The organism is Paraferrimonas sp. SM1919, assembly GCF_010993985.1.
Taxonomy (GTDB): domain Bacteria; phylum Pseudomonadota; class Gammaproteobacteria; order Enterobacterales; family Shewanellaceae; genus SM1919.
Window position 1 is genome coordinate 115343 of the sequence record NZ_WINH01000004.1, and the last position, 83776, is coordinate 199118.

Consider the following 83776-nt stretch of genomic DNA (forward strand, 5'->3'; position numbering starts at 1 on the left):
TGACTTTAAAGCCAACTTAGATGTAAGTGGTGATGACAAATCATATCAAGTCACGATTGATGTGCCAGGCATGGATAAAAAAGATATTGATATCGAACTGGACGGCAATACGCTAACAGTGAAAGGCTGCAAGCAAGAGAAGCAACAACATAAAGATAAGCATTTTTATCGGGTTGAACGCAGTTATGGAACCTTTCAACGTACTTTGTCATTACCTGAAGATGCTGATCAGCAGAATATTAAAGCATCCTTAGAAAGTGGCATATTAACCATCAGCATTGGCCGTAAGGCATTGCCTAATACCGACAGCAAGAAAATCACCATTAACTAATCATTAGCTTTGGCGCCCTTAATTTTTAAGGGCGTTTTACTTTATTTTGATCATCTTGTTGTTACTTTAATCGTTGTGCTTACTAAGTAATCACTTGAACGGTTAAGTGTAAATTAGTGCTTGGCAAAAAATGAAAACGCCAGTACTATAGCCCTCGTTGTCTACACAGACACACAGTACGACCGTAGCTCAGTTGGTTAGAGCACCACCTTGACATGGTGGGGGTCGGTGGTTCGAATCCACTCGGTCGTACCAACTTCTTATGATTGAAGTAAAAAATCACACAATTCGGACGCGGGGTGGAGCAGCTTGGTAGCTCGTCGGGCTCATAACCCGAAGGTCGTCGGTTCAAATCCGGCCCCCGCAACCAAATTCTCCTTGTGAGACAAGAACCAGCATTAAGCTGGTTTTTTTGTGTTTAAAATTCGGACGCGGGTGGAACAGATTGGTAGCTCGTCGGGCTCAGCACTTCATAAAAGCCAGCGAAGGTGACTGTTCAAATCCGGCCCCGCAACCACTTCCTCTTTATGAGGTTAAAAGCCAGCGTTAAGCTGGTTTTTAACCTGAAATAAAGTAAATTTCTGAAATTAAGGCTAATAAGTTAGGGTGGAGCAGCTTGGCAGCTCGTCGTGCTCAGCACTTTATAAAAGCCAGCGAAGGTGACTGTTCAAATCCGGCTCCCGCAACCACTTCGTTTTTATGAGGTTAAAAGCCAGCATTAAGCTGGATTTAATATTAAAGGCATCCTGCCTTTAACCCTTCGGGTCTGCGAAAGCAGTTGCGAAATGCTCCAGACATTTCTGATGTATCAAAAATAAAGTAAATTTCTGAAATTAAGGCTAATAAGTTAGGGTGGAACAGCTTGGTAGTTCGTCGTGCTCAGCCTTTTACCATTGGTCGCTAACACTCCTGGCGAAGGTTATTGCTCAGCTTTTTAAAAACTAATCCGGCCTCCACAATCAAATTATCATTGCGAGACTAGAACCAGCATTAAGCTGGATTTAATATTAAAGTCATCCTGCCTTTAACCCTCTAGCGGTATATCAAATTCAATTAATTAAAATTTACCTTTCACAATATTATTTTGAATGTTTTTTGTACCTTACTTGTGTAATTTTAAACTCTTTTAGTTTAGGTACAATACACATGTTGCTTAGGCAAGAAGGATCTACAAGGGATGAAGCACATCATGGTTGATAGGTTGAGTAACGGGTTTGCACTGCATGTATTTGCAGCTAGAAAATAATACTAGAAACAGAGTCATTATTAACTCCTCTGCACTGTGACTCTCGCAAGCCATCAGTGATGATTTGCTGACACTTAGCTTGAATAAAGCGGTGTCAGCATCCCTTCTTTAGTCTTTTTTTACCAAGACTTCCTGTTGTTGTTTTTTACGTACTGCAGTAGGTACTTCGTAGTCTGTTTTCTGGCTTTGCTGACTGGTAGGCGCTTGGGGTGATTGATTCGTCCTCGCTATAAAGTCTTTCAAATCAACAGGAACAATCCCTTTCCAGCGTTCATCTAAAAATTTAGGGATGTCATCTTCAGCCAGTTTTGTTTCAGAAACTGAATGGCAAGATGGGTTATAAAGTTGCTCAGTAGCAGTAGCCGTTTGGTTTTGCATGCCGGTGGCAATTATCATTAACTCAAGTTCGCAATCTAAATTTTCGACTTCTGTGAGACCAATGATGACGACCGCTTTAGGGCTTAATTGCCCTGAAACACTGGTGCAAATTTGTTGATACTGATCTAACTCGATATCATCGCTGACCAGCACGCTAATAATCGCCCCCTGTGCCTGAGATAAATCCACCTCTGCCAATAATGGGTTGTTTAGCGCCTTTTTAATCGTGTGCTCAATATCGTGTGATTCGTATTGTCTGGCGACGCCCATTGCAGCTCGACCTTTATGGCTGATCACAGTGATAAAGTCATTCAAATCAACGTTTACCATACCAGATTGGCAAATCGTAGTGACTAATCCTTGCAGTACATCCTGTAAAATACGGTTGCTTTCAATAAAGGCATTTTTCATGGTGATTTTTTTATCTAGCGTTTCTACCAACTTGTCGTTGGGCAAAACTATCACGGCATTATTGAGATCTAATAATTTATCAACACCATTTTCGGCTTGCTGACAGCGTTGATCACCTTCAAAACTAAAAGGCGTCGTCACCACCACTATTACGGGTTTGTTTAATTCAGATGCTAGGGAGTTAATATAAGGAATTGCTCCGGTACCCGTACCACCACCCATGCCACCGGTCAAAAAGACAACGTCGGCAAATTCAATGCTTTCACGAATAATGTCTTCAGATTCTGCAGCGGCAGCTAAACCCACTTCAGGGTTTGCTCCCGCACCCAATCCACGAGTCGTTTCAGGTCCAAGCTGTAGGCGAGTTTCGCATTTAGCAGCGACCAAGGATTGTGAATCAGTATTCACTGCTACCAGCTTAACATTGTCATTTTGTATCGTATTCTGTAGCTGGTTAATGGTATTACAACCACAGCCACCTACACCTAATACGGTAATGTTAAGTTGCTTATTCTGCTGAGAAATAATATCAAATGTTGGCATTGGCTCACCTCCTAAATGTGTTATTTCCAGCCTACACTCCAACTGCGACAATCTATGTCGCAATGGTTTGATATTGCAGTTATTTTTAGAGGAAGCAGACACAAGAGTGATTAGTTTAATTAGTAATGTAGGTACAGCTTCTTTTAATGAATGTTATTTTATGGAGTTGGTGATATCAGCTTGCTTTGATTAAAAAGAAGTGATTGTTTTTTGTAAAGTAATCAAAATCAGTTACTGGAAATACGAGTAGGGAGTATGAATTTTGTTCGAATGGTAAGGGAGGTACAAATTGGAATAATAATATTAATCAATACCTTATAATAACAATAACCATGAGAGGTAATACAGGGGGCATTGAAGTGCTAAATTGTTAAGTATATATTCAGGCTTATTATAAAAATAACCATAAATTAAGTTAGTAAATGGATTTATTTAAGCCGTATTTTATTATTGGGCTGATTGCGGTACTACTTAGCCTTACCTCCTGTTCATCCGTTCAAGTACCAGCTTGGATGAATGAATCATCATCTGATTTTGTTATTCTGGGCAAAGGCATCAGTGTAACTGGAGATCGAGAAAGTGCATATGAACAAGCACTTGAAGATATCGCCAAGCAAATAAAAGTTACGGTAAACTCTAAAAGCTTCTCAGCAAATAATATTCAGACTGAAAGTGACAAAATTAGTCGTAACAGTTCTTACAATGACCAAATAAAAACCACTTCAAAAGCTGTTTTAGAAAATGTAGTTGTTAAACAGGAATTAAGTGCCGGCGGTCAGTATTTTATCTTACTGGCCTATGATCGTAGAACGGTAGCTCAGAAAGTAGCCAGTTATGCGCAATGTTTAAAGTCGTCGCGTTTACCACTTCAGCTGATAAATTTACCACTTCAGGAAGGCACTGCCTATGAGAAGTGCCTTTCGGTCAACTTATTCCAAAATAAGCAGCAATTATCGTTAACGGTCGGGTCAAAACACTACCAATTGAGTAAGAGAGATGTTGAGCGTTTATTTAATGTGAACCATCACAGCTCTGACGAATTTAAGCTGGGTTTTAATGTTATTACTCAGCCCAAGCATAGTAAGCGATTGACTACTCAAGACTTTTACAAGCTAGATGTTAGGACTAACTACACTGGTGGTTATATTTACCTATTTAATGTCTATTCAGATAACCGCGTATTTAATTTGATAGAGCATCAACCAGCACAGCAGCTTATTAGTTTCCCTAAAGGTGATTTAGCTCTTCAAAGCACTGTCTTAAATGGTCAACCCACTGACATTGAAACCTTTGTCGCTTTATATTCGCCTTACAAACTTGATACGCACCGTTACCCAAATTGGAAAGATCAAAGCAGCCCGCGTGCTTATCAGTTAGATACCCTTTTAGCCTTAATGGCACAACAAGACGTTCAGTACAGTATTCAAACATTAGAAATTACCCATGAATAAATTAATAAGGAAATTAGGGCTAGTTGTTAGCCTTGGGCTTACTTCCCATGTCGCATTAGCTAAGTTACCCATTGATGCGCAGTCAGCTTTATCAAAACACGATTGGTTTAGTGCCAAAACACTGCTTATGAATGATGCCCAACTTAATGATTCATTAGATCATCAATTACATATCGCTTATAGTGCGCTTTACGATCAAGATATAGCGACCTTCACAGCATATCTAGAGCAGCTAGATGGTGAAGATTTTTCTAGTGAGCAAGTTGCACTTTTTGAACATTTACAAACAGCCTATTTGCTGCAACAGGCTGGCATTATTACTGACTGGTCGGCGCCTTACATTTTGTTTAAAGGCGTAGAAAGGGACACTAAGCGATACTACAGTGAAAAATTGGCTTTAAAAGCGGTAAAGCTGCAATTAGACCAATATATTCAAGGGGAAACCTTTCAAAGTTTTATTGAACCAATTCAACCAACCCTGGTGCGTGGAGAGTTTGAAAAGACTTCTGATTTCAAACAAAGGGTACTGATTGAGGCTGGCAGCTATGCAAAAGCACAGCAATTCTATGAGCGGCAGTTAATTGATGGTAAAAAAAATAACCTTGAAACTAAAAAGCAAAGGTTTGCTTTTGCTAATTTTAAACAAAACTACCTTATTGAGTCAGAGCTCAACAACAAGTTAAAAGCTGGGAGTATTCGTGTAGGTAGCTACGATGCAGACCTAGAGCAATATAAGCTTACATTAACCCACAACCTTAATGGCAAAATAGAACTCGAACACGCGATGGTACCTATCGATATACAAGAGGCAAAAAACAATTCAAAAGCTATTAAGCAGCAACTCAGCCAAGCAAAACCCATTTTTATTAAAAAAATTAAAAATGGTAGCCTAAGCTTCCAATCGATTGCGCTTCTAGATGAAAGAACAAAACAAGTATGGCCTGTAGAATTAACAACAGCATCATCTTCAAAAGCCTTAGATTCGGTCACCCTACCAAATCTAGCATCGATTAGTGAAGAACATAAAGCCTTAACAGAAGCGCAATCACAAGCTTTGAAAATTACTTTGATTCAAACTGCATTAGCTGATGAGGTAAATAAGCTTAGGAAAGAGCTGAAAGGAAAGGCTACTAATGACCGACAGCTGCAACAGGAAATTAGAGAGCTTCAGGCTACCCCAGTTGAGCAGTTTTCTGATGATTTGCCATCACTATTAGCGAAAGCACCTAAAGCACAAACCAAGGAAAATCATTTTGCGGTGATTGTTGGTATTGATGAATACCAAAAGGTACAAGAGGTAATGTATGCCGAAAATTCTGCCAAAATGTTTAACCTTACCATTCAGAAAGTGTTAGGAGTACCTAAAGAAAATATTCATCTGCTAACCGGTAAGCAGGCGACGGCATATTCAATTCAAGCCCGTATTCAATCGATTTTAGAAGATGCCCCTGATAATAGCCGTATCTATTTTTACTTTGCAGGCCATGGGATCCCTAACCAAAAAGATGGGGGAAGCTCGTTTATTCTCCCTTACGAGGGAGAGCCGGGTAATATCCATCACCTTTCGCAAATGAAAGTGGATAATATTTTAACCTCGCTGTCGCAAAACCCATCCATTGAAGTAGTCTCTTTTTTAGACAGTTGCTTTAGTGGTCGTGCCGATAATCAATTTATTTTTAACAAAGGCATCGCAGCGGCACTGGTAAGACGTATGCCATTACAGACCCCAGTAGGTAAATCCATCGTGTTTCAAGCAGGCACAGATACCGAGTTTGCTAACTACTACCCAGAAAAAGGTCATAGACTCTTTAGTTACTTTTTAATTAAGGGGCTACTTTCAGGTAAAACGTCAACAAGTTCATTAATTGACTTTGTAAAACCAAGAGTTAGGCAGAAATCCAAAACCTTGGGGGATATTTATAAGCAGACCCCAAGTGTAGTAGGTAACACTGAAGAATTAGGTGAACTGTAATGAAGCAAGTAGTTGTACCAATGATGCTTGCTTTTAGCGGAGCTTCGCAAGCATCTGAATTTAATTTTAGGCTGGCTGATAACGACAGTCTCATGCGTTCAGACACGTATTTAAAAATTGTCGATACCAAGACTGGGCAGGTTCAATATATTAAACCAGGTTTATACAAACTCAACCCAGGCAGTTATACCACATCACTGTATGTTGCAGAGCTTGATTACAATCAGCCAAGTGATAGCTATCAAATTGTGCGAGATAACTTCACAATATCTAAGGGCCAAAAGATAGTCCGTAATTACCAAGCTCCTTTGTTCAGGCAACCACAGCAAGGTCAATGGACATTGGCATTATTGGGTGGTGGCGCTTTGTTAGGAGATAGTGTTCAGGTACCTAATGTTAAGTACTTGCTGGATATGGAAAACATTGGTCAGTCCAAGCATCCAGAAATGGTAAATTTGGCTGACAGTCCATTTGAATCTGGTTTCTATGCTGGTGGTACTTTATTCAGCAGTTATCGTTTTCAAGGTAGCAGCTGGCATATAGAAGCGGCCGCTTCTTTTAATAATGCTGGTGGGGCACTATCCCACCTTAATGTTGACGCTGGTATGGGGTATAACTGGTTATCAGATAATTGGAGTTACTGGTTAAGTGCCGGTGTACAACAAACGCAAACCAGTATTAGTGGTTTTACTGTTATAACGCCAGAACAGAATTACAGTTTAACAGGCAGTGCATCAGAAATTGGGGGCTATATCAGCTTAGGTTTTACCCCTAAAGATGGGGGAATTATGTCAAGAGTGGTGATTAACCCCGTAAACCAAACCATTGGTGTGCAAATTGGCTGGAACTTTGGCGGCAACACCCAAGGTTATAAATTATCTCAAACAACAAATTATAATTAGAAACAACAAATATTATGAAACAGTATAATTTAGTGTTTTTAACCGCCCTTATCCTCACAGGTTGTGGTGGAAATAGTGAAATATCTATCGATCAGGTGAATACTCCACCTACAGCACAAAGTATGTCGTTGTCAGTTAAAGAAGACCAAAAATTAACGGCTCAGCTACTGGGGGATGACGAAGATAAGTTCGACACCCTTACGTATGCACTAGCTACTCTCCCTGCAAACGGAGATATAGAGTTAAACCAGAATACGGGTGAGTTTAGTTATGTCCCAGCGCCTGATTATAATGGTTCAGATAGTTTTACATATACTGTTAGCGATGGTTTTGCGCGTGATGTAGCGGATGTAAAAATTGATGTGGAGGCTGTAAATGACTCACCAGTTATCGAAGATCAATATTTCAGCTTTTCTAATTATTCGACGTTTAGTGCTCAGCTAATTGCCACCGATATTGATAGTGAAATATTAACTTTTAGCATTAGTGAACAACCACAAGTTGGTGGCGTCGTTATTACTGACGAAGGCCGCTTCACTTATACGCCTGATAGTACAGAAAGTCATACCGCACTTTTTACTGTTGAGGTGAGTGATGGGGAAGATTCCGCCACTGCACAAATTAGTGTTGAATTTATTAAGCCAAGCTCAGAATTAGTCCTTGATGATGTTGAAATTTCGTTATTTGAGCAAGCGTTTCAATTGCAATTTACCGGAGGTAATGGCGGGGAATTACAATTTGAGAGTGATAATAATGCGGTAGCTACAGTAAACGAAAGCGGATGGGTAAGTTTGTCTGAAGTTGGCGTATCAACCATCCGTATTACTGAACTAGCATCACAACATTATGATAGCCAAACTGTTGAGGCAACTCTGACTGTCACACCTATACAGGGGAGTGGTGAGTCAAAACCGTTAGTATTAGTACTTAGCCTTAAAAAATATGGCTCCGAACCATATTCAATCAATTACACCGGCGGTAACGGTGGCAATAAAACGGTTGAAGTATTGGATTCCAATATTGCTGAATTTAATGTTGATTTAAACAAACTAATCATTAAAAACGCGGGTAGTACGGCTATTACCCTTACTGAAGCAGCCTCTAATGGTTTTGATAGCCAAAGCTCAACAGGTTTATTAATTGTGAATCAAGCTGAACTTGGCGATGAGGTTTTTACACCCTTGGTATCTTCGAATATCAACAAATCTTACGGGGAATCTGACTTCAGTATAGCCTATACCGGTGGAAACGGTGGCTTAGTAAGCGTTGTAAGTAATAATGAAGAGGTGATTTCAGTTAATCAAAATACAGGATTAGCAACTATTGCAAATGTTGGTACAGCAAGTGTCACACTAATGGAAGCCGCAACAACTAACTATGCTGCCCATTCTATTACTATCAATATCATTGTTGGGCAGTCCTCAAAAGGTGAAGGTGCCTACCAAGATATTATTCTTAATGATCAAGAGGTGATGTACGGGCAAAACTCATTTGTCTATAACCATACTGGCGGCAACGGCGGTACTTTAAGTTTTGAAAGTAGTGACCCAAGTATTGCATCAATAGACAGTTCTACAGGCATTGTTAATCTGCATAGTGTGGGTGTAACCACAATAACGGTTGAAGAGGCTGCCACTGAACAATTTGAAGGGCAAGATGCACAAGCAGTATTAACCGTGCTAAAAGCAGGTCCACAATCACCAGCCTTTACCGCACTAAGTGCAACTGGGCTCAGTGTTAAATACGGTGCAATGGCACAAAGTTTGACGGTTACTGGTGGTAATGGCGGCGCCATAAGCTATGCCAGTGATAATACTGATGTGGCGACGGTGGATGCCAATGGTTTAGTGACATTTGGTAATGCCGGTGTGGTTACCATAACGGTTACCGAAGCGACGACGGATAACTTCTTAGCACAAGAAGCTGAAGCTACGATTACGGTTGCTCAATTAACGGTGACTGATGATGGCTATACTTCTCTTTCTTTTGCCGATGCCAGTTATGAATACGGTGAAGTATTCACCCCTACAGTAACTGGCGGTAATGGCGGTACCTTAAGTTACAGTAGCTCTAATTCTTCTATAGTGAGCATTAGTGCTGCTGGAGAGCTTGAAGCTGTTGGGGTGGGCGCGGCCAATATTACAGTTACCGAAAAAGGTTCTAATAACTATGCCAGTCAGTCTGTTACAGCAGAGTTGATTATTTCTAAAACAACCATATCAAATGGAAATGTAACTTTAATTTCTGCAGCTGATATAAACGCTAGTTATGGCTCTGAACCTGTGCAAATAGAAGTGCAAGACGGTAATGGTGGGAATCTTAGCTATCAAAGTGCAAATACAAATATTGCTACGGTTGATAATAACGGACTTGTAACTATCCATAATGCTGGCAATACCCAAATTACCATTACTGAAGCAGAAACCGATTTTGTTGCAGAAAACTATACTATGGCTCAAATAAATGTTAACAAAGCCCAAAGCGGGGATACAATTTATAACGACCTATCATCGGTTAATGCCCTTAAACGCTTAAATCAAGATGCATTTTATGCATATTTTGAGGGTGGAAATGGCGGTGATTTACGCTACTCAAGCAGTGATGAAGATATTGCTTATATTTCAAACGAAGGGCTTATCTCTATACTAGCGCTAGGTGAAACAGAAATTACCATTACAGAATTGGAATCCACAAATTTTGCTGGGCAAGCAACTACTTTTACATTAACGATTGTTAATCCCATTGCTGTGTTTGATTCACTTGAGGTACACGGCTATGAAACTAATTTTGATGACGCCAAGTTTATTGAAGAAGAGTCTTCCGGTGAATTTGGTATAGCAGTATTTGAATAATAAGAAACCACTATGAAAAAAATGAAACTTTTAGCAGTAGGGCTTGTATTTACTTCATCGGTGAGTGCATTGACCGAACAACAAGAATTGAAAGTATTTCAGCCTGGGGATGCAATTAAGTCTAGTGATATGAATGGCAATTTTAATTATTTCAATGATAAATTGAGTAACATAGAAAGTAAGGCTTTATCAATTATTAAACTTGATTATATTGAGCCAGAACCAAATGAATCAGAAGTTCGTGAGGGTAATAGTACCTGTTATGTATTAGATGATAAATCGCCAACAGGAATGACAGCTATCGATTTTGATTTTCAATATCAATATGCCTACCCTGAGAACCAAGGAGCATTCACACTGTATCGTACACCTGAAAGTGCGACAATTGTTAGTACAACAAATTATGGATTTGAGCTCATAAATACCCCTACCGGGTCGTTAAAAGGTTTTTTAGTAAACAACCTTGAATCTGCTAAAACTCAAGAAGCGACTGATAATTATAGAGTGTACTTCCAAGTGTCTAGTGAATATCCTAGCTGCCATTTAAAATTTATACATTATCATGGCTGGGATGGTCACTTACTTAAATCAGTAAAATACTTGATACAAAGAACTAAGATTCTAAATTTAACATCTTATCCTTATGAATAGTTATTTAAGAGAGTGTCTAAATTTGAAGTATTATCCATTATTTTTGCTTATTTTTTCATGTGAAAACGTCTTGGCAAATGAGATAAAAGTATTTGAGTCAGGACAAGCAATTAAAGCCGCTGATATGAATGCCAATTTTATGGCACTAAAGTCAGAAATAGAAATGCTTAAGCAGCAACTAAATGAAAGCACTAAAGATGTGTTTAATTATCAGATCTGGACGACTGAAACTATTTTAGAGTCAGGTTATTATTACTATATAACAGATATCATTCCAGGTAGATCCGGCAGTGTAAGCACTACCCCTAATTTAGAAATAAGTGGTATGTCAACAATTTTATTTCCTGAATCAGGAGTCGCGACTTATTCTGCGTCGCAGTATGTTTCATATGGTAGCGTTCATTTTAACACGCCACTAAAGTTAAGTTCAGAAAATACGTTAAGAATGACAACAAATGGGCATTCAGCGAATATCATTGGATATCGAATTAAAAGTGAACCATTGTAATTCCAACTATTCACAAAATATAAATATTATTAAAAGGCATTAAAAATGAAAAAAATCATCGCCGCTTCGGCAGTATCAATGGCACTACTTTCAGGTTGTTCATCAACACCTAAAGACATTGCTTGCAATTATTATGGTGACGCGAATCTCGCAGCACCAGAGTGGATTTGTAACCCAAATCAGAATATGGAAACCTATGTTCGTCAGGCTGTGGGGTTTAGTGCTAACGATGAAGCAGGCGTAGCACATCAAAAAAACTTAGCTATGCTTCAAGCGCAAAAAGATTTAGGCGATCAGGTTAAAGCGGAAATTATCAGTCAAATCAAAAGCAAAACTGGCACTATGGGAGTCGACGGTAAACTAGGTGGAACAGCTGCAACACAAGCGGAGCTAAATACCGTTTCTAATGTTACCCTAGAAGGTGTACGCGTTCTGCGCTCAGCAAAAGGCCCTGATGGCTATTTTTATGTGCATGTAGGCTTGCCAAGACAAGCTATCGCTCAAAATGTTGAGAAAGTCGTTAAAGCTGCTAATTCACAATCCAGCATTGATGCTAACCAAAAACTAGCAGAACAAATTGCAGCAGCAATGGCTAATTAAGAGGTTAAAATGGTTAAGCAGCATAGATTAATTCGAACATTGGTGTGTTTAGGTTGCTTAACCTTATCTTCATCTGGAATAGCCGAAAATTCAATGTTGGCTGAATTTGAGAAAAGTAAAGCGGCGATCTTTAAAGACTTTAATGAATATAAACGGCAATACGCAGAACAATATCAACAAGCGATTAATGGCTTATCTGATACATGGTTAGAACCAGTATTAACCAGTCAAAAAAGCTGGGTACAATACTCTGCAGATAAACGTATGCGCACCATAGTTGATTTTGAACATCAAACTCTAGTGATAGAGGCTATCCAGCAAAAAGGTTTTGATCCCAAGTCCGTTAAAAAACAAGTTTATCAGGAGCTTAACAAGCTGACACTGCAAACAACAATACAATCGTTATTGAAAGATCCTGTTCTGGGTATTCAGGCTAAGGGCTCTAAGGACAAGTACTTATTTAAAAAGATGTTAGCTGACTTCCCTGTTTCAAAGGTAGCTAAGTCTTTATTAATCCAAGTCAATAATTATCCTGATAACCAACACTTGATTACTTTTACCGGTGTCATACCTAAAGCTTACTTTGAAAAACAAGCCTCTATATATCAGTCTGAAATTAAGACTTATTCAGATAAATGGAGTGTTAACCCAAGATTAGTCCATGCCATTATTCAAACCGAAAGCTCTTTTAACCCTCTTGCACAATCACATATTCCTGCTTATGGCTTAATGCAGATTGTTCCAAGCTCTGCTGGGCGTGATGTCACTAAGTTTCTATACGGCAAAGAAAAAGTACTAAGCTCAACAGAACTTTTCAATGCAGAAAAAAATATCAATTATGGTTGTGCTTACTTGCACCTTTTAATGAATCGATATTTGAAAGATGTTAATAACCCTGATGTTAAGGAGTTGCTTGCGATTGCTGCCTATAACGGTGGGGTAGGTTCTGTTGCTAAGCATTTCTCAGGTACTAAATCTTTATCTGCACTGGCAAGCTCAGTTAATGCCTTAACCGCAGAGCAAGTTTACACATCACTAAGTCAATCGTTCCCTTATGCTGAAACCAGAAACTATGTAAAAAAGGTTGTTTCTAGAAAGGCTTAAATCTCGCCATAGACAATCTATGTCGCAATGGTTTGATATTGCTGGGAAACTTTTTGGCTTAGTTTGAAGAAGTAGTCTCTAAGTTTTGTGGGGGCTAACACTTCAACAGTAGGGGCGTTTTCCCACAGAAAAGCTCTGAACTTAGTAGAGTCTTGCACGGTTGCAGTTACTTTGTAGCGACCACAAGTTTGTAATTCTGCGGTTTGATCTTCACTTAGTTTGGCATTCCTTAGTAAAAAATTAGCCGAAGGATGAACATTTAATTCCACTTTAATGATGGGGGAGCGGGGTTCGCTGCCAGCTTTGGCAATATCGAAATCATCACGCTCGATAATCGCCGTATCAAGCAAACGTATATCTCTTAATTGATCCATTGATTGTAAATAGCGTTTAGAGTTGGAGTTGCCCACAGTAAACGCCAAAAATGCCACACCATTAGAAATCTTAATACCCTCAGGGTTAATGGGGTTATACTCCAACCAATAGGGTTTACCCTTGATGATTCTTTGAATTTTGCAGGCAAGCTGGCGCTTCTCCAAAATAGCATCCTGCACGGTTTCAAAGTGATCATTATCTGGTTTGTCATAAATTAATGGGAACGGTTCAGGCAACTGTGCCACCCGGCAAGCCCAATATAGCCATGGATTATCAGGATCATTCGCTAATACTTGATCTGCCCGTTCAAAATAGGGCGTAAGCTGCTTAATGCTCGCTGGAGGCAATAATTGTTTAGCACTGTGCTTGAGAGTATGAAAAGCCAACGCCATATGTTGATCCATTAAGGTAAGGTTTAACCCCCGCCAACAAGCTGCAATCGACCAACCAAACGGCTTGCATCTGTCATCAATCACTAAGCCAAACAGGCCAAGTTCATAAATCCCTTTTAATTCACGCTGAACGGTTCGCAACCCCACTTTAAAACCACGCTCTTTAAGCTTGTCATGTAAAAAGTTGGCTGTGACTTTTTTGGGGTGGCGAGGGATATGTTCCAGCATGGCCACCTGGCGCTGAATATTTGCTTGCATTAGTGATCTCCATTTCAATGTTTTTAGAGTATCACTAAGCTGCGACAAAATCTGTCGCACTATTGCCTTTTGGATAATTCAATTTCGATGACTTATCTCTAAATGAAAAGAGCTACTGCAATATTGATTACTATAAGTGCTGTCAAACCATGGAGCAGTTTAACATTAAGCGCTTGATTTTCTGACTGTTGCTTTTTTAAAAGCTGAAGCTCTTTGGCTAGCTCTTCATTTTCTTTATCAGCTTTTTTTAATTGCCTTATAATAGTGCTTAGAGGAGGGATAACATCATTGTTAAGTGTGTGCTTGACGCCCCTAATTTTCTTATCAAGTAAGTCCGAGTTGGAGTTGAGAGACTGCTCTAAATCAAGGTTTTTGTTTACAAGTAAATGAAGTGGCTCTTGAATTGTGATGTATTGATCAAGAGCTTTAGCCATATTATCTGCCGAAATATTTAATTTACTTTTGGTATTTTGTACAGAATTGATAACCTCTTTAAGTTCTATTATGGCTTCTTCTGAGTGGTTATATAAGCTCATTTAATTCCTCGACTTTATCTTTTATACCAGTATTTAATTTTTTTATGAGTTTGGTGGTTAGTTTGTCATTATCAAGTCCCTTAGCATAGGCATCGAGAACATATGAAGACTCAATATTAGAGAGGATTTTTGCCTCTACTTTTTGCCAAGTTTCATCGGGAGTAAGGTTGGCTAATTGATGTATAAACTTCGAAAAATTAACAGTTTTAGCCCTTACTTTGTAATAAAAATCGAGCTTTTGGAGCAAACTATCTGCTGATGTATCTTTATTAATCTGCAGAGTAAGTAACTCAAAGATTATCTCAAGCCCAATCGTTTCAGGGTATGATTCAATGTACCTTCTCAAAGGGAATAGCTTTGATTTTAATTCAGGTTCAGATAGCTCGAGAATGTTAGAGTTACCACTAGATAAATACTTTATAATTGAATTGGAACTGCTCTTTGATTCGACAACTTCAGATAAGGATTCGCTTGTTACATCTAAAGTAAAATATGACTCAAGATTTTTTCTAAATAGGTTTGGTGAACTCTTATCATAATTATCACAGGCCAACATGAGAGTTTTCAATGACTCAATACGGCTACGAACCCTAGTATCTAAGTGATAGTTGATGACTATCTCAGATAACTTCAAAAGTAATGTTAACCATTTAGGGTTGTCAGGTGTAATATCTAATTGCTCAGTATCTAAGCCAATACCATTTTGATTTTTATCTGAATGTGTCAGTTTTCGTACAATACTTTCATAATATCCTACTTTCTTAATAGCAAAATCAACTAAGTAAATACCTTTTCGGAAGTCTTCAATAGTCCAGTCAATAATTATTCCAATTTGTTTCAACCTATATAGTGCAAGCTGTGTTACAGCAGGTGTCGCGTTGCATTCATAAGCACTGATTTCGCAGGAACCTTCTTTGCTTAGAAGTTTATTGAGAATTTTTCTTATAGTATCTGGGGTTGAGTAATTATCATTAATACTATTCTTAAGAAAGAATTGATGGCTCCCTAAATCTCCTTCATTTGTTAGCTTCAATTCAGAAAAGTCTTTAAAATTCTTAAAGTTAAAGAATCTATCTGCAGCTTCTTTGCTTGGACCTTTATATAGGACATAACAATTAGCAGGTTTGTTGTCTCTGCCAGCTCTTCCTGCTTCTTGGTATAAAGACTCTATTGACTGGGGGAGTCCACAATGAATAGTTGTGTAAACATTTCTTTTGTTTACTCCCATACCGAAGGCTTTTGTTGCCACTAATAGTGAAAACTTATTCAACTTAAAGTGAGTTTGGACTTTAGCCTTCTCAATTTCAAAGTCATCACTTGTGTGATTCTTAGGCTTGGAGCCTGTAAAGAAAGCAACACTAGGGTGATTATTTTTAATGTTTTGGTAAAGAGGATATGCACCGGAACGACCATTCACAGTGGAAGTGAAAATAATTCCGGCTTTATCAGTATTTATTTTTCCAGACCGCGACAAGTTTCGAACTAAAGACTGAGTCTCTTCATGCGGATTACATTCTACTACTTCAAAATTTAAGTTTTCTCTTTCATACTTAACTAGTGTTTTAACATTATCATTATTAATTTCAAATTCATTCTGAATATCATCTAAGACTTTTTTTGATGCGGTCGCAGTTAAGCACAGCTTTCTAACACCTGTACAAATTTTACCTAATACAGAAGGTAGTGTTAAGTAAGAAGTTCTGAAATCATGCCCCCACTCAGACATGCAGTGAACCTCATCGATAACAATTAAAGATACAAGCTTTTTAATGTTTAAGGAGTGTATGGTTTCTCTAAATTCAGATATTTGAAGCCTTTCTGGACTTATGAATAAGAATCTTGTTTTACCAGAACCAACTCTAGAAAGGATTTCTAGCTTTTCAGCTACAGAAGTATCAGAGTCAATATTTGCACATCGGTGGAAGCCAATTTGATGGAGTTCGTTTACTTGGTCACGCATAAGTGACTTTATTGGGCATACAACTAAAATTAAACCTGAAGTTAAAAGCCCTGGGAGCTGATAGCAAAGAGACTTCCCACCACCAGTAGGTAGTAGGCCAATTGTATCATTCTCTTGAAGGGTATTTTCAATAATATCTATTTGGCCACTATTGAAGTCTTCATAACCAAAAATTTCATACAGTAAGCGCTTTAAGTTTAAGTTTAAATACTTTAATGAAGGTCCTTCGCTATGGTTAGCTACTTGAAAGTAATCCTTTCCGGTAGTGTTAGCTAGTTTAGCATCTGGGAAGTAGTCAAAATGATCGGTACGACAATAGATTTCATTAACTTCACAAGTTTTTTCGTCCCACCTCTCTGATACAGATATATCAATTTTATAATCGGGCTTATCGCTATTTAACTCTATGGTAGGAAGTTTTTCACTCTTATTAATTAGTAAAATCCAATTGAACAAATCGTCTATAGCAAGTTTTATGTAATCAAGGCTGATCTCACTTTTGAAGTACAATCTCCAGCAGTTATCACTTAGATTTAGCATTCTACGGCCGATCATCTCAATGATAATTGATTGAGCTCTGTAAATTGTTGAATATATGAGATTTTCTTTATTGGAATTGGATTTTAATAATAGCTGATAATTGGATACTATGTCGACTTTAGATATGTATTCTCTGATTGATGCCCCAAAGGCATCAATTTTACTGCTATCAATTAAGTCAAATGTTGTGATTCGAAAGCTTGTTACACCATGTGATTTAAGGAATTCATTACGACTCAGATCTTTTTTCTGAGCTACAGCTGATTGATGTTGTGAACCATCAATTTCGATCACTAAGTTTGCCAATGGCAGAAAAAAGTCAACTCTTTCTTCTGCAAACTTTTCAGATGTAGGAAGCTCTACAATATCTGTAATTAGTGTCTCTGGACGAAAAAGGGAGTGAAGATAACGGTAACAGCCTAATAGCTCTGGGAGTTGTTCTTCGAAGAAGTATAGTGCTGGATTGACGCCGTTACCACTGCCTAAAATTGTGTGCGTCCAGACAGGAGAGGTAGCATAGTTAATATGTGTACTAGCTTTGTTTGACCAATTGACGCTGAGCTTCTCAAGGTTAGACTTCAGATAACGAGATGGGGAAGATGGGCTCCCTCTAAAGTGAATGTTATAGAGTGTTGATGCTATAACTGAGAATTGAGGTTTATCAGGTGATAAACCTCTAATTAGGAAGTTATAATGGCTTCTAACATAGTTTCCAGTATGAAAAACATCCATATCATTCAATCTCATATTGGTTGCGTGAGCTACCGAACCCTTTTTGAACCTAACTTATTAGATACAAAGAATATAGGATCTAGATCTAAATGAAAGGTGTAATAATGCCGAGTGGCGCTAATCTCTGATTTTTAGATAACTACTAAACTAATGGCGGTAAGAAATGATTAGCGATAAAGTCAAAAGCCATGGTTCTAATTTTTTGATATATATTAATTATTACTCCGACTGTGATTGGGCACAAGGATAAAGGTGTGCAGCAACACATTTGAGTATGGGGTAACTGTAACGTTCGTTTAGCGCTTCAAAAACAGGCTTTAAGCGTAACTCGGTTGAAAAGTTAGCGGCTACTAGATGCTGATTAATTTCAGTAATCTCATCATTGTTTATATCATAAACTGATTGTAGATTGAGCAACCGGTGCCAAATTAAAAGAGCACAGTGCTCTTGTATGGTGGATAAACTCAACTTTCTTTCTTTGGCTATATTTTCGACTGCAAGCCCCTTTTTTAATAGTTCGAGAGTCTCTAAATTCGTTTGTTTTAACGTGTTTTTTTCTTTGGTTTGGTCTTCACGAAATTTCAATACAACATTGATTAGCTCTTGCCCATATTTCTCAATACGAGATTGACCAAGGCCTCTAATGTTGTATAGCTTCTCTAAGCTTGTGGGTTTGACTTCGGCAATTTCAGTCAGAGTACTATTGTGGCAAATAATATATGCTGGAACTTCTCCGTCTTTAGCAATTTGGGCACGGCACTTTTTTAGTTCCTCAAATAGTTTTTCAGCATCCGGTGTTTTAGTTGATGAAGCTTCGTTGATAGGAGTTTTTACCGGTGTTTTTCCAACTTTATTTAATTGTAATTGGCGTTTACCTTGTAGAACTTCCCGGCATGCTGGAGTTAATCTTAATGTTTTGTACTCCCCTTGTAACTCAAGTAACCCTTTTGCAATCAACTGCCTAAATATACTTCGCCATTGTTTTTTTGTTATTTCTTTGCCAACCCCGTGTGTAGGTAACATGTGATGATCATTTTGCTTAATTCTCTCATTCATATTCCCCACAAGAATATCAATTAAGTAAGCCGTGCCAAAACGTTGCTGGGTTCTATATGCTACTGAAATAGCCATTTGCGCAGGGATAGTACCATCGAATTGCTCAGGAGGATTGAGGCAATTATCGCAATTGCCACATGGTTGATCCAACTTTTCATCGAAGTAGCTCAATAAGCTTATTCTCCTGCAATCACTTGATTCACATAAATCAATCAAAGCATTAAGTTTTTGATTTCCTATCTGTTTAAAGTCAGAAGAGCCTTCAGAATCTTCAAGCATATGTTTATGCTGTACTAAGTCTTGGAGTTTATATGACATCCATGCATTAGCAGGTTGGCCATCGCGTCCCGCACGTCCCGTTTCTTGATAGTATGCCTCTATGCTTTTAGGTAAGTTCATATGGGCTACAAATCGAACATCAGGTTTGTCAATTCCCATACCAAAAGCAATAGTTGCTACAATAATGATCCCATCTTCCCTCAAAAATCGTTGTTGATTTTTTGCGCGTATATCTTTATTTAAACCACCATGGTAAGCCAAAGCTGTTCGCCCTTTTTGTTCCAACCAAAGAGCTGTTTCCTCAACCGACTTCTTTGATAAACAGTAAACCACACCGGCATCTGTCGGATGATTTGATTGAATAAAACCCCATAAGGCCTCTTTGGTGGCAGATTCAACGATATGGTAACGGATATTGGATCTATCAAAACTATGTAAAAACTCAATAGCATTTGGAATTTTTAATTTTTGTTTAATTTCAAACTTAGTTTGCTGATCAGCAGTAGCAGTAAGTGCCAATAAAGGAACATTGTTGAAATGATCCTTAAGTATTGATAATTGTTGGTAAACGGGCCTAAAATCATGACCCCATTGACTGATACAGTGTGCTTCATCAATTGCGAAAAGAGCTACCTCTATGCTTTTCAAAAGTATGATGGTTTGAGGCATAAGCAACCGTTCAGGAGCGATATATAATAGCTTAATATGTCCAGATTTTAAGTTATGTTCAATCTCCTGCTGTTCTCTATAGCTTTGTGTAGAGTTTAAAAAGACAGCATTTATACCCAGTTGATGTAACGTGTCCACTTGATCTTGCATAAGAGCAATTAACGGTGATACGACTACACCTAAACCGTTTCGGATTAAAGCTGGTAGTTGGTAGCAAAGTGATTTGCCACCACCTGTCGGCATTATAGTTACAGTGTCTTCACCTGCGATTACAGCCTCAATTATTGCTTGTTGTTGTCCCCTAAATTGGTCATAACCGTAAACTTTTTTCAATACTTCAAGTACATGAGACATTCAATCAACTTCCTGAATTCAATTTCTTAAAAGGCCTGTAAAGCATTAAGCTCAAATCATTATTCATTTTTATTTATAGGCTTAGTGTTGTGACAGTTGGTTAATGTTACAAATTTATCAAATTGTAATGATAGTTGCTCATCTTTCTCAACATAATGGCGTTGCTTGAAATGTGAATCTGTCTTTTCTGTAATTTGAGTAGCTAATAGCTTTACCTCAGAAATATGCTTCATACCTTCAGTGATAAAAGCCTCAAAATTTAGGTGAATCTTACTCCATTGAAAGCTAAAGACAGCTTGTCTTTCCTGCTTCAGGTTAATAGGTGCAACGCAGTTGTTCTCAAACATAATTAAACAAGTTAAGTTTGGTGTTGCCAGATAGTTGCAAAGCACCTGAATAATCTGTTTCATCTTGTTATCGACTAACTTACTTTGAGCTTGCTTTAATAGAGGGTGAGGACAAATGAACTGTGCGGTGTCTATTAGCTCTTTGAAGCAAATGGTTTTGCCTTCTGTAGCTGCTTCACTAAGCACCTGGAAGCAGGGGATAGCATATATGATTTCCGCCTGTGTAATTGAGTCTAGCTTCATATTCATTCCTTGAATCAGCTGTTCTAAAAACGCTTATAACATTACTTCGTAAGCTTGTGAAAATATAAAATAGCTTGGCAGTAATTTATAGTGCTTTCACTTGAAAATAATTAAATTTAATTAATTTAAAGAACCGAAAAAAAGTAGAATATTTAGATCCACTACGGAATTTAATATGAGTATGCCATTTAATGGTGAACCCAAAAATATCAATGAAAGTAAATGATTATGCCTCGTAAAAAATTAACCACCGGCCAAAAGCTTCTGAGTAAATGGGCAACTAAGAAACGCCGTAAATAATCACCATAAAAGTGAAAGTGTTAATTCCGGCCAATAAAATTTTTGTTAATAAGTTGTTGTTTTTATTGACTGGGTAATTTTGAGGACTATTGTTCCTTGCTGTTGCTTGTTAGGAACAATAGTTTATTGTCAGCGATTAGTATTAAGGATGTACCATGAGAAAAGTTAACCAGCAGATTGTTTATTCGCCGTCTGATCTATCTTCATTTCACCTTTCAACCTTTTCATCATTTATGGATCGAGTTTGGCTTGAAAACAAAGAACTTGCTCAGCAATGGGGAGCAGAAAAATCTGAAGATCCTTATTTAAGTATGCTGGGTGAACAGGGTAATGAGCACGAAGAAGCCATCCTTAAACAATTGATTGCGACTCACGGTGCTGAGCAGGTTGCTCAAATTAGCATGAAGGATGAAAAATCCCTTGAGAAAACTCTAGCAGCGATGCAATCAGGCGTGAAAGTAGTTTTTCAGGCGAATCTAATGCGTGATGATTTCGCGGGTTACTCTGACTTTCTATTACGTGTTGAGAAACCCTCAAAACTTGGTGATTACAGTTATGAAGTGTGGGATGCAAAACTCAGTCAGGTTGCACGTACAGAGCATGTACTGCAAGTCTGTGCTTATAGCTGGATGCTAGAGCCAATTCTAGGTCATGTGCCTGAGTATGTTGGTTTCTACCTAGGCCGTGGCAAAACCAAACAACTAAGAACAGCTGAATATTACGCATACTTCCAATCCATCAAGGCAGATTTCTCGGACTACCAAGCTCAGTTGCAGGTTAATGAGGAGCATCGCCCAGCCGTTCATTCTCAAAAAGGCTTTGGTAACTGGCAAGATTTTGCTGACCTATTAATTGAAGCGCAAGATTCTTTACGTCAGATAGCAGGCATACGTGTAACTCAAGTTAATAAGCTGATGGCCCAGGGGATCACTACCTTAACGGACTTGGCCAATACAAAGGTAACTAGTATCAAAGGTATTGGTACAGAAACCTTCACTAAGCTTAAAAAGCAAGCTTTTGCGCAGTATCAAAGTAAACAAAACGGCGGTGGATTCCCTTACTTTGAGTATTTACCAGAAGCACAAGGGAAGGGCTTTCAAATATTGCCTAGCCATCACGATGCGGATGTTTTCTTTGATATTGAAGGTAACCCTTTAGTCGAAGGGGGGCTTGAATATCTATGGGGCGCAACCCTACACAATAACCAAATGAATGCAGATGAACCACAAGGTAAGCAATATCCGTTTGTTGATTGGTGGGCGCATGATGCAGCTCAAGAGAAAGTGCTTATTGAAGCATTTGTCGATTGGGTTTATGACCGCTGGCAAGCTAACCCTGGTATGCATGTGTACCATTACGCGAGCTATGAAATCACCGCTTTAAAGAAATTGACGGGCCGTTATAACACGCGCATTGATAAGTTAGATGACTTATTGCGTGCAAACGTATTTATTGACTTATACCGAGTGGTCACTCAAGCACTGATTGTTGGGACTAAAAATTACTCTATCAAAAGTGTAGAGGCGCTTTATGGTTTCAAACATGAGGGCGAGGTAGCCAATGGTGCTCAGTCAGTCATTGATTACGAAAAGTGGCGACGTGATGTGATCTTTACTCAGGGTGCTGACACCATGCCAGAGGGCTGGCAAGGCTCAAAAATACTCAATGAGATCCGTGATTACAACATTGATGACTGTGAATCTACTTTGATGCTGGTGGAGTGGTTACGCGTAGAGCAAGAAAAATCGGGGATCAGCTTTAAACAGCCAGTAAAAGACGACAAAGAGCTGTCTGAACAAGCACTTAAAAAGAAAGAGAAAGAAGATGCGCGCAAAGATCGCCAACAAGCGGTCAAAGCCAAGTATGAAGCGAACGAAAGCTATAAAAACGATGTGGTCGCGACGAACTTAGTGAATTTACTTGAATTTCATCTTCGTGAAGATAAACCGATGTGGTGGGAATACTTTGATCTGAAAGCTTCTAGCCAGCAGGAACTAGAAGAGTCAGATAAAGCGATTGCCAGTGCGCAAGTGATGGATAAACACTTTGACGGGGAGTCGTTAACCCTGCAACTTAGCTTTGATCCTGAACAAGCATATCGTAAAGATAAACTATCGAGCATTGAGTTGTTACCGCTAGAGCTTCAAAGCACCAAGGTCAACGTGTTAGAAGAGCCAGGTCAACTTGAATGCAGTTTCAAAGTTGAGGGTGCAGTTGATGTGCCTGAAATTGTCGATTTGATTGCGGTTCCAAAGAAATTGCCGCACGAGACCATTCAAGAACGCATTTTAGAAATTGCCGAAGGCTACTTCGATGACGGCACCATTTCTAAAATTGCTGAGCAAATGTTGCTTGCTGACAAGCCTGTATTCAATGAAGAAAACTGTCTGCCTGTCATACGAGCAGAGAATGACGACGGTTCAAAATTTATTGAGAGCGTGGTTAAGGCAGTGAGCAATCTTAACGGTAGCGTGCTGTCTATTCAGGGGCCACCAGGCACAGGTAAAACTTACACTGCTAATAAGGTGATCACCCAGTTAATTGCTAGTGGTAAACGAGTGGGGATCATGTCTAACTCTCATGCTGCAATTATGAACCTACAAAAGAAGGTTGTGGAGTCCAATCCAGAGTTAACCCATGCAAAATTGGGGGGATTTGGTAGCAACATGGCTCAGTACAATGAGAAGTATCCAGAACTGGCTCAATTAGGGAACTTAGTATACCGACCGAGTAGCGGCTTTACTAAATCACAACCTTATGAGTCGTTTGCCACGGTAGGGGCGACGGTCTATGCCTTTGCGAAAACTGCACTCCAAGAAGCACCGTTGGATTACTTGTTTGTCGACGAGGCGAGTCAAGTCGCTTTGGCAAATCTATTGGCAGTATCTGAAGCGGCTGAGAACATAGTATTAATGGGCGACCAAATGCAGCTTGAACAGCCTATACAAGGCAGCCACCCAGGTGTTGCCGGTTGCTCAGCGTTAGAACATTTGTTAAACGGCCATAAGGTAATCGATCCGCTTCAAGGTGTATTTTTGAGTAAAACTTATCGTATGCACCAAGATATTTGTCAGCCAATTTCAGACCTTGTTTATGAAGGAAAGTTAGGTTCAGCTGAATCGACCAAAACCCAACAAGTGTTGTTAGCTTCAGGTTCTAGCTTGACTAAAGCTAGCGGTATTGAATATGTGCCTGTGAAGCATGAAAACAATGTGCACAGTAGTGAAGAAGAAGTTAAGGCCATCCAAGTATTGATTGCTGATTTATTACAATCGGAAATGGTGGATGAGCATGGCCAAAAACGACCAATGACCATTGATGACATTCTGATAGTTGCGCCGTACAATTTGCAGGTGCAATTGCTGAAGCAGCAATTAGGCGAAAGTTATCGCATTGGCACCATAGATAAATTCCAAGGGCAGGAAGCCCAAGTGGTGATTGTTTCAATGGCATCAAGTGCCGCTGAAGAGTCAGCCCGCGGCATTGATTTCTTATTCAATATCAATCGCCTGAATGTAGCGGTGAGTCGCGCCAAGGCGTTAGCGCTCATTGTTGCTAGCCCACAATTATTAAAAACCAAAGCCAGCAATGTAGAGCAGACACAAAAAGTCGCTGGGTATTTGGGTTTGGTTAAACATTAAAGAGAAGTAGATATGGAAATTCAACAAGCTGCAGAGCATTTATATCGCCACTTGGCGAAACCAAGTGAGAATTTTAAAGGGTCGGAAATTTCGAGTTTTTTTACTCTTTTACTAGAGAAGCTAGTTGATCGAGAACAAAATCAGCTTACAAAAGTGGTTCCTAAAAGAGGGGAGAAGGCAGATGGTGGTAATGGATCGCGATTATTGAATTTCGGTAAACTTTCTTTTAATGCATCTGGTGCCGGCCATTTCACTAAAGGAGTATGCCATTATGAAAAGGATGCTGTGAGAGGCACAATAAAAATAAAGAAAGGGCAAAGAAATTTGTTCCATTTTGTTATAGGCAACGGAAATTTCCTTGGGCAAGGGGAAAAGTCAAAGTGTTGCTTCGACCAGCCTGCTCCGAGTGAATTTAAGAGTATAGAAAGTCCGGTGGTTATTGATGAAAATAAATTCGCAGTAATAGTTGATGAATTCATGCTTCCATTTCCTAGAAGTAGAACATTTACTCGATTGGATGCAAATGGAAATCAGCTTACCGAAAGACTATATGCATTAAGAAGTGTAGAAATTACTTCAGATGAAACGATTGAAGAAACGGTAAATGACATAGTTGAAGCACTGTTAACAGCTAACCCAGAGCCGAATTATAAAAAGGAATTTCAAGGAGCCCCAAATATGAATACACAAATACCAGAACTAAACACAATCCTTATGGGGCCTCCTGGCACAGGTAAAACCTACAATACAGTTAATACTGCGATTGCTGCTATCGAGCACAGAACGGTTGAAGAGGCTGAGGATCGTGCTGAGTTAAAAAGTAATTTTGAGTGGTACCAAGAAAACGGCCAAATTGAATTTGTAACCTTTCACCAAAACTACAGCTATGAAGACTTTGTTGAGGGCATTAAGCCAAAATTAGATGCGGCAGAGCTTTCATATAAAAGAGAGGACGGCGTATTTAAGCGTATCTGTAAAGAAGCATCAAAAGAAGGGAATAAAGATAAAAACTATGTACTCATCATCGATGAAATCAACCGTGGCAACATTGTTAAAATCTTTGGTGAGTTAATTACGTTAATTGAAGAAAGCAAGCGTAAAGGTAAAGACGAAGAGTTAACCGTCACGTTGCCATACTCTAAAACACCGTTCACTGTGCCAGCTAACCTTTACATTTTGGGAACGATGAACACATCAGATAAATCGATTGAAGGGATTGATCTTGCGTTACGTCGTCGTTTCCAATTTGAAGAAATGATGCCAAGGCCTGATCTATTAAGTAACGACTTCCATGGTGTCGACCTAGAAAAGTTACTTATAACCATCAACCAACGTATCGAGTACTTTATTGGTCGTGAGTACCAAATTGGCCACGCTTACTTTATTGAGGTCAATAGCGAAGAGGCCTTAAAGAAGGTGATGGTGAATAAAGTCGTGCCATTGCTACAAGAATACTTCCATGATGATTGGGCCAAGATAAACCTAGTTTTGGGTGGACAAATCGTTACTGCAGGCACAGTTTTAAGTTCAAGTATTTTTAATACCACACCTGAAAACCCGAACTTGATCAGTCAAAACACACAGTCTTGGACAGTAGCATCGATTGATGAGTTCGATCTAGACAACATTATTGCTATTTACGAGGCCTAATATGGCCTCTAAAACCTTAACCGTTTTTGAGCATCAAACAATCAGAGTGAGTGAAGACCGAACCGCCTTCACTCAGGCTGATTATGATGCCTTGATTAACATAGACACTCAGGTGCCCAACGGCATGTTGATGCGTGAAGGTACCAGTGATATTCGCTTTAAGCAGTTCGTAGGAAATATTTTCTTAGAAAATGGCACCACTATTGAAATCTTACCTAAGGTCAATCGAAATGCGAGTCAAGATAGTCAATGCTGTCGAGCATCGCTAATTTACATGCTCGAGCACGCCCTAAGTTTGGATATTACTTCTATTGGCAATGGCCCAGACCAATTACACCGCTCTAGCTTGCAAGAGTGTTTGATTAATCACTTTACCCAGCTTTTGCAGGCCCAGTTAGATAAAACAGTAATACGCAGTTACCAGGGTAAGCAAGAAAACCTAAACACCATTCGTGGCCGAATTAACTTCACTCAAAATCTAAACCAAAACATTGCTAACCGCGCAAAGTTTGTCTGTGATTTTGATGAGTTAACCGTAGATAATCCCCACAATCAGCAAATCAAAGCCCTATTAGGTGTGCTGGTTAACCGTGTGACGAATCAACAGTTACAGCAGCAAATGATTCAGTTACGGGGGCTATTTGCTGGGGTGAAAAAGGTGGTGGCCAGTTCTCAAGTCATAACCAAGCTGCCTTATAACCGCCGCAATGGTAGCTTTGCTCCCATAATGAAATTAGGCGCTATGTTGTTAGATGGCTATGCGCCAGGTTTGTCTGATGGCAAGCACACTGCACCGGCAATGTTATTTGATATGAATAAACTGTTTGAGCAGTTTATCGCTGCACAAATTCGCCTAGTGGTTGCCAAAGAACCTAGCCTAAGACAGTTACAGGTAAATACCCAAGATCAGTCTAAAAGTTTGGCAGTAAATGCCTTTGGTTTACAGCCAGATATAGTCATTAAATCAAATGAAAGCACCATAGTGCTGGATACCAAGTGGAAAGACTTAAGCAGTCATGATGTATCCCAAGCGGATGCATACCAAATGTATGCTTACGCCAGTCGCTATGGTGCCAAATACAATGGTCTTATTTACCCTGAAACCATGCAAGTGAATCAGCGCAGCTTCCAACTGTATATGGATCATAGCAACCAAAGTGATACCACGCTGGATGTAATTCAGCTGCCAGTACAACTCAACACTCAAGAAGAACGCAATAGGCTGCAGGAGCAAATCCTACAGCTGCTGCATAGGGCAACTGAAGCAGTTTAGTTAGCACATTAAACTTACTTACAAACTAAAAGGAATTAAGGATGAAATACCCATTAGAAATATTCGAGCGTCATCTTTTTATTACCATTAATGAAAACAAATGGCTTATTGATACTGGTTCCCCTCAAACATTCAGCGATGAGGCATCAATCGAAATTGCAGGTAAAACCTTTCCAACGGTATCTTCCTTAGCCGGTTTTGATGCTCAGCAACTGCGTGACTTTTTAAAGATCGACTGCTTGGGCTTAATTGGCGGGGATGTGCTAAATAGCTTTAATCTGATCCTTCATGTTAAAGGGGGCTATGCAGAGTTTACTGAGGCACCGGTTACCCTTGACGGTCAAGAGCTTAAGATGACCAGTATGATGGGAGTGCCAATGATTAACGCTATGATTAATGACACTAGCGTAAAAGCGGTATTTGATACTGGTGCACAGTATGGTTATTGCTGCTCTGCAGAATTGGTAGAGCAAGGTGAGTTTGTACAAGCGTTCACTGACTTCAACCCAATCATTGGTGAGTTCGATGCCATGTTATATAAATCGGCTATCTGCTTGGGTGAGATAGAGTATCCCGAAACCATGGGTACATTGCCTGAAATGGCTTCGGGTGCGCTAAGCGCCTTTGGCATTGAAGCGATTATCGGTATTGAAGTGCTGTACCAACACAAAATGGCCTACCTACCAAAATTAGGTAAAATCATTATCCAGCCAAATAAATAAGCATAAGTAAGCGGCCCCCGCCGCTTATACTCTCGCTACTCGCTACTCGCTACTCGCTACTCGCTACTCGCTACTCGCTACTCGCTACTCGCTACGCGCCACTCACCCTGTAACTCGCATTTGCCTTTCGACATCCTACATTCGACTTTCTTCTAACTTTCACAAGCTTACGAAAATTTAATATTCAAAACAAAGTCAGTACTATTTTAGCTGTCGGCAAATTGACTGAGACAAGAATTGTCGCAGTCATGCTGTAGCTTGAGTTATTCATTTTGAAGAGGGAAATACTTATGTTTGAACGTGAATTATTTTGCCAGCTGATGAGCCATCCAAATGGCGATTTTGATGAGGCAGGCCATAGCTTATTTGGTGATTCTGAGTCGGTTGAGCCAATCACATTCACCTGGGATGAATACTCAATCAGCGCCTACGTAAACCGTGATGGAAACAAATTAACATACGGTTGCGACTATGAAATCTCGCTAGGGGAAGATGAATACGGCTACCTAGAGTTATCCCGTGATGACGAAGGTAACGAATCAATTTCAACGCAAGGTCTAGCTGAAAACGAGCGTATATTAGCTACCTTTATTGAAGGTCATCTATACGGCTTTGTGTTATTCACTGCTAAGTATGCCTATCAATTTGTTAAACAAGAAGGGCTGATCTTCCCAGTATTAAAAGAGAAAAAACCACTTGATGAGGTTAAAACCGTCGCACCATTAACCCAAGTTATGGTTAATCAGCAGTTTAGTAATTTGCTGACACACCCAAGCAGTAAGCTTGCTATGTCAGATAATAGCCAAGTAAAACAGCTAGTAATCCCTAGTGATGATTATGTACTAAACGCTGAGTTAGTTTTCACAAAGGCCGATAACGCCTTACGCAACGATTTTGATTACCAGCTGTATGGTCAAAAGCTAGGGATCCATGTTGGTAGTGCCTATACCAAATCAAACCACGAAATCGCGCTTTGTTGTGCAACCACAGTTAAGGTAAGCAACATGAGCCATGGCGAGTTAAATGTGATTATTAATCACCATGGGCCTGACATGATGTCGTTTGAATACGACCGCGATGCCTTTGAATTTGACTCCGGTGAGTACCCTGTCCCCGTGTTAACCGACAAGGTGTACAAGAAAACCATCTATGACGACATCAAATACGATGAAAACGGCGAACCTTATATTGAACCAGAAGCCAAGTAACGATAGATAACCACAGGGACAGGTTCTGTCCCTATGGCTTAGTAAGCTGACATTGTCAGGTAAAGTTCAACAAAAAATGAGAATACTATGCCTTCAGACAGTACTTTAATCAGCCACGCCTTTGCCGAAGCAATCCGCGCCGGCGTTCATGGGTTATCCGGTGCAACCCCTATGGTCATTCGCGACACCTACCAAGCCACCATAGTGTTTAAGCTAATGCATCATCAGCAAGTTGTGGTTAGCTACAATGGCCCAACAGGCAAGTACACAGTACTTAGCTAATCCAACATCCAGCCATGAGTGACTAATATAAGGGCCCTTGGGCCCTTATCACTGTTACCTACATGAGTTTATAAGCTTATGAAAATACACAACTAACGTGGAGCATTTTATTCTACTACAGCTGTTATAACTGAGACATAAAATGTCTTAGTGGACGTTTAATATAACCATACTTTCAAACAGGCAGGAGGCTTCAATGCTTTTACAACAAAAACAATCGAGCAGTAATTTCACTTTTTTAGATGACGTTAACCCAATGTTGTTTCAGTTGGCCCAAGAAGCAGAAGCCTATTTACACATAGACAACCAAGCCTGTTTAGCCAAAATGCGCTTGTTTGTGGAAGTCAGCTGCCATTTGTTAGCGCAAAAAGCAGGAATTAACCTTAATCAGCAAACCAACGAGTTAGCCAATAACTTAAATATATTAAGAGATAAAACCAACGTCAGTAATTATACCATTGCAGCATGCCAGCGTCTTCGCTACGCGGCAAATAGTAGCTTGCATGTGAGTTTTGTTGCAGGGCAGATGCAATCGCAGCCAAGATATAACGCAGAAGCTATGAACAAACTTGCCCATGACTTGTTTGAAGTTGCCTCAGGTGTGGCGGAGTATGTTTACGGCGCTAAAGTGTCAACCACAGCCAACTTTTATCAACAACAGCAGTGCGAACATGCCACATTAATGGTGTCAGCAATGAAAGGCAGTAGCGATGCCAGCATGGAATTGGCGGGGCACTTTTATGATCAATTAGAGCAATCACAAGCCCGCACAGGTGAGCGTTATACCGAGTTAAAACAAGACTTCGGTTACTGGCTGAATAAGGCCATAAAACAACAAGCAACAGGTCATCAATTATTGCAAGCCAAGGCCGCTCAGCAGGGCTGGTACCATCATAACTACTTAAGCGTAGAGCAGTTGTTCAAAGAAGCTTGTGATAACGATACTTCAGGTGAAGCCTGTTTTGCCTATGGCGAATACATTGCTAATAAAACCAGCAAAGGGGATATCCCAGAGGCATGGAATAAGGCCGCTGAGCTGGGCAATCATAAGGCTTTATTAGCCAAACAAATGGAAACCTTTAACCAAGACCAAGCTGCCTTTGATAGTTATATCGAAAAAGGTAAGGCCAATAAGCAGCCCTTTGCTCACAGCTTTGAAGCCTGGCACCTGCTATTGGAATACATAAAAGACAGTAATGATCTTTCTAAAAGACGATTAAAAACCGCACTGTTAGACGCTTACAGCAAGCAAGATAAAGGCTATCAGTTTGTTTGTGCCATGGCGGCATTTTATGGTGTGCCAGTCGGCATGGAATACCACAAATATGATCATGAAGAATTGGCCGAAATCATGGCGAACCATTACACAGTTATGCCAGAAAATACCCTGTATCACGGCATGCTGTTGCTGGCTACCGCGAAGTACCCAAAACATATAACACTGGCAAGCAACATGGCCCGTAAAAGTTTACATACCTTTCCTGATGATCAGGATAAAGGTGAGCTTTGTTATAACTTGGCCAAGTCTGCGCAGCAAGCCCTTAATGAGAAAGGTCAGGCTCGCATTGCCATCAGCGTAGCTCAGTTATACAAGCAAGCAGCTGATTTAGGTAATAGCCAGGCTCGTGAATTTTTAGCATCTAAGCAAGGAAAGGCAGAGCTTAATAAAATCAGTTGCCCGAAATATAACAAACGCAGCAAAACAACCAAAAACAAGCGCAAAGCCAGCCGCAAGCAGGCCCGCGCCAATAAGAAAAAATAACAATAATTATTGATAAGGAGAAAACTATGTCGTTATCAACCCAAGCCAAAGCACTGCTTAAGGTGCTGGTGGATAAATTACCTAGCGTACAAGCGGGTAACCCAGCAACCTATACCAGCTACCGAGAATGCCACCGCGATTTGGCGTTACCCATGCAAGGTCGTGATTGGGGTCACTCGTTACAGTTACAAGGCTTAAATGATCTTGCCACATGGCAGCTGAACACCGGTGTACCAGCCATTACCGGCTTAATCATCAACCAATTAAACCTAATGCCAGGTGAAGGCTTTTTCCGTTTGTATGGGGTGCAAGACAACCCGTTTGAATGGTGGAAAACTCAAATAGAGCTCTGCCAAGGTTATAACTGGCAACAGCACCTAGATGCGGCATAACAGCGCACAGAGATAAATCGAAAAAGCCACTCGCACTTGCTTCAGTGCTATGGCTTTTCATTCTTTGCCTCACCACAATAACGCCATCCAAAAAAACACAAGGACGCTACTATGATGACACCCTATACCTTTGGCCATCGTCTCATTAAAGACTGGTTTATGGACGATGCCGACTTTTTAATACACATTCTTGACCAACAAAACCCAAAAGAAGCCATTGCAGACTGCATTGAACTAGCTGATGGAATGGAGTTGCCAGAGTTCACAGTACAAAGCGAACCTTACCAAGAAGGCTTTGTACAAATAATACATCTGCCCCAGGCTCAAGACATTACAGAGCCAAAATACATAGTGATTATTGATTGGCTGGTAGAGCAGCAATTGTTTTTCTGCGAGTGCAGCGTAGAGGGGAGTTATATATTGGGCCAATGGACAGACACCGCTCACCATAACCATGGTGAAACCGACGGCAGCAGCCCACAAGCCTTCTTAAAAAGCATTGAGAAAAAAGGGTTACTAAATAAACCTGAAATGTTTAAGGCCAACTATGAGTAGTAAAAAAAGGCAAAGTGAAAAACCACTTTGCCCTTTTTAATTAGAATCTCGATTAGTTTAAACCATTCGACCTTTATCTATTAATTCAAATCAAAACCTGGCCCACATTTATATATGGCCTGGCCCGTTCACAGTGGCTGGGGTGATCATCAAAAAACAAACTGCTGTTTAGCCCTCTTAAAATGGGGGTTTTATCTTGGCCAGATAAAAAGTACACCCCGGCAGGATTAAGCTGCCAGTGGCTGAGGGTATTGACGGCCCGGGGCAACGCATTGGGGCCACGGGCGGTCACTAATGACCAGCTCACCTGCGGGCATTGTTTAGCAACAGTATCCACCTTGCTGATAAAGTTAAACAGCACGGCCTGGTTCATAGGCTTATCAGCATTATTGGTTTCAAACTGTTCAAAGGCCTCAATAGAGTCGACGCTGTCGTCCAACTGAATGCCATGGTTAAACAAAACGCCATCCCCATCAAAAGTAAAGTGCAGCTGCCTATCCGCTCCATTGGTATTTTCTTTTAACTTAGTTTCGACGTTAGACCTTCGACGTTTGTCGTCACTCATTTGACTTTCGACTTTAGACGTTCGACTTTCTACGTTCTTCAAAACCACACAAGCCAAATTCAACCCCTGTAGTAGAGAAAACAACTCCACTTGTGAAGATAAAATTAAATCGAAGTTTGACTGACTGGCGACATCGGCAAGTTGTTGCCAACTGGCTGAAAATACCTTGGTAAAACTCAGTGTGGTATTAGCAATAACATCAGTAATTGGCACATAGTCACTATGGTGCAGCAAGGTGTATTCAAGCCCAATAGAAGGTAGACAAACTTGTTGAAAGTCAGCCAGTAATTCGATGATGTTAGGCTGGCATTTAATAAGTTCGCTGGTAAGGGCAATGCTGATTTGGCAGCGGTTTTGGTTGTTTTTCATAAGCCTTAAATGTTGAAGGTTTAAGGTCAGTATGCCAAGCCTGTAAGACAAAAAACGTCTTATAAAAATGACAATAAGACGCCACCAAGACGTTATTGAGACAAGTTGTGTCGCAGTGGTGTCTTAGTATGAATGGGTAACTAATTATCAAGTTGAGGGAAGCACGATGGCAAGATTGAATCAAATTGAAACATTCAAGCGTAAGCTGGCACTGCGCATTTTACTGGATGGCAACGCGTTAAAGGTAGCCTACAACCGCCCTTGGGATGACATTGAAAAAGCCTATAAGCTGGTTAACATTGATACCATTGAGGGAGCTGGTGACGTGCAAACTAATATTGAAGCCGTTAACCTGTTTTTAAGGCGGTCTACAACCAAGCCTTTGCTAAATCAAAAGAGCTTCGTATTCCTAACAGCAAGTTTGGTAATTGGGCAAAGCCGCGCTTTGAATTGGATGATTTAAGCTACAAAATATTGTACACCTTAACCCATATCCACAGTTGTGATGCTCTGTATGATATGACAGAAAAATTTGAAAACCTATCCGATCTTGAAATGTTTAAACTGCTGGCAAGTTTTATTAATGCTGATGTAGAAGCGGTGAGTAAGTGCTTTTTGCCAGATGCCCCTTTGATTAAAAACCACCTACTAAAAAGTGGCCGACGTAGTCGTGATTTCAATGAAAAGCTCTACCCAATTAGTTTGGTGCGTGACCACATGTTTAACCCTTATTTCACCCATAAGGGCATGCTGCATGGTTATCTAAACCAGGCGCCAGCAACCAGCTTAAACTCCAAGGATTTTGCTTTTATTAAGCAAGATTTTGACTGGATGGTAAACATACTTAAGCAATATAAAAAACAACCCCACCAAGGCTGCAACATTCTCATTTATGGTGAACCAGGTACAGGTAAAACCGAGCTAAGCCGGGCTATTTGCAAAGCCAGTAAACTCAAAGTACTAGAAGTCGCGTTTGATAACGGCAGCGGCAAAATCATTGAAGGCAGCGACCGTTTGAACAAGTTGGCAACTAGCCGTAGTTTTGTTGAAACGGGAAGCACCGCCATCGTGTTTGATGAGCTCGAAGATGCCTTCCCATGCATGGGTGCCTTTGGTGAAAAATCTAAAAAGCGTTGGTTTAATAACTTATTAGAAACTAATCAGGTGCCGGTAATATGGGTAAGTAATGAAGTGGATCAGCTTGATCCCGCCTTTTTACGCCGCTTTGACTACTGTGTAAAAGTACCACTGCCAAACAGTGGCCAAAAAAGTAAATACTACATGAACGCTAAAGGTAGCAAGCACCTATTACCTTGGGAATATAAAGTAGCCATGAACACTAATGTTACTATTGCCGACATTAAACGTGCCACCAGTGTATTTAAGCGCACCGGCATCGCTTGTGAACAGGCTCAAAGCCATTACTTTGAAAATTTACTAAAGGCCCAACACAAAAAGCCTGAGCAAAATAAAGCCAAAAATGGCAGCAAATACAAAATGGAAACCCAGTTTGTCGAAGCGCTATCTAACACCAGTTTACCGTTACCACAGGTGACCAAGATGGTAGAGCGTGTTAGCGAAGGTCGCTTTTTATTACACGGTGTGCCTGGCACGGGGAAAACCGGCTATGTGCATGCATTGGCTGAAAAATTGGGTAAGCCATTAGTATGTAAATCAGGCTCAGACTTGTTAGGTAAGTTTGTGGGTGAAAGTGAAAAAGCCATCAAGGCGATGTTTGAACAGGCGACCCAACAAAAGGCGATATTGTTGCTGGACGAAGCAGAAGCCTTTTTCACTGACCGGGCATCCATACAAAGTGATTGGCGTGGCTCAGTAATTAATGAAATGCTGGTGCAGTTAGAGCGTTTTCAAGGGGTGTTTTTTGCCAGCACCAACTTGCCAGAACAGTTAGATAAAGCCATAAAACGCCGTTTTGATTTCAGCATAAACTTTGATTACTTAAAATCAGAACAGGTGCTGCAAATGGCCGAACAATGTATTGAAGCAGGCCAGCAGTTAACTGATATACAGCGCCACAAACTCAAGCAATTAACCCATGTAACTCCGGCAGATTTTGCCGTGGCCAAACGTCAAAAAAGATTCATGGCAGAAGATTTTACTAATGATAATTTGGTAGAGTTAATAACCGACCTGTCGCAGGAACGACAACCTAAAAAGATGGCAATCGGCTTCCGCTAGGAAGCCAATAGTTAGGAGTAATTAGGGAGTAAACAATGGATAAAGCAGAATTAGAATCCAAGCTATTAGCAATGATCCCCGTGGGCAATAAGGGCAGAACCTTTAGCCCACAGGACTTAACGGCACGCCTTACATTAGACAAAGGCTCGAATGACTATAAAGCCCTAATGAAAAAAATTAATCGCACCCTAACAGGCTGGCAAAACATAGGTATTGGCCTAGTGGTTGAGCAAAAAGGGCGCAATAATTACTGCTATTGGCAAAGTCAAAAACAAAGAGATAACTATTTCAACAAGTTCAAAGACGATGCTATGGACGAAGGCCAGGCATTAGGCATGTACTTGCTGGAGACCCATCTAGCCGAAGTGATCCCGCCAAGGTTAAAACGCCTGCTCGAGCTTAAATTTAATGCCGCAACCGAGCAGCTGCTGGGTAACGATAATGTGCTTAACATAGTGGACGAATGGAAAGGGCAAATCCAAGTAAACCCCTATGGCATCGCACTGCAAAATACCGCAGAGGTTGACCAACAATACGAGGCCGTGTTTGCGGCAATAGAAAAACAACAGGTACTGCAAGTCGAGTATAACTCGATGCATACTCAGTTAAATGAACGTGGCCAACTATTATCCAGTGAAAGTTTTACACAAAAGCTCATATCGCCCCAGCAAATGCTATGGCAAAACAACCAAATGTCGGTGCTGGTGATTGTGCACGAACAGGGCAAGCCAGATGTATTTAAAAGCTTTGCCCTAGCCAGGTTAAAAAACATTAAACCCCATGAAGGCGATCAGCACTATGTTAAGCGCCAACAAAACTACACCACAGAAAAAGTAGTGCTGCATCTACAAACCGGCCTTAAAAACTACTTTGAGCAGGTAAAGTTGGCAGCCGGACAACGCATTAGCCACTTGCAGGGCGAATGGTGGCAGCTAGAGGCAGACATAAGCTTTGCAGATAGCTTTCACCTAAACCCTGAGACGAATCAATCTAAAGGGCCGGATTACTTTTACCTGGTCAACTTGCTATCAAGCTATGGCCCATCGGTAGAGGTAATTGCCCCCAAACCAATGCGCGAGCAAATGGCCCAAAGGGCAAAGGAAATGGCGGCTAAGTATTCCCAAGCAGTACAAGAAGAAGAATGAAAGTAGGCGGATAAATGCCCAAGCTAGAACATTAAAATCCACTATCACTTGGATAATTTGCCTATTAACAGTAAATGGTTGGAGGCAATATGGACGGGATAGAAATTTTTAAGTGGTTTATGATTATGTGTTTTTTAATCGCTTACCCCCATGCTGCCGTTGCGGCAGGCATAATGACAGTGGTGCTAGCTTGGATAAATCCAATAGAGCCCTATAACTTAACCTACTCAGGAATCTGGCTAACCTTTATGTGCATTGGCTATTTTATTTGCCACCCAAGGTTATGGGTAATTTTTGGCATTGGCTACTACATGGGTAGCAGAGGCGGGAAGAAGTAACTGCATTAATTAAAAGCGGTGCGGAATAAATTGTAGGCATCTATGTGAAGTGTTACCCCAATCACTTCCTTATGTCTAGCATGTGTAATGACAGTTAACATTTTTAGGTTTATATTTATTCCCAATAATTACTCATTAAACAAGACTGATTAATATCAAGAATATTGGAATCATTACAACCAATTAATGTGCAATGTCCACGCTGTAATGAATTACTTTAATCGTTAAAAAATAAAATGGACACCGACAGCCTATGAAGCAACAAGCCTTAGCCTATCTGCGCCAAATGACACAAAACCCTTTAGCGACATTCCATGAGGGTCAATGGGAGTCAATACAAGGACTGGTTGAACAGCAAAATCAAATGCTGGTGGTACAAAGAACAGGTTGGGGTAAAAGTGCGGTGTATTTTATAGCGACTAAAATACGCCGTGCTCAAGGTTATGGCCCAGCCATTATTATTTCTCCGCTGTTATCGCTCATACGTAACCAGATTGAGTCTGCGGCTAAGCTTGGACTAAAAGTGGTGCCATTTAATTCTTCTATGTCTGATGCTGAGCTTACAGTGGTCGCAGTACAAATTCTTGAAGGGACAGTTGATGCGATAATCATTGCTCCAGAGCAACTTTCATCTAAAGGCTTCGGAAAAGAAATTCTGCCTTATATCAGCAGTAAAATAGGTTTGTTTGTGGTTGATGAGGCCCACTGTATATCTGACTGGGGGCATGACTTTAGACCTGACTACGGGCGTATTACTCGTGTGCTCAAGACTATGCCAAGTAATCTACCTGTATTAGCGACAACGGCAACTGCCAGTCAGCGTGTTGTTAATGATATTGAAATTCAGCTTGGGGAACGATTGAACACCATCCGCGGGCCTCTTGTGCGTAAAAGCTTACACCTGCATACCCTTTCCCTTAGTAAGCGCTCTGAGCGTATGGCATGGTTAGTAAAAAACTTAAAAGATCTAAAAGGGACTGGCATTGTTTACGCTAAAACTCAAAAAGACACTGAGATTGTTGCCGAATTTTTGTGTAAAAATGGCATTCTGGCGCTCCCTTATCATGGCGGTATCGATGATAATTCCACCCGTGAAAGATTAGAGCAGGCCCTTCTACATAACAAGGTCAAATGTTTAGTTGCAACCTCAGCGTTAGGTATGGGTTTTGATAAGCCTGACATAAGTTTTGTGATCCATTACCAGTCACCCAGTAATATTGTTGAATATTACCAGCAGGTTGGTCGCGCTGGGCGCGGAATTGATAAAGCTGCAGGGGTGCTAATGTTAGGAGAAGAAGATGCTAAAATTCAAAGCTATTTTATTAAAAACGCTTTCCCTAACGAACATCAAATAAATCTATTGTTGAACGCCCTAAAAGAAAGAGACGCTTGTAGAGAAAGTGATATACAAGCAGCTGTTAACATTAGTTTAAAAACCATTAGGTTTATATTAAAGTTTTTAAGCAATGAAGATCCGTTACCAATTATTAAGGAATATAAAAAAATTAAGGGGGAATATGTTGCTTTTTACTCCCGCACTAAGAATGACTATTCTTTCCCGCATGAAAGAATTAGCCGTTTAAATAGGATTAAGCAAGGTGAGTGGCAAGACTTGATAGAGTATCATCAATCAGAACGTTGTTTAATGCATTTTTTAGCTGAAAAGTTGGGGGATAATAACCCACAAAACTGTGGCAAGTGTGCCAATTGTGTTCCGCATACAAAGCTAGACTATACCATTGACCCACAACTTGTCCTAGCGGCACAGGATTACCTTAAAAACCGTTATATTAAAATTAAGCCAAAGGCGACGTTTGCAGCGTCAGGTGCAAATGCAAAGCTCGCTTTTCCAACTTATGGATTCCCCTATAACGCTAAAAAAGCCAATATGTACCTGGAAGAGGGCTTAGCGCTATCATCATGGAAAGATGGCGGTTGGGGAGACATGGTGGCAGATGGTAAACACGCGAATCATTTTAGTGATGAGCTGGTGGCACCAGTGGTCAAAATGATCAACTCATTAGACTACGAACAAAGGCCAACTTGGATTGCCTATGTACCATCCCCAAGGCATCCAACCTTAGTGCCAGACTTTGCAAGACGAGTTGCAGCACAGTTAGGCGTACCCTGTATGGATGCTATTTATATTGCTAATGAAAGGCCGCCGCAAAAAAGCATGGAAAACCGTTTCTATCAGGCTAAAAATTTAGACGGAGCTTTTGGTATCCATACTGGAAGAGTATACAGTAATCCTGTATGGTTGATTGATGATGCCATAGATTCAGGTTGGACATTTACCGTTGCCGGTGCTTTGCTAATGCAGCATGGTGTCAGCAAGGTGGTACCAATTGCGCTAACCACAACGGCGAAAAACCAATAACCATAAAAAGATAAGCCAATGATCACAGAAAACACCAAAGCCATACTATTGCTTACCAGTTTTTTTAACTCTAAAGAAACCAAAGAGTTTAAGCCCTTAAGTGTGAATGAATACGGCTATTTTGCTTGTTGGTTAAACCAAAACGGCTACAAACCAGAATCGTTATTAGATCCCAACAATCTAACCGACATTTGGATGAAGTGGGAACTCCCCCTAAGTCACACCAAAGCGAAAAGCATGGTTAACTTTTCCAATTTAGATACTACTATCGATGCCATTTCTGATACTAGAGTCAATGAGCTACTCAATCGTGGTTTCAGTTTAAGTATATCGCTAGAAAATTGGCAAAGCCTGGGGGGATGGGTGATGGACAGAAGTCACCCGAACTACCCTAAAGTATTTAGGGGGCAGTTAAAGCATCAAAGCCCAGCAATACTTTTTGGAATAGGCAATCAAGAATTATTGCAAAATGCGTCAATAGGCTTTGTCGGCAGCCGAGATTGCGATGCTAAAGATAACCAAGCCACCAAAGCTTATGTAGATGCCATCAGTCAGCTCGGTTACCAAGTTGTTTCCGGCGGTGCCAAAGGCGTAGATTCAGATGCCATGGAACATGCCCTTAAGCGGGGGAATAATGCCATCGGGGTGTTAGCTGATAGTTTACTTAAGAGCAGCACAACTAGACAATGGCGGCAATATTTGAAATCTAATCAGCTGGTTTTAATTAGTCCTTTTTACCCAGGAAGCCGTTTTACACCTGCGAATGCTATGGCTCGCAATAAGTTTATTTATTTGTTATCCCAAGCGACTATTGTAGTTACTTCAGCTGAAAAAGGCGGAACCTGGTCAGGTGCCAAAGAAAACCTGCAAAAAGCTTGGGTACCTTTATTGGTCTCTAGCCATAAATCCCCCTTACAAAAGGGCAATAATGGTCTGTTAACCGGGCAAGGCTTGCCAAAAGGTTATCAGTTGGGCATCAAGGTTACCCCTGACATGCCTACCGAGCAATTATTGCGGCACATTAAGCAAGCATTGAAGCCACAAGCTTCGCAATCTGAACTTGGTAGCACAGCCTTAGCAAAAGCCTCGAATAAATCAGAAAGCCAGCAAAGCATGTTTGAGCAAGATTTATTTGCTCAGCCTGAACTCAGTGCCGAATCCGAGCAAGAGTCACAAACCAGCCGTTTAAGCTTTAAAGAGCAAGCCATGCTGAAGATGGAGCAGGCAAGTGATGCAGCTGATAAAGCCTCAAATACAGAGCCAGCAAGCCAAGTTGAACCGCACAAACTATTGAAGGCTGAGACTAATGAGGTAGTTGGAGGTCATAAAAGCAACAGTGATAGCCCTGCACCATCAGGTGAGCCTGAAAAATCACCTAGCGAAGATGCGTTAGAAAAAATTGATGTAGCAGCCCATAAAACTGATGGGCAAGAACCGACGCCAACACTTGAACATAAGCCCCTGCAAGAACAGCAAACAGAAACACCATTGTTAGACTATTTTTATGCACAACTAGTCAAGAAAATACAACAGGCAACAGATCAAATACTGGATTATCAAGCCATTGCTAATGCTTACCCAGAATTTAGTATCATGGGTAAAAAAGCATTAGAAAATTGGCTAAACCACTTAATTAAACAAAATAAATTAATTAGGCCAAGCACGGCAAAGCGTTATCAGTTACCGAAAGTTTAATCCATGACATTGTTTTTAAAGCGTTGGTTATACTTATCAGCTAATTCAATTCTTGATTTTAATAATGATGGAAAATCCGGGTAACACCTGGGGTAAGCCAAGTTACCCAGTAACAGACAGTTAGCAGCAACTTACCCCATGCAGGTTAGCATGAGCATTTTCAGCTTTCGTTCAGCAAGGCATGTTGATAGGCTAAATCCAGAATAAATAGAGTAGTACTAAAAATGAAAAAGCACTCTTCCGAAAAACTGTCCTCAATTGAGCAGTATCTATATATAAACGATTTCGCATTATGCCTGCTGTGGTTGAAGAAAAACCGTGACAGCGTTGATAACTTATCTATCAAAGAGTTTGGCTATGTTAAGCACTCCCTCTTAGATGAGGTCGCTGATACTATTCTGCCGGGCTATCAGCCAAGTGCTAACAGAATATCAGAGTCAAAATTGACTATGATTTTGACCGTTCTTAATGAATTACTTGCCAGCGGCGAATCATCGTACAGTGATTTATTCGAGTATTTATGCTCGATGGTATTACGTGATGATAGAAGCTTTATCGGCGGGCTAAACTTCTATCAACCCCTCACACAGCTATGTGTTGACTTGTTAAACATCGATGAAGGCACAGTTTATTTGCCTTTTAATCACAGCTACATTTTTTCACAGGCGTTACCTGCACAAGTTGAAGCTGTTTATGAAGAAGAAAATCTAGATATTCAACTATTAGCGCACTGTCAAAGCCTGCTATTAGAACAGCCATTCTCTTTAAAACAAGTTGATCCCATTTATGGGCAGGATTACGCATCTGATAGTAAAGTGAAAACCTATGATTATTGTTTAACCGTACCTAAATTTGATATAAGGAACCGAGAAGAAGTTTCTCATAAGGCTGGTGACTTCCCTGTTGGCACACGGCAGGCATTTGCTGAAGTTTGTCACGCAATAAATCACAGCAAAGGCAAAACTATTGCTCTTTTACCAGCTCATGAACTATTCAGAAAGGAAGCCGATTCGTTTCGAAAGCAACTAATAGAAGATAATCTATTAGAAGGGGTTATTAAGTTGCCCATAAAGCTAGCCAGTAGTAGGGGAAGAAACCTGTTACTGATTTTCAATAATATTAAAGAAACAAGTCAAGTTGTCTTTATGGATGCAAATAATGAAAACTTCGTCGCGAATGGATTAGCTTCTAAGGGGATTTATTCAAGAGCGCACCAAAAGTTAGATGCTTCGGCAATTCTTGAAGAATTCAGTACAGGCAATTCTGACTTTAGTACAGTTTGTGATAACGAAATATTGTTAGCCAATAATGCCATTTTGGATCCGGCTTATTATTTAACAATTACTACGTCTGAACATCAGCAAAAAATGCTGGAACATGAAGCATATTTGCAGCAACATAATGCGGTTGCACTAGAAGAGTATTTTGAAGTGATATCACCAACGACGCCATTAAAAAACGTTGAAAGTGACGACGCTATTACTGCAACAAGTTACAGCTTACAAAAAGATGCTGACAGGATAGGTTGCTTAACAGGTGAGGGCCGTAAGCTAAAAATAAGGCCCCCCCGTAACGAAAGAGCGTTGAATTATCAACTTAGACAAAATGACATCTTAATTCAGCGCTTAGGTCCAAGAGAAAGCCATGGCTACGGTAAAGCTGCTCTAGTGCATGAAGCGGTAGCAACAAACAGCTTTTGTAATCATGCCTACATCCTTAGATTAAAAGAGGGTTTGGATACTAAGAATATTCCTGCATTTATGATGTATTTCCAATCTAAGTACTGGGCTAATGAACTCGATAAGTTGCATATAGGCGGCATAACACCAGTATTGCCAGCTAATGCAGTAAAGTATCTAAAGGTGCCTTCCTATAGCCCTGCAATACTTGAGCACTTGCAGCAGGCGTGGCAACTAAAGCTAGAAATCAATAGCAACATTGAGTCGTTAATTACTGATTTAGAAAATATTGGCTTATAGTTTCCAAATAGTTTAAGTGTACTCATGCGGGGTACACTTAAATTAGACCCACCTTCATCTTCCGTTCTGAATAATAAGTGTTCAATTGAGCTTTCAATTTGACAAGACACCGTGTTACTACTTCTCTAACAGTATTTATAAACATAGCGATTTAATAACTTCAATTTAAATAAGTACTTACAAATACAGCTAAGTTACTCGTATTTTTTATGACCTATGTAAACCTCTAATGCTCGGTTAAACATTGCACATTAATAGCTTATTTTGGTGTTTATTAGTAAGCCGGATATGGTCAACTTGATAAAATTTTACTTTTCTACTTTTAATAAAACACTTAGCTTGAAACCTACCTATATAACCCTCTGTATTAGTAGTAACAGGAAATGAGTGACTTAAAAGATTTAATCAATGAAATCATAGCAATTAACCACGCCTGGAAATTATCAAAAGATAGGTTTGGTGATGCTTTTCCTGCCACAAAGTCCTTAAGGGACAGCAAGTCTTTAATGCAAGCACACTTATTGCGGGACTTCCCTAACGACAGTTTTTTAAAAGTGGCTACCGATAACAATGAACATGCGGATGAGCTTTTTAGCGTGCGCTTAAAAACACCGATAAAAATAGGCAATCTAACCAGAAGTGATGCTGAGCATTTGCCTGTGCGTATAGCGAAAGAAATCTTTTTACAACATGAACTTGAAAAATTTTTAACCCGATAAGTAGTATTATGAATTTTATAACTTCAATTATTGCCGACCCAATAACGTTTACCTTTTTAATAATTTTGTTCGCTATTTTCAGTATCTTGACAGTAAAAGATTATTTGTCGAGAAAAGCTTTAGAAAAAAACACAACAAACCTAATCGAACTGCTTAAACAAAAAGAGCCGCTAGCAGTACAAAACTATAGTGATGGTTCAATTAAAAGCTGGGTATTTGATAGCCTTAACTTGCGTAATAGCAGGCCAGTGATCCGTGATAATAAGTGGCTTACCAATAAGCCACTTCAACAACTTACGTTAACCTATGATTTCAATCGTTATAAGCTAGGGCCGGCGCTACTGACCAGCTTTGGTGTTACAGGAACATTTCTTGGCATTACCCTCGGCTTGAAAGATTTTGATACCGCGGGCAATTCTCAAGCACTGATTGACTCAGCTAATTTATTGCTTGTCGGCATGAAAACTGCCTTTGTCACTTCCCTTGTAGGCATTGCACTATCTGCTGTTTTTATGTTGCTAAACAAGCTTAACGCCAGCCAAGTTATAAAGGCGCAAAATAAACTGCAAGCATGTATTTATGACAACTGTATTGAAGAAACAGCCGTTCATTATTTGCGCCACATAGCATCACAAGATAATCAGGCAGAAGTAGAGCAACAGCAACAGTTTACAAGTGCGATTACTTCACTATCAGATAAGCTGGGCAGCGTCACTGAACATTTTGAAACCATGGCGGAATCTTTTAATGGCGACAAACTTGTGTCTGGAATTGCAGCTGCATTTGATAAGGGGTTAGAAGAGAAGTTAAGCCCTGCATTAACCAGTATTGCTGAAGAAATTAAAACCTTAAAAGAGGTCAAAGAGCAAAACCAACAAGAGTTAGCTCAGCTTTTAGTGACTCAAATTAAAGAGCAAATTGTAGAACCGTTAACTACGAAAATGGAAGAAACCACTAAGGCGGTTGCTAATAGTAATGAAGCCACGACTCGCTTGAATGAAAACGTAGAAGAAATTATTAAAGCTACCGCTGAAACCACGCAAACAATTGCAAAATTCCAAGACAATACCCTAGAAAAATTAAAAGATTTTGCAGAATCCCTATCTAAAACTTTAGCAAGCTTTAAAGACGATACTAAAGGGGCGATGGCTGAGATGTCAGGCGAAGTAAAAGCAATGCTGCAAACAGCCACGGAAGGCATGGAAGAGCAACGCCAAGCTTTTGAACAAAGTGCACAAACGGCTTCACAGGCATTTACTAATATCTCGGGGAAAATGGAGGAAAGCCTAGATAAACGTACGAAAGCAGAAAAAGAACTACTAGAAAGTGTAGCAACACGCATTGGTACTCTTTTAGAAGAGTCTAAAAAAATCTTTGAAGGTCAATCAACAGCTATTAAAGCGGTTGGTAAAGAAGCTGCAGAATTAATGGGCACAGCCAAAACTGAGCTTCAACAAGGTTTAGGTGATATTGATACCAAAGTAGTCAATATGTCACAAACAGTACAGAAAGAACTAGAAGCATTTAGGATTCAATACCAGCAAAAGCTATCTGAATACTTTGAAAAACAGAATGAAATATTAGAGCAAAGCCTCAGTAACCAGAAAGATGGTTTAAATGAGGTCGTAAATAACTTTAAACAAGTTTTCAAAGATGAATATAAAACACGCTTAAAGCTACTTAAAGACTTAACTGAGCAATATAGCAAACTGCAACAATCAGCAGATGCCATAACTCGTTTAGCGGAAGCAGTCGGTCTTAACAGCGCGGCTAAAATGAAAGAGCTGCAAGCAGTGTCGGAATCATTAAGTAAACAAGTATCATATTTGCAGAAGGAATATAAGGCAGCTTCTGGCGAGTTTAAAACATTGACGCAACAATTGCCTGCGGAAATGGATAAATATTTCACTAGGGCGAATAAATCAGTTGAAAAGTTTTTTAATGTATTTGATAAAGAAGCTGCTGCAATTCATAAGCAGCTGCATGAAGCAGCGCAATTCTTAGTGATGGCCGAAACCACAAGACAGCAACTTTCTGAAACTAAAGCAAGCTAACTATGAATTTAAACAGTCAAACTCAGAAATTAACCCCCGAGCAAGATGATGGCGGCATATGGCTTTCTATTGGTGATTTAATGTCAGTATTGCTGATGATATTTGCATTGCTTTTTATTAGTGCCTTGGTGCAAATCACTGAATTTGAAGAATCAAAAGAAAGCACCAGAATTATTATCATTAAAGGCATTAATGATGCCCTGCAGCATGCCGGCATTGAAGTTCAGGCCGATACTGATAGTGGTGATATTTCAATTTTAGATTTAATTTTGTTCGATCAAAACCAGTATCAGTTAAAACCCTCTGGCAAGGCCTTCTTAAAGAAGTTCATCCCAATCTATGCCGATGTGATTTTTCAGAACGAGGAGACAGCCAACGAAGTTGCCCGTATTGTGATTGAAGGTCATTCAAGCTCGGAAGGGTATTTCACACGGAACATGGAACTCAGTGTACTGCGGGCGAATAGCGTGGCCACTTATATACGCTGGATGGCCTTTGAGCATAAGAATGATTTTTTCAATAAAATCATTGTGTCAGGCCGAGGACCAATAGAGGCGGATCAAAACAGTGTTGACTCTGCCGACAGAAAAGTGAAGTTTAAGTTTCAGTTTAAAGACGAAAGCTTTTTAGGCAATTTTAACGAGGTAACACCGAATGTTCGCTGAACCTGTTATACCTAAAAAAAACAGTTTAATAAAAGTAAAAGCTAGTGATACAGCCCTGCAAATACAAGTCACTGGTGTGCTACCGAGCAACCCACCTAAAACCTTAGAAAAAATACTTGAACTGCTAAAGCGCGGAGAGGGTGATCGCATAGCAGTGATGGAGTGGTTATGGTCCATTGAAGATAATTCACAATGGGAAATGCTGCCGTTTGAAGATAACTTTGATGCAATCATTCTCTACTGGCAAGCCATATTGCATTATGGGCATATCGCTAAAATGGCATTTTTCAAATTGGCTCTTGTATTTGATGGTAACCCTAATGAATTAGGTGCAGATTTTTTAAAGGGTTACGATACTGCATCACCGTTTTTACAATCCAGCAATACCTACAAAGATAAAGTTGAGTGGTTAGAGGCGATTAAAGCATGCCAAACCAATAGTGATGGCATTTTAACTATGGCGAAACAGTGTGCTGCGCACTTACAAACACCGCAAGCCAGAATAACCCACTTAACCTTGCCTAGTGTAAATACTTATTTAGAAAGGGTATATAAAGCTGTACCGGACTTTGCCACGGACAGCAATAGTTCTATCAACTGGTTTTATGATTGTTTTAAAACCCTCAAAGTAACGCAAGACAAAGTCGATTTTATTGAGTTGGCCCTCCAGCAATCATATAGTAAGGCCAGCTGTCTGCCATTTATGGCTATCATAAAATCACATTGCCACCCTGATGCAACAAATAGCCTCTGGTTATATTTTTCGACCGAGGCGCAGGCGAAAATAACCAAGTTATTGCAATTAACAGATTTCTATTACCTAAAAAGTCTTTCTAAGGCATTAACCACAGAGCAGGCTGCAACTGAGCTAGGTTTAAGTGAAACCGAGCAAAATAATATTCGAAGTCGCACCGCTTTTTGGTCGAATTATAGGGCACAGTTTGTAAGGTTTAAGGCAATTTTACCAATTAACACTTATGACTTCCTGCGAAGCGAATCCAAAGTGTTAATGAAGCACGCCATAAAGACAGCTCGAGCTGACGATAAAACAGAAGCTTTAATTTTTTCAACTGAGACGCTAATAGTTGTAGAGTTTTTAAGGAAAGGTAATAGTGAAGTAAGGCTTTTCAAAAAAAATAATTGGATAGAACAGCAGCTATTCGATAAAGCAAAGTCGTTAGATTATATTTATGAACTATTTCAAGATGAAGCTCATGACCACATTACATTATGGCAATACTATCTAGAAAAAATGCTAAGGCAACGTTTTGGCTTAGCAGCAGATAATAATGTAACTTCATTCACAGGTATCCCAAAAGCATTCTCTAATTATAGCCATAAGGATGGTTTGACAGTTAAGCCTAATGAAGAGCTACTAATTAAACGAAAAGTCGAGCTAGAAAGTTGGGCTGAAAAGTTTTGGAAATGGGAGTTAAACCTAAATAAATATAAGTGCAGTAAGGTAAGTGGTGCTGTTCGAGTCAGTAACTTAAAACATGATATGCATAAAGCAATGGTTGCCAAACATCTTGGCAATGACAATGAATATCAACATCACCTAAAAAAAGCTGCCGATGCCAAGCACCCAGAAGCACTATTTCAGCTTGCATGTGAAGAACGAAAAAGCTGTAATGATGTTTTTAGAGAAGTACAGGCGGAAAAATTAATATTTGATCTCGCAGGGCAAGGGTTTGTTAAAGCACAGAAATACAAAAAAGAGAATAAATTAGAATTTCAACCACATAATGAAAGCCCACGTCATTGGATGGTAGCTTTAGATAATTTTTTAGAAAAATCAATGGTGCGTCAATCAGATTTTATTATCGATCTAATTACTAATGGGAAAGGTGTTTATATAACATCAGCCATGCAAAAAAAACTAGTGGAGTTATACAACACTACGCAGCAAGAAAACACCAAAAAGCTTTTAAGTACAGTTATTGGTGATGAGTACTTACCAGATAACGGTGCATATAAAAATGAGGTGAAATGGTTAGAAGCGCTGGAGAATTTTCAACAGCTATTACCAAATCATCAAAGGGCACTATTATCTAAGCTTTATAATGATGGCAATTCCATACAGCGAAGAAAAATACGTGTAAAATTGACTACGTTACAACCTAAAGTAAATGAAACTGTGAGTGGCTATATTGCATCCATGCTGCGTGAAACGCGAGAAGCGATAACTAGCGATGAAAAAAATCAACAAGAACTAGATGACCAGCTACAAGCAGCTTTAGATGCTTTCAACTAATCACACTTGTTGAAGCACTGCCAAAGATGCTATTTTACTAAAAAATAACAAGGACGTTATTCATTAATGAAACACATATTACTCGCCGTGGTGGGCGCAAGCCCACAGGTGGTGACAGAAACCTTATACGGCATTATTCAAAGCGGTAAGCCTTTTCCTAAGGAAGTGCATTTAATTACCACCCAAAGCTGTGTGGAAGCATTGGTAAAGGGGCTGATTACTGATGGCCAGCTAGCTAAACTATGTGCTGAATACGACCAGCCATTGCCGCAATTTAGCGAAGACAACATTCATTTAATTACCGATGATAAAGGTCAGCTGTTAACCGATGGTAAGTCGGAAGCCTGCCAAACCCATATTGCCGATTACCTAAACCGTACCGTAGCGAAATTCACCAGTGACAATGATACGGCCATTCATGCCAGTATAGCTGGTGGCCGTAAAACCATGGCGTTCTACATGGGCCTTGCCATGAGTATGTTTGCTCGCCAGCAAGATGTATTAAGCCATGTGCTTATTAACAATGAGTTTGAATTTGTGCCAGACTTTTGGTTTCCCACCAAAGGCGATAATTTTATTGAAGCCCCACGAAAGGGTAGGCTGAACACTAAAGATGCGGAAGTCACCTTAGCGGAAATCCCATTTGTGCGAATGCGCAAAAGCCTAGATAAGCAGGTCATAAAAAGGGTACAAGATGCCAGTTTTAGTCAAGCGGTGCAAACCTTAAACACACTGGTATCAAGTAAGCTAACGGTAAACATAAACCCTGAAACTAAAACCCTCACCATATCTGGACAAAGTATTAAGCTCAGCCCTAAAGAGTTAGCGTTTTATTTGTGGTTACTTGATATAGTAAAGCACAATGACGAGCTTAGGGTTGAAATGGATGAACGTGACCAATACAAGTTTGATAAAACCGCAACCCATGCCGTGGGATTTTTAAAGGTGTACCAAACCATTGCGGCCGATCCTAGGGTATATCAAACATTTGGTACGGAATTAGGCACAGGTTATGAAGCCAAAACCCAGCCAATGACCAAAGAATTTGTGCAGCAGCAACGCTCAAACATAAATCGTAAGCTTACAAAACTACTACCCGCAGAAATTGCTGATAAAGTGAAGATACATTCACGCAACAACAAAAAGCAGGGATACACCAGTTACCGCATTAACATCATGGATTGCCATTTCACTATTGGGGAATAAATATCATGTCACAGTCGAATTTTGAGTTTTTGAAAAGCGTCGATAAAACGATGCATAACACTTTACTTAGTGCTGAAAATTACGTTCACTCTGATCCTAATACCGCTATGTATAAAATTCGTCAATTTGGTGAGTTTTGTGCTAAGCAACTGGCAGTCCAGCTAAATATTGAAATACCTGAAAATCAATTAAGCCTAATTAATGCTTTGCAAAAGAGTAAGGCAATACCAGCAGATCTTGTGAAAGCCTTAACCCATATTAGAAAATGTGGAAATAGCGCTGTCCATGAAGGCGCTGATAGCGCCAAACAGGCATTACAGCTGTTGCATATCAGCCATCACTTAGCTTTCTGGTTTTATAAACTCGATACTAAACAGTTCGACCTATTAAAACCTGATTTTATTACCCCTTCTATTCAAGCTCAGAATGTGCTGCAATTAGAACTTGATAGTTTGAAAAGGGAGTTAAAAAAAGCCAACACCCTAAGTGCTAACAGTAAAGAAGCGGTAGCAGCGAAAGAAAGAAAAGTAGTCGATCTACAAGGCTATATTTCTATATTGGAAAGTAACCAATCAGAAACTGAACAGCAGTATAAAGCACGAATAAAATCATTAGAGCTACAAATTGAAACCCAGCAGTTAGAGCTCAACCAACTCAGTATTACTGCACAGAAATCTGAAGTGGTTCAATTCGAGTCAAAACTGACTAAAAATAAGTTTGAGCTTTCAGAGCAAGAGACACGCTTTTTGATTGACGCCCAGTTAGCACAGGCTGGTTGGTTAGTCGATTCTGAGTTACTGCATTATGCCAAAGGTACTCGACCCCAAATAGGTAAAAATATGGCCATTGCAGAATGGCGCGTTGGCACTACTCAACATAAAGCGGATTACGTGCTATTTATGGGGTTGCAACCCGTAGCAGTAGTCGAGGCAAAAAAGAAATCTATCAGTGTTAGAGACGCATTACCCCAAGCCCAAAACTATGCGCAAGGCTTCGATTTTGCATTTTATAAAGACCAACTTAGTGCAAGCGAAAGCCCTAATGCTGTGGCCGAGCCTAAGTTAGAATACAACGCAGAATCAAAATTTGATCCTATACACTTTGTATATTCTGCAAATGGCCGTGAGTACCTTCATCAGGTAAAAACGCAGTCTGGTATCTGGTTTTCAAATACCGATGGAGATAATGAACAGGTATTAAGTGGTTTCCACTCACCAGAAGATATAGAAGCCAAAATAGCACTGCATCAATCTAAAGACCGTGCAAAAGCTTGGCTAAAACTACAGTCAAAAAAAGAACTCGACCTTTTTACCCCTTCAGAGGCTGCGGTAATTGCCTGTGAGCACCAGCTAGTAGAAAAAAATAACACCAAGCAACTTATCGCTATGGCAACTGGTACGGGTAAAACTCGTGTCGCTGGTGCGATTATGTATCGACTGCTGACATCGGGCATGTGTAAAAACGTACTCTTTTTAGTGGATAGGCGATCCCTTGGTAAACAAGCATCTGATGCCTTTGCCGATTACAAAATTAAAGACATACCGTTATCGGATCATTATGGGCTTTACCCACTTGGGGAAAAGCCCGCGGATAAAAGCCAGTCTTGGATTCAAGTGGCAACCGTACAGTCGTTATCCTTAATGCTACAAAGCAATAATAACCCACTCACCGTAGGCATGTACGACTGCATTATTGTTGATGAAGCGCACCGTGGTTATAACGAAGATGCCGAACAAACCGAGGCCGAAATGCTGTTCCGCAACCAAGCGGAATACCAATCCAAATATCGTCAGGTGCTTGATTACTTTGATGCAATTAAAATTGGCTTAACCGCAACTCCAGCTACCAACACCGTAAAAATATTTGGTAAGCCAATCTATAACTATACCTTCAAGCAAGCGGTACTCGACGGCCGTCTAGTAGATCAAGAGCCACCCATTATAATTGAAACTGAGCTTTCACAAGAGGGTATCAAATTTGATGAAGGCGCAACCGTTGAGCAATTGGTTGAAGGGGAAATTGTAGAAGGAGTATTACCTGAAGAGTTAAAGATTGATGTTTCAGGCTTTAATCGTAAAGTCCTGGTGCCAGAATTTAACCGCGCGGTATGTAATGCATTACCAGAATATATAGACCCAACCAACAAAGAAAAAACATTAGTTTTCTGTGTAAACGATATTCACGCAGAAGAAGTGCTGGAAATGTTAAGGGAAACATACAAAGAAAAACTAGGTAACGAAACAGAAAAAGCCATTATTAAAATTACCGGCCAAAGCGAAGGTGGTAACCCTAAAAGGATTGAGCAGTTGATTTCCCGCTATAGGAAAGAGCGCCTGCCTTCAATCGTGGTTACTGTAGACCTATTAACTACAGGTATCGATGTCAGGCCTATACGTAACTTAGTATTTTTACGCCAAGTAAAAAGCCGTATTCTGTATGAACAAATGAAAGGGCGAGCTACTCGAACCTGTTCAGACTATGATAAACAGTCATTCCGTATTTTTGATGCAGTTAATTTGATCGAAACCATTGAACGTTTAGATGCCTCTAAATTAATGAAACCAGTGGTCACCCGGCCAACCATTTCAAATGAAGATCTACTAAAAGAAATGGCAAGCCCAGACACAAACAGCCAAATTGTGGCTGACGATGGTACTACTTTTGCTCAGCAATCGTTAGAAGCATTATCATTAAAACTTAGCCGCGTTTTTAACAAAGCTGCTAAGCAAAAAGACGATAAACCTAAAGTTGCCGAGCAATTAAAACAACTAGATGATTTAACCAAGCAGCATATTCCTGAGCTTAACTCCATAGTCGAGTTGCCGAAATATATGTTGGCACAAGGGCCAATGGCAGCAGCACAATTATTGCAAAGTAACCCTTGGATCTTAACCAGAGAACCCACGTTAAAGGAGGCCGTTAACTTTGGTGAGCAAGCCCCTTATTTATATGAAGGCGAAGCAGGTAAAACAACCATCACGCAAAATTGGCGTGGCTATAATGCACCGGAAGACTATTTAATCGCATTTAGGGACTTTATTCAGAACAATCAGAACAAAATTTCAGCACTTAATGTTGTGGTTAATCGACCGCGCGATTTAACTAAAAAAGATCTAGTACAATTACTTACAGAGTTGGAAAACCACCGTTTTGATGAGCAAACACTCATTCAAGCCCGTAAAGTGGTTAAACAAGAAGATGTTGCTGCGAGGATCATCGGCTTAATTAGGCGAGCCGCTATTGGTAGCCCATTAACGCCCTTTGAAGAACGACTGCAAACTGCCAGCGAAACGATTATTAAAAAGCATAATCTGACTACTGAACAGACGAAGTGGTTAAATCGAATCGTTAACCAAATGCGTGACGATTTAGTATTAAATGAAGACTCATTTAAGGTTGGTAATTTACGCCGCAAAGGCGGAAAGCAACAAGCAAATCTTGACCTAAATGGCAAGCTCGATGAAATATTAAAAGATCTTGTTGCAGCCACATGGCCTGAACAAGCATAAACAATTACCCGCTGGTTCATTAATTACGAAAGCCAGCCAAATTCTAAGACATAGCAAAGGGTATGTCTGCATTAGGAAAAACAATGAATACCAATGAAATCGTCAGTAAGTTATGGAACCTATGTAACGTACTAAGGGATGATGGCATCTCCTACCAAGACTACGTAACCGAGCTTGCCTCTCTTTTATTTATTAAAATGTGTGACGAATTAGAAGATAAGCAATCACTACTACCACAAGGAATGCGCTGGCCAGACTTGAAAGCCAAAAACGGCATTGAGCAACTTAATTTTTACCGTCGCATGCTGGTGGAATTAGGCGAAGATGAACACCGCATGGTACGTGCTATTTTTGCTAATGTTAACACCCATATTACTAAGCCTAAACACCTAGAAGAGCTTATCACCGGCATGGATAAGCTAAATTGGTATGGTTCAAACCGTGAAGACTTCGGCGATATGTACGAAGGCCTGTTAGAAAAAAACGCCGGCGAGACCAAATCAGGTGCGGGACAATACTTTACCCCAAGACCTTTAATCGACTGCATGACATTGCTATTACAGCCTCAAGCAGGTGAAGTTATTCAAGATCCGGCTTCAGGTACGGCAGGTTTCCTAATATCTGCAGATCGCTTTATTAAACATCAAACCGACGATTTAGAAGATCTACCAACCAACGCTCAAGAGTTCCAGCAACGCCGTGCTTTTAACGGTATCGAGTTAGTACCAGGGACAAGACGCCTTGCATTGATGAACTGCCTACTGCACGACATCGAGGGCCCTATCGACAGTGAAGGCCCTATTAAGCTGGGTAACACCCTAAGCAGTGATGGTGAAGACTTAGCGCCAGCCAATGTTATTTTAACCAACCCACCATTTGGCAGTGCCCGTGGGGCAGGGGTAAGCCGTGAATTTGTGCATAGTACCCAAAACAAACAGCTCGCCTTTATGCAGCATATTTATACTAACCTAAAGCCTGGTGGCCGTGCTGCCGTGGTGATTCCAGATAACGTATTGTTTGAAGGCAATGTGGGCACCAGTATTCGTCAAGACTTAATGGATAAATGTAATCTGCACACCATTTTACGTTTACCTACGGGCATTTTTTATGCCCAAGGGGTCAAAACCAATGTGCTGTTTTTCCAAAAGGGCACCCCCGACAATCCAAATCAAGATATCGATTGTACCAAGGAAACTTGGGTGTTCGACATGCGCACCAATATGCAAAGCTTTGGTAAAACCAGACCATTAACTGCTAAGCATTTTGATGCCTTTATCAGCGCCTATGGCGAAGATGCCAATGGTCAGTCACTTCGCAGTGAAGGTGTGTTTGAAACCCTAGGGGCGCAGTTTATAGACAGCGACAACTTTGCCGAGCAACTTCAAGCTGCAATTACTGCAGCCAAAGAAAAAGTCCAAAGTGACAGTGCTGACAGCGATAACTCTGAAAGCTTTGATGAAGCCGCCTTTATCAAAGAGTATCAAAGCAACCACGCCCGCTTTAAAAAGTTCAGCCGTGACTACATTCGTGAACAAAAAGGCGACAGCCTAGATATTTCATGGTTAAAAGACTTAGAGGCGGTAAGTAGCGAAAACCTACCCGAGCCAGAAGTACTGGCGGGCGAAGCCATGGCTGAGCTTACTGAAGCCATGTCAGAGATTTACCAACTAATGCAGTCCCTAGGGGCAGACGATGAAGCCGAAGGTCAAAAGCAACTGTTAGAAGCGGCCTTTGGCTTAACCGAGGCGAAACAGCCGGAGGCACAGTAATGAGTGCATTGCCGAAGGGGTGGGAAATTACTCTCCTAAATCAAGTCGTTGATAAAATTGTCGGAGGTGGCACGCCGAGTAAGTCGATACCCTCATATTATGAAGGTAGTATTCCATGGATGACAGTTAAAGATATGAACAAGTCTTTTCTTACTGACACCATTGATCACATTACTCAATCAGCAGTCGATAATAGTAGCACTAATATTATCCCTGCTGGGACACCTATTATTGCAACTCGTATGAGTCTGGGGAAGATTGTTAGGGCTAGCTTTGATTCTGCGATAAACCAAGATTTGAAAGCTCTATTTGTAAATAATGAGATGAATGCTCATTATTTCGAGTACTGGTATCGCTCTCAGGGAATGAATATAGAGTCACTAGGTACTGGTACTACAGTTAAAGGTGTGAGACTTGAAGTAATAAACGGACTACAGTTTCCACTTGCCCCACTCGCCGAACAACAACGCATTGTGGCAAAACTGGATGAGGTGTTGGCGCAGGTGGACAGCATAAAAGCACGCCTAGACAGCATCCCCGCCATCCTAAAACGCTTCCGCCAATCCGTCCTCGCCTCTGCGGTATCAGGAAAGTTAACGGAAGACTGGCGTAAACAGAATCTCACTCATTCAGGTGCATCAGTTATTGAAACTGACGCAAGTAGGAAAGAAGAGATGCTTACTGAATTTCCAGAGCTTAAGAACAAAAAGTCCACGCTCCAAAGCGATATTGAACAAGGCTACCTTTTTGATATACCAGCATCTTGGTGCTTTTCTTCTTGGGGGAAAATATCTGAGTGGATTACTTATGGCTTTACAAGGCCTATGCCGAAATCAGAAAGTGGGATAAAGTTGCTTACAGCAAAGGATGTTAGTTATTTTTGTGCCAATACTGATTTAGCTGGTTATACAACTATTGAAGCTTTTGAAAGTTTATCAGATAAAGATAGACCGAAAAATGGCGACCTTTTGATTACCAAAGATGGGACAATAGGTAGAGCCGCAATCGTTAGAACAACGGAAAAATTTTGTATTAATCAAAGTGTTGCAGTCTGTTGGTTACGTTCTACTATCATGAATAGGTCCTATTTGGAATACGTTGCCAACAGCCCTTATTCACAGGCTTTTGTAAAAGATAAAGCATCTGGTGTCGCTGTACAACATTTATCAATTATCGACTTTGCTCAATGCCCAGTTCCTGTTCCTCCACTAGAGGAACAAAAAGAAATCGTTCGCTTAGTCGACCAATATTTCGCCTTCGCCGATACCATTGAAACGCAGTTAGATAAAGCCCGTGCACGGGTGGATAACTTAACCCAAAGTATTTTGGCTAAGGCATTCCGTGGTGAATTGGTGCCTCAGGACCCCAATGACGAACCTGCTGACCAGTTACTGGAACGCATTAAAGCCGCCAAAGCAGAAGCGGACAAATTGGCCAAAGCCGCAAAAAAAGCAGAGGCTGCCAAAAAACGTGCCGCCAAAGCAAAATAATAACAATATACAGCGCCAGCAACCGCTGGCATTTGTAAGGGAATACTGATGAAGTTACAAAGTTTAAGCGACATTTTTGAACGCCGTATATTAAGAATACCTGATTACCAAAGGGGCTATGCTTGGCTTCAACACCAGCTAGAAGATTTTTGGGAAGATATTGTTCACCTTAATATTGAGCGCGTTCACTACACCGGTGTCATCACTTTAGAGCCTGTACCTAAATCGCAGTGGTCAAGATGGGATAACGATGAGTGGCTTATTGAAGGGGTTGGCTTTAAACCGTACTACGTGGTTGATGGTCAGCAACGCTTAACAACGTCTATGGTGTTAATGCAGGCCATACTTGAAACGGTAGATGGTCAGGCCGAGCTTAACTATCAGTCGGTTGATACTATTCGGAAGCAGTATATTTTACATCGCTCTGATGGTGGGCTGCGTGAAAGCTTTATTTTTGGTTATGAAAAAGATAACCCAAGTGACGAGTACTTAAAAACTCAAATATTTGGTGTGCATTCCCATAGTAATCAACATCAAGAAACCCTTTATACCCAGAACCTATTAAGGGCGAAAAGCTATTTTAAAGAAAAGTTAAGTCAGCTTGATAACGATGAAATTGCACTGATTTATAAAAAACTGACACAAAAGTTCAAGTTCAACTTGTATGAAATTGATGATGAAATCGATGTTTTTGTGACTTTTGAAACCATGAATAATCGTGGTAAGCCATTGACGAGTTTAGAGCTTTTGAAAAACAGGTTGATTTATTTATCGACGTTATTTAAAGAGCAAGAAGGCCACGAATTACTGCGCACTAAAATTAATAATGCGTGGAAAACCATATATGAATACCTAGGTAAAAACCCTGAACAACCATTAAGTGACCAACTATTCTTGCGTAACCACTGGACCATGTACTTTAAGTATTCTCGTCGCAAAGGGGATGATTATATTAAGTACTTACTTGATGAAAAGTTTACCGCACGTAACGTGACTCATCCTAAAACTGAAGACGAGAGGCTGACGGTACAAGAGGTAAATGACTATGTAACCAGTTTGCAAAAATCTATTCGTCCTTGGTTTTATATGCATAACCCATATTTCCCAATGCCTGAATATCAAGATGAGCGCAATAAGCTGCTACTAGACAGGTTACACCGTTTAAGTTTTAGAGCGTTTAAACCCTTGCTAATGGCTGCATTTGTATCTGAACAAGATACTGGGCAAATTAATAAGTTGCTTACTATGGCTGAGCGCTATAACTTCACGTTGTTTACATTAAGCCAGCGACGCTCTAATACGGGGGATACAGAGTTTTTCGGCATGGCTAGGCAGTTGTTGGTGGGGGACATTAGCATAGATAGCATTATTGTTGAGGCGGACAGTTGGATTGAGAGATATTACGATCCGCATCGCTTTGAACAGCATATCGCTGAGAAATATGAATTGGGTTTAGGCGGCTTTTACAGGTGGGATGGTCTCAGGTACTTTTTGTTCGAGCATGAGCAGTATTTACAAGAGCGTGGAAAACAGTCTGCTTCTAAACTTTGCTGGAATGGACTAACACAAAAGAAAAAAGATCACGTTACTATTGAGCACATCTTCCCACAGACACCAACAGATCCATATTGGGTTGAGCGATTTGGTGAGTTAACCCAGGAACAAACTGAGTTTGTCGCACATTCTTTAGGGAATCTGTTGCCGCTTAGTCGTGCCAAGAACGCAAGTTTGCAAAACGACAGCTTTGACTTAAAGAAAAATAATGGTCAAGGGGTTGGTTTTTATAACGGCTCTGTATCTGAAAATGAAGTCGCGCAATACGGCGAGTGGACCCCAATCGCTATTAAAGAGCGCGGTATGGCACTGCTTGACTTTATGGAAGAGCGTTGGGGTATTACCTTAGGTGATACTGACTTTAAGTTACAGTTATTACATTTAAAGTAACCTTACTTTGTTCAAGTATACGCCAGCAACTGCTGGCGTTTTATTGAGGTTGGTAGAAGGGTTTCGTAAGCTTACGAACATACCTAATGCTAAAGCCATGTAATAAGTTGGTTCGGTCAATTAAGGAGCGAACTATGAAAATACTGACCAACCAAAGCCACGAAGCCCTCTACCCAAGAGAATATAAAATCGTCGCCAACCATACCTGCTATGACTACCCCGAAGCCGCCAACTTTGAATACGGCCCGCAAAACCAAGACCTTAATGCTTATTCAGGTACAGAAGACCAAATTTTTAGTGAAATGTGCGAACACGAAAACTGGCAAGAAGGCTATGACTACTGATGCACGATAACAACAATAATAAAAACGCTATGCCTAAAACAATCAAACTCCCGAACTTACAAGAACAACAACAAACCGCTGCTGCTATTGAAAAACAGCGGGCTCAAATAAGCGACGCAAAACAAACCTTAAGCCATCTCATCAACCAACTTGATGAGTTAGATAAACTGACACTGAGCCAGCATTTTGAGGATACAAATAGCCATGCACAGGCAGAAATCACAAGCCTACAGGTGGGCATTAAAGAGCAGCTGGATAGGGCAAAAGAGTGTATTTTGCTTCTGCTAAAAAGTGAAAATGAATAAATAATTTCAGAAGTAAATCGGCTCGGAATTTTCGTTCCTTGCGGGGCGTGCGCTAAAAAAGTAGCTTAGTTGGGTTAAGCTACAAGGATGAATAAATGATTACTCCAAAACAATTTATAGATGACTTTTTACAGGCAAGAAATATTGAGGCCATTGATGGCCGTGCCTTATATCAATACCGTACAACCCATGCCGAGTTTCAAACTCTACTGCAGGTTGTGACTCAGTTTGAGCCAGTGCAAGGTATTAATAATGCTAATCACCAGCACTGGTGCGCCTGTTTTACCCTGTGGTGTTCAGAGTTTTATCGCCGTAATTACGAAGGTAGCGAGGGTTTTTCTTATGCTGAGTTTTGGGAAGAGTTAGAGTTTCAATTTGATGCCCAGCAACGTGCTGATGCTATACGTATTGGCTTGGTTATCTTTTGGAAAAGGGAGCTGGCCACCCAAGACAACGGCACAGCCTATTTGGCTAGCCTGTTCAGGGAAGGTGGGTTACCGATTAAGCTGGTGGCAGATGGCAATGGCCGTTTTTCTGATGCTTTAAAAATCATTCTTAAGCAGTATTATAAAGTGGCTTTAGGGGCCTTACCTGTTAGTAAGCTGGTTGAGCCAGCGTTAGCCGCTTTGCCACAAGCATTTTCTAATGAAGAATCGTCAAGCTTAATTGCATTGTGTGCAAAGCACCTTTATAGCCTGGCTGAGTCGCTTGAAGAGCATGCTAATAATGCTCACCCTGTTGAGTATTTAAATGAACACTTTCCAACATGGCGTGAAGAATTTCCACTGCTGTTAGATTTTAATGCTGCCGATGATCTGATTCAAAATTGGCTAACTTCTGCGAAACAGGGTGTAAAAGAAACCAAACGAATCAAGGCACGTTTACGTTGTAAGAGTTACTTGCAGCTGCAGCCATTTAAAGTGATTACTGAAGTCACTATGCCAGAAAGCATGCAACTAGATCTATTACAAGCTGATATTTCTGGAAGCCGTGCTTCCATAGCGCTGCAGCAACATGGCAATACATTACACCAGTTCGCCCCAGGCTATTTTAACTTTGTAAATGGTACTAAGTTAAATACCCGTGCCAGTCAAAAGCGCCTTGTACGTCAAGAAGCAAGCAGCCCGTTATATTTGAATTTAAGTGTTGACGGCACTGATATTGACAATATACAACTTGAAAATAGCGCCTTGGACTTTGCCAATGCCCCACAAGTATTTGTAAAAGAAAATGGTGAATATAAGTATATTGGCCAGAATACGGTACTGACTCGCCACCCAGAAGTCTATGTCGTGTTACCTAAGTCGTGCGAGGTTTCTAATGAGCTTGCCCAGATAACAGAAGCACAGGAACTAGATACAGATTTTGGCTTACTTCAATTATTTAAACTGCAAGGTAATATTCGAATTGTAAATGGCGATAACCGCTATCGTATTGCGACTAATCACCAAGGTATGAAAACTGGTTTGTTGATGGTAAAGGGTAAAGAGCTACCTTACCCAACTAAGCCTAGTACGGTGTTTTTAGGTGAGCCTAAAGTGGTTGATCAAGAAGGCACCTCTGCCGCCCAACATGGTTTGAATGTCACCATTAACAGCGTTGATGACTGCAGTTTTGGTTATGGGGTTAACCAGATCAAGGTAACTAATGCCGATGGCGATACCTTGTTAAACCGTAAAATAGCCATTTTACCTGCTGACTTAAGTTTCAAGTTTACCGAAGATAACCATAATTCAATCGTTCATTTTTACTCGCAGCATAACATGATCAGTAAAATGCTGGCTCAAGGCTGTGAAGTAAAACGTAGCAATTTAGAAGGTGGAAAAGCCTTCGCTATGGTACATGAGGGTGCCTTGCCTCCGGCCAATTGTACCTTAAAGTTACAACCTTCTTTAGGTGCTAGCGAAGTAGAGATCGAATTGCCTTACCCCAAAACGGGCCATAGTGTCTATTTAGCGGATGGTGAAGCGTTACCAAAGGTGATAACTTTGAACCGTTTGTTAGGGGCACAATTGAATCTGTTTTCTAGAACAGCTGGGGCAGAATTTGTACTAGAGCTTAGGTTGGATGCAGTTAATAAAGTACGCCAAGAGTATAAATTTAAAGTTGATAAAAAGCCCCTAAAGATTGGCTTAAATAGCTTTAAAGAGGATATTAAGCGTCTGCTTTCGTATTCGGCTAATTTAGATTCGTTTGTTGAACTTGCTATTCACCATAATGCTTCGAGTACCCGCTTAACCCGCGTGAAACGGTATGAATATTATGTCAAGCAACTAGAATGCGGCAGCGCCGCGATATTAGACTCTGCTGCTTTTAATGAGCAGTGGTTAGCTACTGATGAAGCCGTTTACTTTATGCAGCCTAATGTACCAGAGCGTAGCCCTGTAAAGCTTGAGAAAAAGCTGCAGGATGGTATTGCTGTAGACTGCTATGAAATACCAGCTCAGTTTAAAGGGCAGGGCGGGATTGTTTACTCAGCAGAAGACTCTGAGGTTTCATTTAGACCAACCTTTATTCAAGGTGAAACACGAACAGAATTTGAAGGAACTGCGGCATCTTTACAACAGGCGGCATTAACTTATCACCCAAGAACTAACAATGATGTGTTTACTGTTGTACTTGATGCAATGGCGAACGATTTCATGCACCCTAGCTGGGCTTATTTAAAAGATTTATATACAAACTACAATCACCTGCCACTTTCAACGTTTGTTGTATGGAAAGAGATTTCTAAACACAGCGGTGCATTAGCCATGCTAATGTTTAAATTTGAGTTTGATGAAGACTTCATTGAAAGGCTGAATACTGAAATCCCGATTTTATGGGAAGCCAGTAAGCTGTCGTCTTGGCAGGAGGCTTATGCGCTTTATAAAGATAAAATGCATGAATTATTACCAACTGAGACAATGCGTAATGATTTATTAGCTGACATGGCGGCAAAGCTTAAACGCCTTAACAAGCTTCTACCAGAGGCGTTTTTAGCGCAACTGCATGGTGACAAAGTTGAGAAAATCCCACCTCAGATTGCTTTGAATATTTTATATGCACAGGCATATAATTTGTTGGTTAATGATACGAGGGATTATTACTCAGCTAGTGAAAATATGCTTAACCAAAGTGATTTTAAGCAGTATCCAGATATTCACTTTCAACAAGTTCAGCTTTGGAAGCAGATAATAGTTGATTATCCACTTCTGGAAGAAGTATTGAACAAAGTCACAAAAGAGCTAGTACCAGCCTTTTGCTACCCAATCATTTGCGCCATGCATGCAAAAGGGGTACTTGAGGATATTGGCAGAGTCGATATTTATCAGTTCCATGAACTAAAGCTACTTAGCACAGATTGGTTTGAGTCAGCTTACTCTATGTTTTTACACCTTGATTTTAATGAGCTTTAAAGGAAATAAAGCCAATGAAGTATTTCTCTAATTTAATTCATCAAAGTATTAACCGTACCACGGAGTCTACCTTAAGTGTGTTGGGGGTGAATAACCCTCATCTACGTGCACACCTAAACCAAGTAATGCGAAAAGAAGCGGGGGAAACTGGTAGTTTTTTAGCAGATCCGCTGTTTGAGCATACCTTTGGTTGGCAACAAGCAGAGCCAACTATGGCTGAGCTTACGCGTTCACAAGGGCAAGGGCTATTATCAGAAGCAGTCTTAGATACACTAGATAAGCCACACCTACAGCGTACTGAAAATAATAAAGCAGTGCCCCATAGAAACCGCTTTGGTCGTGAGTTCAAGCCCTATACTCACCAGCTAAAAAGCTGGCAGACGGTACTTAGCGAAGATGACCCTAAATCTATTGTTGTGACTTCAGGTACAGGTTCAGGTAAAACGGAATGCTTTATGGTGCCGATCCTTGAAGATCTGTACCGAGAATATCAGCAATCTGGGCAGCGGTTAGAAGGGGTGCGTGCGTTATTTTTATACCCACTAAACGCTTTAATTAATTCACAGCGAGAACGTTTAGGTGCTTGGACTGAAGACTTTAACGATAAGGTACGCTTTTGTCTGTATAAAAGTGACCTCGCTCAGAGAAAGAGTCAGGTGCGTCCAAGGCAGGCGATCAACCAAAATGAAATATTATCGCGTGAGTTAATGCGTGAACAGCCTGCACCTTTGTTAATAACCAACGGCAGTATGCTAGAGCATATATTAATTCGTAATATTGATGCGCCTATTTTAGAAAAGTCACAGGGTAAACTGCGTTGGATTGTACTTGATGAAGCGCATACTTATGTTGGTTCACAGGCCGCAGAGCTTTCTATGCAGTTAAGGCGTGTAATGCAAGCCTTTGGTGTAGAGGCAAAAGATGTTCGTTTTGTTGCGACATCGGCAACCATTGGTAGTGGTGATGCCAAGCAGGCAAAAAGGCAGCTGGCTGAATATTTAGCAAGCTTAGCTGGTGTTAGCACGGACCAAATTTTAGTGATTGATGGTCACCGCTCTGTCCCCCAATTGCCTAAAACTGTGCCGAATAAACTGAAGTTAAACGAATTAATGGCGATTGAACCAGAGTTTGAGGTTTCTGCTGCGCGTTATGAGGCCCTATGTGGTAATGAGGTTGCAAACTATATACGTCAAACCTTTATCACTGCAGGTAAGGCAATTAAGTTAAGCAAACTAGATAGCAGCATAGAAAGCCGGTTTAAGCATAAATTTACCCAGCAACAATTATTAAAATGGATTGATTTACTAACGGGGACAAAACCTACAAAAAAAGCTGAAGCTTTTTTAAAGGTGAGATCTCATATTTTTCAGCGCATGCAGCACGGTTTATGGAGTTGTATTGACCCTAAGTGCTCAGCTAAAGAACAAACCCCTTTAAAAAATGGTTGGCGCTATGGCTATGTATATCCAGAGCAAGTATCTAGTTGTAGCTGTGGTGCACCAGTGGTTGAGCTGACTTTCTGTAATGATTGTAATGAGCCCCACTTAATCGCTCAAGATAAGAATGGTGTAATAACCCAGCCCAATAATGATATTGATGAGTTTGAATCTCTTGCAGCCCTCAATGGTCGTGATACTTCTGATGATGAGGGTGAAGTTATTGTGCCTGAGGAGGAGGGAGGTGCTTTAGGTGCTGCTGCAGTAGTGCTCTGCACAGCCCCGAAAGAGTTGGATGGAAGCTACTCTTGGACAAGCATTAACAAGGAAACAAGAATGCTTGATGCCGGTGATTCTGAAGATGCCATTAATCTTTATATTCATAACGGTGCAGAAAATCTTTGTGGCTATTGCGGTTTTACAGGGCAAGGTCGAGGTAAAGCCTTAAGGGGTGCCTACATGGGTGCACCATATTATGTTACGCAGGTTTTACCTACAGTACTGGAGTATTGCCCTGATCATGTTGGTGATGCAGCGAAAGGTCCGGAAGATTTACCAGGTCGTGGTCGCAAGTTAATTACTTTTACTGATAGTAGGCAGGGAACAGCAAAGTTATCCTTAAAAATGCAACAGGAAGCTGAACGCTCGAGATTACGTGGACTTGTACACAAAATACTTGCTGAAGTTCAATTGCAGCAAGAAGGTAATGATCAAATCAATCCAGATGCTGATCCAGAAGAGTTGCTAACAATTGCTAATCAGCTTGAGCAAGTTGGCCTTGCTGCACAAGCAAATCAAATGAGAGCACAGGCTGAAGAAATACTAAATGGTAATGTAGGGATTCAACTCGCCTCAGTAACATGGGATAAATTAGTTGAAGAACTTTCCAACTTACCTGATCTAAATAACATTATGATGACCGTTAATTATAGAGTGGCACCTAAAGTGTTTAATAGAGGTCAAGCGGGGGTTAAAGCATTATCAGAAATGCTACTTACTCGTGAATTCAACAATAGGCCTAAGTATCAGAACACATTAGAAACCCTAGGTTTGGTTAAAGTTGATTATCAGGGGCTGCCTGCACATATTGATGATAAAAAACTTCCTGAAAATTGGTTGGCCTACGGTTTAACTGCAACAGATTGGCGTGATTTTTTGAAAACCGCATTAGACATGCATGTGAGAAGTAATAATTTCATTGATCTTGGTTCGGACTGGCGTAAATGGCTAGGCACCTATGTGAATGATAAAAAATTAGGCGCCCCTTTATTACCTTCGCATCCTAACTATCAACGTTCAACTTATCAATTTGAACAGTGGCCATTGGCAACATCTAGGCCGCAGCATAGGCTCGTTAAATTACTCAAGTCTGCAGTTAATTTTAGCGGCAGCGATAATGATCAACTTGAGATTGTTGATGACTGGTTAAAAGCTGCTTGGAATGATCTTACAGTGGGTTATTCAATTCTTTCTTCCACTGGAAATAACTTTTATCTCAAGCGTAATAAGCTTACTTTTTCCTTAGTGGCTAATGCTTATGTTTGCCCGCTAACCAATAAACTTTTTGATACTTGTTTTGCTGGTTTAATTCCATACTTGCCACGCAATATCGATTCTATTGATAGTTATAAATGCACAAGAAAAGCAGAGTTACCTGAGCATTGGCAGTTCACAAAACAGAATCAAGCTTACGAAGAAAGACTATTAAATATTCGCCAGCAAGTACTTGCAGATGAGGCTGTCGCTACCCTGCGTGAAACTAACCTATGGAATAACCAGGGTGATCGTGTAGTAGAAGGCGGTTTTTACTACCGTAGTGCGGAGCATTCAGCCCAACAATCCCAAGCTATATTGCAAAAGTATGAGGAAGAATTTAAAGCCGGTAAAATTAATGTACTTAACTGTTCAACCACCATGGAAATGGGGGTTGATATTGGTGGTATCTCTGCGGTAGTAATGAATAATGTGCCGCCACACCCTGCCAATTATTTACAGCGTGCTGGCCGTGCCGGGCGTAGTAAAGAATCCCGTGCGATTACTTATACACTTTGTAAAAATAACCCTCATGATGCACAAGTATTTTATGAGCCATTATGGCCTTTTGATACTCAAATACCTGCACCACATATTTCTTTAAATTCTGAAATATTAGTGCAAAGGCATATTAACTCAGCAGCTTTAGCTTCATTTTTACACGATGTTGTTGGACCGCAAGCTAACGAGAATACAACATTAAACCTGCAATGGTTTTATGAGCCTTTAGGCGAAGGAGTGGATGCTAAAAGTAAGGCGGAAAAGTTTAAAAATTTCCTATTAGAGCCAACTGATTCACTTATTAGAAAAGTTAGCAGTTTGGTAGCTAAAACGGCCTTATCAGATGTGCCTGTGGATCATATTTTAAGTGCTACGTACAAGAAATTATGTGAGCTTGAAAAACGTTGGTTGTATCAATTAAACGAGCTTCAGGCAAACCTTGCACAGGCTGAAGAAGGAAGTGCACATAAATTTAGACTTAATATTGATTTAACTCGATTACGTCAGCAGCATTTAATTAAAGAGCTTGCCGGTAAAGCATTTATACCTGGTTATGGTTTCCCAACCGATGTGGTTTCTTTTAATCATAATAACATTGCTGATTTCCATGAGAATGATCAGACTTATTACGCGCAACAGGATTTACCGTCAAGAAACTTAGGGATGGCTATTCGCGAGTATGCACCAGGCACAGAGCTAGTGCTTGATGGCAAAGTGTATCGAAGCGCTGGTGTATCCTTAAATTGGCAACAGTTCCACCTAGAAAATGGACGAGAAGCACAAAAATTCGATCGTTCTTGGCACTGCAAGCATTGTGGTCAAACAGGGTTGGAGGAACTTACTGTTGAAAATATTGAGTGTAATAACTGTGGTCGACCAGTATTAGATACATCGATTAAAAAAGTGCTGACTCCGACAGGGTTTGTCACCAATTTTTATGATGAACCTGATAATAATATTAGTAACCAGCATTACGTACCTATTCAACCAGCCCGTTTGAATATTGAAGGTGATAAGCATGCACTACCAAATAGTTCATTGGGATATATGCGCTATTCTGCTAACGCTGAATACTTTCAACATTCTTCAGGCGAACATGGGCATGGTTATGCGGTGTGCTTAAAATGTGGTAAAGCTGAGTCAATGCTTGATGATGATACATTCCCATCAGCATTGAAACCCGATGAACCTCATACGCCTATTATCACAACCCCGAATGACAGGGATGAAAACAAGAGATTGCTACCGTGTGCTGGTCAGAACACGGTACAGCCGAATATCCATTTTGGTTGCAACACGGTCACGGATGCCTTTGAGCTTGTTCTGATTCACCCAATCACTAATGAGTATATTGAAAATACAACCGATGGTAAAAAGATAGCGCATACCTTGGCTGTAGGGTTTAGAAACGCCCTAACTGAAAAATTGGGTATTAATAAAGATGAAGTGGCTTGTGCAACTAAAGAAAAACGTGATGAGCAAAATAGAGCATATATGGCTATTCAGTTGTATGACGTTGTTTCTGGCGGTGCTGGATTTGCTTCAAGTGCAGCCTTTGAAATTGAATCTTTATTGGTAGATATGGTGGCTAAGCTAAAATGTGAAGCGAAATGTGAAGAGTCTTGCCCTAAGTGTATTCTCGATTCTACGACTAAACATAGTGCTTCATTGTTAGACAGAACTTTAGCATTGAACTGGTTGGGTGTTGATTTTAAAAACCATGTCAATCTTAGTGATGACCGCATTAAGCTAGCGAACGCTAAGTACTTCCATGGGACGTTGAAAGAAGCCATAGCCCAACAAATTAACCATGGTGTTAATAAGGTGCGTTTTTATGCTCATGGTTCTCTTTCTGAATGGGATTTAGCGGCGCGTGAAGTACACCAATACCTATATAAACTGGGTGACCTTCATAATTTAGAGCTTGAATTGGTTATACCAGATGCTGATTATGACTCAGTGACTTTAAGTTTATTGTACTCTATCGAGCATAGGGGAATTAGACTGCTTAAAGCCGGTGATTCAGTTAATAATGATGTTTTAGTGCAGTGTGTTGCTGGTGGCAAAGTGACTTCTTATACCTGTACTAATGAAAGTGCTGGCGCGCTGAGTTCAACTTGGTTACACAAAGAGCAGCAAGATATTGTTGCTAGCACCCAAGATGTTGCTTTAGTAGAATTATCAAACTATCAGTTACCTGCTTTATCTTCTGAAGAGTATTCATCTAAAATTGAGTTCCAATCTGAGGCCAACGGTTCTATTGTCAATTTTGGTAAAAAGTTTTGGGCAGAACTGCTTCAGCATAAAGGCTTGGCAGCAGATTTTGAAAGCTCTGAAGTTGTTGCGGTTAATTATTCCGATCGTTACTTACAATCACCATGGAATATTATGCTGTTAGGTGAGGTTTTAAAGGCTGTACCTAAAACAGACAATACGCCTTTCAAGCTAACAAGTTTGTTTACTGAAGGAAAAAGCACAGGCAAGTGTATTTTCCATGATTGGGATCAATTTGACGAGATGGAGCAGGTGACTAAGTTTTGGTTTGAACAAGGCATCGACTTAAATTGCGATTTACATCTTTTAACTGATAAGGCTGCTGTACCACACAGGCGCGAGCTCTGTTTAGAGTTTGCAAATGGCAACCATTATAGTATTGGGCTAGATCAAGGTATGGGCTACTGGGGGATGGATGCCCCAAGGCATTCACAGCGTATTTTTGATTTCCTTGATAGGGATACTCAACTAAAACGAATGATAGAGGTGAGAAGTCAGAGTGGTGTTAAAAATCAGTTTGAATGGAAAACCATTATCTATGTAATCAAGACAGCCACTTAAACAGAAAAAGCTCCTTCGGGAGCTTTTTTGTTGGTATTAAAGAAAGTCGGCTAATGTAAATGATTTTTTGTGCCCTAGATTTAACTTGATTTCAAATCCCACGATATTGCCAAATGGAGTGTTAATTTTATTTGGATTGTTAGCGATAAACTGCGCAATGGCTAACTTAGCAAGCGCTAGCTGTTGGGCTTTATCTGCAAAGTATATTTCATCAGGTAATGCTACTTTGGCCCCTAGCACAGCACCGCGCCCTATTGAATCCATATACCCTTTAGCTTGGCGGCCTACTGTTCGGTTAATGGTTACCTTGGGAAACTCAGGTTTATGGTGCTTGAAATATTCTTTCTGGCTGGCCAACATTGCCTTATTAATTTGTTCTTGGCTTAGCCCTGTAGCCTCGACTATCAGATTGATGTGCCTGATTGGTAGATCTCCAGTTTCAAGGGCGTTCCTCATAATATGAAAGTCAACATGGCTTAGCTGCCCTAGCTTTGCTTTTATGTTAGCCACAGCTTCATAATCAGTCGTTTGTTTGGTTGCCTTGCGAATTAATGTATTTAGCATTTGTTTATCTCCCTTAATCTTTGTCGCTATATTTTCATATTTCGCGTTCAGCAGTGGTGTTTATAAGCTTACAAACTTAATTGCAGACCCCCTTTAGATTCAAAGTTGCTTAAACTTAGCAGTGCTTGCTAGGATGGTTTAACAGGCATATTGATTGACACAGGCAGGGAAGGCGATGGGAAGCAGTGATTATATTAAACGTTTAGGTGTGGTGTTACTAGGGTTAATAAGCTGTGCCTGTGTGCCCACCATATCAACCGTTTATCATACTCCACAGGTAAGTGGCGTGCTTATTGACGGGGCAAGCTTGCAGCCTGCTGCCGGTTACAATGTTTATTTTGAAAGCCACCCTGAGCATTTGGTTACCACAGGGGCTGATGGTGCTTTTAGTTTGCCAGCCTTACCTGAAACCATGCTGCATTTGCAGATGCCCGCCAGTGCCGTTAAAGACAATTATTTGGTTGTGGTTAAGCAGGCTAATCCTGCTTTTTTCACGCCCCTTAATTTTGCCAGGTTAAGCTATAACCTGCAGTCATCCCTTAAAATGACCAGTGTTGAAGTTAATAAGGTCGATTACTTATTTGTCTACACTCAAGAGGTGGATTACAGCATTAAGCCTGTTACAGCCAAAGGTGCCAACTTAAAAAACCTAAAGTTAATAGGTTACCCCCATGGGCCCTTTGGCCACTGTGAGTTAACAGAATTACCTGTGGTTGAGTCTATTCATTTATACCGTAAGCTGTGGCATAACTTTGGTGATAACCCCACAAGCCAGCAATCAACGCTGATTAATGCCGCTAAAAAGCAGGCTTTTAATATTTGGCAGGCCTTTTATTACAGCTGCAGCACCTATAAAACTTCTGCCTATTTTTCTGAAGTGTCTATGCAGGTGTTTGATGAGTTGTATACCCCTGAAGAAATACCTGATTTTTCTACTTTGCCTAACTAGGCATATCTTAAAAGTGTTCCTGAGTTTATAAGCTTATAAACTCAGTGGCATGCATTGTTAGTGGTTATTCTATAGCTGAATTGAGTTCGGTTAATAAGGAGTGACCTATGACAAAAACTGATATTGCAGCTTACACATGTATGTTTGCCAGCCTTGGTTTGTTTATTTTTGGTGGTTACAAATTAATTAGCTGGGCTTGGCAATATCCTGAAGGTAAGTGGTTATTAATGAAGGTTTTTATGTTAAGTTTATTGGTAAATGACGAAAACAAAGGAAAGTAAAATGTCGAATAATTTATTGTACGTAGTAGAGTGGACTTGTTGGGAAGACGGTGATTTTGGTTACCCTAAAAAAGATGGATTTTCGCTTCATACCTCTGAAGCCGTAAGGGATGCATTCGTAAAACAACGCTTGGAAATTCCAGGTACCAGTGCCAACAACATTAGCCCAATTAAAAATTCTGGCTTATACCATCAAGCAAAAAGTAATGGTGGTAATTTGCAAACCGAGCACAAGGTTTGGTAAGTCCTTTGTGGCAGTAATTTAAAGGAATAGTATGTCTAAAAATCGTTTTGTGGCCATTACTGGCTCTAACCCTCAGGTAGTTACCGAAAGTTTGTATGCCATGGTTCAAGAGGGCCGTGGCTACCCAGATGAAATTTATATTATTGCCACCCAGGCAAGCCAACAAAAAGCCATTGATGGCTTAATTAACCAAGGCCATTTACGTGCCCTTGAGCAAGATTTAGGGGTGCCTGCCGCTAAGTTTGATGAATCCCATATTCGAGTAGTGACCGATGAGCAGGGCAGGCCGTTAAAGCAAGGCAAAGACGCCGCCAGCCAACAAATATTGGCAGACTTTATTACCCGCGAAATTGGTTACCTAACCGCTGACAACAGCTTTGTGCTGCATGCCATGTTATCTGGCGGCCACAAAACCATGGCGTTCTATTTAGGCTATGCCATGAGTATGTTTGGCCGCCCAGACGATACTTTGAACCATGTATATGTGACTGAAAGCTTTGAAGGTTCTAATTTTTGGTATCCAACTCAAGCTAATCAAGCGTTAATTGGTAAAAACGGTGAAGCATTAATTGCTCAAGATGCTGTGGTTGAACTCGCACCTATTCCTTTTGTACGTATGGCAGGCAATGTAAATCCTAAGCTGCACCACACCATGAAGGGCATGCATTATTCCCAGGTGGTGGCCACCTTAAACCAAACTAAGCGCGGCAATGTAGAGGTGGTGGTGGATTTAAACACCTCTACCATTAAGGTGCTGGGGGTTGAACTTAAATACACCGCCAAAACCTTAGCGCTGTTTTTATGGTTTCATTACCGTAAGGGTCGGGTGGTTCATGCTGATCGCGATCTCGAACATAATAAAGAATACCCAATTGAATATATGCGCCAGTATTTGCGTATAAGCACTGACAGCCGTGTGTGTAATAGCTTTAACCTAGAGCCTGAAGATTTTACCTTTGAAACTGGCCCTATTGAAAAGGCTAAGCCGATGGATACCGCCTTTTTGCAAACGCAAATCTCTACCTTTAATAAACAAATAGAGGCCATGCTGCCGCACGATATGCAGCGTTACCTGTGCATATCAAACACCAACTTTAGCCGTAGTGGTGGCGCTAAGTACCAGTGTCGCAGCCATACCATGCGCCAGCCTATTAAAATTATTGAATCAAACCGACAAGGCTTGCTGGGTGCGCCAAGGGTGGAAGATGATGAAGTATAATTATCAACACGCTAAACAGCTTACCTTTATTGGCGATGTGCATGCCCGCATAGACAAACTAGAAGCACTGGTTACGCCAAAGAGTGATGAACACTTATATGTATTCATGGGGGATTTAATTGATAACAAGCCCGAACAAACCGCCTGTGATCACCTAGCTACTCTCAATAAAGTGAAGGCCATGGTGGATGCCGGTGAAGCAGTTTGTATTATGGCCAACCATGAGCTTAATGCCATTGGTTGGAGCCTACCAAAGGGCAATGGCGAGTACTGGCGCCCACGGGATAACCCAAGCAATAAAAAGCAGCACCAATTGTTTATACAGCAACTGGGGCAAGATTCTGCAGAGTATCAAAAGTACATTCAGTGGTTTAAAACCCTGCCGTTATTTATTGAGTTTGAGCATGCTAGGGCGATCCATGCCTGCTGGCATCAAGCGTCTATTAATAAGCTAAAGCCCTATTTAAACTCGGATAATTCATTGAAGAGTGAACATTGGCAGCATGCCTTTGATGATAACCACGAGCTTTATCACCTACTAGAAACCTTACTAAAAGGGCCTGAGCAAACTTTACCTAATGGTAAAACCTTTGAAGATAAAAACGGCACCCCACGCACCAATGTGCGTATTGCCTGGTGGAAGCCAGCTCAGCAAATCAATAATTTTTATGATTTATCGGCAGGGCCATTTCCGGTGGCTGAAAACTTAAAATCAGTCGCGGTAGAGGGCTATAACTTTGACTATAACGCTTTTGCTGACGCCATTGATAATAAGCTAACGGTAATTGGCCATTACACCCTGCAGCCTACTAATCAACCTGCCATGTTAAGCGATTATGTAGTATGTGTGGATTATAACGGCGCTAGGGATGATAACCCGCTAGTGGCGTTTGAAGTGGATATGCGTTCATCAGACAAGGGCATTCATACAAACTTTATTTCATCAACTATGGCAACCGTGTAAGGAGGCTTTATGGATTTAACAAAACTCACCACTGCCCAGCGTAATGCCTTGGCAGATAAACTAAACCAGCTATTGCATGATAATGATCCATTAGGCTTGATTTGGGGTGACGATCAGCAAGATGAGTACGCAGTGGTAGCAGAGGAAGTATTAACACAACATACACAGCTAACACCTCAAACTATTAATAAGGCCTTGCTCAGCTGTTTGGAGATATGCGTAGATGATGAAAAAATATTAGCTGAGATATGCAGCCATTTTTAAATGGCTAGCATATACAGAGGTTTAACTATTGGCCTGTGCGGCCAATAGTATTACTGCAATTAAGGTTTGCTTTGCTCTACTCATCGTTTTACCTTTATGTTAGTGGATTAGTGCAGTTGGTCATGTTCACCTAAATGATTTAATGCTTCTAATAAATCTGGGAAAAGTAACTGTATTACTTTGTTATATTCAATTTGTTGTTCTTCGGTCATGTGATCAGCTATCAACTTATTGGCTATTTCCATTCCCTGTTGTATCCCCGTTACTACAGAGAGCATCATCTGTTCGTTGTCATTAATGATCTCTTTGGCTAGCTCTTGGAGTTCTAACGCCCTCTGTTGCTCTGTTTTAGCTTTTTGTTTAGCCTGTTTTGCCTCAAGCAAGGCCTGGTTTAGCTCTTGCTTCAATTGCTTCAATTGCTTAATTTCTTTGTGGTCCATAATGCGATCCCTTGTGTTGTTCAGTTGCTATTACTTTATCTTGAATGTTTGCTGTTAATGTTTTCGTAAGCTTATGAAGTCGCGTTATGGCCAGTTGATAAAATTTGTATTATTTATTTGCTGCTCGTATATCTTTTCTTCCATATCTGGGTCTGACAGTAGGTAGGGCATGCCTTTCCAACTTCCGTCGTTAAGGTAATGCTGGTGGCTGTAGGCATTTAGCGCTTGAAACTGCTTATTGGAATAATCCCAGGCGGCAACAACTAACAGTGCCGTATCGTCAAAGTGATGTATTTTTGCTATTTTATGGTCGAAACAGTCTCCCCAATAGTGTGGACTACGGGCATTGAGCAGTCTTTTGATTTGCCACCACCATGGGCCGTAGTTTAAGTAACTATCGGCCCTTTTTTGCAGTAACGTTGTAATACCTTCAATATGGTTATGGATAAAGGTTTCTTTATCGCCATCAGCAGTTTTTAAGCCACGTGCCAACAAGGTTTGGTAGTGCGTGGCAGTGGGCGTCTTGATTTGTTGGTAATCCATCATAATTAAGCACACTCTTAAGTAATTGTTAGTAGCAGACTGATAGTGGAGCATGCATACATGATAAATGCGAAGGTCGCTACGTTATCGCCGTATTTTTCAAATTTACTCATTAACCAGTATGCGATTTCGAGCCAGGCCCAACCCACTATGGATACTAGAAACAAGATTAAAAAGATCCAAAAAAACATAAGCCCTCCTTATTAGGTTAGGGCTTATTGTGCACTAGTGATTATTCTGTCAGGACTTCATAAGCTTATGAAATTCGATTTACTAACTAAAAACTGCGGCGTTGCTGTGTAGCTTTAATCCTGTGTTTCAGTGCCATAATACGCGTTAATCTGAGTTAGATTTTGCTTTGTTAAGCCGTCGTTTGAAACTTTTATACGGGGCTTAAATGCTGATTTTCTAGCAAGGTTTAATATGTTTTTTGATTGCTCTTCAAACGCCTTCACTGCATTATAAGTATTATGATGCGGCTCACCTGTGATAGCAGAAAACACATCATGCAGTAGGTTTAGGTTCTGCGCTTCTAAGTATTGCTCTAGCCTGAGGTTTGGTTCTTCACTTAGTGCTTTTGTGTAAGCTAAGGTACTATGATGTGTTATATAAGCTTTAATAACATTTCTTTGTAGATTAACGTCATTTTGTCGGTAGGCAACGCTGTCAATAATGTACATCAGGCATACGTTATCACAGGCTGAAATATTATTTATTATGAGTTCACTGAAGTTTAGGTTTGGCAGCTTATCTTGGTTTAGGCAAATAAACTCTAATACAGCTAAAAGGTGCTTTTTAGCTGCAACCGACAGCAGATTCAGCGCCATTTTTCTGTCTTTCTTTACCGTGGTGCCATAAAAATAGTTAAAAGCAGAAATCAGGCTGTAATCGGTAGAGCTTTTGTCTTTTAAATTTTCTAATCTTACGAAACTAGGCCTTTGCAATACTTCATAATTTTCGGTTTGACCAAAGGTTATGGTGCATGCAAAGTTGTTATAGCTTTGTTCGGTTAATATAGAGTGATTTAGATATTTATCGGCAATGCTCAATGCTTTTTGAATATCACCTTTAAGCAGTATGCTTGTTAGGTGCTCATGTGTAAGAATGTCATATAGCATAGTTTCACTTTCCCACTCTTCATCATACAGTTTGTTTGATAATAAATTTACAATGATGAGTTTCGGGGTTCGATCCATGCGTACGGCTAGATGCAAGATTAAGTATTTTATATCATCTATGTTGATATTGATTTTCAAATATTTTTTTAAATTTATATGTCTATTATAAGTAAACACTATTCCGTGAAAGATGATAAATCCAGCTATATACAGCAAAGTAAAAAGACTTAAGTTTTCTGAGAAAATATCTATTGCGAGTGGCACTGTGGCATAAACCGCTATAATAGTAGTAATGGTAATGATAGGGTGCGGGTGTTTTGGGAAGTGCTTCAGTGTCGGGTGAGTAATAGGGTTTTTATATTTTTCCTGTATGCTAATCAAACCATAAATGCTACATGCTAATAGCGGAATATAGGTAAACCAATAGTCCTTATATGTGAAGATAATAATATCCGTGCCATCGGCTTCCGTAATAACGATATTGATAGAAAGGTATAAACTAATTGTCACCCCTATTAAAGTGAGAATTTGCATTATAAGGGTGGATTTATCGAGTTTTTTTATTGTGTATTCGTTCATGCTTTACCTAATAATTTTGCTTTAATTCAGCTTGCCTTCGCTACTTTCTAGATTAGCGCGATTGCTTTCGGGGTGATTTTTCATAAGCTTATGAAGTCTGCTGCCGTCACGTTTATTGGGTTAGTTGCTGTGATCGTTAGCGAGAGCTCGCTTACTAATTGGTAGCGGGTGTCATAATTTTCAGGGGTAGAGGCAATATGGAGCTGTTTGTATAGTGTTTTGTCGAACGTTTTGTTGAGTTTGGCATTTATGTTTGAGGCCAGTACTTGTATAAAGCTACGCTCCATCGGCTTTATTTGGCTGTAATCCCCTTCAAAAAAGTCTTCAGGCTCTAGGTTAAAACCATTAAACACCCTTACATCACTGGCAAGCTGGCTATAAATATGCAAAAAACTCACTGTAGGCTGGATGCTTTGTTCAAAACTGTTACCTACCAATAAACCCTGTTCAGTTGAGTTTAGCCAAAGTAAAAAGGCTAACTCTTTAGGAGTAAATTTTACCCTTTGGTTAGCCAGCTCTAATCGTTTTTTATCTAAGTTTAGTTCGGCAGGAATTTGCTGGTTATGGGCTTTGTTTATTACTTCTACGGTTTGCGAAAATGACGCGTCACGAATGCTGGTTAACAATTGTGGTGAAATAGAATCTGCCATTCGTACAAAGGGGATAAAGGCCAGGGTGACTTCAGCTTGGTTACAGTCAAGTTGGCCTTTACGGGGATCATTTATCACTTTTGAGTAAGGGGTTGGGTACCAGAAATCTTTTACAAATTCATGCTCATCGTTAATGTATACATGGCTTAGGCTATCTTGCTTTCTACCAAACAAAGACATGGCATAGCCAAGGTAAAAAGCCATGGTTTTACGGCCTCCGGCAATGGATGCGTGGATCACGTTGTCTGGGTGTGCAGTTAATTCAGCTAGGGTTTTCGTTATAAAATTTGCCATGTGCGTTTGGCACTGAATGGTTTTGGCATCATTTAACGGCTGATTGTTGTTATTAGTGATCAGCAGAATGTCTTGTTCACAAAATGGGATTGGTGCTAAGCCGTAATCACAACAAAACTGCTGTAGCTGCCCTTGATTAATTAGGCCATCTACTATGGCTTGCTTGCAGTTGCTGGTGGTAATGAGAACCAGTTTATCTGGCATAGGTAAATTTTGTTTATAAAGCCCATACAGGGTTTCGGTTACTACTTGCGGGCTAGCTCCAACCACACTGACTAATAGGTTCATTGATTACTCCTCTATTAGGGGATAGTTCGCTTCACCCCAAATGGTATTTGGGTTATTTAGCATGGTGCTAATAATGAGCGGCACGAATTGTGATAATACTTTTAACCCCAACTGAAGCTGTTTTCTGTTCACGTTAGAATTAAAGGTGGCGCCCCCATGCATGATTTGGTTTCTGAGGGTATAAAGCCTTAATAACACTAAGGTGAGTAGTTTTGGGGTATCTTGTGTGGCTAGCGCTTGTAGGGCTTGTTGTTTGTCTTCTCGGAAAAGCTCTTGCCACTTTTGCTGCTCGATACTGCCATTATGGTAAAGCCAAAATGGTTGGAATATGTATTTGTTATCTAGAAGGGATTTAATATCGGTACTGTACTTATTCCATAGCAAATCGTATAGCAGGTTGTTTTTGTCTAATCCTACAATTTTTTGCATAAACAACTGAAAGGTTTTAGATTCTTTCATTTTTATGATGCTGAAGTCTTGTGCGTAGGCAGCATTAAAGGCAATCCAGTAATACATAAACTGGCTGTCCTCGTCAGTATTGGGTTGCTCCGCTCGCTCTAACCAGCTTAAGGCCCTGTGCAATCGTAAAGTAAGGTGATCAGGTATTGTGCCTCTAAGGGCATTATGCTGTTGAATTAGCTTATTATTATCCATACTTTCATCCAGTGGTACATCCTGTAACTTATTGATGATGTTGTATTTTTGAGCTATTTTCAACGGTTTGTGGGTGAATGGTGAACTGTTTGGTTGATATTTGAGCTGTGCTTGCATTCAACAACCTGCATGATAGGTGGATTAATTAGATCTACTATGGGGTTTATTCTACTGATCAGATTTAAATTACCTAACATTTTGCAAGCTTGTGAAGTGTGCGAATTACCGCATTAATGGGTAATTTATTTAAGTTGTTTACCATGAATAGTAGAGGGATTTATGTACATAAAATTAGCGCACAACCAGCCCCTAGAGCCCGGTAACCCTGAGTTATGGCCCCACGTTACTGAAAGCACAGTGCAAAACTATTTCCCTAAGTTTGATTTGCGCACAGCAGAAAGCTTTGAGGCAATTTTACAGTCGGTAATAGACTTAAGTGCTTATTACTTTCAGCTACCAGCCGATATAGTGAAGGCCGATACTAATTTTTTTGATTTAGAGCGCCATAGCTTTGCCTTGCTTGATGGCTGCAGTTTTGAAGATGTGAAGTACAACCGTATCGGCTGCAGCATTGATGAAAAGGGTAATGCCATAGGTGGCATAGAAGACCGAGGCTTAATGCTGTATGCCATGTTCAATTGTGATGCCGAAGAGCTGTACGGTATATCCCTAGTAACAACAAAGGCTGAAGCATCAGTTAGAGTGAAACGCGGTGTGTTGCCTAACTTTTCTGACTGCGATACCCCCTATGACTTAGCCAAGTTGTTTTTACGAATACAAACCCTGTACCAGCAACAGCTTACTGCTGCGTAATTTAAGGTGTATTGGGTTAGTAGGCTTTAAGGCAGTTTATATTTTTAGAGGGAACTATGTATTTACAGATCATGCCTAATCAGCCCTGTGAACCGGGCAGCCTGGCACTGTGGCCCCATGTAACCAAGGCCACAGTGCAACACTATTTCCCAAAGTTTGATTTGCGCACTGCCAAAAGCTTTGAGGTAATTTTACAGTCGGTCATTGATTTAAGTTGCTACTACTTTCAGCTGCCTTCTGAACGGGTTAAAGCCAATACCAAATTTAGCTATATGGAAGCCAGTTGTTATCGCTTAATTGAAAAAAGTGGATTTAATAACACTAAGTACAAAGGCCACTTTTTAGGTAAATACAAAGGTTTTGAACCTGTATGTGAACGCTATGACTCTGGCTTAATGATTGAGGCCATGTTTGCTGTACTGGCGCCTAAATTGATAGGTATTGCAATTGTAGATGAAGCGCAAGATGCTTCGGTGTTTGTTGAGTCAGCGATGTTGCCTAGCCCTCAGAATAGCGATACCCCGTATAAGCTGGCGATGAAGCTGTACCAGTTACAACAGCTTTATTTTAAGCAGCTTAAGGCTGTTGCTGGTTTGAATGGTGTGGGCAGTTTGAATGGGGTTTGTAAGCTTATAAAGTCAGCTTTTAGCAGTGGTATTGGTAAATTGCTTAGGTGTTTTCAATCATCTGCTAAGGGCAATGCTATGTATATTAAATTAGAACCAAACCAAGTGATGTACCCTGAAACCCTGTTTTTATGGGATCACGTTACTACTGATACTGTGGAAGACCATTACCCTGCGTTTGATTTACGCAAGGCTGAAAGCTTTGCAGAAGTGCAACAGTCGGTTATCAACCTAGTGGCCTATTACTTTCAGCTACCCCATAAGCTAGTGACTCTTGATGCCAATTTGGTGGATTTAGAGCGTCACTGCTTCGCCAAAGACTCCGGCTGCAGTTATGACGATGTTAGCTATGGCCGCATATTTTGCTCGGTTGATGCCGATGGAAACACCTCAGGCGGCATGAGCGACCAAGGTTTAATGGTTTATATGATGCTGGAATGGTGCCATCAAGAAATGTTTGGGGTATCGGTTACTAAAGATGCCAACGAAGCCTCACTGCAAATAGAAGAAGGCGAAGTCGGCTACTTTGTTGACTGCGAAACCCCTGGCCAAATTGCTGAACTGCTGTGGAAACTGAAGCAGGTTTATGTGAAACAGCAAACAAGTTAATTATTTAAGGAATAAGTTTTGTTTATTGACGTTTTGATTTATCTGACAGTGATCAGTTTGGTGCTGACAAAGTTGGCCGACTGTATCTCTACCCAATTAAAAATCAAAAGCATAGGCCATGAAACCAACCCTATTGCCAGAATACTAATGGCGCGTTTTGGCATTAAAGGGGCTATCTGGCTGGTTTTTGTGATCAGCCTGCTCATTATAGTGATTAGCGCCTATCTAGTCTTGGAAGCTGAATCCATGTTACTAAGCGCTGGTTATATTACAGTCGGCTTGTTTGTTTCTACTGTGCAAGCTGCTGTTGCCCACCAAAACTTTACCGGCAGCAATAACATGATAACTCGGCGTATTTTTTCTCTGCTTAGTTAGGCAGTTTTTGCAAAAATACCTCAAATAACGCTTTCACTTGGGCTAACGATGAGTTCAGCGAATGATCACCTTCAATGATGTGTAAAACTTGCGATGGTGGAGTGAGTTTGAGCCTTTGTGAGTGTTGAAAAGGGATAACCTCATCATTATTACCATGCACTATGGTTAGGTTGTTGTGTGGGTGATATTGCTGTTGTTTATACCCCGGCATAAAGAGTGCGGGTGCCATAAGAAACACGGCAACAGGGTTACACACTTCACTGGCCAGTTGGCTAACATAGCCCCCCATGCTTGAACCCACTAGCAAATAGGGTTGAGTTTCTTTTTGCAGTATATGAATTAACTTTTGAGCACGTTCATCTGGGGATTCAATGCCCCTGTAATCGATACTGTCTACCTGGTAGCCATAAGCTTTGGCCACTCCTGCTAGGGCGGTAATTTTGCTGCCCCAGGGGCCACTTTCTTTTCCGTGTGAAAAATAGATTTTCATAATATTCCTTTTGTTAAGTATTTTGATGATGGCTTGAAGCTGGCGTAGATTCAAGCCAAGTTAAGTGATTCTCGCTTTGTTTATTGTGGTTGGTGTATCGCCCAAGCCAATGGGTTTCTTTTCGAGTGAGCTGCTTTATCGCTACCCATGGTTTGTAAGCTTATAAACCCAGTTTGATGCCTATGCTTTGGTTACATTGTCATTGTCGAATGAAGGAGAAATGACATGACAAATAACAACAAAGACATTGTATTAATTGGCGATTCGATTTTTGATAACCAACCTTATGTGGGCGAGGGTGAATCTGTCATTAGCCAGCTTAAAGGGTTGTTAGCAGATAAAGCTGATGCACATTTACTGGCGCTAGACGGTGCCATTAATACTGATATTCCTGCGCAGCTAGAGGCGCTTAAACGCTTAGGTGCTGACAACAAAAAAGTGTTTATGAGCATCTCAGGTAATGACTTTTTACGTTATCGCATGGAATTAGAAACCGCTATCCGTACAGGTGTTCATCCGTTTGTAGCGTTAGATGAAATTAAGCAACGTTATCAGGCCACGTACGCCAAAACGTTAAAGCAAGTCATGGCTGTCTGTGATGACTTAACCGTATGCACTGTTTATAACCAAGTGCCAGGGCTTACGGTTGCAGAGCAAATCCCGCTTGGGGTGTTAAATGAAGTGCTATTGCAGCAAGCCATGGCCAATGACCTTCCTATTCTAGATTTACGAACCCTGTGTGATAGCAAGGCTGATTATGCTCCGGTATCACCTATCGAACCTTCAAAGTTTGGTGCCTATAAAATTGCTAAAGCCATTACCGCAATGGCTGGATACTAGGGGGAATAATATGAGTAAGTTATTTAATCAGGTCATGGTTGGGGTATTTGCAGTTTTGGCACTTGCTTGTTGGCTGGTGATTTACCACAGTTTGGTTGCTCGTGGGTACTGGCCGTTTGCCATTAATGCTTTGTTTGTTAAGCAGGCTATTTGGATTGTTGCCTTTATGGGGATTAGCCTAGCTGTAGTGCTCTTTAGTATGAATTACAAAAAATGGCAATGGTATAAAACCACGTTATTAGGCATGGTAGTAGGCTTTTGTTGTGTTGTTATTCCTATATTGGTAGAGCCTGAAATTAAACGATTTGCAGTGGATAATAGCGTGATACCTGCGTCTATGGCTTATCCAAAGTTAGCGTTAAGTGAATGCTCGCCTAATAGCGAGCAACAAAGCCGTTGCCAGTATAAACCCACTCAAGCGCTACCCAAGTATATTGGCTTTTGGGATACCAGCGACCCTAGAGCCAAATTAACTCTGATTAATGGGGTTAGCCACACAATGTTCCCACTGTTCCTACTTTTTGTGTTTGCGGCAGTGGTAGCGAAAAAACGCTCTCATAATGAAGAAACCCATGCTTAAGGGCTAATTTTACAGCCTTTTACTATGCTTGTTAGAGTGCAAGTTGTAGGAGGTTGTTATGCCTAAGCCACTACACTGAGTTTCTCCATAAGATACGCCTTTTTATAATATTACCTGCCGTTGTGTCAGACGTGCCTATTTGACTGGATATGTGTAGTGGTCAACTAAAACTGGCCAAATTAACCTTGCCACTACAGCCACTACAGCCACTACAGCCACTACAGCCACTACAGCCACTACAGCCACTACAAATCGTCTTTGATCAGTTTTGTAATACAAACTCTATTAAGCTTCAAAAGCCTTAAATTTTCTTCAAACTAGAAAAGTTTAATCAAATTAGCTATTGTTTAAAAATTAAACATTTAAGTGCTTGTAGGGAAATATATGAAAAAGAAAACTAATGGAATTTTATCAAGGTGGCTAACAAAAAGCGCATTAGTTGGATTAGGCATATTTTCAACTGCAGCTATCGCTGCTTGGGATGATCACTTTCAAGATAAAAGCTACAAGCAATATCTCCATGATGAATATATTGGCAAGCAATACGTTATAAAAAATAAAAGTAATGAATATGCCATTTGTGTCGTTGCCTTCAATGATGGAGATTCACCTTTAGTATTAATGTTGAAGTCAAAGGAGACGGCCGATTTAGATTATATGTTTCAAGATTATGAAAATAATGACAAATATTCGATGGGATTAGATATTAGTTGCACTCGCTATGGTCCAGATAGGATTTTTGATAAGACCGTTATTAGCAGCATAACTGAGGGCTTAACTGCTACTCGTAAAGAGCGTGGTTATTTTGGCTACTCTAGAACAGCAAAAGTTTGGGGAGATGAATGGTATGACAATTTATACGTCAAAGCTTATGAATCCCGCCAAAATGGCGAAAAAGTCGGTAAGGAAGTTTACATCAGTAATACATCCGATAAAGCAATGGCAGTATGTGAAGTTGAGTCAAAAAATTTTGACAATAATCCTACTCTATTATTTTTACCTACTAAGGTGCACCGTCTCTTTGCATTACCCACTACCGAAGGTCGTTTAAGCTTCTTGTTGAGTTGTCATAAAAAAACAATATCGTACGATTATTCAATGAGAGAAATTCGTGAAAATTAAAGCTTGGTGCTTGGTTGAACTTTGAATACTTCGGTGTCACGTTTATGCTGGCCATCATTGCGTGATATTCAGGGGGCGATAGTCAATGTATAGACCGGGGACATAGTAAACACTTTGTTCGGGGACATAGGTTACACCTTTAAATTTAGTTCCTTAATCAACT

At 40.4% G+C, this 83776-nt stretch carries 63 protein-coding genes and 2 tRNA genes (1 of these 65 only partly in view); 51 read left to right on the plus strand and 14 right to left on the minus strand.

The window, feature by feature from the left end; genetic code table 11:
• The 3 genes from GFB48_RS03695 to GFB48_RS03705 all read left to right on the plus strand — a co-directional run.
• A protein-coding gene (locus tag GFB48_RS03695) for an Hsp20/alpha crystallin family protein (protein WP_163931288.1) crosses the window boundary here: on the plus strand, positions 1–331 show its 3' portion. 248 nt of this gene lie to the left of the window's left edge; 331 of the gene's 579 nt are visible here — the last part of the coding sequence; its start codon lies beyond the left edge, outside the window; its stop codon occupies positions 329–331.
• A 178-nt stretch (positions 332–509) separates the two neighbouring features.
• A tRNA-Val gene (locus GFB48_RS03700) sits at positions 510–586 on the plus strand.
• A gap of 38 nt (positions 587–624) precedes the next feature.
• Positions 625–701 (plus strand) — tRNA-Met (locus tag GFB48_RS03705).
• Positions 702–1685: 984 nt separating this feature from the next.
• Here the strand turns inward: GFB48_RS03705 and ftsZ are convergent.
• Positions 1686–2909, minus strand: coding sequence for a cell division protein FtsZ (gene ftsZ, locus GFB48_RS03710; RefSeq protein ID WP_163931292.1), 1224 nt, complete (start codon positions 2907–2909; stop codon positions 1686–1688).
• A gap of 422 nt (positions 2910–3331) precedes the next feature.
• Between ftsZ and GFB48_RS03715 the strand changes: the two genes are divergently transcribed.
• The 8 genes from GFB48_RS03715 to GFB48_RS03750 are packed head-to-tail and all read left to right on the plus strand — an operon-like array spanning position 3332 to position 12949.
• Positions 3332–4360, plus strand: a complete 1029-nt coding sequence (locus GFB48_RS03715) for an LPP20 family lipoprotein (RefSeq protein WP_163931295.1) — start codon at positions 3332–3334, stop codon at positions 4358–4360.
• Entirely contained in the window at positions 4353–6332 is a 1980-nt protein-coding gene (locus GFB48_RS03720; protein ID WP_163931298.1) for a caspase family protein, read from the plus strand. The genes GFB48_RS03715 and GFB48_RS03720 overlap by 8 nt, the downstream gene beginning before the upstream one ends.
• The gene (locus tag GFB48_RS03725; protein WP_163931301.1) at positions 6332–7234 is read left to right on the plus strand and encodes a hypothetical protein; all 903 of its coding nucleotides are present in this window, start codon (positions 6332–6334) and stop codon (positions 7232–7234) included. The genes GFB48_RS03720 and GFB48_RS03725 overlap by 1 nt, the downstream gene beginning before the upstream one ends.
• Before the next feature lie 14 nt (positions 7235–7248).
• On the plus strand, positions 7249–10086 hold the full coding sequence (locus GFB48_RS03730; protein ID WP_163931304.1) for an Ig-like domain-containing protein: 2838 nt from the start codon (positions 7249–7251) through the stop codon (positions 10084–10086).
• A gap of 12 nt (positions 10087–10098) precedes the next feature.
• Positions 10099–10737, plus strand: coding sequence for a hypothetical protein (locus GFB48_RS03735; protein ID WP_163931307.1), 639 nt, complete (start codon positions 10099–10101; stop codon positions 10735–10737).
• Positions 10738–10759: 22 nt separating this feature from the next.
• On the plus strand, positions 10760–11245 hold the full coding sequence (locus GFB48_RS03740) for a hypothetical protein (protein ID WP_163931310.1): 486 nt from the start codon (positions 10760–10762) through the stop codon (positions 11243–11245).
• Between the two features lie 45 nt (positions 11246–11290).
• Entirely contained in the window at positions 11291–11845 is a 555-nt protein-coding gene (locus tag GFB48_RS03745) for an LPP20 family lipoprotein (RefSeq protein WP_163931313.1), read from the plus strand.
• 9 nt (positions 11846–11854) lie between these two features.
• The gene (locus tag GFB48_RS03750) at positions 11855–12949 is read left to right on the plus strand and encodes a transglycosylase SLT domain-containing protein (protein ID WP_163931316.1); all 1095 of its coding nucleotides are present in this window, start codon (positions 11855–11857) and stop codon (positions 12947–12949) included.
• A gap of 17 nt (positions 12950–12966) precedes the next feature.
• Here the strand turns inward: GFB48_RS03750 and GFB48_RS03755 are convergent, their stop codons facing one another.
• The 5 genes from GFB48_RS03755 to GFB48_RS03775 form a co-directional block, all read right to left on the minus strand.
• Positions 12967–13974, minus strand: a complete 1008-nt coding sequence (locus tag GFB48_RS03755) for a YafY family protein (RefSeq protein ID WP_163931319.1) — start codon at positions 13972–13974, stop codon at positions 12967–12969.
• Positions 13975–14072: 98 nt separating this feature from the next.
• Positions 14073–14510, minus strand: coding sequence for a hypothetical protein (locus tag GFB48_RS03760; RefSeq protein ID WP_163931322.1), 438 nt, complete (start codon positions 14508–14510; stop codon positions 14073–14075).
• A complete protein-coding gene (locus GFB48_RS03765; RefSeq protein ID WP_163931325.1) occupies positions 14497–17757 on the minus strand; it encodes a RecQ family ATP-dependent DNA helicase in 3261 nt (1086 codons plus the stop codon). Before GFB48_RS03765 ends, GFB48_RS03760 begins: the two co-directional genes overlap by 14 nt.
• A gap of 204 nt (positions 17758–17961) precedes the next feature.
• A complete protein-coding gene (recQ, locus tag GFB48_RS03770) occupies positions 17962–20100 on the minus strand; it encodes a DNA helicase RecQ (RefSeq protein WP_163931328.1) in 2139 nt (712 codons plus the stop codon).
• A 59-nt stretch (positions 20101–20159) separates the two neighbouring features.
• Entirely contained in the window at positions 20160–20690 is a 531-nt protein-coding gene (locus GFB48_RS03775) for a hypothetical protein (RefSeq protein ID WP_163931332.1), read from the minus strand.
• Between the two features lie 455 nt (positions 20691–21145).
• Here GFB48_RS03775 and GFB48_RS03780 point away from each other — a divergent pair, with 455 nt between their 5' ends.
• The 9 genes from GFB48_RS03780 (at position 21146) to GFB48_RS03820 (ending at position 32475) form a co-directional block, all read left to right on the plus strand.
• Positions 21146–24631 (plus strand): TM0106 family RecB-like putative nuclease, encoded by a 3486-nt coding sequence (locus GFB48_RS03780; RefSeq protein WP_163931335.1) that lies wholly within the window; start codon positions 21146–21148, stop codon positions 24629–24631.
• 12 nt (positions 24632–24643) lie between these two features.
• Positions 24644–26281: an McrB family protein gene (locus tag GFB48_RS03785; protein WP_163931338.1), complete on the plus strand. Its 1638-nt coding sequence runs from the start codon at positions 24644–24646 to the stop codon at positions 26279–26281.
• A 1-nt stretch (position 26282) separates the two neighbouring features.
• Positions 26283–27554, plus strand: a complete 1272-nt coding sequence (locus GFB48_RS03790) for an McrC family protein (protein ID WP_163931341.1) — start codon at positions 26283–26285, stop codon at positions 27552–27554.
• 41 nt (positions 27555–27595) lie between these two features.
• The gene (locus GFB48_RS03795) at positions 27596–28276 is read left to right on the plus strand and encodes a hypothetical protein (RefSeq protein WP_163931344.1); all 681 of its coding nucleotides are present in this window, start codon (positions 27596–27598) and stop codon (positions 28274–28276) included.
• A 290-nt stretch (positions 28277–28566) separates the two neighbouring features.
• On the plus strand, positions 28567–29484 hold the full coding sequence (locus tag GFB48_RS03800; RefSeq protein ID WP_163931347.1) for a hypothetical protein: 918 nt from the start codon (positions 28567–28569) through the stop codon (positions 29482–29484).
• Positions 29485–29571: 87 nt separating this feature from the next.
• A complete protein-coding gene (locus GFB48_RS03805) occupies positions 29572–29766 on the plus strand; it encodes a hypothetical protein (protein ID WP_163931350.1) in 195 nt (64 codons plus the stop codon).
• Between the two features lie 196 nt (positions 29767–29962).
• A complete protein-coding gene (locus GFB48_RS03810; protein WP_163931353.1) occupies positions 29963–31528 on the plus strand; it encodes a hypothetical protein in 1566 nt (521 codons plus the stop codon).
• Between the two features lie 26 nt (positions 31529–31554).
• Complete coding sequence (locus tag GFB48_RS03815; protein WP_163931356.1) at positions 31555–31920, plus strand: hypothetical protein; 366 nt, start codon at positions 31555–31557, stop codon at positions 31918–31920.
• Positions 31921–32031: 111 nt separating this feature from the next.
• Positions 32032–32475: a hypothetical protein gene (locus GFB48_RS03820; RefSeq protein WP_163931359.1), complete on the plus strand. Its 444-nt coding sequence runs from the start codon at positions 32032–32034 to the stop codon at positions 32473–32475.
• 85 nt (positions 32476–32560) lie between these two features.
• On the opposite strand, the gene GFB48_RS03825 is transcribed toward GFB48_RS03820, so the two are convergent.
• Positions 32561–33409: a 5'-nucleotidase gene (locus tag GFB48_RS03825; RefSeq protein ID WP_163931362.1), complete on the minus strand. Its 849-nt coding sequence runs from the start codon at positions 33407–33409 to the stop codon at positions 32561–32563.
• A 166-nt stretch (positions 33410–33575) separates the two neighbouring features.
• On the opposite strand from GFB48_RS03825, the gene GFB48_RS03830 reads away from it, so the two are divergent.
• The 19 genes from GFB48_RS03830 to GFB48_RS03925 all read left to right on the plus strand — a co-directional run bounded on the left by GFB48_RS03830 (position 33576) and on the right by GFB48_RS03925 (position 69107).
• Positions 33576–33872 carry a hypothetical protein gene (locus tag GFB48_RS03830; protein ID WP_163931365.1) on the plus strand — a complete coding sequence of 99 codons (297 nt, stop codon included), beginning with the start codon at positions 33576–33578 and terminating at the stop codon, positions 33870–33872.
• Between the two features lie 11 nt (positions 33873–33883).
• Positions 33884–35608 (plus strand): ATP-binding protein, encoded by a 1725-nt coding sequence (locus GFB48_RS03835; protein WP_163931367.1) that lies wholly within the window; start codon positions 33884–33886, stop codon positions 35606–35608.
• Between the two features lie 35 nt (positions 35609–35643).
• Positions 35644–36753: a WYL domain-containing protein gene (locus GFB48_RS03840; RefSeq protein ID WP_163931370.1), complete on the plus strand. Its 1110-nt coding sequence runs from the start codon at positions 35644–35646 to the stop codon at positions 36751–36753.
• Positions 36754–37344: 591 nt separating this feature from the next.
• Entirely contained in the window at positions 37345–39471 is a 2127-nt protein-coding gene (locus GFB48_RS03845) for a RecQ family ATP-dependent DNA helicase (protein ID WP_163931373.1), read from the plus strand.
• Positions 39472–39489: 18 nt separating this feature from the next.
• The gene (locus GFB48_RS03850) at positions 39490–41166 is read left to right on the plus strand and encodes a DNA-processing protein DprA (RefSeq protein ID WP_163931376.1); all 1677 of its coding nucleotides are present in this window, start codon (positions 39490–39492) and stop codon (positions 41164–41166) included.
• A gap of 224 nt (positions 41167–41390) precedes the next feature.
• Positions 41391–43145, plus strand: a complete 1755-nt coding sequence (locus GFB48_RS03855; RefSeq protein WP_163931379.1) for an N-6 DNA methylase — start codon at positions 41391–41393, stop codon at positions 43143–43145.
• Between the two features lie 383 nt (positions 43146–43528).
• A complete protein-coding gene (locus tag GFB48_RS03860; protein WP_163931382.1) occupies positions 43529–43864 on the plus strand; it encodes a hypothetical protein in 336 nt (111 codons plus the stop codon).
• 8 nt (positions 43865–43872) lie between these two features.
• Positions 43873–45918 carry a chemotaxis protein gene (locus GFB48_RS03865; protein ID WP_163931385.1) on the plus strand — a complete coding sequence of 682 codons (2046 nt, stop codon included), beginning with the start codon at positions 43873–43875 and terminating at the stop codon, positions 45916–45918.
• A 2-nt stretch (positions 45919–45920) separates the two neighbouring features.
• Positions 45921–46583, plus strand: coding sequence for an OmpA family protein (locus GFB48_RS03870; RefSeq protein ID WP_163931388.1), 663 nt, complete (start codon positions 45921–45923; stop codon positions 46581–46583).
• Complete coding sequence (locus tag GFB48_RS03875; protein ID WP_163931391.1) at positions 46573–48837, plus strand: EH signature domain-containing protein; 2265 nt, start codon at positions 46573–46575, stop codon at positions 48835–48837. The genes GFB48_RS03870 and GFB48_RS03875 overlap by 11 nt, the downstream gene beginning before the upstream one ends.
• A gap of 66 nt (positions 48838–48903) precedes the next feature.
• The gene (gene csm6 / locus GFB48_RS03880) at positions 48904–50043 is read left to right on the plus strand and encodes a CRISPR-associated ring nuclease Csm6 (RefSeq protein WP_163931394.1); all 1140 of its coding nucleotides are present in this window, start codon (positions 48904–48906) and stop codon (positions 50041–50043) included.
• A 5-nt stretch (positions 50044–50048) separates the two neighbouring features.
• A complete protein-coding gene (gene hsdR / locus GFB48_RS03885) occupies positions 50049–53552 on the plus strand; it encodes a type I restriction-modification system endonuclease (RefSeq protein ID WP_163931397.1) in 3504 nt (1167 codons plus the stop codon).
• An 83-nt stretch (positions 53553–53635) separates the two neighbouring features.
• Positions 53636–55321, plus strand: a complete 1686-nt coding sequence (locus GFB48_RS03890; RefSeq protein ID WP_163931399.1) for an N-6 DNA methylase — start codon at positions 53636–53638, stop codon at positions 55319–55321.
• Positions 55321–56811 carry a restriction endonuclease subunit S gene (locus GFB48_RS17550; RefSeq protein WP_205597674.1) on the plus strand — a complete coding sequence of 497 codons (1491 nt, stop codon included), beginning with the start codon at positions 55321–55323 and terminating at the stop codon, positions 56809–56811. The genes GFB48_RS03890 and GFB48_RS17550 overlap by 1 nt, the downstream gene beginning before the upstream one ends.
• 48 nt (positions 56812–56859) lie before the next feature.
• Entirely contained in the window at positions 56860–58755 is a 1896-nt protein-coding gene (locus GFB48_RS03905) for a DUF262 domain-containing protein (RefSeq protein WP_163931402.1), read from the plus strand.
• Between the two features lie 134 nt (positions 58756–58889).
• Positions 58890–59099: a hypothetical protein gene (locus GFB48_RS03910; RefSeq protein WP_163931405.1), complete on the plus strand. Its 210-nt coding sequence runs from the start codon at positions 58890–58892 to the stop codon at positions 59097–59099.
• Positions 59099–59404, plus strand: coding sequence for a hypothetical protein (locus GFB48_RS03915; RefSeq protein WP_163931408.1), 306 nt, complete (start codon positions 59099–59101; stop codon positions 59402–59404). Before GFB48_RS03910 ends, GFB48_RS03915 begins: the two co-directional genes overlap by 1 nt.
• 95 nt (positions 59405–59499) lie before the next feature.
• Positions 59500–62802, plus strand: coding sequence for an STY4851/ECs_5259 family protein (locus GFB48_RS03920; protein ID WP_163931411.1), 3303 nt, complete (start codon positions 59500–59502; stop codon positions 62800–62802).
• Between the two features lie 14 nt (positions 62803–62816).
• A complete protein-coding gene (locus GFB48_RS03925) occupies positions 62817–69107 on the plus strand; it encodes a DEAD/DEAH box helicase (RefSeq protein ID WP_163931414.1) in 6291 nt (2096 codons plus the stop codon).
• A gap of 36 nt (positions 69108–69143) precedes the next feature.
• On the opposite strand, the gene GFB48_RS03930 is transcribed toward GFB48_RS03925, so the two are convergent.
• Positions 69144–69671, minus strand: coding sequence for a hypothetical protein (locus tag GFB48_RS03930; RefSeq protein ID WP_163931417.1), 528 nt, complete (start codon positions 69669–69671; stop codon positions 69144–69146).
• 175 nt (positions 69672–69846) lie between these two features.
• On the opposite strand from GFB48_RS03930, the gene GFB48_RS03935 reads away from it, so the two are divergent.
• From GFB48_RS03935 to GFB48_RS03960, 6 genes are all read left to right on the plus strand, one after another.
• The gene (locus tag GFB48_RS03935) at positions 69847–70620 is read left to right on the plus strand and encodes a hypothetical protein (protein WP_163931420.1); all 774 of its coding nucleotides are present in this window, start codon (positions 69847–69849) and stop codon (positions 70618–70620) included.
• A gap of 107 nt (positions 70621–70727) precedes the next feature.
• Positions 70728–70901: a hypothetical protein gene (locus GFB48_RS03940; RefSeq protein ID WP_163931422.1), complete on the plus strand. Its 174-nt coding sequence runs from the start codon at positions 70728–70730 to the stop codon at positions 70899–70901.
• 1 nt (position 70902) lies between these two features.
• Positions 70903–71145: a hypothetical protein gene (locus GFB48_RS03945; RefSeq protein ID WP_163931425.1), complete on the plus strand. Its 243-nt coding sequence runs from the start codon at positions 70903–70905 to the stop codon at positions 71143–71145.
• Between the two features lie 31 nt (positions 71146–71176).
• Entirely contained in the window at positions 71177–72364 is a 1188-nt protein-coding gene (csm6, locus tag GFB48_RS03950; RefSeq protein ID WP_163931429.1) for a CRISPR-associated ring nuclease Csm6, read from the plus strand.
• Positions 72351–73328: a metallophosphoesterase gene (locus GFB48_RS03955; RefSeq protein ID WP_163931432.1), complete on the plus strand. Its 978-nt coding sequence runs from the start codon at positions 72351–72353 to the stop codon at positions 73326–73328. The genes csm6 (GFB48_RS03950) and GFB48_RS03955 overlap by 14 nt, the downstream gene beginning before the upstream one ends.
• Before the next feature lie 9 nt (positions 73329–73337).
• Positions 73338–73592: a hypothetical protein gene (locus tag GFB48_RS03960; RefSeq protein WP_163931435.1), complete on the plus strand. Its 255-nt coding sequence runs from the start codon at positions 73338–73340 to the stop codon at positions 73590–73592.
• 107 nt (positions 73593–73699) lie between these two features.
• Here GFB48_RS03960 and GFB48_RS03965 read toward each other — a convergent pair whose 3' ends face one another.
• The 5 genes from GFB48_RS03965 to GFB48_RS03985 form a co-directional block, all read right to left on the minus strand.
• The gene (locus GFB48_RS03965) at positions 73700–74032 is read right to left on the minus strand and encodes a hypothetical protein (protein ID WP_163931437.1); all 333 of its coding nucleotides are present in this window, start codon (positions 74030–74032) and stop codon (positions 73700–73702) included.
• 84 nt (positions 74033–74116) lie between these two features.
• The gene (locus GFB48_RS03970; protein WP_163931440.1) at positions 74117–74578 is read right to left on the minus strand and encodes a hypothetical protein; all 462 of its coding nucleotides are present in this window, start codon (positions 74576–74578) and stop codon (positions 74117–74119) included.
• A gap of 302 nt (positions 74579–74880) precedes the next feature.
• Positions 74881–76272, minus strand: coding sequence for a hypothetical protein (locus GFB48_RS03975; RefSeq protein WP_163931443.1), 1392 nt, complete (start codon positions 76270–76272; stop codon positions 74881–74883).
• Between the two features lie 80 nt (positions 76273–76352).
• The gene (gene csm6, locus GFB48_RS03980; protein WP_163931445.1) at positions 76353–77504 is read right to left on the minus strand and encodes a CRISPR-associated ring nuclease Csm6; all 1152 of its coding nucleotides are present in this window, start codon (positions 77502–77504) and stop codon (positions 76353–76355) included.
• A 3-nt stretch (positions 77505–77507) separates the two neighbouring features.
• Positions 77508–78275 carry a HEPN domain-containing protein gene (locus GFB48_RS03985; protein WP_240464822.1) on the minus strand — a complete coding sequence of 256 codons (768 nt, stop codon included), beginning with the start codon at positions 78273–78275 and terminating at the stop codon, positions 77508–77510.
• A 162-nt stretch (positions 78276–78437) separates the two neighbouring features.
• On the opposite strand from GFB48_RS03985, the gene GFB48_RS03990 reads away from it, so the two are divergent.
• Genes GFB48_RS03990 through GFB48_RS04000 form a run of 3 tightly spaced genes read left to right on the plus strand, consistent with a single transcriptional unit; the run spans position 78438 to position 80581 of the window.
• On the plus strand, positions 78438–78971 hold the full coding sequence (locus tag GFB48_RS03990) for a hypothetical protein (protein ID WP_163931448.1): 534 nt from the start codon (positions 78438–78440) through the stop codon (positions 78969–78971).
• A 56-nt stretch (positions 78972–79027) separates the two neighbouring features.
• On the plus strand, positions 79028–80206 hold the full coding sequence (locus GFB48_RS03995; protein ID WP_163931450.1) for a hypothetical protein: 1179 nt from the start codon (positions 79028–79030) through the stop codon (positions 80204–80206).
• An 18-nt stretch (positions 80207–80224) separates the two neighbouring features.
• Positions 80225–80581 carry a hypothetical protein gene (locus tag GFB48_RS04000; RefSeq protein WP_163931453.1) on the plus strand — a complete coding sequence of 119 codons (357 nt, stop codon included), beginning with the start codon at positions 80225–80227 and terminating at the stop codon, positions 80579–80581.
• Here GFB48_RS04000 and GFB48_RS04005 read toward each other — a convergent pair.
• Positions 80574–81071: an alpha/beta hydrolase gene (locus GFB48_RS04005; RefSeq protein ID WP_163931455.1), complete on the minus strand. Its 498-nt coding sequence runs from the start codon at positions 81069–81071 to the stop codon at positions 80574–80576. The genes GFB48_RS04000 and GFB48_RS04005 overlap by 8 nt on opposite strands.
• 225 nt (positions 81072–81296) lie before the next feature.
• Between GFB48_RS04005 and GFB48_RS04010 the strand changes: the two genes are divergently transcribed.
• From GFB48_RS04010 to GFB48_RS04020, 3 genes are all read left to right on the plus strand, one after another.
• Positions 81297–81911, plus strand: a complete 615-nt coding sequence (locus GFB48_RS04010; RefSeq protein WP_163931458.1) for an SGNH/GDSL hydrolase family protein — start codon at positions 81297–81299, stop codon at positions 81909–81911.
• Positions 81912–81921: 10 nt separating this feature from the next.
• Positions 81922–82491: a hypothetical protein gene (locus GFB48_RS04015; RefSeq protein ID WP_163931460.1), complete on the plus strand. Its 570-nt coding sequence runs from the start codon at positions 81922–81924 to the stop codon at positions 82489–82491.
• 384 nt (positions 82492–82875) lie between these two features.
• Positions 82876–83613 carry a hypothetical protein gene (locus GFB48_RS04020; RefSeq protein ID WP_163931463.1) on the plus strand — a complete coding sequence of 246 codons (738 nt, stop codon included), beginning with the start codon at positions 82876–82878 and terminating at the stop codon, positions 83611–83613.
• Positions 83614–83776 lie beyond the last annotated feature (163 nt).

Excerpts from the sequence above, each read along its gene's own strand:
- ftsZ (WP_163931292.1), bottom strand. The coding sequence starts at position 2,909 with ATGCCAACATTTGATATTATTTCTCAGCAGAATAAGCAACTTAACATT.
- GFB48_RS03715 (WP_163931295.1), top strand. The coding sequence starts at position 3,332 with ATGGATTTATTTAAGCCGTATTTTATTATTGGGCTGATTGCGGTACTA.
- GFB48_RS03720 (WP_163931298.1), top strand. The coding sequence starts at position 4,353 with ATGAATAAATTAATAAGGAAATTAGGGCTAGTTGTTAGCCTTGGGCTT.
- GFB48_RS03725 (WP_163931301.1), top strand. The coding sequence starts at position 6,332 with ATGAAGCAAGTAGTTGTACCAATGATGCTTGCTTTTAGCGGAGCTTCG.
- GFB48_RS03730 (WP_163931304.1), top strand. The coding sequence starts at position 7,249 with ATGAAACAGTATAATTTAGTGTTTTTAACCGCCCTTATCCTCACAGGT.
- GFB48_RS03735 (WP_163931307.1), top strand. The coding sequence starts at position 10,099 with ATGAAAAAAATGAAACTTTTAGCAGTAGGGCTTGTATTTACTTCATCG.
- GFB48_RS03745 (WP_163931313.1), top strand. The coding sequence starts at position 11,291 with ATGAAAAAAATCATCGCCGCTTCGGCAGTATCAATGGCACTACTTTCA.
- GFB48_RS03750 (WP_163931316.1), top strand. The coding sequence starts at position 11,855 with ATGGTTAAGCAGCATAGATTAATTCGAACATTGGTGTGTTTAGGTTGC.
- GFB48_RS03755 (WP_163931319.1), bottom strand. The coding sequence starts at position 13,974 with ATGCAAGCAAATATTCAGCGCCAGGTGGCCATGCTGGAACATATCCCT.
- GFB48_RS03760 (WP_163931322.1), bottom strand. The coding sequence starts at position 14,510 with ATGAGCTTATATAACCACTCAGAAGAAGCCATAATAGAACTTAAAGAG.
- GFB48_RS03765 (WP_163931325.1), bottom strand. The coding sequence starts at position 17,757 with ATGAGATTGAATGATATGGATGTTTTTCATACTGGAAACTATGTTAGA.
- recQ (WP_163931328.1), bottom strand. The coding sequence starts at position 20,100 with ATGTCTCATGTACTTGAAGTATTGAAAAAAGTTTACGGTTATGACCAA.
- GFB48_RS03775 (WP_163931332.1), bottom strand. The coding sequence starts at position 20,690 with ATGAAGCTAGACTCAATTACACAGGCGGAAATCATATATGCTATCCCC.
- GFB48_RS03780 (WP_163931335.1), top strand. The coding sequence starts at position 21,146 with ATGAGAAAAGTTAACCAGCAGATTGTTTATTCGCCGTCTGATCTATCT.
- GFB48_RS03785 (WP_163931338.1), top strand. The coding sequence starts at position 24,644 with ATGGAAATTCAACAAGCTGCAGAGCATTTATATCGCCACTTGGCGAAA.
- GFB48_RS03790 (WP_163931341.1), top strand. The coding sequence starts at position 26,283 with ATGGCCTCTAAAACCTTAACCGTTTTTGAGCATCAAACAATCAGAGTG.
- GFB48_RS03795 (WP_163931344.1), top strand. The coding sequence starts at position 27,596 with ATGAAATACCCATTAGAAATATTCGAGCGTCATCTTTTTATTACCATT.
- GFB48_RS03800 (WP_163931347.1), top strand. The coding sequence starts at position 28,567 with ATGTTTGAACGTGAATTATTTTGCCAGCTGATGAGCCATCCAAATGGC.
- GFB48_RS03805 (WP_163931350.1), top strand. The coding sequence starts at position 29,572 with ATGCCTTCAGACAGTACTTTAATCAGCCACGCCTTTGCCGAAGCAATC.
- GFB48_RS03810 (WP_163931353.1), top strand. The coding sequence starts at position 29,963 with ATGCTTTTACAACAAAAACAATCGAGCAGTAATTTCACTTTTTTAGAT.
- GFB48_RS03815 (WP_163931356.1), top strand. The coding sequence starts at position 31,555 with ATGTCGTTATCAACCCAAGCCAAAGCACTGCTTAAGGTGCTGGTGGAT.
- GFB48_RS03820 (WP_163931359.1), top strand. The coding sequence starts at position 32,032 with ATGATGACACCCTATACCTTTGGCCATCGTCTCATTAAAGACTGGTTT.
- GFB48_RS03825 (WP_163931362.1), bottom strand. The coding sequence starts at position 33,409 with ATGAAAAACAACCAAAACCGCTGCCAAATCAGCATTGCCCTTACCAGC.
- GFB48_RS03830 (WP_163931365.1), top strand. The coding sequence starts at position 33,576 with ATGGCAAGATTGAATCAAATTGAAACATTCAAGCGTAAGCTGGCACTG.
- GFB48_RS03840 (WP_163931370.1), top strand. The coding sequence starts at position 35,644 with ATGGATAAAGCAGAATTAGAATCCAAGCTATTAGCAATGATCCCCGTG.
- GFB48_RS03845 (WP_163931373.1), top strand. The coding sequence starts at position 37,345 with ATGAAGCAACAAGCCTTAGCCTATCTGCGCCAAATGACACAAAACCCT.
- GFB48_RS03850 (WP_163931376.1), top strand. The coding sequence starts at position 39,490 with ATGATCACAGAAAACACCAAAGCCATACTATTGCTTACCAGTTTTTTT.
- GFB48_RS03855 (WP_163931379.1), top strand. The coding sequence starts at position 41,391 with ATGAAAAAGCACTCTTCCGAAAAACTGTCCTCAATTGAGCAGTATCTA.
- GFB48_RS03860 (WP_163931382.1), top strand. The coding sequence starts at position 43,529 with ATGAGTGACTTAAAAGATTTAATCAATGAAATCATAGCAATTAACCAC.
- GFB48_RS03865 (WP_163931385.1), top strand. The coding sequence starts at position 43,873 with ATGAATTTTATAACTTCAATTATTGCCGACCCAATAACGTTTACCTTT.
- GFB48_RS03870 (WP_163931388.1), top strand. The coding sequence starts at position 45,921 with ATGAATTTAAACAGTCAAACTCAGAAATTAACCCCCGAGCAAGATGAT.
- GFB48_RS03875 (WP_163931391.1), top strand. The coding sequence starts at position 46,573 with ATGTTCGCTGAACCTGTTATACCTAAAAAAAACAGTTTAATAAAAGTA.
- csm6 (WP_163931394.1), top strand. The coding sequence starts at position 48,904 with ATGAAACACATATTACTCGCCGTGGTGGGCGCAAGCCCACAGGTGGTG.
- hsdR (WP_163931397.1), top strand. The coding sequence starts at position 50,049 with ATGTCACAGTCGAATTTTGAGTTTTTGAAAAGCGTCGATAAAACGATG.
- GFB48_RS03890 (WP_163931399.1), top strand. The coding sequence starts at position 53,636 with ATGAATACCAATGAAATCGTCAGTAAGTTATGGAACCTATGTAACGTA.
- GFB48_RS17550 (WP_205597674.1), top strand. The coding sequence starts at position 55,321 with ATGAGTGCATTGCCGAAGGGGTGGGAAATTACTCTCCTAAATCAAGTC.
- GFB48_RS03905 (WP_163931402.1), top strand. The coding sequence starts at position 56,860 with ATGAAGTTACAAAGTTTAAGCGACATTTTTGAACGCCGTATATTAAGA.
- GFB48_RS03910 (WP_163931405.1), top strand. The coding sequence starts at position 58,890 with ATGAAAATACTGACCAACCAAAGCCACGAAGCCCTCTACCCAAGAGAA.
- GFB48_RS03915 (WP_163931408.1), top strand. The coding sequence starts at position 59,099 with ATGCACGATAACAACAATAATAAAAACGCTATGCCTAAAACAATCAAA.
- GFB48_RS03920 (WP_163931411.1), top strand. The coding sequence starts at position 59,500 with ATGATTACTCCAAAACAATTTATAGATGACTTTTTACAGGCAAGAAAT.
- GFB48_RS03925 (WP_163931414.1), top strand. The coding sequence starts at position 62,817 with ATGAAGTATTTCTCTAATTTAATTCATCAAAGTATTAACCGTACCACG.
- GFB48_RS03930 (WP_163931417.1), bottom strand. The coding sequence starts at position 69,671 with ATGCTAAATACATTAATTCGCAAGGCAACCAAACAAACGACTGATTAT.
- GFB48_RS03935 (WP_163931420.1), top strand. The coding sequence starts at position 69,847 with ATGGGAAGCAGTGATTATATTAAACGTTTAGGTGTGGTGTTACTAGGG.
- GFB48_RS03940 (WP_163931422.1), top strand. The coding sequence starts at position 70,728 with ATGACAAAAACTGATATTGCAGCTTACACATGTATGTTTGCCAGCCTT.
- GFB48_RS03945 (WP_163931425.1), top strand. The coding sequence starts at position 70,903 with ATGTCGAATAATTTATTGTACGTAGTAGAGTGGACTTGTTGGGAAGAC.
- csm6 (WP_163931429.1), top strand. The coding sequence starts at position 71,177 with ATGTCTAAAAATCGTTTTGTGGCCATTACTGGCTCTAACCCTCAGGTA.
- GFB48_RS03955 (WP_163931432.1), top strand. The coding sequence starts at position 72,351 with ATGATGAAGTATAATTATCAACACGCTAAACAGCTTACCTTTATTGGC.
- GFB48_RS03960 (WP_163931435.1), top strand. The coding sequence starts at position 73,338 with ATGGATTTAACAAAACTCACCACTGCCCAGCGTAATGCCTTGGCAGAT.
- GFB48_RS03965 (WP_163931437.1), bottom strand. The coding sequence starts at position 74,032 with ATGGACCACAAAGAAATTAAGCAATTGAAGCAATTGAAGCAAGAGCTA.
- GFB48_RS03970 (WP_163931440.1), bottom strand. The coding sequence starts at position 74,578 with ATGATGGATTACCAACAAATCAAGACGCCCACTGCCACGCACTACCAA.
- GFB48_RS03975 (WP_163931443.1), bottom strand. The coding sequence starts at position 76,272 with ATGAACGAATACACAATAAAAAAACTCGATAAATCCACCCTTATAATG.
- csm6 (WP_163931445.1), bottom strand. The coding sequence starts at position 77,504 with ATGAACCTATTAGTCAGTGTGGTTGGAGCTAGCCCGCAAGTAGTAACC.
- GFB48_RS03985 (WP_240464822.1), bottom strand. The coding sequence starts at position 78,275 with ATGCAAGCACAGCTCAAATATCAACCAAACAGTTCACCATTCACCCAC.
- GFB48_RS03990 (WP_163931448.1), top strand. The coding sequence starts at position 78,438 with ATGTACATAAAATTAGCGCACAACCAGCCCCTAGAGCCCGGTAACCCT.
- GFB48_RS03995 (WP_163931450.1), top strand. The coding sequence starts at position 79,028 with ATGTATTTACAGATCATGCCTAATCAGCCCTGTGAACCGGGCAGCCTG.
- GFB48_RS04005 (WP_163931455.1), bottom strand. The coding sequence starts at position 81,071 with ATGAAAATCTATTTTTCACACGGAAAAGAAAGTGGCCCCTGGGGCAGC.
- GFB48_RS04010 (WP_163931458.1), top strand. The coding sequence starts at position 81,297 with ATGACAAATAACAACAAAGACATTGTATTAATTGGCGATTCGATTTTT.
- GFB48_RS04015 (WP_163931460.1), top strand. The coding sequence starts at position 81,922 with ATGAGTAAGTTATTTAATCAGGTCATGGTTGGGGTATTTGCAGTTTTG.
- GFB48_RS04020 (WP_163931463.1), top strand. The coding sequence starts at position 82,876 with ATGAAAAAGAAAACTAATGGAATTTTATCAAGGTGGCTAACAAAAAGC.